Source organism: Paraburkholderia franconis (genome assembly GCF_009362735.1).
GTDB classification, from domain to species: Bacteria; Pseudomonadota; Gammaproteobacteria; order Burkholderiales; family Burkholderiaceae; genus Paraburkholderia; species Paraburkholderia franconis.
The window spans coordinates 1-113,640 of the sequence record NZ_WHNP01000016.1 but is presented as its reverse complement, the minus strand read 5'-3'; the positions used below and the strand labels follow the sequence as shown (position 1 = coordinate 113,640).

Genomic DNA, 113,640 nt, shown 5'->3' with positions numbered 1-113,640 from the left:
TGCCCCTTTTTTTATGTTGAGGCCGTGCAGAAACGTTGTGGCAACGTTCTCGAAACGTTAGAAACGTTTCTTGACGCTTCGTCCGGCATGGCCATCGACCGGCCCGCACCGGGCGCGTCGGGGCACGGGCGGGGTGCCGGTCCGCTGCATCACGGCGGGCGGACTTGCCTCGCGGGGCGTCAGGGGCTAGAATCGCGGTCGCGTCTGGCAATTTTCTGGCAGACGCCAGTGCGGGACGGTGCGCGCGACTGCGCACGACTGCGCCCGGATACTTGTGTTTTCGAGCTGTTGCGTGTGATGGCGGACCAAAGGACGCGCCGGGGCCGGATTGAAATCCGCGTGTCGGTGGTTCGATTCCGCCCCAGGCCACCAGGATTCGGCCCCAGGAAATCGCAAGATTCCTGGGGCTTTTCCTATGTGCGGACGATATGCCGACTCGTTGCAGGACATCTCGACGGCCGCCGCGAGCGGGGCCGGACTCCGCGTGATAAAATCGGGTTTTATCAAGGACTTGCCATGTGTTCTTCGCAAGTCCTTTCTCGTTTCAGGTCCGAGGCATCGTGCGGCGTGAAACTCCTTGGCGGACAATTAGCGATATAAGTCCCGGCAGCTTGGCGCGTGAAAGCCGCAGCCTATACTGCTTGAGCCGGCATTGGTGCCGGCCCGCGCGCCGCAAGGCTGCCAGGCACCGCTTGTGCGCGGCATTCAACATACACGGAGTTTCGCAGTGACCCGCAAAGACGCGAAGAGTAGCGCCCTGGTGCTGTTTTCCGGTGGCCAGGATTCGGCCACGTGTCTCGCCTGGGCGCTGGATCGGTATGAAACGGTCGAAACGCTGGGCTTCGACTACGGGCAGCGGCACCGGGTCGAGCTCGAATGCCGCGAGGGTTTCCGTAGCGCGGTGGCGCGCACGTTCCCCGAGTGGGGCGAGCGGCTCGGCGACGATCACATGATCGATCTGTCCGTGCTCGGCTCGATCAGCGAAACGGCAATGACGCGTGACATCGAGATTCACGCGGCATCGAACGGCCTGCCGAACACGTTCGTGCCCGGCCGCAATCTGATGTTCATGACGATTGCGGCGGCGATTGCGTATCGTCGCGGGTTGCGCGTGCTGGTCGGCGGAATGTGCGAGACGGACTTTTCCGGCTACCCAGATTGCCGCGACGACACGATGAAGGCGTTGCAAGTCACGCTGAATCTCGGCATGGACAGCCGCTTCGTGCTGGAGACGCCGCTGATGTGGCTCGACAAGGCCGACACGTGGCGTCTCGCGCATACGCTGGGCGGCGATGCATTGGTCGAGCTGATCCGCATCGAAACGCACACGTGCTACCTCGGCGAGCGTTCGGAGTTGCATGCGTGGGGTTTCGGCTGCGGCGAGTGCCCGGCGTGCCGCTTGCGCAAGCGCGGGTACGAGGCGTATCAGAATGGCGAGCAGGTCACGGAACCAGCCTAAGCGACAGAGACATCAACAGGCTTCACGGAGCATCGGGCAGAAAGCAGCATGACGTACGCGGTCAAGGAAATTTTCTACACGTTGCAGGGCGAAGGCGCGAACGCAGGGCGCCCGGCCGTGTTTTGCCGGTTCGCCGGATGCAACCTGTGGTCGGGCCGTGAAGAAGATCGCGCCGACGCAGTGTGCAAGTTCTGCGACACCGACTTCGTCGGCACCGACGGCGAGAACGGCGGCAAATTCCGTACGCCCGAAGAGTTGGCCGCGAAGATCGCTTCGTTGTGGCCGGAAGGCGAAGACCAGCGTTTCCTGGTGTGCACGGGAGGCGAGCCGATGCTGCAGATCGACCAGCCGTTCGTCGACGCGCTGCACGCGGCCGGCTTCGAGATCGCGATCGAGACGAACGGCTCGCTGCCCGTGCTCGACACGATCGACTGGATCTGCGTGAGCCCGAAAGCGGACGCGCCGCTCGTGCAGACCAAAGGCAACGAACTGAAAGTGGTCGTGCCGCAGGAGAACCAGCGCCTCGCCGACTACGCGAAGCTCGACTTCGACTATTTCCTCGTGCAGCCGATGGACGGCCCTTCGCGCGATATCAATACGAAGCTCGCGATCGAATGGTGCAAGCGCCATCCGCAGTGGCGCCTGTCGATGCAGACTCACAAGTACCTGAACATTCCCTGATTGCCGTGCTGACGATTACCCGAAAACTCGAATTCGACGCGGGCCACCGCATTCCCGATCACCGCAGCCAGTGCCGTAATCTGCACGGGCATCGCTACGTGCTCGAAATCACGCTGCAAGGCGATCTCGTCGAAACGGAAGGCGCGCCGGATCGTGGCATGGTGATGGATTTCGCCGACGTGAAGGCGCTCGCGAACGAGCATCTCGTCGACAAGTGGGATCACGCGTTCCTCGTCTATGAAGGCGATACACAGGTGCGCGGTTTCCTCGACTCGATGGCCGGTCACAAGACGGTCGTGCTCGACCGCATTCCGACTGTCGAAAATCTCGCGGCCGTCGCGTTCGAGATTCTCGCGAACGTCTATGACGCGCACTACGGCGTCAATCTGCGTCTGCACAAGGTGCGTCTGTACGAGACGCCGAATTGCTGGGCCGACGTGGTCCGCGACTAAACGGGTTATTGTCAAGGTATGATCGTTTCGATAATCACACGGAGCGAGACATGCCGGTCACCGCGATTTGCAGCGGGCGCCACGCCCGCCACAATGACGACACCTTTCACGTCGGCCGTTCGGGCCGCGTAGTCTTTCGCTCAAGTTTGCCCACGGCCGCGCTCGACGGCGACGGAGGCGCGCAATGAGCACGTTCACGAATCCACTCAAGCTGCGCCTGAAAGAGCCGGACCCGCTGTTCGGCCTGTGGCTGTCGCTCGGCAGCGACAGCGCCGCCGAAGCGCTCGCGCACGCCGGTTTCGACTGGCTGCTGATCGATATGGAGCACGCACCGAACGACAGCATCGACGTGACGGGACAATTGCGCGCAATTGCGGCAGCGCATCTGCCGACGGAGCCCGTCGTTCGCTTGCCCGCCGTCGAGCCGTGGCTCGTCAAGCGCGTGCTGGACGCGGGCGCGCGCACGCTGATGTTTCCGAACATCGAGACGGCTGACGAAGCGGCTCATGCCGTCCGCCTGACCCAATATGCGACGCTGGATGGACCGGACGGCCTGCGTGGCGTCGCAGGCGCGGTTCGTGCAGCGGCATACGGAATGCGACGCGACTATTTGCAGAATGCGAACGCGCAAATCGCCACGATCGTGCAGATCGAGTCGAGGCGCGCGCTCGAGCATCTGGAGCAGATCGCGGCGACGCCGGGCATCGATTGCCTGTTCGTCGGGCCGGCGGATCTCGCGGCGAGTCTCGGTCATCTTGGCGATTCGAAACACCCTGAAGTCCAGGACGCGATGAAGCACATTCTGGATGTTGCGCGTCGGGCGCGCGTCGCGACGGGCATTTTTGCCATGGATGTCGCGAGTGCGCGGCAATACCGGTCGGAAGGCTTTCGTTTCATCGCGCTCGCCGCCGATGTGATGTGGCTGTTGCGCACCACGCGACAGGCATTGCAGGAGGTTCGGTCATGAAGCTGCTGTCGTTGAGTGCGGCGCGCATAGCAGGTTGCGCGGCTCGCGCTGTCGTATTGACCGCATTGGCGGCGGGCGCGGCAGCGCATGCGCAGAGCAAGATGCCGCCCGCGTCGGATCTGGAAACACAAACGGCTGTCGCCGATTACAACGCCGGCAACTTTACGTCGGCGCTCGCCGAGTTTCGCAAGGCCGCGCAGCGCGGCAGCCGCCTCGCCGAATTCAACTACGCGATGATGTTGCTCAACGGTGAAGGCGGTCCCGTCAATGTCGAAGAAGGCAAGAAGTGGCTGCGCAAGGCCGCCGACGCCAACATGTCACACGCGCAATACGTGTACGGGAAGATGTACGACGACGGCGAGTTCGTCACGCGCGATCCCGTGGAGGCGCATCAATGGTTCCTGAAGGCGGCGCAGCAAGGGCATATCCAGGCCGAGCTGGCGCTCGCGAACCAGTTTCTCGACGGACGCGGCACCGCGCGCGATAACCAGCAGGCGTTCGTCTGGTACAAGAAGGCGGCCGAGGGCGGCGACATGACCGCGCAGTACGTGACGGGCTCGTTCTACGAACGCGGCGGCGACGGTGTTCCGCAGAACCTGAACGTGGCGCGCGCCTATTACGCGGCGGCGGCGGCGCAAGGCGATCCGGCGGCGCGACTCAAGTATCAGCAACTGAGCGCGCAACTGCGCGAGTCGCACGAAGCAAAGCCTCAATAAAAAACGGCGCCCGGGAATTTCAGGCGCCGTTTTGCTATGCGGGTAGGACGTAGGGCTCGCGGATCAACTTTGCATCAGACGCTTCTGTCGCCCGACGCTCATGATGAGACCAATCGCAAAACCGAGTGTCGTCAGCGCGGTGCCGCCGTAACTCATGAACGGCAAAGGCACGCCCACCACGGGAAGAATCCCGCTCACCATGCCGATGTTCACGAATGCGTAGGTGAAGAACGCCATCGTCAGCGATCCGGCCAGTAATCGGCCGAACAGCGTCGCGCCGTTCGCCGCGATGAACAGACCGCGCGCGATCAAGGCCATATAGAGCGTCAGCAGCACCAGGCCGCCCGCCAGGCCGAATTCCTCGGCGAACACAGCGAAAATGAAGTCGGTGTGCTTCTCCGGAATGAATTCGAGGTGAGCCTGCGTGCCCTTCAGCCAGCCCTTGCCGAGCGGCCCGCCCGAGCCGATCGCGATCACGGCCTGAATCGTGTGGAAGCCTTTGCCGAGCGGGTCGGATGTCGGATCGAGCAGCGTGCAGATGCGGTGCTTCTGATAATCGTGCATCAGCGGCCATTGCACTTCGGGCTGACAGATATTGTCCTGGAAAGTCGCAATCGCGCCGACGGCAATCACGCCCGCGACCAGCACGGGCACGATCAGCTTGAAGCTCAGTCCCGCGAAGTAGATGACGAAAAGCCCCGATGCGAACACGAGCACGGCCGTGCCGAGATCGGGCTGCTTCGCGATCAGGCCGACGGGCACGGCGAGAATGATCAGACCGACGATGTAATCCCACCAGCGGATATTGCCCTCGCGCCGCTGGTAGTACCACGCGAGCATCAGCGGCGTCGCGATCTTCAGAATCTCCGACGGCTGGATCACCACGCCGACGTTGATCCAGCGCTTCGCGCCCTTGCGCGTCAGGCCGAACATCGCGACGGCCACGAGTAACGCGACCCCGAATGTGTAGATGGGGACGGCGAAGCGCATCAACGTCGTCGGCGGGATGTTGGCCAGCACCCACATCAGCCCGAATGTCAGGATGATGTTGCGCAACTGGTCTTCGACACGTCCGGGCATGTCGATGCTCGCGCTATAGAGCGTCACGATGCCGACGCACAGCAGCAGGAATACGATCAGCGCGAGCGGGCGATCGAAGCCCGCGAACATGTTCTTGATGCGATCGAGCCAGGCGCGCTTGTCGATTTGCATGCCTTTCTCCTTACTCGTCGATGCCGCCGGACACAGGACCGCGCGGGGCGGCCTGTGATTCGTCGTTGCGCGATGGCGCCGCAGCGGTCGGCCGCGATTCGCTGGCCGGGCGGGGTTTGTGTGGTGACTTGCGCGCGTCAGAGGCCTTGACGGGGGCCGCAGCCGTGGTCGATGGCGCGACGTATGACGCCGCCGCCGACGGCGCGGCCGTTGCCGACGCGCCGCGCGGCGCCTTGGCGGATTTCGCGGATTTGGCGACCGAAGCGGGCACAGGCGCAGCGGCCGAACCTGGCGCCGACGCCTCCGGTGCCGAAGCCGCCACTGCACCGGAGGCCGCAACGCCTGCGGCATTCGCGCCGGACGCATCCGATGCAGGCGCTGCATGCGGCGTCGATGCGCCAACTGGCGGCGGCAACGCGGTGAAGCCGGTCGCGACCGACACGGGCTGAATCTCGCCGTTCGGCGCGGGCGGCGCGCTGCCGATCACGGGCGCGGACGTTTCTTCCGTCGCCGATGCAGCCGCCGTGACGGCCGCAGCCTCGACGCCCGGCTTCGCGCGGTCGACGAGGTAATAGTCGAGAACGCGACGCGCGATCGGGCCCGCCGCTTGCGCACCCCAGCCGCCGTTTTCGACGATCAGCGCGAGCGCGATTTTCGGATTGTCGGCGGGCGCGAACGCGATGAAGAGCGCATGGTCGCGCAGATTTTCAGCGAGTGCGTGACCGTGGTACTTCTGGCCTTGCAGCGAGAACACCTGCGCCGTCCCCGTCTTGCCCGCCGACAGATACGCCGCATTGCGGAACACCTGATACGCGGTGCCCGACGGGTTCATCGTCACGTTTTCCATGCCGCGCTTGATGACGTCGATGTCCGACTGCTTCACGTCGATGCGTCCGTCGTCTTTCGGCACGGTGGCGCGCAGTGCACGGGTGATCGGATTCTCGATTTCCTTCACGAGGTGCGGCTTCATGACGGTGGCGTTGTTCGCGAGCGTCGCCGTCGCGTGCGCGAGTTGCAGGATCGTGTACGAGTTGTAGCCCTGGCCGATGCCGAGGCTGATCGTCTCGCCTTCGTACCATTTCTGCTGCTCGGGCTTGCGGTATGCCTTGCGCTTCCAGTCCGTCGAAGGCAGGATGCCGCGCGCTTCGCCAGCAATGTCGATGCCCGTTATCTGGCCGAAGCCCCACGGCTTCATGAAGTTTGCGATCGCGTTGACGCCAAGATCGTGCGCGAGCATGTAGAAGTACGTGTCGTTTGACACCATGATCGCGCGGTTCATGTCGATCCAGCCTTGACCCTGCGGCACGTCGTTGCGGAACGTGTGGCCGCCGAACGTGTACGAGCCCGGGTCCTGGAAGCCCCATTGCGGCGTGCGCTTGTGCAGCGTCAGCGCGGCGAGCGCCATGAACGGCTTGTACGTCGAGCCGGGCGGATAGGTGCCGTGCAGCGGACGGTTGAGCAGCGGGTGATCTGGCGAGTTGTTCAACTCGTCCCAGGTCTGCTGGTCGATGCCGTCGACGAATGCATTCGGATCGAAGCTCGGCGCCGACACGAACGCGAGCACGTCGCCCGTCGACGGTTCGATCGCGACCAGCGCACCGCGGCGTCCCGCGAACGCTTGCTCGGCGACCTGCTGCAAGCCGATATCGAGCGACAGCACGAGGTTGTTGCCCGGCGTCGCTTGCGTGCGCGAGAGCGTGCGCACGGGCCGCCCGCCCGCCGTCACTTCGACTTCCTCGAAACCCGTCAGGCCGTGCAGTTCCGTTTCGTAGCTCTGCTCGACGCCGATCTTGCCGATGTAATCGGTGCCCTTGTAATTGTTCGCATCGAGGCGCGGGTCGTAGTGATCGGGATCGCTATCGTTCTGATCGCTGGCATCGTCGATGCGGTCCTGGTCGCGCTGCGAAATGCGGCCGATATAGCCGATCACGTGCGCCGCCGTCGGCCCGAGCGGATATTGGCGGAACAGACGCGCGCGCACTTCGACGCCCGGAAAGCGGAAGCGCTGCGCGGTGAAGCGCGCGACTTCGTCATCGGTGAGGCGCGTGCGGATCGGCAGGCTCTCGAAGTTCTTCGAGTCCTCCTGCAGCTTGCGGAAGCGCCGGCGGTCGCGCGCATCGATGTTGATCACGGTCGCCAGATTGTCGATTACAGCGTCGAGCGAGTCGTTCAGCTTCGACGGCGTGATTTCGAGCGTGTACGCCGAGTAGTTCCTCGCGAGCACGACGCCGTTGCGGTCCGTGATGATGCCGCGGTTCGGCACGATCGGCGCGACCGAGATGCGGTTCTCGTCGGCTTGCAGCGAGTACTTGCTGTAGTGCCAGACTTGCAGGAACAGGAAGCGGAATGCGATCAGCCCAAAGCAGACGAACACGAACAGCCCCGCCGCCGCGACGCGCAGGCGGAATTTCGTGAGCTGCTGCTGGGTGTCCTTGAATTCGGTCATGCGGTTGGGCAGGGACTGCCGGTTATGCGGTTTGATTCAGATCGACGGTCATGCGCCGATGCGCAGCCGGCTTTGGCGCCGCTTCGTCTTGCCGCGACGCACATTGTGCCGCCTGACGATCGTGAAAGCGGCAACACGGATGCGCGTTCATGAGCGAGCGGGCGGCGCGCGTGGTCAGATGGGCCGCGTGTCGTCCGGATCGGCGGGACGGCGCTGCGGCATCAACAGCAGAATGCTCGCGATGGGCCAGAGCGCGGCCTCGACGAAACCGTCGATCAGATAACCCCAGCCCGGAAACGATGCGCCCGTCAGCAGGCGGATCACGAAGGGCACCAGCTGAGCGACGACGAGCAGCGGCATCACTGCGAAAATCTGTACGCCGATCGGCATCCACAGCACGCGGCGATGGATCGTGATCGCGCCATACGAGAGCAGCGTGTACGCGAGTGCGTGTTCGCCGAGCAGGCTTGCGTTGTGGACATCCATCAACAGGCCAAGCATGAACGCGATGCCCATGCCGACCTTGCGCGGCTGATGTACGTTCCAGAACAGCAGCACGAGCGCGACGAAATCGGGAATGCCGATCAGGCGTCCCCACGGCATCATGTTCAGCAGGAACGCGGCGGCCAGGCTGAACGCGATGAAGTAGGGATTGACGGGCTGCAGGATGTACTGCGGGCGGTTCATTGCTGGGCCCCCTGCGCGGCTTGCGGCTTCGCGCTCTTTTCGGCGGCCGGCTTCTTCTCGGTCGCGGCCTTGCCGGCGGGTTTGACCGACGACGCGGGCTTCACCGCAGCCGCCGCCGCTGCGGGCGTCGACGCAGCCTGCGCGGACTTCGCGTCCTTCTCGCCCGGCTTGCCTTTTTCCGGCGCTTTCGCGTTCTTCTTTTTCGCTTCCTTCGCGGCGGCGGCCGGATCGGGTTCGTCGGCGGGGCGCGGCGGTACGTTGCTTTCGTAGTGCAGGACCAGCAGATCGCGAGCGCCGCGCACGGGGGCGATCGGCTGACAGATCACGCGCGCGAAAGCCGTATCCGCCTGCTTGTCGACGCGCACGACCTTCGCGACAGGCAGCCCCGGCGGATACACGCCGTCCAGACCGCTCGTCACCAGTTCATCGCCTGCGAGCACGTCGGCGCTGATCGGTACGAAACGCAGATCGAGCGCGTCGCCCTTGGGCGTGCCATAAATCACGCTGCGCAAGCCGGTGCGAACGATCTGCACGGGCACGGCCTGATCCTTGTCGGTGAGCAGCGTGACTTCCGATTGCATCGGGAACACGCGCGTCACCTGGCCGATCACGCCATCTTCGTTGACGACGGGCGAACCGCCCTTGATGCCCTGCTGCGAGCCGCGACCGATCACGACCTTCTGCGTGAACGGATCGCGCGTGTCGTACTGGATTTCGGCGGGAATCGATTGCGTCGTCATCTTTTGCGACAGCTGCAACAGATTGCGCAGATGCGTATTTTCAGCGCCGAGTTGCGCGGCCTCGTTGGCCTGTTGCGACAACTGCAGATTGCGTGTGCGCAGCTTCGCGTTTTCACCGCGCAGCGTTGCGCTCGTCACGGCGAGATCGGCGGCGCCCATGAAGATGTCGCGTGGCACGAGCGCCGCGCGCTGCAACGGATACAAGCCCGCGCCGAGCACGCCGCGAACGATCTCGAGCGTATTGAAGCGCGCGTCGGAAATGAGCAGGGCGAGCGCCACCAGCACGAAGAAAATCAGTCGTGCGAGTGCCGAGGGGCCTTGCTTGAACAGGGGCGGCGGACTGTATTCCATGGTCGCCGGGAGCGTGAGCGAGTGGGTGAGACTTCAGCGCGCCAGGTTGCGCGCACAACGCACAAAGGCTGGCGGAGCCAGCCTTTCAGTGCGTGTTACCGACATGGAGACTGACAAGCTTACTCGTACGAGAAGATACTGCCGAGCTTGTCCATGCGTTCGAGCGCCATGCCCGAGCCGCGCACGACGCACGTCAGCGGATCTTCGGCGACCAGCACGGGCAGGCCCGTTTCTTCTGCCAGCAGGCGGTCGAGGTCGCGCAGCAGCGCGCCGCCGCCCGTCAGCATCATGCCGCGCTCGGCGATGTCGGCGCCCAGTTCCGGCGGCGTCTGTTCCAGCGCGATCTTCACCGACGACACGATCTGGTTCAGCGGATCGGTCAATGCTTCGAGAATCTCGTTGCTCGAAATGGTGAAGCTGCGCGGAATGCCTTCCGACAGGTTGCGGCCCTTCACTTCCATTTCCTTGACTTCCGAGCCCGGGAACGCGGAGCCGATTTCCTTCTTGATGGCTTCGGCCGTCTGTTCGCCGATCAGCATGCCGTAGTTGCGGCGAATGTAGTTGACGATCGCTTCGTCGAACTTGTCGCCGCCGACGCGCACCGAGCCCTTGTACACGATGCCGCCCAGCGAGATCACGCCGACTTCCGTCGTGCCGCCGCCGATATCGACGACCATCGAGCCCGTTGCTTCCGACACCGGCAGCCCCGCGCCGATTGCAGCCGCCATCGGCTCTTCGATCAGATAGACCTGCGATGCGCCCGCTCCGTGTGCCGCTTCCTTGATTGCGCGGCGCTCGACCTGCGTCGAGCCGCACGGCACACAGATGATGATGCGCGGCGACGGCGAGAACATGCGCGATTCGTGCGCAGTCTTGATGAACTGCTTGATCATCTGTTCCGTCACGGTGAAGTCGGCGATCACGCCGTCCTTCATCGGGCGGATCGCCTCGATGTTGCCCGGCACCTTGCCGAGCATCTGCTTTGCTTCTTTGCCGACTGCCTGAATGGTCTTCTTGCCATTCGGGCCGCCTTCCTGGCGAATCGAAACGACGGACGGCTCGTCGAGAACGATACCCTTGCCACGCATATAGATGAGCGTGTTGGCCGTGCCGAGGTCAATGGCCAGATCGTTGGAGAAATAGCTGCGCAAAAAACCAAACATTCAAAATCCTGTCTCGCTGGGGGCCGGGCCTCGCATCGTATGCATAGGGCGGCAGCGGAATAAAGTTAGCAGCCTCACGTTCGGCCGTTGCGGCCGTGGAAGCATGAAACTGCGAGGAAAACGCACCGGAGGCTATAGCAAGGCGGCAGATCTGTCGTTCAGCGATCTCTGAAAATGCCAGAAAGGCCTTGGTAAGTCGGTCCGGGTTTGGGTCGAACGCGTAATGATACCTTATAATTTTGCTTGATTTAAAGGAAACGAAGGGCACTTTTTGCCGTCGCCGGCCCCAATTTCGAGGGCCTGCTCCAATGACCTAACCTGCTGTCGCAGCATCGTTTTTCATCGTTGCGGCAGACCGCCACTTTTCCGGTGATTGCATGGCACTGACTCTGACCGATGTGAAACGCATCGCCCATCTCGCACGGCTCGAATTGCCCGATGCCGACGCCGAGCACACACTCGCCCAGCTCAACGATTTCTTTGGCCTTGTCGAGCAGATGCAGGCGGTCGACACGACAGGCATCGCGCCGCTCGCCCATCCCATCGAGCAGATCGAAGACGTGGCGCTGCGTTTGCGCGACGACGCCGTCACCGAAAGCGTGAATCGCGATGAATACCAGCGTCCGGCGCCCGCTGTGCAGGACGGCCTGTATCTGGTGCCGAAGGTCATCGAGTAAGCGCCCGGGCAGGCGTGATTAAGCACAGGGTTCTGTGTCAAGCGTGCGACGTTGCGCGCGCAACACGTCCCGCTTTTTTCGGCCCGGCCTGCCGGCGGGCGGCCGGATGCCAACACGGCGGCGCATCGCGCCGTCGCGCTTTCCAGGAAAAACGCAATGCATGAGAAAAGCTTGACAGAACTGCGTGCCGCGCTCGACGCGAAGCAATGCTCCGCAGTCGAACTGGCGCAGACGTATCTGAAGCGGATCGCAAACCATGGCGCGCTGAACGCATTCGTTCACGTCGACGAGCAGCAGACGCTCGCGCAGGCGCAAGCCGCCGACGCCCAGCTCGCCGCGGGCAACGCCGGTCCGCTGACGGGCCTGCCCATCGCGCACAAGGACGTGTTCGTCACGCGCAACTGGCGCTCCACAGCCGGCTCGAAGATGCTCGAAAACTACGTGAGCCCGTTCGATGCAACCGTCGTCGAACGTCTCGCGCGCGCGGGCATGGTGTGCGTCGGCAAGACCAATATGGACGAGTTCGCGATGGGCTCGTCGAACGAGAACTCGCACTTCGGCCCCGTGCAGAACCCGTGGGACCGCAAGGCGGTGCCGGGCGGCTCGTCGGGTGGATCGGCGGCGGCCGTCGCCGCGCGCCTCGCGCCGGCCGCGACGGGCACGGATACGGGCGGCTCGATCCGTCAGCCCGCGTCGTTCTCCGGCATCACGGGCATCAAGCCGACGTACGGACGCGTGTCGCGTTACGGGATGATCGCGTTTGCTTCGTCGCTCGATCAGGGCGGTCCGATGGCGCAGACGGCCACCGACTGCGCGCTGCTGCTGAACGCAATGGCGGGCTTCGACGAACGCGATTCGACGAGCCTCGCGCACGATCACGAAGACTACACGCGCTACCTCGGCCAGACGTGGTCGGGCGCGAACAATTCAGGCAATGCCGCCGGCAAGCCGCTCGCGGGCTTGCGCATCGGCTTGCCGAAGGAATACTTCGGCGCGGGCCTCGCCGACGACGTGCGCGCATCCATCGACACCGCATTGAAGCAATACGAAGCGCTCGGCGCGACGCTCGTCGAAGTGTCGCTGCCGAAGACGGAGCTGTCGATTCCCGTCTACTACGTGATCGCGCCGGCGGAAGCATCGTCGAACCTGTCGCGTTTCGATGGCGTGCGTTACGGCCATCGCGCGGCCGAGTATCGCGATCTGCTCGACATGTACAAGAAGTCGCGTGCCGAAGGCTTCGGTCCCGAAGTGAAGCGCCGCATTCTGGTCGGCACGTATGTGCTGTCGCACGGCTACTACGACGCGTACTACCTGCAGGCGCAGAAAATCCGCCGCATCATCGCGCAGGACTTCCAGGAAGCGTTCAGGAAGTGTGACGTGATCATGGGCCCCGTTGCGCCGTCGGTTGCGTGGGATATCGGCGCGAAGGGCGACGATCCCGTGCAGATGTATCTCGCGGATATCTACACGCTGTCTGTGAGCCTCGCTGGCCTGCCCGGCATGAGCGTGCCGTGCGGCTTCGGCGCCGGCGCGAATGCGCAGCGTCCTGTCGGCCTGCAGATCATCGGCAACTATTTCAACGAAGCACGCATGCTCCAGGTGGCGGACGCGTTCCAGCGCGTCACCGACTGGCATCGCAAGGCGCCAGCAGGAGTCCAGCAATGACAACGCAATGGGAAGTCGTGATCGGTCTCGAGACGCACGCGCAACTGTCGACCGTCTCGAAGATTTTCTCGGGAGCGGCCACGCAGTTCGGCGCCGAGCCCAACACACAGGCCTGCGCTGTCGATCTGGCGTTGCCGGGCGTGCTGCCCGTGATGAACAAGGGCGCCGTCGAGCGCGCGATCCAGTTCGGTCTCGCGATCGACGCGACGATCGCGCCGCGCAGCATCTTCGCGCGCAAGAACTACTTCTACCCGGATCTGCCGAAGGGCTATCAGATCAGCCAGTACGAGATTCCCGTCGTGCAGGGCGGCCAGATCACGATCCAGGTGCCCGCGAACGAAAAGGCGGGCGTCCCTGCTTACGAAAAGACCATCAACCTGACGCGCGCTCACCTCGAAGAGGACGCGGGCAAGTCGCTGCACGAAGACTTCGCGGGCATGACGGGCATCGACCTGAATCGCGCCGGCACGCCGCTGCTCGAAATCGTCACCGAGCCGGAAATGCGCAGCGCCGCTGAAGCCGTTGCGTATGCGAAGGCGTTGCATGGTCTCGTCGTGTGGCTCGGCATCTGCGACGGCAACATGCAGGAAGGCTCGTTCCGCTGCGATGCGAACGTGTCGGTGCGTCCGTTCGGTCAGAAGGAATTCGGCACGCGCGCCGAGATCAAGAACCTGAACTCGTTCCGCTTCCTCGAAGAAGCGATTCAGTACGAAGTGCGCCGTCAGATCGAGCTGATCGAAGACGGCGGCACGGTGGTGCAGGAAACGCGTCTGTACGATCCGGACAAGCGCGAAACGCGTTCGATGCGCAGCAAGGAAGACGCGCACGACTATCGCTATTTCCCCGATCCCGATCTGATGCCGCTCGTGATCGACGCGTCGTGGGTCGAGCGCGTGAAGGGCGAATTGCCGGAACTGCCCGCGGCGATGCAGAAGCGTTTTGTCGAGCAGTACGGCCTGACCTCGTACGATGCCGGCGTCGTCACGTCGAGCAAGGCGATGGCTGCGTACTACGAAGCCGTGGTGGCGAAAGCCGGCGCAGATAAAGACAAGGCCCAGGCGAAGGTCGCGGCGAACTGGCTGATGGGCGAAGTGTCGTCGCAGCTGAACCGCGAAGGCCTCGACATCGCCGACAGCCCCGTTTCGGCCGCGCAGCTCGCGCTGGTGCTGCAACGTATCGCCGACGGCACGATCTCGAACAAGATCGCGAAGGAAATCTTCCTTTCGATCTGGGAAGAGAAGGCCACAGACGAAGCGGCCGCCGACCGCATCATCGAAGCGAAGGGGCTCAAGCAGATTTCCGATACGGGCGCGCTCGAAGCGATCATCGATGAGGTGCTCGCCGCGAACCAGAAGTCGGTTGAAGAATTCCGCGCCGGTAAGGAAAAGGCGTTCAACGCGCTGATCGGTCAGGCGATGAAGGCGACCAAGGGCAAGGCGAATCCGCAGCAGGTCAACGAGTTGTTGAGGAAGAAGCTGAGCTGAGTGTCGTAGTGGGATCGGTAGCGGGGTCGGCTCTTGCGCGCAGCATGTCGTGCGCGGAGCCATGACGGGCTGTTGTCGCATCGAAAGTGGCGCAACGGCCCGTTTGCTTTTTCAATCGGCGTGACGTGTCGCCGCGAAGGAGAAACAGGAGAAGACAGCAATGGCAAAGAAGAACGGTCTCGACGGATATCGTGTGCCCCTTTTCGACGACGGCAGCAAGTCGAAATTTTCTCTCGCCAGCATCGATCCGTCGTCGAAGCCGTTTTCAACGGGATCGAAAGAGGCCGACCGCGAACGTCTCGCCGAAATCGGCATGCTGCTCGACGCGCAGCAGGAGCGTCTGCATGCGCAGCGCGTTCAGCGCGTGCTGCTCGTGCTGCAAGGGATGGACACGAGCGGCAAGGACGGCACGATACGCGCCGTGTTTCATGAAGTCGATCCGCTCGGCTTGCGCATCGTGCCGTTCAAGGCGCCGACGCCGATCGAGCTCGCGCACGACTTTCTATGGCGCGTGCACGCGCAGGCGCCTGCAGCCGGCGAACTGACGATCTTCAATCGCAGTCACTACGAAGATGTGCTCGTGCCGTATGTTCTCGGCTCGCTGGACAAGGACGAACGCAATCGCCGCTACCGGCACATTCGCGACTTCGAACTGATGCTGGCGGAAAACGGCACGACGATCGTCAAGTGCATGCTGCACATTTCGAAGGACGAGCAGCGCGAGCGTTTGCAGTCACGCATCGACGATCCGACGAAGCACTGGAAATTCGATGTGTCCGATCTCGACGCGCGCAAGCTGTGGGACAAGTATCAGGTCGCGTACGAGGAAGCACTCGCAGCGACATCGACGGAATACGCGCCGTGGTATGTGATACCCGCCGACTCGAAGACGCATCGCAACGTGATGGTCGGCGAGCTGCTGCTGCGCACGTTCGAATCGTTGAAGCTCGAATTCCCGCCCGCCAAAGAATCGCTGAAAGGCGTGATAGTCGAATGAACGTCACGTCGCCGAAGAAACGAAAACATAACGAAGGAAAAACATGTTGCGTGTGATTACCGCCAATCTGAATGGCATCCGTTCGGCGGCCAAGAAAGGCTTTTTCGAGTGGTTCGGCGAGCAGAAGGCCGATGTCGTGTGCGTGCAGGAAATCAAATGCTCGCAGGACGACATGACGCCGGAATTCCTCGCGCCGCACGGCTTTACCGGCTACTTCCAGCATGCCGTGAAGAAGGGCTATAGCGGCGCGGGCGTCTATACGCGTCACGAGCCGGATGAAGTCGTGATCGGCTTCGGCAGCGAAGAGTTCGATCCCGAAGGCCGCTATGTGGAGGCGCGTTTCGGCAATCTGTCGGTGATCTCGGTGTATGTGCCGTCGGGGTCGAGCGGCGACGACCGTCAGCAGGCCAAGTACCGTTTCATGGATGTGTTCATGCCGCATCTCGCCGAGCTGTCTAAGGAGCGCGAAGTGATCCTGTGCGGCGACGTGAACATCGTGCACAAGGAAATCGACATCAAGAACTGGAAGGGCAACCAGAAGAACTCGGGCTGTCTGCCGGAAGAGCGCGCGTGGCTCACGAAGCTCTTCGACGACGTCGGTTACGTCGACGTGTTCCGCACGCTAGACTCGCGGCCCGAGCAGTACACGTGGTGGAGCAATCGCGGCCAGGCCTATGCGAAGAACGTCGGGTGGCGTATCGACTATCAGATCGCGACGCCGGGCATTGCGGCCACCGCGAAAAAGACCTCGATTTTCCGCGACATCAAGTTCAGCGACCACGCGCCGCTGACCATCGACTACAACCACAAGCTCGCGAAATAACTGCTCGCGCGTCAGTCGCTCGCGGTCGTACGGCGCGGGCGGCCGATGCCCGCGTAGTCGGGCAGCGCTTCGACCGTCTTGCCGATCGCCTTCGCGTACAGCGGCAGCATGTCGGGCAGGCGCTTCATGATGTCCGCGCGGCGCGTCGGGTTGTACGGATGCACGTAGATGAAGCCCTGGTCGCGGTTATTGCGCGTCGCGACGGCGAGCTTGTCCCATAGCGTGATCGCCGCGCGCGGATCGAAACCGGCTCGCGACGCAATCTCGCTGCCGATCACATCCGCTTCCGTTTCGTCGGCGCGTTCATACTTCATTTCCAGCAACTGCGTGCCGATGCCGAGCGGCGCCTCGCCGAGATCGGCGAGACCGAAGAGCGGCGGCATCGTCCCCGATCCCAGTTGTGCGGCCTGCTGTTCGCCGAGACGCTCGCGCGCATGTTCACGCAGCGCATGCGCGATCTCGTGACCGAGCAGCATGCCGAGTTCGTTGTCGTTCAGGCGCACCTTGTCGAGCATGCCCCCATAGATGACGATCTTGCCGCCCGGCAGGCAATACGCGCGAATGTCCGATGAGCGCAGCACCGCGATGCCCCACTTCCAGTTCTTCGCGCGATCGCTCCACTTCAGCGAATACGGGATCAGCTTGTCGATGATCGACTGCACGCGCATCACGCGCGCATCCGATGGCGGATAAAGCCGGTTCATGTGCTCGGCGCCCCTCGCGATCTGATCGAATTCCTCAGCGGATTGGCTTTCCAGCATCGGCGATGGAATCAGATTGCGAAACACCGCGTAGTTGCCGTAGCGCAATTGCTGGTTCGGCTGGAACGCAGTCGGCGCCGACGCAGCGGATGCGGGCGCGGGATTGCGTGCCGTGACGGGCGCGGGCGGCGGCGCGGAGGCTGCGGTCGCCGGCGCCGATACGCCCGACGCGGCGGATGCCGCCGATTCGGCCTTGGGCGCGGACGGCGATGATGGTGCAGACGGCGCCGGAGGAGCAGCGGGCGCGGCGGGTGCGGTGGGTGCATTAGCGGCGGGCGGCGCGCTGACATTCTGCGGCGTGTCGGCGGCGCGTGCCTGCCATGACGCCGCGCTCAACACCGCACACGCAGCGCTGACGGCCAGACGCAATGCATGCGCCCGCACGAGCACGCGATATGCAGGAGCCTGAGCGGATCGGGCGCGCAGGGCCGATCGGCTGGCTGCGCGCCGTGACGCGAACACCATCACGACTGCTTTCTCCAAGGGGCGATCCGGAACAACAGTAGCATGCCGGGCAAAGCGAGCGCCGTGCAGACGATGAAGTAGTCGAACCAGCCGATTCGCGCGACGAGAAAGCCGCTCGCCGCCGATGCGAGCGTGCGCGGCACGGAAGCCAGCGACGTGAAGAGCGCGAATTGCGTCGCCGTATAGCGTGGGTCGGTGGTGCTCGCGATGTATGCGGTGAACGCAGCAAGTGTCAGGCCCGTCGCGAACGTTTCGAAGCCGTAGACGAGCGCGAGCGCGACCGACATCGGATCGAGCTGCACCGTCCAGCCGATGCCGAGCAGCGACAACACCTTCGTCGTGGCCGCGCTCAGCGCGACGGCGATGTCGTAGACGACCGTCAGTCCCGGCGACGTCGGCCCGACATGCGCGAGCCACGCGAAGCCGAGCGTCGACACCATCTGCAGGATGCCGAAGATCCACAGCCCGCGGGCGATGCCGATACGCATCAGCGCGATGCCGCCGATGATGCCGCCCGCGAGGCTCGCACCGAACGCCGTCGTCTTCGCGATCACGCCGATCTGCGTGCGAGAGAAGCCGATGTCGAGAAAGAACGATGTGGACAGCGTGGTCGCCATCGTATCGCCGAGCTTGTACAGGAAGATGAAGCCGAGCACGAACACCGCGCCGCGCCAGCCGTCGCGCAGGATGAATTCGTGAAACGGTTCGATGATCGCGTCGCGCAGATTCTTCGGCGGCGCGCCGTGCACTTCGGGTTCGCGCACGACGAGCGTCATGACCATGCCAGGCAGCATGAACGCCGCGGTCACGATGAACACAGTCGCCCACGGCAGATGATCGGAAAGAATCAGCGCGAGCGAACCGGGCACGAGCGCCGCGACCTTGTACGCGTTCACGTGCACCGCGTTGCCGAGACCCTGCTCGGTGTCGTGCAGCAGTTCGCGCCGATAGGCGTCGATCGAAATGTCCTGGCTCGCGCCGAAGAACGCGACGAGTGCCGTCAGCGCGGCGACCGTCCAGATCGAATCGCGCGGCGACACGATGCCGAGCGACGCAATCGCGGCGGCGACGAGAATCTGCGTGACGAGCATCCAGCCTCGCCGGCGTCCCGGTTGCCAGCCTGGCAGACGCGGCACGTAGCGGTCCATCAGCGGCGCCCAGACGAATTTCCACGTATAGGGAAACTGGATCAGCGCGAACAGGCCGATTTCCTTCAGGTTCACGCCTTCCGAGCGCAGCCAGGCCTGGACGAGATAGACGAGCGTGAAGAGCGGCAACCCCGACGTGAAGCCGAGGAAGACGCAGATCAGCATGCGCGCGTTGAGAAACGCGCGCCAGCCGGGATGTTCTTCGTGAGCGGTAAGTGCGGGCGCCTCGTGTGGCGGGTTCGACATGAGTTGAGTTGCGTTAGCTTTTCTTGACGCGATAGACCGCAAGACTACCACGCCAGTTCACGCCCCACCGCACCGCCTGTCCGCCGTGCAGCACCACGCGATCGAGAATCTCGATGCCGACTTCCGGCGCGAGCGCCTCGAAGTCCTTGATGGTCAGCACGCGCACGTTCGGCGTGTTGTGCCACTGATAAGGCAGTGACTTCGACACGGGCATGCGTCCCTTCAATACCGACAGACGGTGCGTCCAATACCCGAAGTTCGGGAACGAAACGATGCATTCCTTGCCAACGCGCACGGTCTCGCGCAGGATTGCGGCCGTCTGATGAATGGTCTGCAGCGTTTGGGACAGGATCGCGAAATCGAAGCTGCCGTCTTCGAAGAGGCGCAAGCCGTCTTCCAGATTCTGCTGGATCACGTTGATGCCGTTCTTCGTCGACGCGAGCACGCCGGCATCGTTGATCTCGATGCCGTAGCCGCTGACTTCGAGTTCTTCGATGAGCAGCGACAGCAGCGAGCCGTCGCCGCAACCCAGATCGAGCACCGTCGCACGCGGTTCGACCCAGCGGGCGATCGCGCGGAAATCGGGGCGCGTCGCAAGATAATCGAAAGCGCGCTCGTTCATGCGTTCACCTCTGCTGCAATGCGTTCGTAGTAGGCGCGCATCAGGTTGTGATAGCGCGCGTCGTCGAGAAGGAAGGCATCGTGGCCGTGCGGCGCGTCGATCTCGCCGTACGTCACCTGGCGCTTGTGATCGAGCAGCGCCTTCACCAGTTCGCGCGAGCGCGCGGGCGCGAAGCGCCAGTCGGTCGCGAAGCTCGCGATCAGATACTTCGCCTTCGTGTGCGCGAGCGCGGCCGTGAGGTCGCCGTCGTAGGCCTTGGCGGGATCGAAGTAGTCGAGCGCGCGCGTGATCAGCAAGTACGTATTCGCGTCGAAGTAATCGGCGAACTTCTCGCCCTGATAGCGCAGATACGACTCCACCTCGAACTCGACGTCGAAATTGAAGTTATATACGTCCTCCGCGCCTTCCGCGCGGCGCAGCGCACGGCCGAACTTCGCGGCCATGTCGTCGTCGGACAGATACGTGATGTGGCCGATCATCCGCGCGACGCGCAGGCCGCGCTTCGGCTTCACGCCGTGCGCATAGTAGTCGCCGCCGTGAAAGTCCGGGTCGGAGAGGATCGACGAGCGCGCCACCTCGTTGAACGCGATGTTCTGCGCGGACAGCTTCGGCGTCGACGCGATCACGATGCAATGCGCGATCCGGTCCGGATACATCATGCTCCACGCGAGCGCCTGCATGCCGCCAAGGCTGCCGCCCATCACCGCGGCGAATTTCTCGATGCCGAACGCGTCGGCCACGCGCGCCTGCGCGTTCACCCAGTCTTCGACGGTCACGACGGGAAAGCTCGCGCCATACGGACGGCCCGTCGACGGATCGATGCTCATCGGGCCCGTCGAGCCGAAACACGAGCCGAGGTTGTTCACGCCGATCACGAAGAAGCGGTTCGTATCGAGCGGCTTGCCGGGACCGACCATGTTGTCCCACCAGCCGATGTTCTTCGGATCATCCGCATAGACGCCCGCGACGTGATGCGACGCGTTGAGCGCATGGCACACGAGCACGGAATTGCTGCGCGCGGCGTTGAGCGTGCCGTACGTTTCGACCACGAGGTCGTAGTTCGCGAGCGAGCTGCCGCTTTGCAGGCGCAGCGGCTCGGAGAAATGCATTGTTTGTGGAGCGACGATCCCGATCGATTCCATTCATTCCGCCTTCTGACATGGGGGGCGGCTAAATGGTGTCGGCGATTGCGCGGAGGAAGAATGTGCGCGGCTGACGACCTCTTTAGCCGCATTTATAGTGAACCGCGGGGACCGATAGATCACATCCGCTGGTTCGCGCGCCCGCAATCGAGTCAGCAAATCGGCGCGCTGTACTGCTTTATTGGACCGTCAGAAACGGTCGAGCGCAAAGTATAGCGGAAAACGCGCGGGAAAATCGGCGGGATGTCGGGGCCGGCGAACTGCAGCGGATTCACTCGCGGCCCGAACATCGCTGAACTCGACTTACTGAAGGATCAGCCGCAACTGCGCGTCGGCCTGTTCGATGGGCGCGCGCGCGAAGCCGCTGCGTACATAGCGATGCCAGCGTCCGACGATGTAGCTGAGCAGCAGGCTCGCGCGCACGACGGGATCGTAGTCGGCGGGAAGCGGGATCGCGTTCGGTTCGTTCTGGCTCGACGCATCCATCAGCCCGAGCCGCAGACATTGCTTGAGAGACGCCTCGACGCGTTCGAGTAGCTGGTTGACCCGTTCGGTGAGCCGCTCATGCTCGCCGACGAGTGCCTCGCACGTCAGCACGCGCGTCATGCCGGGGTTCTTCGCGGAAAAGTTGAGCAGCGTGAGCGCGATTGCGCGTGCCTGCAATACGCCGTTCGGCTCCTTCGCGACGATCTGGTTGATGAGCCCGAACAGCGTCTGCTCGATGAACTCGATCAGCCCTTCGAACATCTGCGCCTTGCTCGCGAAATGACGATACAGCGCGGCTTCCGATACGCCGATGCGCGCCGCGAGTGCCGCTGTCGTGATTTTTTCGTTCTTCGGGGCCTCCAGCATCGCGGCGAGCGTCTGGAGGATGTGCACGCGCCGCTCGCCGGGCTTCATGCGCGTGGCGCGCGCGGTGGTCGACGGCTCTTCGGTTACGTCCTCGTCATGCTTGCGAATAGGCTGCATGTCTGTCGTCCCTGTTGTTGCACCGCCTCTCGTCCCGCGCGGGTGCCCAGTCTCAGTGATTTTAGCGAGCGAATCCGGCGGTCGACATAGTGCGGGCGGCCCGTTCCCGGCAGGCGCGCAAAGCTGCCGTCCGCGCGCCTCTGACGCGGCAGATGGCCGACGATCCACACCGTGCGGATGCCCAGACGCCGATAGTTCTTCAGATGGCTGCGCGTGTCCTCGACGAGAATCGCATCGGCGAGACGCACGTGCGCGTCGCGCATCGCACGGCGCAGCATCGCGTGGTCGGGCTTCGCGCGCCACATGCGCTGGTCGCGCATGTGCTCGATCGCGATCACGCGCTCGAACAGCCGCTCGATGCCCAACTCTTTCAGCACGTCGAGCGCGTACGTTTCGGGCGCGTTGGTCAGTACGATCTTGCGGCCGGGCAGTGCATCGACGAGACGTTTCAGGCCGCGTTCGCTGCGCAGCATCGAGCGCAGGTCGGGGAACGTGTGGACGACTTTCAGGAAGTCATGCGGATCGACGGGATGATGGCGCGTGAGCCCCAGCAGCGCCGCGCCGTAGCGCTGCGTGTAGCCGGTGCGCAGACGGTTCGCTTCGTCATGCTCCACTTGCAGCGCGTCGATGATGTACTGCGTCATCGCGGTGTTGATCGCAGGAAAGATCGCGTGCGACGCGTGATGCAGCGTGTTGTCGAGATCGAACAGCCAGACGGGTTTGCCGGCGTGAATCTGCGGCCGACGACGCTTCGGACGGGAAGTGCGCATGATGTGATGCGTGATGTGTCGCGCGCAGGGTGACGACGGCTGCGATACGACGCAGGCGTCGCGCGATGCGTGCGGGGTAGAAGCGTGAGACGGCGCAGCGTGCTGCGCGAAAAAGACCGAAGACCAGTATGCCTTCTGCGAAGCACGGCGGCCAGCGTGCCGTGCTTCGCGTGATGCTTTGTAGCCGAGATGCCGTGTAAAAACGCGGCGGTCCGAACGACGTGCGATGCGCTCAGTGCGAGCGGATCATCGTGCCGAACGGCTGTTCCGTCAGGATTTCGAGCAGCACCGAGTGCTCGATGCGGCCGTCGATGATGTGCACCGAACGCACGCCGCTCTTCGCGGCGTCGAGTGCCGACGAGATCTTCGGCAGCATGCCGCCCGAGATCGTGCCGTCCGCGAACAGCGCGTCGATTTCGCGCGCCGACAGATCGGTCAGCAGCGTGCCTTCCTTGTCCATCACGCCGGGGATGTTTGTCATCATCACGAGCTTCTCGGCGTTCAGCACGACGGCGAGCTTGCCCGCGACCAGGTCCGCGTTGATGTTGTACGACAGACCGTCTTCGCCGAAACCGATGGGCGAAATGACGGGAATGAACGCGTCGTCCTGCAGCGCTTTCACCACAGCCGGGTTGATCTGCTCGACTTCGCCGACCTGGCCGATGTCGACGTACTGGCCCGGGTTATCGCGGTCCGGCATCATCAGCTTGCGCGCGTGGATCAGGCCGCCGTCCTTGCCCGTCAGACCAACCGCGTGGCCGCCGAAGTGATTGATCAGCGTGACGATGTCCTGCTGTACTTCGCCGCCCAGCACCCATTCGACGACTTCCATCGTCTCTTCGTCGGTGACGCGCATGCCCTGGATGAACGTGCCCTGCTTGCCGATCTTCTTCAACGCCTGATCGATTTGCGGACCGCCGCCGTGCACGATCACCGGATTGATGCCGACCAGTTTCAACAGGATCACGTCGCGCGCGAAGCCCTGCTTCAGGCGCTCTTCCGTCATCGCGTTGCCGCCGTATTTGATGACGACGGTCTTGCCGTGGTACTGGCGAATATAGGGCAGAGCCTCGGCGAGAATTTCAGCCTTCAGCGTGGGTGCGATCTGGGACAGGTCGGGGGTCTCGGACATGGCGGCGGCTCGGACAGGGAAACGGTTAAAACAAGGCCGAATTGTACACAACTGGCGCGGTGCAACAGGGATTTCAACGCGTGCTGCCACGGCGATTACGGCCGCTTTCCCGCAGTGCGCAAACAGGCTTTTCGGGGCCGCCCGGCGACCGCTTTCTGACGGGCGCCGGACAGGGTTTTGGGCCTCGATCCGGCAGGGAAGTTCTCGTGCTGATGGAACTCCATTCGAACGCACGTCGGGATCGCCGCGCGCGGTCCCATTCCCGTTGCAACGGGCGGCGTTTTGCTCATCCGCCGAAAGTGGCATCATGTTTGTGTCACCGACCGGTTTCATCCTGCTGTCATGAACCCGTCCCTATTCGAATCGCCTGAATTCTCCGAAGCATCCAGCGCGCGCTGCCCGCGCTGCCGTCGCGTGTTCGACTGCGGCGCGCGCAGCGACAGGTCGACGTGCTGGTGCGTCTCGATGCCCGCGTTACCCGCCGATGCGCTGAAGGCGGGCACCGGCTGCTTGTGCCCCGAATGTCTCGCCGATGCAATTGCGCGCGAACGCGCGTCGGCGCAAGGCGTGGCCGCCGCGCCGGAATAGGCCGGCTACCGACGCGCCCTGGCCAGCGCCGCGAGATTGCTCGTCAGCTTGTCGAACACGGGTTCCCACTGCGCGAACTGCGGCTGCCGGTACAAAGTCGCGGTCGGATACCAGGGGCTGTCGGCGCGATCGAGCAGCCACACCCAATGCGGATTGACGTCGAGCAGCACCCACGTACGCTGCCCTATCGCGCCGCTCAGATGCGCGACCGACGTACACACGGTAATCACCAGATCGAGCGCGCCGATGTACGCCGCAGTGTCGTCGAATGTCCTGAACTCCGCCGTGTGGTCGGTAATATCGAGCCCGGCCGTGCGCGCGGCGGTCACATCGGCGGCCGCGCCCGGTTGCAGCGAATAGAAGGCGACGTCGTCGAGTTCGCGGAAGTAATCGACGTAACGCTCGAGACCGACCCGGCGGTACGGATTGCGTTGATGTCCGTGGCTGCCCGTCCAGACGAGACCCACCTTCAGTCGCCTTTCACCCGCGAGCCGCTTGCGCCAGGCGTCGACGGCTGATGGATCGGCTTGCAGATACGGAACAGCCGACGGAATCGTGTCTTCTCGCGTGTCGAACAACAATGGCAGTGACAGCAGCGAGATTTCGTAATCGAACTTCGGCAGCATCTCGACGCCGCCGCCCAGTGTGAACTCATGGGCATGCTGCGCGAGCGTGCGGCCGAGCAGCGCGCCCATTTGCGGAAACGAGTTCCAGACGAGGCGCCCGCCTTCCCGATGCACGCGATCGGCGAGCAGCGGAACGTAGCGGCAGAATTGCAGCAGATCGCCCATGCCCTGTTCGCCCCAGAGAAGCAGCGTCTTGCCTTCGAGTGGCTCGCCGCGCCATGCGGGGCCGGGCAGCACGGGCCGCTTGCCGGCCAGTTCCTTCGATCCGTCCCAACGTGCTTCGTGCTCTCGCCAGCCGTCGGCGTAGTTGCCGCGCAGAAGGTGGATCATGCTGAGATTGGACAGGTACGACGGGTTGTCCGGTGCCGTGCGATGCGCGGCCGATGTGAAGCGTTCCGCGTCGTCCCACTGCTGAGCTTCGCGCAACGTCTGTCCGTGATTGCCCAGCGCGACGGGATTGTTGGGCTGAAGTTCGAGCGCGCGCCGTTCGGCTTCGAGGGCGCTGTCGAGTTCGAAGCGGGCGAGATGCGTTTTGCCGAGATTGATCCACGCATTCGCATCGGCAGGATTCTTTTCGAGCGCGGTCTTGAGCAACGTGATGGCCTCCGTTGACCTCGGATCGGCCGACATCAGCGCGCCCGCCAGATTGTTGCGCAGGCTGTGCAGATCGGGAGCGATGGCGAGCGCCGCGCGGTACGGCGCGATCGCATCGGCGTGGCGGTTCATCCACTGCAGCGTGAAGCCCAGGCGAAAGAGCGCTCGCGCGTCGCCGGGGACAAGTGCAACGAAGGCGCGGGCAATGGATTCGGCCTGGGCGGCGCGTTGGGCTGCTGTCAGCTGCTGGCACATTACGTCCAGCGAGTCGGGATCGATCGGAAACAAATGGGAGGCGGCCTGAAGCCAGATGTCATGGGCCGTTTGGTCGCCATGCTGTTGCGCGGCGGCTGCATGACGCACGAATGTCTGGAAGGATTCCAAAAGAACTTGATCTGGATCAAGGGACGTTTTAAGCATTATCAGTAAAGAGTGGCGAGCGCACGTTAAACAACAATGGAAACTATAGTTCCGGAAGTCCGATCGATGAATCGGACCGCTCCCAACAGGTAAACTTGCAGGATGCAGCGCATAACCCTCACCGGCCGGGTCAACCTCGGACATCTCTTCTGGCTACGCAGTCTCGCCATCATTGGCCAGCTCGTGACGATCGCGTTCGTCCAGATCTTTGTCGGCGTGAATTTGCCGTTGCCGGCGATGCTTCTCGTCATCGGTCTCGAAGTGGTCTTCAACGGGCTCACGTGGCTGCGCGTGTCGCGTCAGAAGCCCGAGTCGAGCCTCGAATTGTTCGGGCAGCTGTGGGTCGATCTCGGCGCGCTGTCTGCGCTGCTGTTTCTCTCGGGCGGCACGACCAATCCGTTTGTCTCGCTGTATCTGCCGTCGCTGGCCATTGCGGCGGCCGTATTGCCGTGGCATCTGATGGCGTGGCTCGCCGCATTCGCGGTCGCGTGTTATGCGGTGCTCGGCTTCGAGTCGGTACCGCTCAATCTCGACAACCCAGCGAACCTGTTCGACTACTACCGCGCCGGCATGTGGGTGAACTTCATGGTGAGCGTCGGCCTGATCGCGTGGTTCGTGGCGCGCATGTCGCGCGCGCTGCGTCAGCGCGATACCGCGCTCGGCGATGCGCAACAGCGTCTGCTGCGCGACGAGCGCGCCGTTGCGCTCGGCGTGCAGGCCGCCACGGTCGCGCACGAGATCGGCACGCCGCTTTCGACGATCGCGATGCTCACCGAGGAACTGCGCGATGCCGCGCGCACCGACGCAGGCCTCGAGCCCTACATCGCGGATCTCGACATCCTCGATCAGCAGATGGCCTTGTGCAAATCGGCGCTCGCGCGTCTGCGCAGCCGCGCGTCGACGCAAGGCAGTCGTCAGCGTGTCGACGAATGGCTCGGCTCGTTCGCCGATCAATGGCGGCTGCGCCATCCGCACGTCAAATTCGAGCGCCTGGGCGAGCCGCCTGTCGATGTCTCTATCGACGACACGGTTGCCGTCAGCCAGATTCTCACGATCCTGCTCGACAACGCCGCGCGCGCGAGCCGCGATCACGTGACGCTGGCCGCGAAGCCCGCCGCGCACGATTCGATCGAGTTCGAAGTCTGTGACGCGGGGCCGGGTGTGCCGGCGTCGTTGCGCAGCGTGCTCGGCGCGGCGCCCGTCGACAGCACGCAAGGCGGGCATGGCGTCGGGCTGTATCTGGCGTTTTCGGCGGCGGCGCGGCTCGGCGGATCGATCGAGCTAACCGATGTCAGTGAAATCAAGCCGCGCGGAACGCGCGCAGTGTTGCGGTTGCCTTTGGCCCGCGAGCAAACGGGCGCGGGCCGGCATGGCGCCGCGTCGTCCAATACGGAGAAACAAGCATGAGCGACAAGAATTTTCTGGTGATCGACGACGACGAAGTGTTCTCCGGCATCCTCGCACGCGGTTTGACGCGCCGGGGCTTCACGGTGTCCGAAGCGCACAATGCCGACGAAGCGATCCGCCTCGCAAATCAGCAGAAGTTCGGGCAGATCACGGTCGACCTGCATCTGGGCAACGACTCGGGTCTGAACCTCGTCGCGCCGCTGCGCGACCTGCAGCCCGACGCGCGGATGCTGGTGCTGACGGGCTACGCGAGCATCGCGACGGCGGTGCAGGCGGTGAAGGATGGCGCGGACAACTATCTGGCGAAGCCCGCGAACGTCGAGACGATTCTCTCCGCGCTGCAAGCGGACGCGAGCGTGCTGCAAGCTGAAGAAGCCATCGAGAAGCCGGTGCCGCTGTCGGTGGCGCGGCTCGAATGGGAGCACATCCAGCGCGTGCTTGCGGAAAACGGCGGCAACATTTCAGCGACGGCGCGCGCGTTGAACATGCATCGACGCACGCTGCAGCGCAAGCTGGCGAAGCGGCCCGTCAAGCAATGATGCTGTCGCCATTGCAACGAACGCGATAGATAACTGCTGCGCATGCATGTGAGAACGGGCGACGCTCCTCGCGGAGCGCCGCCCGTTTCACCTGGTTCTTCGTCTGTTTGCTGGCGAGACCGGCGCGAATCAGAGCACGTAGCGCGACAGGTCCTCGTCTTGCGCGACGTCGTTCAGCGCGCGATCGACATACGCCGCGTCGATCACCACGCTCTTGCCCGCGTGGTTGCCCGCCGAGAACGACACGTCTTCGAGCAGCTTCTCGATCACCGTATAGAGACGGCGCGCGCCGATGTTTTCCGTCTTCTCGTTCACCGAGTAGGCGATTTCCGCGAGACGGCGGATGCCTTCGTCGGCGAATTCGAGGTGCACGTCTTCCGTCTCGAGCAACGCTTGGTATTGCTTGACGAGACTCGCATCGGTGGCGACGAGAATCGATTCGAAGTCCTTCACCGACAGCGAATCGAGTTCGACGCGGATCGGGAAACGGCCTTGCAGTTCGGGAATCAGATCGCTCGGCTTCGCGAGATGGAACGCGCCGCTCGCAATGAACAGGATGTGATCGGTCTTCACCATCCCGTACTTCGTGCTGATCGTCGTGCCTTCGACGAGCGGCAGCAGATCGCGCTGCACGCCCTGACGCGAGACTTCACCGGTGCCCGCTTCGTTGCGCGACGCGATCTTGTCGATTTCGTCGAGGAACACGATGCCGTTCTGCTCGACGTTCTGCACGGCTCTCGCCTTGACCTCTTCGTCGTTCAGCATCTTCGCCGCTTCTTCGTCGGTGAGGAGCTTCAGTGCTTCTTTCACCTTCACCTTGCGGCGCGTCTTCTTGCCGCCGCCGAGATTCGCGAACATCGAACGGATCTGCTCGGTCATGTCTTCCATGCCCGGCGGCCCCATGATGTCCATCGCCGGCTGCGGCATCTCGATGTCGAGCTCGAGCTCCTTGTCGTCGAGCTGTCCTTCGCGCAGGCGTTTGCGGAACGTCTGACGCGTCGTGTTCGATTCGTCGCCGCTCGCTTCGTGGCCCGAGCCGAAGCCGACCGTGCGCGCGCCCGGCAGCAGAATGTCGAGGATGCGGTCTTCGGCGAGATCTTCGGCCTTCGTGCGGACCTTGCGCATTTCCGTCTCGCGCGTCTGCTTGACGGAGATTTCCATCAGGTCGCGCACGATGCTGTCGACGTCGCGGCCGACATAGCCGACTTCCGTGAACTTGGTCGCTTCGATCTTGATGAACGGCGCGTCCGCGAGTTTCGCGAGACGCCGCGCGATTTCCGTCTTGCCGACGCCCGTCGGCCCGATCATCAGGATGTTCTTCGGCGTGATTTCCTGGCGCAGCGGCTCGGCGACCTGCTGACGGCGCCAGCGGTTGCGCAGCGCCACCGCAACGGCTTTCTTCGCGCGATGCTGGCCGATGATGTGCTTGTCGAGTTCCGAGACGATCTCGGCGGGAGTCATGGTGCTCATCGTGTGTCCTTACTCGATCGTCTCGATGACGCGGTTGTGGTTCGTGTAGATACACATGTCGCCGGCGATCACCAGCGCCTTTTCGACGATGTCGCGCGGCGAAAGATCCGTGTTGTCGGCGAGCGCCTTCGCGGCTGCCTGCGCGTACGCGCCGCCCGAGCCGATCGCGCAGATGCCGCCTTCGGGATCGAGCACATCGCCGTTGCCGGTGATGACCAGCGTGGTGGTCGCGTCGGCCGTGATCAGCATCGCTTCGAGACGGCGCAGCATGCGGTCGGTGCGCCAGTCTTTCGCCAGCTCGACGGCGGCGCGCGTGAGATTGCCCTGATGCTTTTCGAGCTTCGCTTCGAAGCGGTCGAGCAGCGAGAAGGCGTCAGCCGTGCCGCCCGCGAAGCCGACCAGCACCTTGCCGTTGTAAATGCGCCGGACTTTCTTCGCGCCGCCTTTCATGACGATGTTGCCCAGCGTGACCTGGCCGTCGCCGCCGAGCGCGACCTTGTCGCCGCGACGCACGGAAACGATCGTCGTGCCGTGAAATTGCTCCATATGCGTTCCTTTTGCAAAACCGCAATCAATTGCGTGGGGCCGAAGCAAGCGCCAAAGCATCCGACTTCGGCCGACAGTGAGGACGCGGAGGCGCCGATGCGCCACCACGGAATCCGGAGCGGACGCCGCGCGATGCCAGGTGCCGCGCGCGCGTGCAACGCATGTCCGGTTTATTTTAGGGCGGGCGCTGCCATATCAAGAGCGGAAGTCTCGACAGCGTGAGAAAAGCAGAAAAAGCGCAAGGCGGGGTTAGCGGTAAAAGATGCTGGCGTCGGTCGGCAGCAACGTCGATGCAACGCGCATTTACCGATTACCGCACGTAGGATGAGCCGATATGGGCGCTGGATCATCGTTAAAGATCGGCTTTACAAAAGAAAAGAGGCGCACGATTCACCGTGCGCCTCTCACGAAGCGTCCATGGGGCGCGGACCCCGAAAACCGCGCCGTCGGGCGGTCAGTCGCCGAACAGCTTCTGGCGCAATTCGCGGCGTTCCTGCGCTTCGAGCGACAGCGTCGCCGTCGGCCGCGCAAGCAAACGCGGGATGCCGATCGGCTCGCCCGTTTCCTCGCACCAGCCATATTCGCCCGATTCGATGCGCGCAAGCGACTGCTGAACCTTCTTCAGCAGCTTGCGCTCGCGGTCGCGCGTGCGCAGTTCCAGCGCATGCTCTTCCTCGATCGTCGCACGGTCGGCCGGGTCCGGCACGATCACGGTTTCGCGCAGATTTTCGGTGGTCTGGCCGGCGTTGCGGAGGATTTCCGCCTGCAGCTGTTCGAGCCGGTTCTTGAAGAAAGCGAGCTGATCCTCATTCATGTAATCCTTGTCGCTCATCTTCAGGATTTCGGCTTCGGTCAAGAGTCGTTTCGTCGTCATCTGGCTTGCTTCTTCAATGTGAGGCAAATCATTGCCCGCACTTTCGTGTTGCCCGCAAAGGCGCCTCGATGACGCTCGATTGAGCGCCGGCGAACACGGACGGTGGGCTGTCGTGACGCCGAAGCGCCGTTGCGGGGCCGAACTCCTCTGGAAACCGATTCTTCAAATGCTCCTGAGGCAATGCTTCCCGGCAGCGCGTTATGAGCCGGAGTGTGCCGGCCGGCTATCGGCGATATCCCCGGATGAGATTTTCCGGCGCCGTTTTCAGGCCCGGCACGGCTGCGACGCGGCTACGCGTTTTAGACCGGGCAAAATCGTTGTCTTTCTCCAGTGGGGCCGTATTGTAACTGAATCACAATACGAAACTGCAAGCGGGGGAAATCCCTGCCGCAAACTCCACTTATCGTGAAAATATAACGCGCTGTTCACTAAAAAGCGATGGTCGTACACGTATTCTCACAACAGGGTTTTCACGTGCTTTGACCGGGAACCGGCTGTTTAATTGCCGTGCCTGCGCGTTTGAATCGATTTTCGTGCGCCAGCGGCGAGAAAATGGCGGTTGGGGCAGACCTGAAATGCCCGCCCCGCGCAAGATAAAGATAAGACCGGCTTAGACGAGGCAGGCTTCGAGCCCGTCGGTGATCAGATCCTGCGGCAACTCGATGCCGATGAACACCATCTTGTTCGTTTTCTTCTCAATGGGCTGCCATTTGGCCGCGAGATCGCTGCCCATCATCTGATGCACGCCCTGGAAGACGACCTTGCGATCGACGCCCTTCATGTACAGCACACCCTTGTAGCGCAGCAGACGCTCGCCATAAATCTGCAGAATGCCGCCGAGAAAGTCTTCGAGCTTGTTCGGATCGAACGGCCGATCGCTGCGGAAAACGAACGACTTGATCTTGTCGTCGTGATGCGCGTGATGGCCGTGGTCGTGGCCTTCGTGATCGCAGTGGCCATGATCGTGATCGCAGTTCGCGTGGTCATGATCGTGGTCGTGGTCGTGGTCATGCGCGTGATCGTGCTCGTCTTCGGCGAGGAAGTCCGGGTCGATTTCCAGCTTCGCGTTCAGGTTGAAGCCGCGCAGATCGAAGACTTCCTTGATGTCCGCTTCACCGAAATTCACGACGCGAATTTGCGCCTTCGGATTCATGTGCAGCAGGCGGTGACGCAGATCGCCGAGCGTCGCGTCGTCGACGAGATCGGCCTTCGTCAAGAACAGGCGATCCGCGAAGCCGACCTGGCGCTGCACGACTTCGTGCTCGTCGAGTTGCTGATCGCCGTGCTTCGCATCGACCAGCGTGATGATCGCGTCGAGCAGAAATTCGTCGGCGATCTGGTTATCCATGAAGAACGTCTGCGCGACGGGGCCCGGATTTGCGAGGCCCGTCGTCTCGATCACGACGCGGTCGAAATCGAGCTTGCCTTCCTGCTTTTGCGCAGCGAGGTCGCCGAGCACGCGCGACAGGTCGCCGCGAATCGTGCAGCAGATGCAGCCGTTGCTCATCTGGATGATCTGCTCGCCTGTGTCCTGAACGAGGATGTCGTTGTCGATGTTCTCTTCGCCGAACTCGTTCTCGATCACGGCGATCTTCATGCCGTGCTTCTCGTTCAGGATGCGCTTGAGCAGCGTGGTTTTGCCGCTGCCGAGGAAGCCGGTCAGGATAGTGACTGGGATCATGTTGTTCGCCATGTGAGGTCGCCTTGTGTTCGTCAGTCTGGGGTGCGGACCGCGCGGGGCCCGAACCGCAGGAATTCAGCGGAATATTGAAGCATAACTGCCGGTGCGCCGCTGCCGGGCCGTTAAAGCCCCGTCGCTGCCAGGGAAATAAACGCCTAACTATGGGCGATCAGGCGGTTTGCAACAATAGGCCTTTCAGATATTCGCCTTCGGGGAACGCCGTCAGCAGCGGATGATCGATGCCCGCGCCCAGCCGCTTGAGGATGCGCGCATCGACGCGCGCGTCGGCGGCCGCACCCGCGACGATCTTCTGGAACAGCTCAGCATCGATCGCGCCCGAGCACGAATACGTGAACAGCAGCCCGCCCGGCCGCAACAGCTTGAGCCCCGTCAGGTTGATGTCCTTGTACGCGCGCGCGGCGCGGTCCACATGCTCGCGCGACGGCGCGAATTTCGGCGGATCGAGCACGACGAGGTCGAAACGCTCGCCGTCGTCGAACAGGCGGCGCAGTGTCTTGAACGCGTCGGCGTCGAGCCATGTGGCGCGCTGCGCGTCGAAACCGTTAGCCGCGACGTTCTGCTGCGCGATCGCCAGCGCCTCGCCCGACGAATCGATCGATACCACCCGCTTCGCGCCGCCCTTGAGCGCCGCGAGCGAAAAGCCGCCCGTGTAGCAGAAGCAGTTCAGCACGTCGCGGTCGTTCGACAGATCCTGCACCAGTGCGCGGTTGTCGCGTTGATCGACGTAGAAGCCCGTCTTGTGGCCGTTGCGCACGTCGACGTGATAGCGCACGCCGTTCTCGCTGACGATCAGCGTTTCGGGTGGCGCGTCGCCGGCGAGCACGCCCGTCGTCTGCTCGAGCCCTTCCTTTTCGCGGATCGACACGTCCGAGCGCTCATAGACGTTCGGACATCCCGTCGCGCCGATCAGCGCCTGCACGATCGCGTCCTTCCACGCTTCGACGCCCGCCGCCATGAACTGACAAACGATCTGGCCGCGCTGGCCCGCATCCGACAAGTCGACCGGGTTCGTTGCATCGTCAGCGATGTAGTAGTCGACGATCAGCCCCGGCAGGCCGTCCGCCTCGCCGAAGATCAGCCGCACCGCGCCCGTGCCGCGCACCATCGCCTGACGATGCGCAAGCGCGCGCTGCACGCGGCGCTTGAAGAACGCGTGATCGACGGGTTCGTTTTCGTCGAAGCTCCAGACGCGCGCGCGGATCTGCGAATGTGGGCTCCACGCGGCGCGCGCGAGGAAGCGGCCGTCGTGCGCGCGCACCAGCACGGTTGCGCCGGCGGCGGGCTTGCCGTCGACGCGATCGATCGCATTCGCGTAGACCCACGGATGGCGGCGCAGCAGCGATTTCTCTTTCGACGGTTTCAGCGTAACGGTATTCATGACTTCGTGAGGATTTCAGCGGAACAATGTGCCGCGCGAAGCGGCAGAGCGGATATGACTGGTTGCCTGCAAAGCGCCAGCAGCGTCAGTCGCGTTTTTTTGCGCGCGGATGCGCCTGGTCGTAGATTCGCGCGAGGTGCTGGAAATCGAGCCCGGTGTAGACCTGGGTCGCGGCAATGCTCGCGTGACCGAGCAGTTCCTGCACCGCGCGCAGATCGCCGCTCGACTGCAGCACGTGTGTCGCGAACGAATGGCGCAGCACGTGCGGATGCACGTTCGCCGGAATGCCCGCCGTGAGCGCGGCGCGCTTCACGCGTTCGCGCACGACGTTCGGCGACATCCGGTTGCCGCGCGCCGACAGAAACAGCGGATGCGGATCGTGCTTCACCAGTTCGCCGCGCACGGCAAGCCACGCGCGCAACGCATCGAGCGCCTTGCTGCCGACTGGCACCGAGCGCCGCCGGTTGCCCTTGCCGAGCACTTCGACTTCCGCATCGTCGAGCTTGAGCCAGCCTGCGGAGCGGTAGCCGTCGGCGTCGACGAAATGCACGTCGAGGCCGACCAGTTCCGAGAGCCGCAAGCCCGACGAGTAGAACAGCTCGAGCATCGCGTGATCGCGCAGCCCTTCGGCGGTGGCCGTCGCAGGGGATTCCATCAGCGTGTGCGCGTCATCGACGGACAACGCCTTCGGCAGCGTCTTCGCGCGCTTCGGCGCGCGCACGGTGGCGATGGGGTTCGCGGGCAAATCGATGCGTCCCGCGAGCCAGCGATAGAACGCGCGCCACGCCGACAGCCGATGACCGATCGAGCGCGCCGACAGCCCGCCTGAATGCGCGCGCGCGACGGCGCCGCGAATGTCGGTCGCCGTGAGGCTTTCTAGCGGCCGTCCGTTCGCGAGCTTCTTCAGTTCGTCGAGTTCGTGCGTATAGGCGCGCAGCGTATGCGCCGACAACCGCCGCTCGTGCTCGAGGCTCGACAGATAGACGGCGATCGGATCGGCGGATGTCACGTGGCGAGCGCTTAGCGCGGCAGCAGACGGCTCAGCGCCGCGCTGGCGAGCGCGCCGATCTGCGTGAGGAAGTCGGTGGCCATGCCGTCGTGGAAGCGGCGCGGATCGGACGAGCCCATCACCAGCAGACCGAACGCAGCGGCTTCGTCTTTTGCCTCGGGATCGCGCAGGGCGATCAGCGCGATCGATTCGGTGCCGTTGGCGGGCGGCGCGCCGTCGGCCGTAGTCGCGGCATCGCTGGAAACGGCCGACACTGCCGGCGTCAGCCACTGCGCGGCCTCGAAGCCCGTGTTCGCGCCGCAGTACGGCGTGGCGAGACTGTTCGCGAAGATGCGCACTTCCTCGCCGACGTGGCGCGTGAAGTCCGCCTGCGCATACGGCTCGGACACGTCCCATACGCGCAGCGCGGCTTGCGGCACGTCGAATACGTCGCGCAGCCCGTTGGCGATCGTACGCGGCAGCGCGCCCGGATCGCGCTCGGCCATCACGCGGGTCGTCCAGCGGCCGAACTTCGACGCGATGCTGTCGTTCTCGTGCCCATAGCGCAGCAATTCGGCGAGACGCCGTTCGAGATGCTTGTTCTTTTCGCGCAGCATGTCCATCTGACGCTCTTGCAGCGACACGGCGGCCTTGCCATGCGGATTCGCGAGCCGCACGGTCGCGAGCAGTTCCGCGTGTTCGGCGAAGAATTCGGGATTGGCTAGCAGATAGTCGGCGACTTCGCGATCGTTCATGATTTCGGCTTTGGGTTGCGCGCTTGCGTGCTGTCTTGCTGCTGGGCTGCTGCCGTCTATGGACCGCGCAGCGGTAAGAGATTCAATCCGGTTCAATCGGCGATTTCGATTTCGCCTTCGAACACCGTGGCCGCCGGGCCCGCCATCATCAGCGGCGACGTGGGTTCGCCGTTCCATGCGATCGAGAGCATTCCGCCATGCGTGTGAACTTTCACGGGCGCATCGAGCAGCCCGCGACGGATGCCCGCCGCAACGGCCGCGCATGCGCCCGTGCCGCACGCGAGCGTTTCGCCCGCGCCGCGTTCGTAGACGCGCAGCCTGATCTCGTTGCGGCTCACGATCTGCATGAAGCCCGCGTTGACCCGCTGCGGAAAGCGCGGGTGATGTTCGATAACGGGACCATCCATGAGCACGGGAAACGCCTCGACGTCGTCCACCACCTGCACCGCGTGCGGATTGCCCATCGACACGACCGACACCCAGCGCGTCGCGCCATTGACGTCGAGCGGATAGAGCGAATCGTTGCCTTCGCGGCGCGCGTCGAGGCCGCTCGCGTCGAACGGCACTTGAGCCGGCTCGAACACAGGCGCGCCCATGTCGACGACGACTTCGCCGTTGTCCTGCATGGTCAGCGTGATGACGCCGTTTTGCACCTGCACGCGGACGCTGCGCTTGTCGGTGAGGCGCGTGTCGCGCACGAACTTCACGAAGCAGCGCGCGCCGTTGCCGCAGTGCTCGACCTCGCCGCCGTCGCAATTGAAGATGCGATATCTGAAATCGACGCCTTCGACGGTCGGCTTTTCGACGACGAGCAACTGGTCCGCGCCGACGCCGAAGTGCCGGTTCGCGAGCGCGCGCACCTGCGCTTCCGTCAGCGAGAGCGGCTGCGTGTAGCCGTCGAGCACGACGAAGTCGTTGCCCGCGCCATGCATCTTGGTGAATTTCAGTTTCATGCCGCTATTGTAAGTGACTGGTTGTCAGTCTCGCCCACTGTGTGCAGGCACGCTTCAGTAAAAGCTCGGATCGCCCGGCGGACGCGTCTTGAAGCGCTTGTGCACCCAGTAATACTGCTCGGGCATGTCCGGAATGTGCTCTTCGAGGAATTCGTTCATGCGGCGCGCGTCGGTGTCGTCATCGCCCGTCGGGTAGTTGTCCCACGGCTTGAACACCTTCAGACGATAGCCCTTGTAGTTCGGCAGCACTTCGCCGATGAACGGCACCACCTGCGCGCGCCCAACTTTCGCAAGCCGGCCGACGGCCGTCAGCGTGCACGTCGGCACGCCGAAGAACGGCACGAACGTCGAATTGCGCATCCCGTAGTCCATGTCCGCGCCGAGCATCACCGGCTTGCGCTCGCGCAACCAGCGCAGCACGATGCGCGCGCTGTCCGCGCGGCTCGCCATTTCGGCGTCGAAACGGCCGCGCTGCGCTTTCGCGACTTCCTCCAGCTGCGGGTTCGACATCGGCTGATACAGCGAACCGCATGGGCGCTTCAGCGAATAGTTGAGAAAAATCGAGCCGGCCTCGATGCCGACGAAATGGAAGCCGAGAAACAGCGTCGGCGGCAGATTGGGATCGGTGAGATCGATTTCGCTGTCGAGCTGAATCAGCTTTTCGAGCTTCTTTGCGGAGCCGAACCATTGCACGCTGCGCTCCAGATAGCTGCGGATCGCATGCCGGAAGTGCTTTTGCGCGACGTCTTCGCGGCGCTCGTCGCTCCACTCGGGAAAGCACAGCTTCAGGTTGATGTGGACGATGCGCCGGCGGCGGCTCGGAATCTGGTAGAGCAGCCAGCCGAGGCCGTCGCCGAGGCGCGCGACGAAACCATAGGGCAGCAGGGCGAACAGCTTGAGAAGACCGATTGCGAGCGTGACGCCCAGGCGGCTCAGCATGCGGCTGCTCCCGTGTGTGCGCAAGACCGCGCTGGGCAAGGAAAAACGGCGAAAGAGTCGATGAACCGCACGCGCAGACACTCTGTGACAAATGAAAGAAGTCGCTATAATAAGGGCTTCGCCGAGTTAATAGACAACTTGCGGGGCGAAGCGGGTGGACGGTGATCTTTCAGATTGTCGTCCGGTCGTGCAGAAATCCGCTAAAGCGTCGCCGCTTCAGGCTCGAAGCAGGCTACGTGAAACTCAACCGTAACCAATAAGGAGCCTGCAACGTGGCTAACGATTACCTCTTCACCTCCGAATCGGTTTCCGAAGGTCATCCGGACAAGGTCGCGGACCAGATCTCGGACGCCATTCTCGATGCGATCCTCGCGCAGGACAAATACTCGCGTGTCGCAGCGGAAACGCTGTGCAACACGGGTCTCGTCGTCCTCGCAGGCGAAATCACCACGACGGCGAACGTCGACTACATCCAGGTCGCGCGCGAAACCATCAAGCGCATCGGCTACGACAACACCGACTACGGCATCGACTATCGCGGCTGCGCGGTGCTTGTCGCGTACGACAAGCAATCGCCGGATATCGCCCAAGGCGTCGACCGCGCGCACGACAACAATCTCGATCAGGGCGCGGGCGACCAGGGCCTGATGTTCGGCTACGCATGCGACGAAACGCCCGAGCTGATGCCGCTGCCGATTCACCTGTCGCACCGTCTGGTCGAGCGCCAGGCCAATCTGCGCCGCGACGGCCGTCTGCCGTGGCTGCGTCCGGACGCGAAGTCGCAAGTTACCGTCCGCTATGTCGACGGCAAGCCGCATTCGATCGACACCGTCGTTCTGTCGACACAACACGCGCCGGAAATCGAGCTGTCGACGCTGCGCGAAGCCGTGATCGAAGAGATCATCAAGCCGACGATGCCGGCGGAACTGATCAAGGGCGACATCAAGTTCCTCGTGAACCCGACCGGCCGGTTCGTGATCGGCGGCCCGCAGGGCGACTGCGGCCTGACGGGCCGCAAGATCATCGTCGATACATACGGCGGCGCGGCTCCGCACGGCGGCGGTGCGTTCTCGGGCAAGGACCCGTCGAAGGTGGACCGCTCGGCTGCGTACGCTGGCCGCTATGTCGCGAAGAACATCGTCGCGGCGGGCCTCGCATCGCGCGCGCTGATCCAGGTGTCGTACGCGATCGGCGTTGCTCAGCCGACGTCGGTGATGGTCAACACGTTCGGCACGGGCCGCGTGTCGGATGCGACGATCACGCGTCTCGTCCAGGAACACTTCGACCTGCGTCCGAAGGGCATCATCCAGATGCTCGACCTGCTGCGCCCGATCTACGAAAAGACGGCTGCGTATGGCCACTTCGGCCGTGAAGAGCCGGAATTCTCGTGGGAAGCCGTCGACAAGGCGCTTGTGCTGGCCGAGGCCGCTGGCACGGAGCCGGTTGCGGCTATCGCCTGAGCCGGTTCGGCGAAGGACTCGCGCGGCTAAATGCCGCGCGGTTCGGTCGGGTCCCACGACCGGAGCAAAAAACGCCCTGCATGCGCTGTTTAAGCGCATGCAGGGCGTTGTCTTTTGCGTCTTTGAGCGCGCGCTGTTACGCGTAACGCGCGTGGTGCAGGGCAAACCGGTCGATGCTCATGTCGGTGGCGGGCATCAGGCGCGATAGCACGCAAACGCGATCATCAAACGACGCAAACCCCGTGACGCAAATCCAGCGACGCAAACCCCGCGACGCAATCCCCGCGACGCAAATCCAGCAACGCAATCCCGCGATCCAACCTCAGTGCGCGAACGCGAACCAGCCTTCGCTCGTCGCCGATACGCGGCGCGGACGGCGGCTCGTGCCATGCGGCGAACTCGCGGGCTTGGCGGCGCCCGCCAGCGCGACTTGCTTCGCGGCGCGCGGCGAAACGCCGAGCATGCGCACGGGAGACGGATTGCGCAGCAGCGTGCGCAGTGACAGGCGGCGCGAGGCGCCCTGCATGCGCAGCGCGCTGAAGAAGGTGCGGAACCACACGCGCACGCTATCGACGGGCTTCGCGTCGCGCAACTGCGCGGCGAGCGCGCGCGTGCGGGCGGAATGATGGCGGAGCGCACGCACCACATGGCGGCGTGCGGGACGCGCGGCGTTGAACGCGCGAGTGAGTCGAGTGCTCAATGGACTGTGCATGGCATTGGGATCAGGCAGCGTGACACGCGACGAAAGGTGCTGCGAAAGCAGCACCATTTATGCCAACGGTTGGGACGCAATAGCCTGAGGAAAGGCGGTATGAGGCGGCAGCGGCGGCGAAGGGCCGTGCCGACGGCGATGAGGCGTGCAGTGCAATCGACATGCGTGCAAGGCTACACGTGATTGATGACCGTCGAAAGTCCGGTGCGCTCAGGGTTTTTACGAGGACGAAGGCCGCCTGATTGCGCCCTTTGCGCTCGACGAACGTGCATGGCTGCCCATGCCGCGTGCAATGCCGCCCGTTCGCATCGCATGCCGGACGCGCGGCGGCGCACGGTACGATCGTGCCCGTTTTACAATGGCTACCGGGTTGTCGAAGAACACTAGTTGAGCGGAACGTCCATGTCAGTCCATTCGAAGAAAGAGCAGATACAGGTGCTGCGGGAACAGGGTTTTGTCGTGGTGCCGGATCTCATCGCGCCCGAGCGCTGCGAAGAGATGAGACGGATCGCGCGCGAGCAGTTGCACGAAGCCGCGGCGCCCATCGAATTCGAAGCAGATCTGCGCTATCCGGGCGCGCCCGAGTCGAAGCACGCGCCTGGCGGCCACACGGTGCGGCGGCTGCTCGATGCGTACGCGCGCCACCCGCGCTTCGCCGAATGGGCGACGGCGCCCGAAATCCGCGGCTGGATGGAGCTGTATTTCGGCGAAGAGCCGCGCCTGTCGCGCGCGCATCACAATTGCACGATGACCAAGCATCCCGCGTATGGCAGCCTCACGGGCTGGCATCGAGACGTGCGGTACTGGTCGTTCGAACGGGACGATCTGGTGTCGGTATGGCTCGCGCTCGGCGACGAGACCGTCGACAACGGCGCGCTATGGTTCGTGCCGGGCTCGCACGCAGCGGCCTTCACATCGGAGCGCTTCGACGAAGCGAAGTTTTTCCGCTCCGATCTGCCGGAGAATCAGTTGCTGATCCAGAAGGCGGTGTCGCCCGTGCTGAAGGCGGGCGATGTCGTGTTCTTCCACTGCAACACGCTGCACTCGGCGGGCAAGAATCTCACCGATCAGGTGAAGTTCTCGCTGGTTTTCACCTATCACGGCGCGAGCAACGTGCCGTTGCCGGGCTCGCGCTCCGCGTCGAAGCCCGAAGTGGCGTTCTGAGGCGGGCCGTCGAAAACGGTTTGCGCGTGATCAGCGCCTGATCAGCGCTTCGACGACGCGAGCCCGATCAATCCGGCGAGCGTCGCGATGATCCCGCCCGCAATCAGAAAGATGGTCTTGTTGGTCGGCGCGCCGGTGAACACGCGCGATACGTCGTTGCTGAACGAATGAAACGACTGGCCGCCGAAGTACAGCAGCACGACGCCGCCGACGATCAATGCGAGCGAAATCGCTTTGGTCATGAACAATCCTCTTCGATGGATGAAAGTGGCCGAAGTCTAGTTGACCGACACCGCCGAGTCTATGCTCCGTCCCGCAATCTGAGCAACTGCAGCATGCGCGGCGATTGGCTAACATAGCGTGCTGGTCCGTTACCGCGTGATTGCAACGTCGTGTACCGTGCGCGTCGGATTTCTGGAACCGTCGCTTGATACCGGTATCAAAACGTGGTGTCGGCGCACTGGGAACCGCATCACCATTAAGAACACCCTTCATCACGCGATGTGCAATCGCACATCGCGGACTTCACTCCTGTTCTCGACAAGGACTCCATCAATGGCTTACGAAGCAGCTTCAGCACGCTATTCGGACATGCAGTACCGCGTTTGCGGCAAGTCAGGTCTCAAACTGCCGGCGCTGTCGCTTGGCCTGTGGCACAACTTCGGCGACACCACGCCGATCTCGACGCAACGCGAAATCCTGCGCACGTCGTTCGATCTCGGCATCACGCACTTCGACCTCGCGAACAACTACGGCCCGCCGTACGGCAGCGCGGAAACGAACTTCGGCCGTATCTTCAAGGACGACTTCAAGCCGTACCGCGATGAACTGCTGATCTCGTCGAAGGCGGGCTGGGACATGTGGCCCGGTCCGTACGGCCAGGGCGGCGGCTCGCGCAAGTACATACTCGCGAGTCTCAACCAGAGCCTGCAGCGCATGGGCCTCGACTATGTCGATATCTTCTATTCGCACCGTTTCGACATCGACACGCCGCTCGAAGAAACGGCGGGCGCGCTGGCGAGCGCGGTGCAGCAGGGCAAGGCGCTGTACATCGGCATCTCGTCGTACTCGGCGCAAAAGACGCGCGAAATGGCGAAGCTGCTCGCCGAATACAAGGTGCCGCTGCTGATCCATCAGCCGTCGTACAACATGCTGAACCGCTGGATCGAAAAGGACCTGCTCGGTGCGCTCGAAGAAACCGGCTCGGGCGCCATTGCGTTCACGCCGCTCGCGCAAGGCCTGTTGACGAACAAGTATCTGAACGGCGTACCCGAGGATGCGCGCGTCAACAAGGCAGGCGGCGGCTCGTTGAAGCAGGAGCACCTCAGCGCGCAGAACATCGAGCGCGTGCGCAAGCTCAACGACATCGCGCAGCGTCGCGGTCAGAGCCTCGCGCAGATGGCGCTCGCGTGGACGCTGCGCGATTCGCGCGTGACGTCGGCGCTGATCGGCGCGAGCAAGGCCGAGCAGGTGCGCGAGAACGTCGCGGCGCTGAAGAACCTGTCATTCACGGCGGAAGAGCTCGCGGAAATCGACCGCCATGCGACGGAAGGCGGCGTGAACCTGTGGGAAAAGCCGTCGACGGACCAGCACATCTGATCCGCGCTCTTGCACAGGATCGCTGAGCAAATTGGCCCGGCGCAAACATGGAAAAGCCGCCTGTGAAGGCGGCTTTTTTATCGACCATCGCAAGACGGCGACTGGACGCTCATCATGGGCGAAGAGCGGGCAGTTCGCTAGACGAGCGCGGGAAGACCTTCCACCAGCACGACCGCAAACACGACTCCGAGCAGCGCGCCTAACACGCGCAATGTGTTGTGCCTGAACTCGGTTTTGCAGGGCAGAGCGCCGAGAAAGAGAGCCCCGGCCAGTGCCATCGGGATGACCAGAATGAAATCACCGATCGTGAAATAGTGCATGCTCGTCTCCTGTTTGTACTCGTCGGACGCGCGGCGTCGGGATCGATTGACTGCATGCGGCGCGCCTGCAACGAGTATAGGCGACGGTGTCGAGGCAATGTGTGGGATGCGGCGCATGCGCGCTTCTGTCCCCGGCACGGCAACCAAAGCGGCGCAAGGCTCGACGCGCCGCGCCCGCCGTCTGTGCATTCCTTTGCATTGCGCGACTTTCTCTTACACAGTCCTTTCTGAATATGCGTTCTGCCTGACGATCGGGCGACGCGGGCTGCCTTTATTGTCGATTGCGCCCGTCGCATGTGTGGATCGGATGACGCGAGCCGTCACGCCGCGCCGATGCGTTCGCGTGCGCGCAGGCGAGCCGACGCGAGGATGCCGATCAGCAGCAGTCCGCCGACGAGCGCCGCGACGCCTGGCCACGCGTACGCGGTCCACACTTGCCCGCCATACGATCCGACAATGCTCGACCCGAGGTAGTACGCGAGCAGATAGAGCGCGGCCGCCTGGCCTTTGGCTTCCTTCGCGATCCGGCCGACCCAGCCGCTTGCGACGGCGTGTCCGGCGAAGAAGCCGAACGTCACGCAGGCGATGCCGCACGCGATCAGCGTGAGCGATTGCGTCGTGGTCAGCAGCAAGCCGCACAGCATGACGACGATGCTGCCGATCAGCACGCGTCCGCGTCCGAAGCTGTCGGCCATGCGGCCCGACCACGGTGACGCAACGACACCCGTCAGATACACGACGAAGATGCCGCCGATCGCCGTCTGGCTCAGATGAAACGGCGCCGCGAGCAGCCGGTAGCCGATGTAGTTGTAGAGCGTAACGAAGCTGCCCATCAGCACGAACGCCATCAGGAACAGCAGCGGCAGACCGGGGCGCCCGAGATGCTTCACGAGCGCCGCGCGATGATGCGAAAAGCCGAGGCCGCGGCGCGGCACGAAATGGCGCGACGGCGGCAGCAACGAGCGGAACGCGAGCATCGACAGGATGCCGAGCACGCCGATCGTGCCGATCGCGACGCGCCATGAGAACAGATCGGCGACGACGCCCGTGATCACGCGCCCCGCCATTCCGCCGATCGCCGTGCCGCCGACATAGAGGCCCATCGCGAGACCCAGGCCGTCGGGGTGCACTTCTTCCGCGAGATAGGCCATCGCGACGGCGGGCACGCCGCCGAGCGCCAGGCCTTCGAGCGTGCGCAACAGCAGCAGCGCGTGCCATTGCGGCGTGAATGCGACTGCGAGCGTCAGCAGCGACGACGCGGTGAGCGAAGTCGTCATCAGCCGGTGACGGCTCCATCCTTCCGACACGAAGCCGGCGACGAAGATCGCGAGCGCGAGCGCCGCCGTCGTCACCGACAGCGAAAGACTGCTGTGCGCGGGGCTGACGTCGAACGACTCGGAGAACGCAGGCAGCAGCGGCTGCACGCAGTAGAGCAGCGAGAACGTCGCGTAGCCGGCGAACAGCAGCGCGAGACTCGCGCGCCAATACGCATGTGTGCCCCGTTCGAGATACGGCACACCGTTGGCAGAGGAAGGGGATGAAGCAGAAGAGGATGAAGCAGCGGGCCGACGCGGGTCCGACGATGCGGTCACAACAAAAACTCCCGGAAACGATGACAAACGACGCGGCGAACGCGCTGAAACGCGCGCAAAGGCTCAACGATACGCTGGTTGAGCGGCCGGCGTCGTCGAGCCGGGCAGTCTGGTTCCGGTCTTGAACGTGCGTTAGCTAGGTGTAGCGTCCGGTGCGCTTGCGGGCTGGCGGCCGGCATCGGGATGCGTGAGCTGCTCGTCGGTGGGCAGCGCCGACGCGTCCCAGCCGCCGCCGAGCGCCTTCACCAGCGCGACGCTCGCGGCCATCCGGCGGCGCGCGATCGAGACGGCATCGCGCTCGTTGGTGAGCGCCGTCGTCTGCGCGACGACGACGTCGAGATACGTGATCGCGCCGTTCTTGTAGCGGTTCGTGACGATCGCGAGCGAGCGCTGCGCCGCCGAGACGGCATCGTCCTGCGCTTGCGCTTCCTGTTCGAGCACGCGCAGCGCGGCGATGTTGTCCTCGACCTGGCCGAACGCCGTGAGCACCGTTTGCCGATACTGTGCGACGCCTTCGTCGTAGTTCGCCTCCGCTTGCGCCTTTTGCGCCGCGCGCGCGCCGAAGTCGAGCAGCGTGCCCGCGAGCGTCGGCCCGAGCGACCAGAAGCGGCTCGGCGCAAGCAGCCACTGGCTGAAATTGGTCGCTTCCAGTCCGCCCGTCACCGACAGGATCAGGTTCGGAAAATACGCCGCCGTCGCCACGCCGATCTGCGCATTCAGATCGACGACATGCCGTTCGGCGGCGGCGATGTCGGGCCGCCGCTCGAGCAGCGCCGACGGCACGCCGACGGGCGCGATCACGGGCACGGCGACGAGCGGCGCGACGGGCACCGAGAACGTCGACGGCGTCTGGCCGATCAGGATCGCGATCGCGTGTTCGAGTTGCGCGCGCTGCACGCCGAGATCGATCGATTGCGCCTGCGTCGTGCGCAATTGCGTTTGCGCCTGGGCGACGTCGGCGTCGGTGGCGATGCCGCCTTTGTAGCGGTTCTGCGTGAGCTCGACGGCTTCCTTGTATGCGGAGATCGTGTCGTCGAGCAGTTGCCGCTCGCGGTCGATGCCGCGCAGTTCGTAATAATCGGTCGCGAGCTCGGCTTGCATCGACAACAGCGCGCTTTGCGCATCGGCGGCGCTGGCCTGCGCGCTCGCCTTCGCGCCTTCGACGCTGCGCGACACACGGCCCCACAGGTCGGGCTCCCACGTTGCATCCGCGCCGACGATCCAGTCGTCGAGCGTCCTGCCCGCCGACGACTTGAACTTCACGTTCTCCGACGAGCGCGCGCGTGAATAGCCGCCGCTTGCAGTGACGACAGGGAAGAACTGCGAGCGGAACTGCGCGACTTGCGCGCGCGCCGCGCGAAAGCGCGCCTGCGCGGCCTGCACGTTCTGGTTCGCGCTTGCGACCTGCTGTTCGAGCGCGTTCAGCGCGGGATCGTCGTAGACCTCCCACCAGGCGCCGCGGATCTGCGTGTCGGCGGGCTGCGCGTTCTTCCAGCCGCTGCCTTCGAGTTCCTTGTACGTGGTGGCCGTCGCAGTGGCGGGCCGCTTGTAGTCGGGCCCGACCGTGCACGCGGCGACGAGGCACGCGCCCGCAAGCACGAGAAACGTTGAACGAAGACGGATGCGCCGCGTGTTCATTCTTGCGCCTTCGCCGTCTGCTCGCCCGCGCCCGAACTGTCGGCTGCACCGGAAGCACCTGATGCACCTGATGCACCCGACGCAGCGGCAGCGCCGCCCGCCTTCGGATGCACGACGCGCACCGATGCGCCATCGACGATCGAATCCTGCGGATTCAGGATCACCAGCTCGTCGCCCTTCAGACCCGATGCGACGGCGACGCGCGTGCCGTAGTCGGTGCCGAGCGCGACCTTGACGAGCTTCACGTGCTGTTGCGCGTCGACGGTCGCGACTTTCACGCCGTCGGGGCGGAACAGAAACGCGTTGCCCGGCAGCGTGAACGGCGCGGCCTGCGCGCCCAGCGCGAAATGGACCTGCGCATAGGCGCCCGGCAGCAGATCGCCGCTGCTGTTGTCGACGTCCACTTCGACGAGCATCGTGCGCTGTTGCGGATCGACGGCGCCCGACGCGCGCGCGACCGTGCCGGGATAGTGCTTCGACGGTGCTTCCGTCAGCGTCAGATACGCGGTCTGCCGCGCCTTCACTTCCTGCGCGTAGGCCTGCGGCACGTTCACGTAGACGCGCAGCTTGTCCGCCTGCGCGACATGGAACAGCTCCTTCGCCGGGCCGCCCGCGCTGCCCGCGTCGATCAGCGCGCCGACGTCGACGTTGCGTGCCGTCACGATGCCGTCGAACGGCGCAAAGACCTTCTGGAACGACTGCGTCTTCTCGAGCCGCGAGACGTTGAAACGGGCGGCATCGAGCGTGCCTTTCTTCGCGAGCATATCGCCGACCTTTTCGTCGGTTTCCTGCTTCGAGACGGAATTGCTTTTCAGCATTTCCGTCCAGCGCCCGGCTGTGCTTTTCGCGAGCGCGTAATTCGCTTCGGCGTTCGCGAGATCGGCGCGCGCGGCCTTCAATTGATCATCGACTTCGGGCGTGTCGATTTCCGCGAGCAGTTGACCCGCTTTCACGCGCACGCCGATATCGGCGTACCACTTCTTCAGATAGCCGTTGGTGCGCGCGTAGATCGGCGTGTCGAGAAACGCCTGCACGTTGCCGGGCAGCACGAGGTCGAGCGCCGCCGTCGACTTCTGCGGCTTCACGACTTCGACGCTCAGTTGCGCGGCATGCTGCGCGTCGCGTTCGAGCGCCGCCTGCGCGTCGTGTCGCGACCAGATGCCCTGCGCCGCGAGCGCGAGCACGACGATGGCCGCGCCTGCCGCGATCCAGCGTGAGCGTTTCGATGAGACGCGCGGGCGTTCCCCGTGCGGCGCGGACTCATCAGGACGTTTCCCTTCCATCGGCACTCCAGATCCTGTGCTTGTGCATCGTTGTTATGATTGCGGCCGCATCACTGCGGTCGGTGGATGACGTGCGCGGCCGCGCGTGCGCGCCGGTCCGACAGCCGTCGATAAATCATCGAGAACACCACGGGCACGAACACGAGCGTCGCGAGCGTGCCGATGGCGAGGCCGCCGATCACCGCGCGCCCGAGCGGCGCGTTCTGCTCGCCGCCTTCGCCGAGGCCGATCGCCATCGGCACCATGCCGATCACCATCGCGAGCGCCGTCATCAGCACGGGACGAAAGCGCGTGAAGCCTGCTTCGATCGCGGCACGCGTCGCGTCGCCATGTTCGAGCAGCTGCTCGCGCGCAAAGCTGATGACGAGAATCGAGTTCGCCGTCGCGATGCCGATACACATGATCGCGCCCGTCAACGCGGGAATCGACAGCGTGGTGTGCGTGAGGAACAGCATCCACACGATGCCCGCCAGCGCGCCCGGCAAGCCCGTTACGATGATGAACGGATCGAGCCACGACTGGAAATTCACGACGATCAGCAGATACACGAGCACGATCGCGAACACCAGGCCCGCAAACAGGCCGGAGAACGAATCGTTCATCGTCTGCACCTGGCCGCGCAGTTCGATCGTCGAGCCCTTCGGCAATTGCGCCTTGGTGTCGGCGATCGCTTTCCTGATGTCGTCGGAAACGGCGCCGAGATCGCGGCCATCGGCGGTGCCATAAATGTCGATCGTGGTCTGCGCGTTGTAGTGCGTGAGCACGGCGTTGCCCGACGTGCGCTGCATCGTCGAGAGCGCGCCGAGAATGTTCGTGTGGCCGTTCGCGTTCAGCGGAATGTTAGCGAGCGATTGCAGCGAATCCATCGTGTATTGCGGCGCTTCCGTAATCACGTTGTAGCTCACGCCGTTGCGCGGATTGAGCCAGAACGTCGGCGTCGTCTGCTGGCTGCCGGACAGCGTGATCAGCAGGTTGCTCGCGATGTCGCGTTGCGAGAAGCCCGCCTGTTGCGCGCGTGTGCGGTCGATGTCGACGAAGATGCGCGGCAGATCCGAAGGCTGTTGAATGCGCGCGTCGGCGAGGCCGGGTATTGCGCGCAGCTTGTCGAGCAGCATCGCGGCGAACGCGCGATTGCCCTGCACGTCACGCCCGACGATCTGAATGTCGATCGGCGACGGCATGCCGAAGTTCAACGTCTGACTGACGATGTCGGCGGGCAGGAACGCGAACTGCACGCCGGGGAATTCGTCGGTGAGCGTGTGGCGCAGCTTGCGTACGTAGCCGGCCGTCGGATGATGGTCCGGGTTCAGGCTGATCAGCACGTCGGCATCCGATGTGCCGATCGTGCCCGTGTTGCTGTACGACAGGTTGATACCGGATACGGGCAAGCCGATGTTGTCGATGATCGAATGCAGCTCGCCGGGCGGAATCAGCTGGCGAATGCGCGTGTCGACGCGATCCGTGACCACCGCCGTTTCCTCGACGCGCATGCCTGTTTTCGCGCGCAGATGGAGCGCGATCGTGCCGGCATCGACAGAAGGGAAGAAGTCGCGGCCAAGGAACGGCATCAGCAGAAGCGACAAGCCGCAGCACAACAGAAAGACCGTCACGAAGATACCGGGCCGCGCGACGCGCGCAACGAGAAAGTCGCGATAGCGTTCGCGCACATTCGCAAAGCCGCGCTCGAACGCGAGGTGAATGCGCATGAACGGATTGCGCGTGTTCGAATGATGGAAGTCGGCGGGCCGGTGGTGATAGCGCAGCAGGTACTTCGCGAGCGTCGGCACGAGCGTCCGCGAGAAGAAGTACGACGCGAGCATCGCGAACACGACGGCTTCGGCGAGCGGAATGAACAGGTAATGCGCGACGCCCGTCAGCAGGAACATCGGCACGAACACTATGCAGATCGACAGCGTGGACACAAGCGTCGGAATCGCGATCTGATGCGCGCCGTCGAGAATCGCCTGCTCGAGGTTCTTGCCCTGTTCGAGCTGATGACTGATGTTCTCGATTGCAACGGTCGCGTCGTCGACGAGAATGCCGACGGCGAGCGCAAGCCCGCCGAGCGTCATGATGTTGATCGTCTCGCCGAGCGCGGAGAGCGCGATGATCGACGTGATCATCGACAGCGGAATCGACACGGCGATGATCAGCGTCGCGCGCCAGTTGCCGAGGAACAGCAGGATCATCAGGCCCGTCAGGCACGCGGCAATGAGCGCCTCGCGCAGCACGCCCTGCACCGACGCGCGCACGAACAGCGACTGATCCGCGACGGGGTCGATGTTCAGCGACTCGGGCACGAGATTGTGCAGCGCCGGCATCATGTTCTTGATGCGATCGACGATTTCGAGCGTCGACGTGTTGCCGCTCTTGTTGATCGTCAGCAGAGAAGCGCGTTGCCCGTTCACGCGCACGATGTTCGTTTGCGGCTGATAACCGTCGCGCACATGCGCGACATCGCGGATATAGATCGTGCCGTTCGGCCCTGACTTGATGGGGATGTTGTTCAGGCCGGCGAGCGAGTCCGGACTCGAATTCATCTGCACCGAGTATTCGGTCGAACCGATTTTCGCGGTGCCTGTCGGCACGATCAGGTTTTGCGCGGTGATCGAGTTCACGACGTCCATCGGCGACAGGTTGCGCTCCTGAAGCTTGCGCGAGTCGATGTCGACCATGATCTGCCGCTGCTTGCCGCCATAAGGCAACGGCGCCGATGCGCCCGGGACCGTCGCGAGCTGCGTCTTCAGGAAGTTGTTACCGTAGTCGAACAGCTCTTGCTCGGTGAGCGATGGCGACGACAGCGAGAGCCGCAGAATCGGCACCGTCGATGCGTTGTAGCGCAGGATGAATGGCGGCGTGATGCCGGGCGGCAGTGAACGCAGTTGCGATTGCGACAGTGCGGTGACCTGAGCGAGCGCCTCGCTGATGTTCGCGTGCGGCTGGAAGAAGATCTTGACGACGGCGATGCCGTTAAGCGAAGTCGATTCGACGTGCTCGATATCGTTCACCGCGACGGAGAGCCCGCGCTCGTAGTTCAATACGATGCGCCGTTCCATCTCGTCGGCGGGCAGGCCGTTATATGTCCAGATGACGGACAACACCGGGATGTCGATGTTCGGGAAGATATCGGTAGGCGTGCGCAGGATCGTCAGCGGGCCGATGATCAGCAGCAACAGCGCGAGGACGACGAACGTGTAGGGGCGCCGCAGCGCGAGACGAACGATCCACATGAAAAGGTGCGGTCCGGTGAGGGCGGGGAGCGGCTGCTTCTGGTGGCAGCGAGCGTTGCGCGAACGGCAGCCCGGCCGGGCGTGCGCGACAGGAATATAACGCGTATCGTAGCTTACATCGACATTTTTGAGACGCGTGTGCGGCGCGGTTTATGATCACCCTGTTACGAGAGGTTACAGTCAGGGTTTCGTAAGTCGAATTGACCGAACGGCGGCCTCGCGAAGCGTTACTTTTCACTTTGCCAAAGTGCCCAAACAGGCAACAATGGACTCCGGTCCGCATCGGCGTGTCCGATGCGAAGGCCCGAGGAGCGCTTCGTTTTTCGAATCAGGTGCGCGTGCAACCTTTCGCATGTTGCGGCGCTTTTATCAGCACATTGACCGGCGCAGTCCCGAACAAGCCGGCAATAGGGAGGACGGGGAAATATCATGCAAGTCGGTTCTATTGTTCGATCCGTGCATATCGCTGTGCCACAAGGCGCGCGCGGAATCGTGATGCGCATCCTGGGCGACATGGCGATGGTGGCGTGGTACGCCGGCGAGCCCGGAACGTCGAAGCAACTGAACACGGAACCCTTTTTCCTCGAGGATCTGATCGATACGGGCGAATTCGTCCGCCCTGCAGGCGCGCAGATACATTGATCACAGGCGACTGCCTCACGACTTTTCATTTGTAGCGATGTGCGCCCGCGCCGGGCGCATGGCGCAGCGCGAGTGGCGCTCGTGCCTGTCTTGGCGCTCGTCTTTGCGCGCGGCACGGCGCACAATGCGGGCATGATCGAAGACACTCCATTTCCGCAGGACGGCCACGCCGTTCCCTTCGCCCGGCTCACGCCGGAAGTCGTGCTCGACGCGATCGATAGCGTGCTCGATACCATCGGCGTTCGCACCGACGGGCGCATGCTGCCGCTCAACAGTTACGAGAATCGCGTCTATCAGGTGGGCGTCGAGGACGGGCCGCCCGTCGTCGCGAAGTTCTACCGTCCCGAGCGCTGGACCGACGAAGCGATTCTCGAAGAACACGCGTTCGTCGCTGAACTGGCTGCGCGTGAAATTCCCGCCGTGCCAGCGCGTGCACTTGATGGCCGCACGCTGCACACGTTCGACGGTTTTCGCTTCTCCGTCTTCGACCGGCGTGGCGGCCGCGCGCCTGACCTCGATCGCAAAGACACGCTCGAATGGCTGGGTCGCTTTATCGGGCGCATTCACGCGGTCGGTCAAACGGCGAATTATGAGGCGCGTCCTGTGCTCGACATTCACACCTTCGGCTACGAGCCGCGCGAGTATCTGCTCGTGCAAGACTTCGTTCCCGCCGACGTGCGCGCCGCATGGAAAGCGGCTGTCAATCTCGCGCTGGAGGGCGTCGAGCGCGCATTCGAAGCGGCGGGCGACGTGCGGCGCATCCGCATGCACGGCGACTGCCATCCGAGCAACGTGCTGTGGACTGACGCCGGCCCGCATTTCGTCGATTTCGACGATAGCCGGATGGGCCCCGCCATTCAGGATCTGTGGCTGCTGCTGCCGGGCGAGCGGAAAGAAGCGTCGCGCGCGCTCACCGATCTGCTCGCGGGCTATGAAGACTTCTGCGAGTTCGATCAGCGCGAACTCCATCTGATCGAAGCGTTGCGGACGCTGAGGCTGATTCACTACTCAGCGTGGCTTGCGCGCCGTTGGGACGATCCCGCGTTTCCCGTCGCGTTTCCGTGGTTCAACACGCAGCGCTATTGGGAAGACCGCATTCTCGAATTGCGCGAGCAGATCGGCGCGATACAGGAAGGGCCGCTCTGGCCCGTGTGACTCGCGTACGCAATCCACGCGATTGAGAAAAACGCGTTTCTATGTAATGATAGTCATTCTCATCGGAAAGGCGCCGCCAGCTTTTTGTCATCATTCTCCTCGGTGATCGCCAGCCAGCCTTTCGGTGATCGCCCTGCTTTGTCCCGCGCATTCGCTGCCGCTGTCTGACGGACGGTAAGCGCATGTGCGCCGGGCATCCGTCTGTCCCGTCCGGAACGGCACTTCCCGTTTTCAATTGACCGCGTTGCCGCGCGCCGGCGACGTACGACCCGTTTTGCCAGGAGCCGACTTGAACGCGCCCGAATCGATCGAACTGAAGCCTGCCGCGCGTGCCGGCGTCATGCCTGCGAGCGCGTACCCGATGGACGCCGACGAACTCGCTGCGCGGCGCCAGCGCTCGCGACGCGCGAACTTCATCAAGTGGCTGCGCAAGGTGCACGGCTGGGTCGGGCTATGGGGCGCCGTGCTCGGCTTGCTGTTCGGCACGACGGGGTTTCTGCTGAATCATCGTGGAGGGCCGCTGAGAGTATCGTCGGGCGAGCCGCAGGTCGAGCAGCTGCAGATCGCTCTACCGCAGCATGGCTTCAAGTCGCCCGCCGATATGGCACGCTGGCTGAAGGACGAACTGCATATCGACGGCAAGCCGGGCAAGCCGCGCCGCGAGCAGGCGCATCCTGTCGCTTGGGGCGACCATAGCGCGGTGCAGCCGGAGTTCTGGCAGGTGGGCATTGCCGGTCCGCATCAGAACGTGCAGGCCGAGTACTGGGTAGGCAACGGCTTCGTGTCGGTGAAGCGCACGCAGAACTCGTTTCTGGGCACGATGAACAACCTGCACAAGGGCGTGGGAATGAGCATCGGCTGGGTGCTGCTTGTCGATACGATCGCGGGCAGTCTCATTCTGCTGTCGCTGACGGGTGTGCTGCTGTGGACGGAGTTGAACCGGCGTCGGACGGTAGGCGTTGTGCTGGTGCTCGGATCGATCGCGGCGGTTGTGGTGTGCGGGCTGATGTGACGAGTGGGCGCTTGTTTGTCGCGCCCGATCAATTGTCTTGAGCGGGTTCGCGCACAGGTTGGTCGAGTTGCGCGAAGTTGGTGATCTGCACCTCGCCTTCAGGAAAGCGCGCGATGATTTCAAGTTCGCCGCCGAGCGCACGAATATGATCGCGCAGCGTCGAAATGTACATATCCGTGCGCTGCTCGAGTTTCGCGATGCTCGGTTGCTTGATGTTGAGCCGCTTCGCGAGTGCGTCCTGTGACAAACCGCGTGCGTGACGCAGTTCGTGCAGCGGCATTTCGGCGCGGAGTTTGTTGGCCAATGCCTTTGCGCGAGCACGCGATTCAGGGGACATGCTTGCCCGCAGTTCTTCAAATTTTCTCGCCATCTCTGGTTTCTCCGTGCGCTAGTTGCAAGAGATGTAGCCGGTAAAGTATTTCCGCTCGCGGTACGTTCTGTTCATACCAACGGTCATGCCCTGTTTTGTCGCCGCCTGCGAGCAGAATCGCGACGCGCCTTGGGTCGAACGCATACAGCACGCGGTAGGGCCTGCCGCGATGTTGAATTCTCAACTCCCGCAGGTTGCCGAACTGCGAGCGAACGATCCGGCTCGAATGCGGGAAAGACAAAGCGGGACCGCATTCTTCCAGCAAGCGGACTGTCGCGTCGATGGATTCCTGTTCGGCCTCTCGCAACCCTTCCCACCAAGCCTGAAATGCATCGGTGTACTCAACGTCCCATGGCATCGAGAATATACCTCCGAGGGAATATTCCGTCAAGGGAATAATGACGGCTGCGGGCCTGTCGGGGCGCGAGCACGAAGCGCGCATCGGCAGTCCGCAAATATTCGATGCTAGGGATCAGGGAGGCCCAGCGACAGTCAGCCGAATGGCCGATGCAGGGCAAGAGAAATCGACCGCGAGCGACGCTTTATCTCGCGGCCGAACACGGCAAAAAACTAATGCGGAATGCTACAAGCCGCCCCACTGCTTGCCGCGATCTCACGCGCGGCCTTGGCGCCTTCGACTTGCAGTAACGTCGGCAGCGATACGCCGTTCTTCGCCGCCGTCACCTCCGCAAGAATCGACACGGCGATTTCAGGCGGCGTCCTGCTGCCGATATAAATCCCGACAGGTCCATGCAGCCGCGCGAGTTCGGTTTCGGTGAGATCGAACTCTTTCAGCCGTTCGCGCCGCGCGGCGTTATTGCGCCGCGAGCCCAACGCGCCGACGTAAAACGCCGGTGTTTTCAAGGCCTCCATCAATGCGAGATCGTCGAGCTTCGGATCATGCGTAAGCGCGATCACCGCGCAGCGCTCGTCGAGCTTCATGTCGAGCACGGTATCGTCGGGCATCGTGTGGACCACTTTCGTGCCCGGCACGTCCCATTCATCCGTGTACTCTTCGCGCGGATCGCATACCGTCACCTGATAATCGAGCCCCACCGCGATATTGCACAGATAGCGCGACAGTTGCCCCGCGCCGATCACGAGCATCCGGTAACGCGGGCCGTGTATCGTCAGCAGGCGTTTGTCGTTGAAGTCGACGCCATCGGTGGCCTGCGCTGAGTCAATATGCGCGACGCCCGTTTCCATATCGAGCGTGCGTGCAACGAGACGTCCCGCTTCCACGGTTTCGTACAGTTCGGCGATGCCGCTCGCTTTCGTTAGCGGCTCCAGCACGAGCTGGATCGTGCCGCCGCACGGCAGGCCGAAACGATGCGCCTCTTCCGCTGTGATGCCGTATTTCACCGCTTCGGGTTTCGTCTGCTCGATGCCGCGCTGACGCACGCGATCGATCAGATCGTCTTCGATACAGCCACCCGACACGGAGCCGACCACCGCGCCATCGTCGCGCACCGCGAGCATCGCGCCCTCGGGACGCGGCGACGAACCCCACGTCTTCACCACCGTCACGAGAAGCGCGCGATGTCCCTGCGCGAGCCAGCGCGCACTGCTCTTCAGGACTTCGAGATCCACGCTGTCCATGATTTCTTCCTCTTCGGTTCTTCGCTTTCGCTGCCGCTATTGCCGGCTTCTTCGCCGGCAGCGGCGTCATTCGCAGTGTCGCGCGAGTCGCCGGTTTCTGCTTGCGCGGCGCCACTTCCGCCCGTCACCTGCTCGCCGAAGCGTCTGAAGAACTCGCCGGCGAGCTTGCGCGCCGCGCCGTCGACGAGCCGCGAGCCGATCTGCGCGAGCTTGCCGCCGACCTGCGCGTGGGCCGTATAGGTGAGCTTCGTTGCGTCGTCGCCGTCGGGTTCGAGCGTCACGTGCGTCTGCCCTTTGCCGAAGCCGGCAGCGCCGCCCTGGCCTTCGAACACGATCGTATAGGTGTGAGGCGCGTCGATATCGGTGAGTTCCATGCGGCCCTTGAAGCGCGCTTTCACGGGACCGACGGCTGCGCTCAACGCGACCGCGTACGCGTTGTCGCCAGCGGGTTCGATGCTGTCGCAGCCGGGAATCGACGCGCGCAGGATCTCCGTATCGTTCAGCGCGTCCCATGCCTGCTGCTGCGGCACCGGCAGCGTGTAGGTTTCGGTCAACTCCATGACGTTGCTCCTCCAGATATCGCGGCGCGCGCGGCGTCGCGGGGCACGCGCGTCAATTGCGCGAGATCGCGGCCGAACGCAGCCAGGCTGTCGAGATTGTGGACAGGCTTATGGGCATCGACGTACGGCAACATCGCCTGGACGCCGCGCGCCTTCGGCGCAAACTCGCTGTACCGCAGCAGCGGATTGAGCCACACGATCCGATGCGCAAAGCGGCGCAAGCGGGCCATTTCTGCTTCCAGTACGTCAATCGCTTCGTGGTCGAGGCCGTCGGTGACGAGCAGCACGGTCGCTCTGCCTGTCAGCACTCTGCGTGCCCAGCGCCGGTTGAATTCCGCGAGCGCGGCACCGATCCGCGTACCGCCCGACCAGTCGACGACCTGATCCGCGAGCGCCGCAATCGCCACATCGGGATCGCGTTCCTTCAGCGCGCGCGTCGCGTTCGTGAGGCGCGTGCCGAACAGAAACACCTGCAAGCGTTCGCGCGATTGCAACAGCGCATGACAGAAGTAAAGCACGGCGCGCGAATAGCTGCTCATCGAGCCCGAAATGTCGAGCAGCAACACGAGCGGCGGCTTGCGTGCAACGACGGCGCGATACTTCCACACGGTCCAGTCGCCGCCCGCGCGCACCGCATGCCGCGCGCTCGCGCGCAGATCGGCATGCGTGCCGTGCGACGCCGCTTTCAATCGACGCGTCGGCTCCATCGCGAGCGGCAAACGCTGCGCGCGAATCAGATGGCGCAGTGTGCGCCACTCCTCCGCTGTGAGCGTGTCGAAATCGCGATGACGCAAGCGCTCTTCGGCGCTGAACGTCACGTGCGCGTGCAGTTCGAGCTTGTCCTTGTCGTCGGATTGCGCGGCCTGCTTGTGCTGGTTCGCGTGATGCACGGCGAGCGCATCGGCGAGCCGGTTGTTGCGCTTCGGCGGCGGCATGCCGCTCGTCACTTTGGGCAACAGCAGTGCGCGCAGCTTGCCTTCCCAATCGGGATCGCGCCAGAAGAGATCGAACGCGGCATTGAAGAGCTCGCGCTCGTCGGGCGCGCGCACGAGCAATGCAGCGAGCGCCGCGCGCACATCGTCGCGGCGGTCGAGATCGATGAAGTGCAGCGCTTCGAGTGCATCGACGGCTTGCGCCGGCGACATCGGCAGGCCCGCGCCGCGCAACAGCCGAACGAAGTGCACGACATTGCGCGCGAGCGTCGGTGAGCCGGTATCGCAGTCGGGCATCATCGACGCTACTCCGTTGCCTCGAGACATTGCTGGATCTGCGCGGCGTCGAAACGCGCTAGATCGTCCTGATACTTGAGCAGCACGCCCAGCGTGTTCTGCACCGATTGCGGATCGAGTTCCGTCACGCTGAGCGCTGCAAGCGCGCGGCACCAGTCGATCGTTTCGGCGATGCCGGGCGCCTTGAACAGATCCATCGCGCGCAGACGATGCACGAAATCGACGGCACGGCGTTGCAGCGCGTCGCCCGTCTCCGGCGCGCGCGCCGCGACGATCGCCAGTTCGCGTTCACGCTCGGGATAACCGATCCATTGATACAGACAACGGCGCTTCAGCGCGTCGTGTACTTCGCGCGTGCGGTTCGACGTCATCACGACGAGGGGCGGATGCTCGGCGCGCACCGTGCCGTATTCGGGAATCGATACCTGGAAGTCGGACAGCAGTTCGAGCAGGAACGCTTCGAACGGTTCGTCGGCGCGGTCGATCTCGTCGATCAGCAGCACGCGCCGTGCGCCCGGATGGTTTTCGTCGGGCAACAGCGCCTGCAGCAGCGGGCGCTTCAGCAAGAACTCGCCACGATAGAGCGTGCTGTTGTCGGGCTTTTCGCCGGCCGCTTCGGCGAGGCGCAACGCCATGATCTGCCGCGGATAGTCCCATTCGTACAACGCGCTCGCCGTATCGAGCCCTTCGTAGCATTGCAGCCGCAGCATCGACGTGCCGAGCATGCCTGCCGCCGCCTTCGCCAGTTCCGTCTTGCCGACGCCCGGCTCGCCTTCGACGAAGAGCGGCCGTTCCATGCGCAGCGCGAGATAGAGCGCGGTCGCGAGGTCGCGGCTCGCGTAGTAGCTCTGCGCGGTGAGCAGCGCGAGTGTTTCGTCGATTGAAGCTGGCTGCATGGCTCTCCCGGACGCGTCGGCTCACGTGGCTCAAAACAAACGACGCCGATAAACGAAATGGCCCGGACGCGCCGGGCCTCTGCATGCTCAAACGCTTTGCGGCATCGCTTGCCCGCTAGCCCAACGCCGTTCGCACCGCGCGCGCCGTCAGCACCGGTATCAGATGCGCGCGATATTCGGCGCTCGCGTGCAGATCGGTGTTGAGGTCGTCGGGTGCGATCGTCACGCCGCGCGCGGCTGCTTCGGTGAAGTTCGCGTTCAACGCGCTCTCCAACTCGGTCGAGCGGAACACCGATGGCGCGGCCCCCGTGATCGCGACGCGCACACCGCCCGCCGTCTTCGCGACGAACACGCCCGTCAGCGCGAAGTGCGATGCGGGATTCTTGAACTTCTCATACGCCGCTTTTTCCGGCACGGGAAACTCGACGGCGACGATCAGCTCATCGGCGTGCAACGCGGTCTCGTACATGCCGACGAAAAAGTCGGCAGCCGGAATGCTGCGCCGGTCCGTCACGACGGTTCCATCGAGTCCGAGCACGGCAGCGGGATAGTCCGCTGCCGGATCGTTGTTCGCGATCGATCCGCCGATCGTGCCGAGCGCGCGCACCTGCCGGTCGCCGATATCTCCCGCGAGAAGCGCGAGCGCGGGCAACACGCGCTGCACGTCCGCGTTGTTCGCCACGTCCGCATGACAGACGGCCGCGCCGATCGTCACCTTCTGCGGCTCGACGCGAATCTCCTTCAGCTGCGGAATGCGCGTGACGTCGATCAGCTTCGAAGGCTGCGCAAGACGCAGACGCATCGTCGGCAACAGGCTTTGCCCGCCCGCCAGAAACTTCGCCTCGCTGTCGGCGGTCAGTGCGGATACGGCGCTCTTCGGATCGGCTGCACGTTGATAATCGAATGAATACGAATACATGTTGGCCTCTGCTGTGAGCGCTTATGGACGTGCCTGCGCGTTTTGCGCAGCGTGGATCGCGGACCATACGCGATGCGGCGTGGCAGGCATCTGCAGGTCCTTGACGCCGAGCGGCGCGAGCGCGTCGATGATCGCGTTGATCACGGCGGGCGGCGAGCCGATCGCGCCCGCTTCGCCGCAGCCCTTCACGCCGAGCGGATTGTGTGTGCACGGCGTGCCTTTCGCGGTCTCGACGGTGAACGACGGCAGATCGGACGCGTGCGGCATCGCGTAGTCCATGTAGGAACCGGACAGCAACTGGCCGCTTTCGTTGTCGTACACGCAGCGCTCCAGCATCGCCTGGCCGATGCCCTGGCCGAGACCGCCATGCACCTGTCCTTCGACGATCATTGGATTGATCACGTTGCCGAAGTCGTCGACGGCCGTGAAGCGCTCGATGCGCGTCTCGCCCGTATCGACGTCCACTTCGACTTCGCAGATATACGCGCCCGACGGATACGTGAAGTTCGAGGGATCGTAGAACGCGCTTTCGTCGAGACCCGGTTCGAGCTTGTCGAGCGGGTAGTTGTGCGGCACATAAGCGGCGAGCGAGACGTCGGCGAATGTCTTCGTGCGGTCCGTGCCCGCGACGCGGAACGTGCCGTCCTTGAACTCGATGTCGTCGGCCGATGCTTCGAGCAGATGCGCGGCGATCTTCTTCGCCTTCGATTCGATCTTGTCGAGCGCCTTCATGATCGCCGAGCCGCCGACGGCAATCGAACGCGAGCCATACGTGCCCATGCCGAACGGAATGCGCCCCGTGTCGCCGTGCACGATTTCGATGTTGTCGAGCGGCACGCCGAGGCGGTCGGCCACGACTTGCGCGAACGTCGTCTCGTGGCCCTGGCCGTGACTGTGCGAGCCGGTGAAGACGGTGACGGAGCCGGTGGGGTGCACGCGCACTTCGCCTGCTTCGAAGAGGCCCGCACGCGCGCCGAGCGCGCCCGCGATGTTCGACGGCGCGAGGCCGCATGCTTCGATGTAGCACGAGTAGCCGAGGCCGCGGCGCTTGCCGTTCTTTTCCGATGCCTGCCGGCGCGCGTCGAAGCCTTTCACGTCCGCGAGTTCCAGCGCGCGGCTCAGGCACGTTTCGTAATCGCCCGTGTCGTAGGTGAGGCCGACGGGCGTCGCATACGGGAACGAGCGGATGAAATTGCGCCGGCGGATTTCGGCGGGCTCGATGTTCATTTCGCGCGCGGCCGTTTCGACGAGCCGTTCGACGACATACGTCGCTTCGGGGCGGCCCGCGCCGCGATACGCATCGACGGGCACCGTGTTCGTGAACACTGCTTTCACTTCGGCGTAGATCGCGGGCGTCGCGTACTGGCCTGCGAGCAGCGTCGCGTAGAGGATGGTCGGCACGCTGGAGGCGAACGTCGACAGATACGCGCCCATGTTCGCGATCGTATGCACGCGCATCGCGAGGAACTTGCCGTCGGCGTCCATCGCGAGTTCGGCTTTCGTCACGTGATCGCGGCCGTGCGCGTCCGAAAGAAACGCTTCGGAACGCTCGGCCGTCCACTTCACCGGACGGCGGATTTTCTTCGATGCCCACGTCAGCGCGACGTCTTCGGCGTAGAGGAAAATCTTCGAGCCGAAGCCGCCGCCGACATCCGGCGCGACCACCCGCACTTTCGATTCCGGCAGCGACAGCACGAACGCCGCCATCAACAGCCGTTCGACGTGCGGATTCTGATTCGCCACATAGACGGTGTAACTGTCGTCCTGCTGCGAGTAACTGGCGTTGACCGCGCGCGGTTCGATCGCGTTTGGAATGAGGCGGTTGTTGACGATGTCGAGCGTCGTCACGTGATGGGCTTTCGCGAACGCGGCATCCGTGGCCGCCTTGTCGCCGTGGCCCCATGTGTAGCAGGTGTTGTCGGGCACTTCGTCGTGCACGGCGGCCTGGCCGGGATCGGCGGCGTGCGCGGTGTCGACGACGGCGGGCAGCTCGTCGTAGATCACGTCGATCAGCTCGGCGGCGTCTTTCGCGGCTTTGATCGAATCGGCGATCACGAGCGCGACCTGGTCGCCGACGTGGCGCACTTTCGTATGCGCAATCACCGGGTGCGGCGGCTCGTTCATCGGCTTGCCGTCGACGCTGTGAATCAGCCAGCCGCACGGCAGCCCGCCGACATTTTCAGCGGCGAGATCGGCGCCCGTGAAGATCGCGACCACGCCGGGCGACTGCTTCGCCGCTTCGGTGTCGATGCTCTTGATGCGCGCGTGCGCATGCGGCGAGCGCAGGAACACGGCGTAGGTCTGACCGGGCAGAACGATGTCGTCGGTGTACTGGCCGTTGCCCGTCAGAAAGCGATAGTCTTCCTTGCGCTTGACGGGCATGCCCACCATGCGGGGCGTATCGGGTGCGTTCATGGCGGGCTCCTCAGGCGGTCGCGCCGGCTTTCATGCCGGCCGCGCCCTGAATGACAGCCTTGACGATGTTGTGATAGCCCGTGCAGCGGCACAGGTTGCCGACGAGCTGACGACGCACGTCGTCTTCCGTAATGTCCGGATTCGCTTCGGCGAGCGCGGTCGCGCTCATCACCATGCCCGGCGTGCAGAAGCCGCACTGCAGGCCGTGGCATTCGCGGAAAGCGGCTTGCATCGGATGCAGCTCGCCGTTCTTCGACAGTCCTTCGATGGTCGTGACCTGCTGGCCTTCGGCCTGCACGGCGAGCATGTTGCAGGACTTGATCGCGCGGCCGTTCAGATGAACCGTGCACGCGCCGCATTGCGCGGTGTCGCAGCCGACGTGCGTACCCGTCAGCCGCAACTGTTCGCGTAGAAACTGGACAAGCAGGGTGTGTGGCTCGACGCTCGCGGTGACGGGTGAACCGTTCACCGTCAGACTGATGCTGATCGCCATGAACTGTCTCCTTGGGGACGCCCTTGGAATGAGCCCCGGATGGGGCGAAACCGGCTCGGGCCCGCCTTCACTACCTACCGCCTGCCTGCTGTGAGGGTCCGGTTCGGTTGGTGCTTTTATCTTTGTGCCAAAAAGTAAAACACAAAAAAGGGTAGCAGGCTATGGGGCGAACCGCACAGGGAATGACAGATCGTTGAGGTTGAGAAGATGCTGCGGTGCACGTGCTTGCATTGCATTGCATTGCACTTGCGTTGTTGCGCTTGGGGTGTGGAACTTGCGCGGCACGCGTCCCGATTGACGCCTTGACGCCTGAAATGCAAAACGGCACGCCGCGCGTGCCGTTTCGTTCAATGCGCCTTTGTTATTGCTGTGGCGGCGCGAGTGTTTGCGATCAATGCTGACCGTGTGCCAGTTTCGAATGACGGCGCGAGTAGCCGAAGTACACGACCATACCGATCACGAGCCAGATCACGAACGCGATCCACGTGACGGCGCTCAGATTGACCATCAGGAACAGACACGACGCGACGGCGAGCACGGGCAAGACGGGCACGCCCGGGCAGCGGAACGCGCGCGGCAGGTTGGGATGCGTACGGCGCAGGACGAGCACGGCGATCGACACCATCGAGAACGCCGCGAGCGTGCCGATGTTGATCAGCTCGGCCAACACGTTGAGCGGCACGAGCGCGCCGATCAGACCGAAGACGATGCCGACGAGCCACGTCGTCGCGAACGGCGTCGCGAAGCGCGGATGCACTTTCGACAGCGCGGCCGGCAGCAGGCCGTCGCGCGACATCGCGAAGATCACGCGCGTCTGGCCATATGCCATCACGAGAATCACGGTCAGCATGCCGAGCACGGCGCCGAGATCGATGAAGCCCGCGACCCAGTTCTGCCCCGCGACCTGCAATGCGTACGACACCGGGTGCGAGACGTTCGCGAACTGCGCCGACGGCACGATGCCCGTCACGACGGCGGCCACGGCGACGTACAGCACCGCGCACACGCCGAGCGACGCAATGATGCCGATGGGCAGATCGCGCTTCGGGTTCTTCACCTCTTCCGCCGCCGACGACACCGAGTCGAAGCCGATGAACGCGAAGAACATCACGGCCGCCGCGCCGAATACGCCGTTCCAGCCGTTCGGCATGAACGGATGCCATTTTGCGGGCGTCACATGGAACGCGCCGACGGCGATCACCAGCAGCACGACCGTCACCTTGATCGCGACCATCAGGTTGTTCACGCGCGTCGATTCGCGCACGCCGACGGACAGCAGCGTCGTGATCGCCATCATCACGAGGAAGGCGGGCAGGTTGAAGAGCGTCTCGTGGCCGGGCAGCGCGCCGGGCGCCGCCGTCAGCGCGACGGACAGCGAAATGCCGAAGCCCGACAGCAGCGATTGCAGATAGCCGGACCAGCCGACCGACACTGCCGACGTCGCGAGGCCGTATTCGAGCATCAGATCCCAGCCGATGATCCACGCGGCCAGTTCGCCGAGCGTCGCGTATGAGTACGTATAGATCGAGCCGGCGACGGGAATCGTCGACGCGAATTCGGCGTAGGCGAGCGCCGCGAAGCCGCACGCGATGGCCGCGATGATGAACGACAGCATCAGCGCCGGGCCGGCCTGCACGGCGCCCGTGCCCGTCAGCACGAAGATGCCGGTGCCGATGATGGCGCCGACGCCGAGAAAGGTGAGATCGAGCGCGCCGAGCGCTTTTTTCAGGCCGGCGGCCTGTGCGCCGGCGATCATGTGCTCGACGTTCTTCTTACGAAAAAGGGACATCTGGCGGGGTCTCCTGTGAAGCACGCGTGTGGGGCGCGGCCAATGTCGGGGAAAACCCGCAATTTTAGCGGAAGTGGGCTGGCAAGCCCTTTATGGCGTGCAACGGGCGCGCGCGACTTGCGGTCGCGGCGCGGCGTCGCGCCGCATCGTGTCGCGTCGCCGCGCGATCGATCAGGCCGTCATCGCAGGGTTCAGATCGACGAGACGGTTGCTCATCACGTAGAAGGTCAGCTCGGCGTTGTTGCGCAGCTTCATCTTTTCGAGCAGCCGCGTGCGGTAGACGCTCACCGTCTTCACCGACAGCGACAGCGCAACCGCAATATCCGTCAGCCGTTTGCCCGATGCGAGCATGCACAGCGTCTGGTATTCGCGGTCCGAGAGCTTTTCGTGCGGCATCTGCTCACCGTCGTATGACACATAGTCGGCGAGCGCTTCCGCCATCGCGGGGCTCACGTACTTGCGGCCTGCCGCGACCTGCTGGATCGCGGCGATCATCTGCACGGTGTCGACCGTCTTCGACAGATAGCCTGCCGCGCCCGCCTTCAGCGCTCGCACCGCGTACTGATCCTCGCGATACATCGAAAACATCAGCACGGGGATGCGCGGCACCTTGCGCTTCAGGCGCTTCAACACCTCGACGCCATTCATGTCCGGCAGCGAGATGTCGAGCAGGATCACGTCGTACAGGTGCTTCGAGGCGTGTGCGAGCGCTTCGCCGCCCGTCTGCGCCTCGTCGACGTCATCGGCGACACCCCTGTCGATCAACAGCTGCCGCACGCCCTCGCGAACGACGGCGTGATCTTCGGCAATCAGAATGCGCAAGCTCATGAGGAAATACCGGTATTCACAGGCGGATTGCCGTGCGCCGCGCGCGCGGGCGCGACGCGTTGCCGAGTAGCGCTTTCCACGCGAAACGGGCCTGCACGCTGGTGCCGCGCGGCTGACCGGCGGGAGCGGCGGTAATGCGCAGCTCGCCGTCGAACGCATTGCAGCGCGCGCGCATGCCCGCGAGGCCGAACTGGCGCTCGTCGTGGCCTGCGTGCGGCGGAATGCCGATGCCGTCGTCGCTGACGACGATGCTCAGATGGGTGGAAGTGGATTCGATGCGCATGTCGGCGCCCGCCGCGCGCGCGTGTTTCGCGACGTTGTTGAGCGCTTCCTGCGCGACGCGGAACACGGCCAGCGACGCATCGGCGGAAAGGCGCGTGAGGCGCGCATCGGCGGCGCACACGAAGCTCATGCGCAGGCCCGTGCGTGCGGCGAAGCTGTGGGTCCAGTGCGACAGCGCGTTGACGATGCCTTTGTCGAGGGTCGGCGCGTGCAGGTCGGCGACGGCGTGCTGGGCGGCTTCCGTCACGGCGTCGAGTGAGCGCTGCGCCGTTGCGAGCGCGGCCGCGCATTGCGCCGGCGCGTCGACGGGCAGCCACGTTTCGATGCCGGCCAGCGCGAAGCGCGCGGCCGTCAGTTCGGCACCCACGCTGTCGTGCAGTTCGTGCGCGACCTGGCGGCGCGTGGCTTCCTGCGTGCGTGTCAGCTCGGCGGCCAGTTCTCGCACGCGCGCCTGCAGACGCGCGACGTCATCGCGCGATGACGCCAGCGTGGCGGGAGCAGACGGCTTGCGGGCGGCGCGGGAACGGCTCGCGAGACGGTCGGACGCACGCTGTTCCGGCTGCTGCGCGTCGCTCGCGAGCGCGGCCGTGCTGTGCGCGTGCATCGGGACGACGATCGACGTATCCATGGTCCTGCTCACGAAACGGATGGGCCGAAACGGCAGCCAGACACCGACGGCACATAGACGAAAGAACGCATGCGAACCCTGATCCCCAGATATGTCCGCCGCAGCACGATCCGCGACGGAAAAACGCTACGCCGTGACGTAACGAAATTTACATTCTGTAACAAAAACGACAGTTTTGTTAATAGTCTGTCAAATGGCGCTGCGTTTCGATCATATCTTAAAAAAAGAAAAAATGGCCGTCTATGGGGGCTCGCCGCGCATTTTTCACGCAGAGGATCAAGTCGGTGGCCTTTTGTGTCAGAAAAATACCTACACAGAAAATAGATCGATGGTCATGGAATTTGTAACCGCGTGTCCGACTGAGTGCCGGGCGGTGACGCGCGATCCACCAGCCGTTCGACGAGAGGAAAAGCGCGCGCCAAAAGAAAAACCGGAGCGCGAAGGCTCCGGTTTCGGGTGATGCGGCTCGCGCGGCCGCGACCAAGGGTCGCGCTGCGGCTGATACGGCTAAATGCTTAACCGACGAACGCCTTTTCGACGACGTAATGGCCAGGCGAGTTGTTGCTGCCTTCCTGGAAGCCCATGCTGTCGAGCAGTTCACGCGTGTCGCGCAGCATGTGCGGGCTGCCGCAGAGCATCACGCGGTCGTTTTCCAGCGAGAAGTGCGGCAGGTCGAGGTCGTCGAACAGCTTCTTCGTTTCGATCAGATCCGTGATGCGGCCACGGTTCGCAAACGCCTCGCGCGTGACGGTCGGGTAGTACACCAGCTTGTCGCGGATCAGTTCGCCGATGTGCTCGTGCGCCGGCAGGTGATCCGTGATGTATTCCTTGTACGCCAGTTCGTCGACGAAACGGCAGGTATGCGTCAGCACGACCTTTTCGTAGCGGTCATAAATGTCCGGGTCCTTGATGATCGACATGAACGGCGCCAGGCCCGTGCCCGTCGACAGCAGCCACAGCGTCTTGCCGGGCAGCAGGTTGTCGGCCATCAGCGTGCCCGTCGGCTTCTTGCCGATCAGCACCTGGTCACCGACCTTCAGGTGCTGCAGACGCGACGTCAGCGGACCGTCCTGCACCTTGATGCTCAGGAATTCGAGGTTCTCTTCGTAGTTCGCGCTCGCCATGCTGTAGGCGCGGATCAGCGGCTTGCCGTCGACTTCGAGGCCGACCATCGTGAACTGGCCATTCTCGAAGCGGAACGACGCATCGCGCGTGCAGGTGAAGCTGAAAAGCGTATCGGTCCAGTGATGGACGCTCAGGACGGTTTGTGGATTCAGGTTGCTCATGGCTTCTTCGATGGTGCGAAAACAAGGTCGGCCGCAACAAAAAGCGAGGCCGGCACGGCAAAGGCAATGCATCGTCCCGTGTCGCCAGCGACATGGGCATGACGCGTAATTCGCTATTTTACCGCGTCAGCACACCGGGCATTGCCGCGGCGGGTTGGGCGGTGAACCGGAGATCTGTCCAGCGCCGACGCGCCTGTCGTTCGGGCTGTCGTTCGATTTCGCCGGAACGGACGACTGCGGCGTGGCTGGCGCGCACTGCTGGGGTGGTACGGAACTGGGTCCTGTGCCCGGCTGCCGACCGTCGCGGGTGTTGCCCTTCGGGTCTCGCCCACCGCTTTGGGCATCGGACCACGCCCGCGTGACGGGCGCTTGCCTGTAGTCGCCGGATGACGGCGGCCGCTCCACAGGGCGCTGGTAAGCGCTATTTCGGGATAATACCGGAAACGGTTCACGCACCGCAGCATTGACCCTGCTGGCGAAGCTGGAACCCGCGACGCGGCGTGTGCCGTCAGCTTTCCGCTGCGAGCTTCGCGCCGAGCCCGACGAGCACCGCGCCGCACAGGCCGTCGATCGGCCGGCGCAGGCGTCGATAGCCGCGCTGCGTGCGCTCCGTCGCGAACATCAGCGCGACGCTGCTGTACCAGCTCGCCGACATCGTCGCGATCATCGCGAGCGCGACGCCGTAGAACCACGTCGGCGGATGAGCGGGAAACATCGTCGCGAACACGCTGGTCCAGAACGCGCAAGACTTCGGATTCGTCAGGCACGTGAGCAGCCCCGAGCGCCACGCGCGGAAATATGCGCCTCGGTCGCTCGCGGGCGGCGTCTCGACCACGGCGGTGGCGGCGTCGCCGAGCTTCGCGCTCGAACGCAGCAGCTTGAAGCCGAACCACACGAGATACACCGCGCCCGCGATGCGGATGCCGTTGTACAGCCAGTCGATCCGCTGTAGCACGGTGGCGAAGCCGAGCATTGCGAGCGAGGCCCAGATCGTCGATGCCGTGCCGACGCCCAGCGCCGACGCTGCGCCGAGTCCGCGCCGTCCCGCCAGCGACAGCTGCGTGATCATGAAGAAGTTGGGGCCGGGACTCACGAGCGCGACCAGATAGACGATGGCGATTTGCAGCAGGATCGGCAGGTAGTGATGCATGGCGACGATATACCGCACCGGGCGGCGGCGCGTTGGGCAAAAAGGGAATCGCGATCTTACTCTCGCCAACGCCCGTTTGAACGCCCGCGACGCACGGATTTCAACTCGCAGCCGGTCCTGCATCCGCGCCTGTTTCCGCGAGCGGGCGCTTGTGCGCGCGCTGCTTGAGCACGCGCGCTTGCAGCACGATCACGAGCAGCAGGAACACGCCGCGAATCACCGACTGCCAGTACGCCGACAGGCTGATGTAGCCGAGCCCGTTTTCGAAGTTCAGCAGGTTGAACACGAGGCCGAGCAGCAACACGCCCGCGATCGTCATCGCGATCGATCCTTCGCCGCCCGTCAGCAGCGTGCCGCCCAGCACGACGGCCGAGATCGCGAACAACTCCCAGCCGACGCCTTCATTCGGCTGCCCCGCGCCGAACTGCGCGGCGAGAATCACACCCGCCAGCCCCGCCAGCAAGCCGCTCACCGCATACACGGCGACCAGCGTGCGGTTCACGTTCAGGCCCATCAGCCGCGCCGCTTCCTCGCTGCCGCCGATCGCCAGCGAATGCCGGCCAAAGCGCGTGCTGCGCAGTGCGAGCCAGCCCGCGACGGCGGCGACGAGCGCGATGAGGCCGGGAATCGGCAGGCCGAACAGATCGCCCTGGCCGAAGTTGGCGAAGTTCGTATCCGACGAAACCGACACGGCGTCGTTCTTGCCGAGCAGCAGCGCGAGGCCGTGCGCGCCGAGGCTCGTCGCGAGCGTCGTGATGAACGGAAGGATCTTCATCCGCGTGATGATGACGCCGTTGATCACGCCGACCAGCAGTCCCGCACCCGCGCCCGCGAGCACCGCGATCCAGCCGCCGTACGGACTCGCGAGGGCCGACACGACGCTCGCCAGCGCGGCCACCGTGCCGACGGACAGATCGATGCCGCCCGTGATGATCACGAAGGCCATGCCGACGGAGATCAGCGCGAACATCGAGTTGTAGCGCCAGAAGGACATGATGTTGTACTCGGACGCAAAGTGCTCGTAGCGCACGAGGCCGAGTACGAGCAGCGCAACGAGCGCGATCAGGATGGGCAGGTTTTTTTTCATCGGATCGTGTTCTGCGAAATCGTTCGAAGTGCTTCAGCGCGAGCGCCGCTGCACGTACACGGCCGCGATGATGATGGCGGCCTTGACGACGAGCGCGGCCGCATCGGGAATGCCGTGCGCGAGCAGCGTGTAGCGCAGCAACTGGATGATCAGCGCGCCGATCAGCGTGCCGCCGATATACGCTTTGCCGCCCGTCAGCGCCGTGCCGCCGACCGCGACGGCGGCAATCGCGTCGAGTTCGATGCCGAGCCCGACGACGTTCGCATCCGACGACGAATTCACCGAAATCGAAATCAGCCCTGCGAGGCCCGAGAGCGCTGCGCACAGCGTGTACGCGATCATCTTCACGCGCGCGGTCGGCACGCCGCTCAGATACGCCGACTTTTCGTTGCCGCCCGTCACGAGCAGATACTGGCCGAACAGCGTCTTGCGCACGACCCACGCGAAGAACGCGACAAGCGCGAACATCAGCAGCACCTGGAACGGAATGCCCGCCACTTTGCCGAGCGCGATCCACTGAAACGCGGGATTGTTGAAGGCCTGAAGGTTGCCGTCGGTGACGACCTGCGCGATGCCGCGTCCGGCGATGAACAACACGAGTGTCGCGACGATCGGCTGCACGGCTAGCCGTGTCACGAGGAAGCCGTTGAACGCGCCGCAAAGCGCCGCGGCCAGAATGGGCAGCACGAACGCGAGCGCGATACCGGATGGACCGGCGATGTGCATGAAGAGCATCGGCGCGAGCGCGCCTGCAATCGCCATCGATGCGCCCACCGACAGATCGATGCCGCCCGTCGCCACAACCAGCGTCATGCCGATGCCGACGATCACGATCGTCACGACCTGTGTCAGATTGACGTTGAAGGTTTGCAGCGACCAGAAGTGCTGTGTGAACAGCAGATTGAAGACGAGCATCGCGAGCAGCACGACGATTTCGCGCTGAATCGCGAGACGCCGTTTTTTCTTTACCGTCGACGCACCCGGTTGCGAGGCGCCAGGCGCTGACGCGCTGGAGGCGAGCGGCGCGGCGCCGTTGCGCAGCGACTCATGAGCCATGGCGGTCGCCCTCCGGTGCATCGCCGATATGCGCGGACTGCGCCGCTTCGACCAGTTGCGACGTGCCCGCGCTGCCCCAGGCAATCGCATCCATGATTGCGGATTCGCTCATGTGCGCGCCGTCGAGTTCGGCGACTGTGCGTCCGTCGCGGATCACGACGGCGCGATCGGCGACGGCCGTCAGTTCTTCGAGTTCGGACGCGGACAGCAGCACCGCCATGCCTCCGTCGCGCAGCTCGCGCACGATCTTCGCAACATCGGCCTTCGCGCCGACGTCGATGCCGCGCGTCGGTTCGTCGAGCAACAGAAGCGACGGCCGCGCGGCGAGCCAGCGCGCGAGCAGCACTTTCTGCTGGTTGCCGCCCGACAGCTCGCGGATCGGCTGATCGGGCGAGCGCAGCTTGATGCCGAACGACGCGATGAAGCGCTCGACGATCGCCTGCTGCTTCTTCACATCGACGACGCCGTGCTTCGACAGCGTGCGCAAACAGACGAGCGTGAGGTTGTCGCGCACCGACAGGTCCGGCACGATGCCTTCCGCCTTGCGGTCTTCCGTGAGATACGCGAGACCGCGCGCGATCGCGTCCTGCGGAGACTTCAGCGCGACTGTCTGGCCGTTGATCGACAATGCGCCGCGCTCCGCCGGGTCCGCGCCGAACAGCAGGCGCATCGTCTCCGTGCGGCCGGAGCCGAGCAGGCCGGCGAGACCGACGGCTTCGCCCGCGTGCACGTCGAGCGACACGTCGCTCACTTTCGGATGCGCGGCGAGATGGCGCGCGGAAATCGCCTTGTCGCCGCGACGCGCGAGATTCGCTTCGCGCGTGGCGCTGTCGTCCTGCACGACGGCGGCGAGCGTGCGGCCGAGCATCGTCGTGACGAGCTGACGCTTGTCGATGTCCTTCATTGCGCTTTGCGCGACTGTTTGGCCGTCGCGCATCACCGTTACGCGGTCGCACAGCGCATACAGTTCGTCGAGACGATGCGACACGAAGATCACCGCGCGTCCGTCGTCGCGCAGCTTGCGCACGACGCTGAACAACAACCCGACTTCTCGTTCGTCGAGCGACGAAGTCGACTCGTCCATGATGACCATCTTCGCGTCCGACGAAACGGCGCGCGCGAGCGCAACCATCTGCTGAATCGCCGTCGAATAGCTGCGCGCGGGCTTTCTCACGTCGATCTGCAAGCCGAACGATTCGAGCAGCGCGGACGCGCGCCGCTGCACTTCGCGCCAGTCGATCAGACCGAAGCGGCGCGGCTCGCGTCCGAGAAAGATGTTTTCGGCAACCGAGCGGAACGGCACCAGGTTGATCTCCTGATAGATCGTGCTGATGCCCGCTTCGCGCGCTTCCTTTGGCGTGCGGAAGTCGATCTCGTGGCCCTCGAAGCGCACGCTGCCGCCCGAGCGCCGATAAGCGCCCGTGAGGATCTTGATCATCGTCGATTTGCCCGCGCCGTTCTGGCCGATCAGCGCATGCACTTCGCCGGCCGCGACGGTGAGATTCGCGCCGCGCAACGCCGGCACGCCGCCGAACGAAATGTCGATGCCCTGCATGTCGAGCAGGGGCGCGCGGTCGGAAGATTGCGGAGTGTCGGAATGCGCGTCGGCTTGCGTCACATACGTCTCCTTATGTGTCGACGGGAGTTAGCGCTTTAGCGCTTGCTCCCGTCCCATGCAGAGCGGTCGACCAGAGTTGGCGCTTTGGCGTCTACTCCCGTCCCATGCAGAGCGATCGACTGGAGTCGGCGCTTTAGCGCTTGCTCCCGTCCCATGGAAGGCGGTCGACCAGAGTTGGCACTCTAGCGCCGTACTCCTGTCCCATGCCCAGCAGTCGACCAGAGCCGGCGTTTCGACCGATGCCTGCGCTGCGCGGGCCTCACCGTAGTGGTCACGCACAGCGCCGCGCAACGTTGAACGGCCGCTCGTCGGGCCGCGACGTCCATGGTACCGCCCGACAAAGCGAAGCGACGGCCCGTCGACCGCGAAAACGCGCGCAACGGACACGTCGCTTCGAACCCTTCCCGTCAGCGGGGCGCGCGTGCGCCTCGATGAGGCCCTGCCTGTCCGGCTCGCTGCGCGCCTTGCTGCGTGAATCGAGGCGCGCGCGGCCGGGTCACTGCTCAATAAGCGGCAGCCGCTCATTAAACCCGCTCAGTAACCGTACTGCATGCTTTCCTGAACGTTGCCCTTGTCGTAGAAGCGGTCCGACACCTTGACCCACGTCGGAATCTTTTCGCCCTTCGCAAAGCGCTGCGCGACGTCGCACGCGAGCGGGCCGAAGAACGGGCTCGACTGCACGCTCGCGCCGAGTTCGCCGGCGGCAATCGCGTCGAGGCCGCCCTTCGTGCCGTCGATGGTCACGATCTGGATGTCCTTGCCCGGCTGCTTGCCGGCCGCCTTGATCGCGGCGATCGCGCCAAGCGCCATTTCGTCGTTGTGCGCGTAGACGGCCGTCACGTCCGGGTGCGCCTGCAACAGCGTTTCCATCACCTGACGCCCTTTGTCGCGCGCGAAGTCGCCGCTTTGCGACGCGATGATCGACATGCCCGACTGCTTCGCGATCACTTCGTCGAAGCCCTTCTTGCGGTCGTTCGCGGCGGAAGCGCCCGTCGTGCCTTCGAGCTCGATGATCTTTGCCTTGCCCCCCGTCGCCTTGATAAGCCAGTCGGCGGCGCGGTGGCCCTGGTCGATGAAGTCCGAGCCGATGAACGTGATGTAGTCGCGGCCCGCCTTCGCGACCGACTGATCGACGTTGCGGTCGACGAGAATCACGGGAATGCCCGCCTTTTTCGCCTGCAGCACGACGGGCGCGAGCGGCTTCTCTTCGCGCGGCGGGAACACGAGCAGATCGACGTGCTGCGCGATCATGCTCTGAATGTCGGAGACCTGCTTCGAGTTCGACCCGTTCGCGTCGGTCATCACGAGCTGCCAGCCGCACTTCGCGGCGATCTCCTTGAAGCTTTTCGTTTCGGCGAGACGCCACGGATTGTTGCTCTCCGTCTGCGCGAAGCCGACTTTCAGCGGCGTTTTGGTGACGAGCTTCGGCAGGTCGTCGGCCTGTGCCGACGCGACGCCGAAACCCAGCGCGACTGCCACGAGCGATGCGGCGAGCGGCCGAAGCCGTTGCCGGCGCGAATCCCGATTGTGCGACGCCATGTCTTCCTCCAGGTACCAGTTGGATGTGTTGTGCTTTTTTGCTTCAACTGCCGCCGGCACTCCGGTGATGAGGTGACCGGTCGCGCCGATTATTTCATCGCGAATTATTATTGGTCAATCACTAATAATATTAATTGCCGGCGCTTTTGCCTCGGTAATTACCCTGACCGATCCGCGCTCGATCAACGGACCGTCGAGCTTCACCATCCGATGACGGACGGGCGCGCCCGCCGCCTGGTTCTGCACTTCCTGAAGCAGCGTTTCGACGGCCCAGCGGCCCAGCTCGTAGTTCGGCAGTACGACGGTCGAAAGCGCCGGATGCGTGTGGCGCGCGATCTCCTGATCGTCGTAGCCGAGCACGGAGACGTCGTCAGGGACGCGATAGCCGAGCTGCTTCAGCGCCTCGATCGCGCCGAGCGCCATCAGGTCGTTCGCGCAGAAGATCGCCGTAGGCGGATGCGGCTCGCGCATCAGCGAAAGCGTGTGCTCGAAGCCCGTGCCCGAGCTCCAGTCGCCGTCGCGCACCATCTCCGGCGCGAACGGCAGATCGGCGGTGGCAAGCGCGGTGCGATAGCCCTTCAGGCGGTCTTTCGCGGCGTCCTGCCAGTGCTCGCCGTTGATGTAGCCGATCCGCCTGTGGCCCGCGCGCAGCAGGTATTCCGTCGCGACGTGGCCGCCCGCGACTTCGGCGGGCACGATCGACGACTGGCCGCCCTCGCTCGTGTAGCAGTTCAGCAGCACGGTCGGCACGCGCGAGAGCGCGGCGGGCAGCGTCACCTTGCGCGTGTAGACGGTTGCGTAGATCACGCCGAACACGGTCGGGCTCGCGAGCACAGCGTCGAGCACCTGTTGCTCGATGTCTGCGTTGCCGTGCGTCGAGTAGACGGCGAGCAGCTTGCCGCTCGCGTACGCGGCATCGCGCGCGCCGTCGATGTTCACGACCGGGTGCGGGCTCGTCGAGATTTCGTCGGCGAGATAGATGATCAGATTGCGTTCGTCGGAAGACCGCGGCAGCGGTTCGCGCGGTGCAAGCCGGTAGCCGAGTTCATGCGCCGTCTTCAGCACCTTGTCGCGCGTCGCTTCGGAAAACTTCGCGCTGGTCGCGTTGTTGAGGACGAGGGAAACAGTCGATTGCGATACGCCGGTGAGCTTGGCGATATCGGTCATCGTCGGGCGGCGCTGGGTCGATTTTTTCATTGATCCGGCCGCACAACGCGGCTTGTAGACGGGGGATGCCGCAGGCATCGTCGCTCTGACGGTAACACTAATAATATGCGCCGGACAACACGCGCAAACCCCGCTTTATTTGGCGTTTGCCCACGGTGTGAACAGCTGTTTTTCAGCAAAATTATTACTAATAATATTGACCGAAAAGCTTCGGCGTGCGATTCTCGGTCGCGCGAGCCGCTTCGGCACGATGGGACGCCGCCTTGCGCCGCACCGTCCACGCCAACTCAAACGATCATGCGCGAAGCCTTCTCCAAACCGCCTGCGGCCGACGCGGCCACCGATCTGCGCATCGACGATCCTTCGCTCGTCGTGCTGACGAGCGGCGATACGACGCTCGTGGTTGCGCCGCACGTCGGTGGGTCGATAGCCGCGTATTACGAAACGGTGCGTGAACGGACGTCGCAACGCGTGCTGCACTGGCTGCGGCCCGCGACGCGCGCCGCAATCGTCGAATGCGATCCGCTGCGAATGGCGAGCTTCCCGCTCTTTCCGTACTGCAACCGCATCCGCGACGCTCGCTTCGAGTTCGCCGGACTCACGATCGATCTGGCCTCGGACGACGACGCGTTCGCGCACGCGCTGCACGGCCACGCGTGGAAGAGGCCGTGGCGTGTCGGCGCGCGCACGGCCGCGTCCGTCGAACTGCATTTCGAGCATGTGCCCAATACCGCTGTGCGCGGCGACTGGCCGTTCCGCTATCGCGCGAGCCAGCGCATCGAGTTGCTGGGCGACGCATTGCGCATCACGCTTGCCGCGCAGAATCTGTCGGGCGGTCCGATGCCGTTCGGCATGGGACATCATCCGTATTACCCGCGCACGGCGAATACGACGATCACCGCGAACGTCGAGCGGATGTGGCACACCGACGAAGACGTGCTGCCGGCTCACCTCGGGCCGCATCCCGCCGTCGACGCGCTGAAGCACGGCATGAGCGTCGATGCGTTCGATCTCGACAACAACTTCAGCGGCTGGACGCGCGAAGCGACGGTTGCGTGGCGGGACGAGCGTCGTCAATTGACGCTGACGGCCGAAGCGCCGTTCGATCATCTGGTGGTATTTGCGCCAGCGAACGAGGCGCAGCTGTGCGTCGAGCCCGTCACGAATACGACCGACTGCTTCAACGCGAAAGACATGCAGATGCGCGAGCGCGCAGGCTACCGGGTGCTAAAGCCCGGCGAAACGATCAGGGCGCGACTCGTCTGGACGCCGCGGCGCGACTGACTGCGAAGTCCGCGTCACAAGTCCGCGTTTATTCGACGCGCAGCCGCGCCATATACGGCAGGTGATCCGACAGCCATGCGGTTTCCTGCGCCGGCTGGATCCACTCGATAGGCTTCATTCCGCGCACGAACATCTTGTCGAGCGCGAGCGCAGGCGAGAACGCGGGGAACGTGCGGCCCGGCTCGCCGAGCAGCGTCGCCACTTCTATGAGGCCGTGTTCGCGAAAGAGCGGCACCGAATCATTGCGCCAGTCGTTGAAGTCGCCCGCGAGCACGAGCGGACCTTCCGGCGCTTCCTTCGAGATCCAGTGTGCGATCCAGTGCATCTGACGCAGCCGGGCCTGGCGCGTGAGCGCGAGGTGCGCGCACAGCAGCGTCACCGAATGGCCGCCGAACGTCGCGCGCGCGACGAGCAGCCCGCGCCGCTCGAAACGGTGCGCTGAAATGTCCCAGCGTCCGCCGAGATCGAGGGGATGCGGCGACAGGATCGCATTGCCATGCCGCCACGACGGCTTGAACACATTCGGTCCGAGCGCGATCTGCAAATCCAGTGACTCGGCGATTTCGGTTGCCTGGCAATGCCATACGTCGTTGTCGAAGTCGCTCATGCGCGCGCCGAACGCACTGGCCAGCACGGGCGCGGGCATCCGGCGAGCCATCGCTTCCTGCAGGAAATACGCATCGGCATGAACGGACTGCACCCAGCGCTGCATCGCCTCCCACGCCTGGAAGCCGAGCGGCGAGCGACCCTTGTGCAAGTTCCAGCTCACGGCAATGAACTCTTTCGGATCGATGTTTTCGCGTATCAGTTCTTCGGGGTTTCGCATGCCGCGTTATCCACGTCGTTCGTTGAGTTCACGGATTGTTTGCGACGCTTGCACGCAACCGATAGACGAGATTCGGGTCCTTGTCGACGATCGTCCATGTGGTCCAGTCGCCCGGCGGCACCTTCAGCGCCGGATGATTCGCGCTCACCTGGCGCGGCTGTGGCGGCAGTTTGCAGCCGGTGTCCGTGGTGCGCATGCCCGGCTCTTCGAGCGTTTCCTGCGCGTCGATCGAGAACGTGACGCCGCTCGTATCCACCTGTGTCGGCGAGACGGTCAGCGTGCGCGCGAGATCGATGCTGCCCGCCGGGACGTTCTTGCAGCCGACATTGTTCTGCACCACGTGATGATGCGTGTCGGTGCGCGCCTGGCCGACCGTCGTCGTGCCATCGAACGTATCGATCTGCTGGCCGTCGCGCATCACCTGCAATTCCCATTTGATGACGGGCGCCGCGGGGCGCTGTTGCGCCTGAGCCAACGGGGCCTGTGCGATCAGCGAGGTGCCGAGCAGGACGGCGGCGAAGCTGGTTTTCAACATGAAAAGTGAGTCTCCGGAATCGCTGCGTTTCGCCAAAGCGTGCGGTGTCCGCGCGTTCTTTCTTGCGACCGCCGACCATCTTACGCTTTATCGGGATAACGGTTTTCTGACATCCGATCCGGAACCAAGGTTCAGCGTCAGGCGGTAACAGTGCATTGCAGATAAGGGCGCGCACACCGCGATTCAAGCAAGCGCCTCGCCCGCTGCTGTCGTTAGCAGCACACCTGCGCGGCTGCTGGCTTGCATGGGATTTCGGCGTCGATACACTGAAATCGGAGCGGCGTCCGGGACGCTGCGGCTGCAAGTCCGGCACAACGGGGTGAAGCGATGACAACGGCAATGGTGAAACAGGAAATCGCGGTTGCATCGTTCAGCAAGGTCTACGATCTCGATCAGGTGGAGACGGCGCTGAACGAACTGAGCGAAGGCGCCAGCGACGCACTGCGTTCGACGTACGAGAAGATGCTGAAGGTCGGCAATCTGCGTTTTTGCGTGAAGCCGAACCGGATGCCGTCCATCGACGATCTGATCGGCGCGCTGCCCAACTTCACCGAGCCGCTCGACGATATCCGCAAGCAGGTCGCGCTGTGCCTCGAAACGGACGACCGGCTGGAGCTGATGCCGATTCTGTTGCTCGGCGATCCGGGCATCGGCAAGACGCACTTCGCGAAGCAGCTCGCGCGGATGCTCGGCACGTCGTATCACTATGTCGCGATGAGTTCGCTGACGGCGGGCTGGATTCTGTCAGGCGCGTCGTCGCAATGGAAGAACGCGAAGCCGGGCAAGGTGTTCGACGCGCTCGTGCACGGCAGCTACGCAAATCCCGTGATCGCCGTCGATGAAATCGACAAGGCGACGGGCGATTCGCAATACGATCCGCTCGGCGCGCTCTACGCATTGCTCGAACACGACACCGCGCAGACGTTCATCGACGAGTTCGCGGAGATTCCGATCAACGCCGGCCATGTGATCTGGATCGCGACAGCGAATGACGAGCGCGCGATTCCCGAGCCTATCCTCAACCGGATGAATGTCTACGAGATTCCGCCGCCGGATCGAGAAGGCTCGCGGCGCATCGCGCAGTCGATCTACGACGAGATCCGCTCGGCGCATGGCTGGGGGCAGCGCTTTCCGGCGGAAATTGGCGCGGAAGCGCTCGATGCGCTGGCGCAAGCGTCGCCGCGCGAAATGCGGCGCGCGATCCTGAACGGCTTCGGCTCGGCGCGCATCGCGGGCCGCGACCACATCAGCGCCGACGACATTCGCCTTGACTACAACTCGCGCCGCAAACCGATCGGTTTCTAATGGCGCCAGCGCCATTTGTGCGAACGGGCCGCGCTTGCGCGGCCCTTTTTATTGTTCCAATGGTGTGGCTATTCCATGCCGGGCGAAGGGCGATTTGCTTGGAATTTGAATGAATCCGGCAACAGTCAATTCCATTAATCAGGGTCGGCAACGTGATAGGCGAGGACTAGACTGCGTTCATCGAAATGCGAACCGCGTTTCCAACCTCACGTCAGGAACCGATCATGAAAAAGTCTTCGCTTGCAGCGCTGTTGATTTCCGCAGTGGTCGCCGTGCCGGCTTTTGCGAGCGGCTATAGTCCGGCTCCGTCGCAAACGCCGTCCACGCAGAACGGTCCGCAGACGCGCGCCGAAGTGAGGGCGGAACTGGCGCAAGCGCGCGCAAACGGCGAATTGAGCCTGAATCCGAACGCGCCCGCGTACCCGCAGCAGTTCGCGATGGGCGGCTATACGGTGCCCGTCGCGCAAGTGAATCTGCATCACCTTTTCAAACGCACAACTGCCGCGGATTGATCAACCCTGTTGTGGCGCGCGCGGAACGCCAGCCCGCGAGAGTCCGCGCGAATTCGCCAGGAACGTGCGTCGTCGGCGTACACTGAGTCAAACGCGCCAGCGTTCCCACATATCGATGCCCGCAGCCAGATGAGGCTGCGGGCATTTGTGTCTGTGGCGCGCTGTGCGATTTCGCATTGTGCATGTGAAGCGTTCGACAGCGCGCGGCCACGTTTCATAAGGTGCCGCACGCTTTCGATATCCAGGTGGATGACGAGACAGAACGCGGCGCATCGAGCCGCGTCCAATGGACATGGATCAGATCGAATGTGTGGTGATCGGCGCTGGCGTCGTCGGTCTCGCCGTCGCGCGCGCTCTGGCTGCGCGCGGACGTGAGGTGATCGTGCTCGAAGCGGCCGAAGCCATCGGCGTCGGCACGAGCTCGCGCAACAGCGAAGTGATACACGCGGGCATCTACTATCCGCGCGGCTCACTCAAGGCGACGCTGTGCGTGCGCGGCCGCGAGATGCTCTACGACTACTGCGCGGAGCGCGGCGTGCCTCATCAGCGCTGCGGCAAGCTGCTGGTCGCGACCGCGCGCAATCAGATTCCTCAACTCGAAAGCATCATGGCGCGCGGCAAGGAAAACGGCGTGCTCGACCTGATGCGCATCTCCGGCGAGGACGCGCAGGAACTGGAGCCATCGCTACGATGCGTCGAAGCGGTGTTCTCGCCGCAGACGGGCATCGTCGACAGCCATCAGTTGATGCTGGCGCTGCTCGGCGATGCCGAACGCGATGGCGCAATCTGCGCGTTTCACGCGCCCGTCGAAGCGGTCGAGGCGATCAACGGGCGCTTTGTCGTGAAGGTCGGCGGCAGTTCGCCGACCACGATCGGCGCGGCGTGCGTGATCAACAGCGCGGGCCTGCATGCGAACGCGCTCGCGCGCACGATACGCGGACTCGACGCGCGCCACGTGCCGCCGCTCTATCTCGCGCGCGGCAACTACTTCAGCATTTCGGGCCGCGCGCCATTTAGCCGCCTGATCTATCCGATGCCGAACGAAGCGGGACTCGGCGTGCATCTGACGATCGACCTCGGCGGCCAGACGCGTTTTGGTCCCGATGTCGAATGGGTCGATTCGATCGGCTACGACGTCGATCCGCGTCGCGCGGAGTCGTTCTATGCGGCGATCCGCGCGTACTGGCCCGGCCTTCCCGACGAAGCGCTGCAGCCGGCGTATGCGGGCATTCGTCCGAAGCTGTCGGGGCCCGGCGAGCCAGCCGCCGACTTCCTGATTCAAGGTCCCGCCGCGCATGGCGTGCGCGGGCTCGTGAACCTGTTCGGCATCGAGTCGCCGGGGCTGACGGCATCGCTTGCGATTGCGCAGCGCGTGTGCGAAGTGAGCGGTCGCGCGTAGCTGCGAGCGGTTCGCAAAAGCCGACGGCAGGTTCGCGAGAAACCGACGGCGCGAACGCGCAAGCCCCCGATATGCAGCGTTGGTGACGCCGCCGTGACACGCATCGGATCTTTATAAGCCGATCACGCGCGATTCAACGTTCACGCTACGGATTTGCTTATGACGGGCATTCAAGCATCACGCGCGTCGGCTTCGTTGCTATGCTTGGGGACGGCTGTCGTCAGAACGGCTTGATCAATACTCACAAGAGAAATGGAGAGAGTCCCCATGAAAAATTCCCGTCGTACCTTTTTGATCACGAGCATCGGCGTTGCGTCTTCGCTCGCGCTGTCCCGCCAGGCGTTCGCCGATGCGCCGAAGGTCGCCGAATCCGATCCGACCGCGCAGGCACTCGGCTACAAGGAAGACGCGACGAAAGTCGACAAGGCCAAGTATGCGAAATACGCCGCCGGTCAGGACTGCGGCAACTGCAGCTTCTTCCAGGGCAAGCCCACCGACGCCTATGCACCGTGCCCGATGTTCGCCGGCAAGCAGGTGGCGAACAAGGGCTGGTGCAGCGCATATAACAAGAAGGCCTGAGCGAGGCGTCGCAAAGTCCATCGGGCGCGTGATCGGCGATGCATCGCAGCATCGCTCAGCGCGTCTTTCGCAGCAGCCGAAGAGAGCGCCCGCCGCGCAATGCGGCGTGGCGCTCTCTTGTCTTGTGCACGCGCTTTCGCCTTATGAATGTGGTTGAAACGGGATGTCGTGCTCTTATACACTCGCAAGGCGTGCGCGCGGGGCCTCGCCGCCCCATTCAAATCAACTTCAATCCAACGCACCCGACGCCTTGACGAAGGCGGGAGACACCGATGTCGACAGCATCGAGGAGGGCATCCAGGAGCCTCAATACCCGTGCAGTCACGGCGGCCGTCATCGGTAACGCGCTCGAATGGTATGACTTCACCGTCTTCGGTTTTCTCACCGTCGTCATCGCGGAACTCTTCTTTCCCACCAGCAGCGACTATTCCTCGATTCTCCTGACGACCGCGAGCTTCGGCGTCGCGTTCGTGATGCGGCCTGTCGGCGGCATCGTGCTCGGGCTGTACGCGGACCGCGCGGGACGCAAGGCCGCGCTCTCGCTCGTGATCGCGCTGATGACGCTCGGCATTCTGCTGCTCGCGATCGCGCCGCCGTACTCGGCGATCGGCATCGGCGCGCCCATCGCGATCGTGATCGGCCGCTTGCTGCAAGGCTTCTCCGCGGGCGGCGAGTTCGGCAGTTCTACTGCGCTGCTGATCGAAGCGGCGCCATTCTCGAAACGCGGCTTCTACGGCAGCTGGCAGATGGCGAGCCAGGCGGCGGCGCTGCTGCTCGGCGCCATCGTCGGCGCGCTGGTGACGCGCGGGTTGTCGCCGGAAGCCCTCAGGTCGTGGGGCTGGCGCGTGCCGTTCATCATCGGGCTCGTGATCGGGCCGATCGGCTATTACATCCGCCGGCATCTCGCGGATTCCGAAGCATTTCTGCACGCGAAGCAGACCGCGCGCCGCGCGACGCTCGGTGAGCTTTTCGCCCACCATAGCCGCGACGTACTGTGCGGACTCGGCTCGGTGATTGCGCTCACCGTCTCGATCTACGTGCTGATCAGCTATCTGCCGACCTTCGCAGTCACGCAGCTGAAGCTGCCCTACGCGGATTCGTTGACGGCCGTGATCGTCGGCAATCTGCTGCTCGTGGTGCTGTCGCCGGTGATGGGCGCCTGGTCGGACCGCATCGGGCGCAAGGGCATTTCGCTTTGGTCGCTGATCCTCACGCTGGTGCTGATCTATCCGCTTTTCGTATGGCTCGAAGCGGCGCCGAGCGTATCGAAGCTGATCGTCGTGCAGGCGATCCTGTCGATCACGCTCTCCGGCTACTACGGCCCCTTCGGCGCGCTGATGGCCGAACTCTTTCCAGCGAACGTGCGCTCGATCGGTCTTTCGCTCGCGTACAACTTTGCGGTGATGCTGTTCGGCGGCTGCGGCCAGTTCATCGTGACGTGGCTCATCAAGACGACGGGTTCTCCGCTCGCGCCGACGTACTACGTGATGTGCGGGCTCGCGCTGTCGATCGTCGCCGTCGCGTGCGTGCCCGCCCAGCGTCACGCCGATCTCGACGCGATGCGCAAGCCCGCCTGAGTGTCTTCGAGAATGTGCTTGCGACGGCCTAGATTCGCGCGGGCATCAGCGGCGGCCGCCTGTCGAACCACGGGCGCGCCGTCTCCAGTTGAGCCGCGAGCCGCAGCAACGTCGCCTCGCCGCCTTCGCGCGTCGCGAACTGCACGCCGATCGGCAGGCCGCGCGCATTCCAGTAGAGCGGCACGGACATCGCCGGCTGGCCTGTCAGATTGAATAGCTCCGTGCAGCCCGCCCACGCGAACGCCTTGTTCGAGACATCGGTCAGCAGCTTGCGCATCAGCGGTTCGACGGGAACCGTCGTGACCGCGCGCATCTGCATTTTCTCGACGGCAGTCGGCTGCATCTCGCCGATCTTGATCGGTGCGGATGCAAGCGTCGCGCACAGGATCACGTCGTAACGCGTCATCAGATCGGCGAGTTTCGCGCTGACGCTGCGCTGCACCTCGAGCGCCTCGGGCAGCTCGCGCTCGCCGAGCTTGCGTCCGATGTGTCCCATCGTCCACGTCGCGATTTCGAACTGGTCGCGGTTCGGCTTGCGGCCTGTGATCTGATCGGCCTTCAGCACGAGATTCTCGGCGCTCACCGACCAGATCATCAGAAATGCTTCGCGCAGCCTCGCGAAGTCGATGCCGAGCGAGACGGGTTCGATGCGATGGCCCAGCGACGCCGCGAGTTGCGCGGCATCGTCGAGCGCGGCGCGGGCGTCGGGGGACAGCGCGGGCGCGAACATCGGGTCCGTCACGAATGCGATGTGCAGCGGCTTGCACGGTTCGCGCGTCGCGGCGAGGAAGGTGCCGGGCGCACCCATTGGCCGCTCCGCGTTGCCGGAGGTGAGGTCGAGCAGCAGCGCGCTGTCGCGCACGCTGCGCGAGACGGCGTGATCGATGCCGAGTTCGCCGGGCGCGGGCACGGCATTCGACGGCTGGCGTCCGCGCGATGGCTTGAGCCCGAAGAGGCCGCAGCACGAAGCGGGAATGCGGATCGAACCGCCGCCATCCGACGCATGCGCGAGCGGCACGATGCCCGCCGCGACCGCCGCGGCCGAACCGCCGCTCGAACCACCCGGCGTGTGATCGAGATTCCACGGATTGCGGCACGGGCCAAAAAGTTCGGGCTCCGTAAAAGGCATCTGGCCCATCTCCGACGTGCTCGTCTTGCCGAAGATGTTGAGGCCGGCGGCGCGTGTCAGGGTAACGAGCGGGGCGTCTTCGGTGGAAACGTAGTGCCGGTAGTGGCGGCTGCCCATCGACATGCGCAGCCCTTTGACGGGCAGCCCCAGGTCCTTGATCAGATACGGCACGCCGGCGAGCGGGCCGTCGCCGAGCGCGTCGGCGCCCGGCGCATCGGCGCCTGGCGTTTCGGCGCCCAGCGCGTCGGCGCCCGAAGCGTACGCGCTGCCGTTCACGCGCTCGCGCGACGCGCGCTGGCGAGCGGCGTCGTAATCCTTCAGAACGATCGCGTTGATTGCGGGATTGGCGGCCTCGGCGCGCGCGATCGCTGTTTCGAGCAGTTCGCGCGCGCTCACCTTGCGTTTGCGCACGAGATCGGCGAGGCCGATCGCATCATGATCGAGATAATCGGCTTGCACGACGAAGGCCCCCGCCCGGATTGGCATGTTGTTGATGACACGCGCGGGCTGCCGGTGACGTGACGCACAGATGTCAGGCGCGACGCAGCCACGTCACGCCTCTAGCGTAACTTACGCGTGGGTGGCGAGGAAAGTCAGCGTGCGGCCGTGCGCGAGCGCTGCCGAGTGCTGGTGATAGCTCGCGCGCTCGGTGCAGTTGAAGCCGTGATCGGCGTTCGGGTAGATGTACAGTTCGGCGTCGTCGCGGCCCGCGAAGCGCTCCTTCACTTCGCCGACTGCAGACTGCGGAATGCCGTGGTCCAGCTCGCCGTAGTGGAACTGCATCGGCACCTTGATCTGCGGCGCTTTGTCGAGCTGGTTCTGGATGCCGCCGCCGTAGTACGACACAGCGATATCGAGCGTACCTTCGGCTGCCGCCAGATACGCGAGACGTCCGCCGAAGCAGTAGCCGATGCCCGCCACCTTCCCCGTCACTTCGGGCATCGCGCGCAGCGCAGCCGCCGTTGCGCCGATGTCCGCGACGGCGAGCTCGACGTTGGTCTTTTGCAGGATCTCGATGCCCCTGTCGCGGTCCGCGCCCACGTACCCAAGTTCGACGCGCGGCTGCGTGCGCCAGAAGATGTCCGGTGCGATCGCGATATAGCCGTCCTGCGCATATTGATCGACGACGTCGCGAATGTGGCCGTTCACGCCGAAGATCTCCTGAATGATGATGACGGCCGGACCCTTGCCGCTTTTCGGCGTCGACATATATGCGCCAAACGAGTCATTGCCGGTCGGAATGTCGATCCATCGGGAAGTCACGCTCACGTTGTTTCTCCTTGCATAAACGGGGATGCCGCGGTCGGACTGCTACTGTTGGACTGCTACTGTTGGACCGCCGCGGGCAGTCAATCGTTTGCGCGCCTGGCCCGCGGCGGGCGCTCAGTGTGCCATCAAAAGAAAGCGGCTGCAGCGGGCGCTCGCGCGCGCCGACGGTTGACTGACGCGCTTCGCCGACGGCGCCGCCCCGTAAGCGGATTGAAACGATTGCGATGGCTCGCCGGTTCCGCTGCACGGGCTTCGCAGGCGTTGACGCATGAGTTGCGCACGCGTCCACGCACTCGTCTGAGGAACGCAATCTTGAATGCGCCGAATGGACGCAAGTGCTGAGAGAGCGTGAGTGCAGTGATACTGATCCGGGCGCTCTGCCGAGAGTTTCGCGTGGGAGCCATGGACACCCGCGCGTGCGTCGAACGTGGAAGTGGCGCTTGCACCTATACCTATATGTAGCGAGTAGCGCATCAGAAAAAATGAGAACGTTCTCAGTGTTGCTTATCACCTTTGCGTTTACGCGTTATGAGGGGAACGGCGCATATCCAGCCCATTAACGGACGATGCCCGCAAAGCTTGAGGTCCACGTTATAGAAGAAAGCCTCGTATTCCCGAGAGCCGCATGGATTGGCGCTTCCGGGGCAGCGTTGTGGCCCGGTTCACGGCTAAATGGGACAAACGCTATTGGTAGTGTTCCCACTTACTCAAAAAAACCCCACAAATTAATTTGATGGCCTACACTTGCGCGCAAGCGCGGGGCGCCACCTGCCACAAACAGGCTGGAACGCGTGCTTGCCAAGTGCATGAACGATGCATCCGGCGGAGTCGTCCACGGGATTTGAGCGACACGTGAAGGAAGCGGGGCACAAGGGCGATTACGTTGTTTTTGGGACCGAAATCGGAGACTTACATGAACATCAAAATTCAAAAGCTGTTGCCGATCAGCGCTGCGGCGATGCTGTTTGCAACGTTGGCGACGACGGCTTCGGCCGACACCGTTGTCAAGATCGGCCATGTCGCACCCTTGACTGGGGGCATCGCTCACCTGGGCAAGGACAACGAGAATGGTGCACGTCTCGCAGTCGAGGAAATCAACGCGAAGGGGCTGATGGTCGGCGGCCAGAAGGTCACGCTGCAACTGGACGCACAGGACGACGCAGCCGACCCGCGTACGGCTACGCAGGTCGCGCAGAAGCTGGTCGACGACAAGGTCGTCGCCGTGGTCGGCCACCTGAACTCGGGCACGTCGATTCCGGCTTCGAAGATCTACAGCGATGCAGGCATCGTCCAGATCTCGCCGTCGGCAACGAACCCGGCATACACGCAACAGGGCTTCAAGACGACGTACCGCGTCGTGGCGACCGACGCGCAGCAAGGTCCGGCACTGGCTAACTACGCAGGCAAGGTGCTGAAGGTGAAGAGCGTCGCGATCGTCGACGACTCGACGGCTTACGGCCAGGGTCTCGCAAACGAATTCGAGAAGACGGCCAAGTCGCTGGGTCTGAAAGTGCTGTCGCATGACGCGACGAACGACAAGGCCGTCGACTTCCGCGCCATTCTGACGAAGATCAAGGGCGAAAACCCGGACGCGATCATGTACGGCGGCATGGACGCAACGGGCGGCCCGTTCGCGAAGCAAGCGAAGCAGCTCGGCCTGCGCGCGAAGGTGCTGGCTGGTGACGGCGTGTGTACCGACAAGCTGTCCGACCTGGCAGGCGACGCAACCGACAATATCGTCTGCTCGGAAGCCGGCATGGCGCTTGAGAAGATGGAAGGCGGCGCGGCGTTCCAGGCGAAGTATCAGAAGCGCTTCGGCCAGCCGATCCAGATCTACGCTCCGTTCACGTATGACGCTGTGTACATCGTCGTCGACGCAATGAAGCGTTCGAACTCGACCGATCCGGCGAAGATCCTCGCAGCGATGCCGAACACCGACTACAAGGGTGTGATCGGCGAAACCACGTTCGACTCGAAGGGCGACCTGAAGCACGGTGTGATCTCGCTGTACAACTACAAGTCAGGCAAGAAGACGCTGCTCGACGTCGTCAAGATGTAAGAGCGGTTGTCGCGGGCGGATAAGCGGCTTGCCGTTTTCCGTCTGACGCGAGCCGGCCGGAAGGCCCCAGGAGGCACGCGGGTTTCGACCCGCGTGCCTTTTGTTTTTCATGTGCATCCGGCTTGGTTCGCGGGCGCGCGCCTTCATGCGCGTTGCCGTGCACGTTCGCGCGCAATGCCGGAGATACTGTCGAACGGGACATCAACGTTTGGGGGCCGTCGTGACACGTCTGATCGATGACGAATGGCGTCGCTGGATCGCCGAAAACCTGTTGCTCGACGCAGCGCCCGAAACCGTGCATGCCGTGCTCGTTCAGCACGGGTTCGAGCACGATCACGCGTCATGCGAAATCGATAGCACGCTGAAAAGCCCTTATTTTCTAGCTGGTTCGCGCTTACGCAATCGTTTGCGCAAGCGCGAATGGATGCTTTCCGTGTACGGCGACCTGAATCGCATGCGCGCCGGAGCGGATTCCGTCGAACGATGCGCGCGTCTGCCGCGCGATGCGTTTTACGAGCAGTTCTATTTCCAGAACCGGCCCGTGATCATCATGGGCATGTTCGATTCGTGGCCCGCGCGCGAGCGATGGAATTTCGACTACTTCCGCGCGCGCTGCGGCGACGCAGTAGTCGAGGTGCAGTTTGGGCGCGATGCGGACGCGGACTACGAGATCAACCAGCCCGCGTTGAAGCGTACGATGCGTTTTCGCGACTACAACGATCTCGTCGAGCAGAGTGGCGTGACGAACGACTTCTACATGACGGCGAACAACGCGTCGCGCAACCGCGCGGCGCTCGCGGCGTTATGGGCCGATGCGCCGCCGGTTCGCGAGTATCTGGATGCGGGTGCCGACGACGCGGGCTTTTTCTGGTTCGGACCGGCCGGCACGAAGACGCCGTTTCATCACGACCTGACCAACAACGTGATGGCGCAGGTGGTCGGACGCAAGCGCGTGCTGCTCGTGCCGTTCACCGATACCACACACATGTACAACCATCTGCATTGCTACTCGCAGATCGACGGCAGCGCGATCGACGTCGAACGCTTTCCTTCCGTCCAGCAGGCGCGAATGATCGAGTGCACGCTCGAGCCGGGTGAACTGCTGTTTCTGCCGATCGGCTGGTGGCATTACGTCGAAGCGCTCGACGCGTCGGTGACGATGACGTACACGAATTTTCTCGAACGCAACGACTTCGCGCAGACGTACGGCACGTATCAAGAGCTTTGACTGATCGAGACGGCGCGGCTTCTGTCACGCCAGACGACGATGCGGCGATAAATACGGCGGACCGATGTTCCGGTCCGCCGTCCTCCCTGACGCTTCAGTTGCCGTCGCTATTTGTTCGGTGACGCGATGAGCATGTCTGCGTCGCGCATCGTCTGATGATTGAGCAAAGCCTATGCCATTGCGCACACGGCGTTTGCCATCGATTGACATCGTCTGGAACCCTAACAAAATCAATGGATTCAGCGCGATGGGCGGAATGCGTAGAGATTTGCGAGAGTGGGGCGTGCCGTGAAATGTCTGCGCACGTCACGTAGCACGTTACGTGACGTAGCGCCGCTCGACGCGCCCGCGAGCCCGACGCGAGCGGAGGCGCTCAGATGCCGAGCCAGCGCAACACCCTCGGCCCGATGAACGCGACGAGCGCCGCGCACAGCGCGACGACGGACAGGCCGATCGGCAGATTCGTCACCTGCGCGACGCCGCCGATGATCACCGGCCCGAGCAGCAGGCCAAAGTACGCGAGGCCCGCGACATGCGCGAGACCCTCGGCGGCGTGAATGCCTTTCACGCGCGCCGCTGCCGCGAACAGCACCGGCATCATGTTGGCGAGGCCGAGGCCCATCATCGTGAAGCCCGTCAGCGCGGCGACGGCGTTCGGCAGGAGCAGTGCGCCTATCATGCCCGCGCAGGCGAGCGACGCGCTCGCCGCGATCAGCTGCGGCGCGCCGAAACGCGCGCGCACGGCATCGCCGGCGAAACGCGCGGCGGCCATTCCGCCTGAGAAAGCCGCATAGGCGGCGCTGGCGACGGCAGGCGTCGACGCGACGACGTCGCGCATGTAGACGGTCGCCCAGTCGTACATCGCGCCTTCGGCGATCAGCGCAATCAGCGCGATCGCGCCGAGCGCCCACAGCGCCGGCGAGCGCCAGCGGTTCGCGCGCGGCGTGTGTGCATCGGGATGCTCGGCGTGCGGCACATGCGGCAACACGGCGGGACACGCCGCGACCAGCACGCCCGCGCTGACGAGCGACGCGAGCAGCAGATGCAGCGCGGGCGCCATGCCGTGCGCGAGCGCCGCGCCGCCGACGGCCGCGCCCGCCATCCCGCCGGCGCTAAACATCCCGTGCAGCGACGACATGATCGGCCGGCCTAGCGCCTCCTCGACGGCGCTGGCCTCGGCGTTCATCGCGACGTCGAGTGTCGCCATGCCCGCGCCGAAGATCGCGAGCACGACGAGCAGCATCCAGTACCACGGGACGACGAGGATCAGCGCGCCGCACGCCGACATCGCGAGCCCGCCCGCGAGACATGCGCGGCGCGTGCCGACGCGCGCAATCCAAGGGGCATTCGTCACCATCGCGCCGATCGAGCCGCCCGCGACCGCGAAAAGCGCGAGTGACAGCATCGCGGGGTTCAGATGGAAGCGGTCGCGTACCGTCGGCACATGAACGCCCCACGACGCATACATCATCCCCGCGATGAAAAAGAGCGCCATCGTTGCGTAGCGGGCGCGGTTGCGCGCGCCGACGGGCAGATTGCGGTGCGCGGCGGGCAGCGAGGATGAATCGGACGGACGATCGGACACGGGGATCTCGGTGAATGGGAAGACAGCTGGCGGGAAAGCGCGCTGAAAGCGATTTTGGATTCTAGCGAAGCATCCCGCGTCGTGCCGGCAAGCCCTTGAACTAATATTGACTTTCCACGCGCGGCGCGTCTGCATGGCATCGGCTCACCCATTGCGTTCGCACGCCGCCGCATCCATTTCACCGAGGACGCGCACTTGAACATCCCCCCTCACGCTCCGCTGCATCTGCTGCATCAGGCTTCGATTGGCACGCTCGCGACGCACGCGCGTCAGCCGCAAGGCTTTCCGTATCCGACCGTGCTGCCATTCGCGCCCGACGCGCGCCACCGTCCGACCATACTCGTGAGCCGCCTTGCCGAACACACGCGCAATCTGCATTCCGATCCGCGCGCCGGCTTCCTGATCGTCCATGCGCCGGACGGCGATGTGCTCAACGGCCAGCGGATCACACTGGTCGGCACGTTCGAGCACGTCGAGCCGACGCCGCCCGTGATCCACCGATACCTCCGCTATCACCCGGACGCCGAGCGCTATCTCGTGCTGGGCGATTTCTCGTTCTGGGTGATGTCGGTCGAACGCATGCGCTACATCGGCGGCTTTGGCGCGATGGGCTGGCTGACGGCGGATGAACTCGATCCGCTCAGCCCAGTGTCGTTCGACGAAGAAGAGGGGCTGGTCGAATTTTTCGAGCACCATCCGCGTCGGCCGTCACATGTGCGATTGGCGGGAGTGGACCGCTACGGTGTCGACCTCGAACTGGCGGGCGCTCGCAGCCGTTTTCAGTTCGAAACTCCGGCGCCCGATAACAACACCCTGCGCGCTGCATTGGAGGATTGCATCGAGCGGCAGACTGGCGCGTGAATTCCGTTCGATCGCCGGGTTTTAACCTCGTTGTAAAAGATGATTTTGCGGTTCACGTCCCAAGTTCGCATGGCATGAAATGTTCCCGGGTAAATTAACTTTTGTGTTTCATATTTTGCCAGTTAAATAGAGCTTTATTACCCGAACGTGGTTTTTTCAGGGAAAGAGTAATAGAGCGATGAGACTTGACAATTGCGACCGTGGTGAAAGTTTATGAAATTGAGATTAATTAATTTCGCATGGAGTCTTTTCTCGGGTTTCTACTTTGTGTTAATCTCGCCAGCAAATTCCGAGGCGTGATCACTTTCAGGACTAATCGGCACAGACCGTCGTCCATTTATCGAACCACAAGGGAACTATGTCCTCCTACAGGGAACTACTCGCGCAGCGCGAAAAGCTCGAGAAGCAGATCGAAGAGGCGAAAGCGCGCGAATATGCGGAAGTGCTAAACGAAATCAAGCAGAAAATGGCTGATTACGGCATTACTTTGGCCGAACTCGGCGGTAATCGCGCAAAGGCGGCGAAAGCGGCGTCTCGTCCGCGCGCTGGAGTTGCGCCGAAATATCGTGATCCCGCGAGTGGAAGCACGTGGTCGGGCCGTGGTAAGCCGCCGCGCTGGATCGCAGGTCAGGATCGCGATAAATTTCTCATCGAGAAATAATATGACTTAATGCTCACGTCGCGAGCAATGCATTAAAGAAAACCGCAGCGCTTTTCTGGCTGCGGTTTTTTATTGGGCTATGATTGCCCGACTGCGTTATTGAACTTCATACACGACGCGCCGGCTCACAATGAGAATGCTTCGCGTTTTGATAAGCATATGATTTGAAAGATGTTTTTCTTCGCTTAACAGCGGTTTCATCGAGCAGCGGGTAGAATCAAAAAATAACGAACCTGCATTCTTTCACATGCCTTCCAACTTGGCCGAGCAATCGGCGGAAAAACAGCGCGTCGCGCGCAAAAGCACTTACGTCAGCATCGGACTCAATACGGTGTTGATGTCAGTGCAGATCGTCGTGGGCGTAATTGCGCATTCCCAGGCACTCGTCGCGGACGGTGTGCATTCGCTTGCCGATCTTATTTCGGATTTTGTCGTATTGGTCGCCAATCGCCATAGCGGCGCGGAACCGGACGCCGATCACAATTACGGACATAGCCGCTACGAAACGGTCGCTTCGCTTTTTCTTGGCGGATTGCTGATCTCGGTAGGTGTCGGCATGTTGTGGCGCGCGGGCACGCGGCTCACCGATCTGCAAAACATCCCGGCCGTGCATATGAGTGCGCTCGCCGTGGCCGTGGTCGTGCTGCTGTCGAAGGAAGGGCTCTTCCGCTACATGCTGCACGAGGCGCAGCGCGTGCGATCCGCGATGCTGATTGCGAACGCCTGGCATGCGCGTTCGGACGCGGCGTCGTCGCTGGTGGTCGCGCTGGGTATTCTCGGGAGCCTTGCCGGCGTGAGGCTGCTCGATCCCATCGCCGCGGCCATCGTCGGCTTCATGGTCGCGCGCATGGGCTGGACGTTTGGCTGGGACGCGCTACAAGATTTGTCCGATCGCGCGCTCGACGAATCGGCCACGGCCGATCTGCACGCGCGGCTGATGTCGACGCCCGGCGTACGCGACGTCCATGAGTTGCGCACGCGCAAGATGGGCGACTTCGCACTCGTCGACGCGCACATTCTCGTCGATCCGATGATTTCGGTTTCCGAAGGCCACTACATCGCGGAGACGGCGCGCACGCGCGTGCTGGCCGACAGCCGCGTGCTCGACGCGCTGATTCACGTGGACCCGGAAAACGACGCAATCGCGCGGCCGCCAGTCAATCTGCCGCCGCGTGCAAAGATCGCCGCGGAAGTCGAATCCGCGCTCGCCGCGCAGGGGCTCACGGCGGCCACCGTGAACCTGCACTATCTGAGCACGGGGCTCGACGTCGAGGTCACGTTGCAGCCGTCGAGGCTCGGCGCGCTGGAAAGCGAAGCGCAGCAACTGGCGCGGGTCGATCTCGACGCGCTCAAGCGCAAGTTGGGCGCACGCAAGCTCAACGTCACGCACGCGGTCGATGTGTCGACGGCCGGCCAGGAACTCGCGCGCGAGCCGCGCGGCGATGCATGAGCCGACGCCTGCGCGGCGGCGTCAGAGCGGCAACTGCGTATCAAACTTGATCTCACGCAGCACGACGCTCGTGCGCACCTGCGCGACGGCGGGAATCTTGAAGATGCGGTCGTGCAGGAAGGTGTCGTACGCCTTGATGTCGGGCGCGACGATCTTGAGGATGTAATCGGATTCGCCTGTCGTGCTGTAGCACTCCGTCACTTCCGGACAGGTGGCGATTTCCCGCTCGAACTGTTCGACGCCGCCTTCCGTGTGACGCGTGAGGTGAATATGCGCAAGCGCGCAGACATGCAGGCCGAGCTTTTCGCGGTCGAGCAACGCCGTGTAGCGCTGGATGATGCCCGATTGCTCCATGTCCTTGATGCGGCGCCAGCACGGCGTGCTGGACAGCCCGACCTGATCGGATATTTCCTGCACCGAACGGCGCGCGTCGAGCTGCAAAAGACGCAGGATCTTTTGAGAGAACGTATCGAGTGTCAACTGCGCCTCCGTGTTCGCGTCGCCTTTTCGTCAATGTTAGAGGCACGGAAAACGAAACGCAACCGAAGCTACCCTTGCTGAGGGAGATTACCTAATTTCGCGCCGGGTCGTTGGCGTTTTCTGCTGAGTCGTCCCCTTCAGCATCGGACAAAATCAAGCTCTGACGCGCCCGCAGGTCGGCGAGCATGTTGCAAAAGAGTGCGCCTTGCTCGATCGCGTCATCGAGCGCGACATGCGTGTGCGGATGATCGTCGAACCAGTGCTTCGGAAAACGCGGCTTGATGCACTTGCGATACGGCAACCCCGTCATCGCGAACGCGAGCGTCTTGATGTCGAGCGCGGACCACGAGAACGGGCAGCGACCGGTAAAACGCATCATGTACCAGAACATGAAGGTGAAATCGAAGCCCGCCGGCATCGCCACGAACACGGGCTTGCCAGGCAACGCCTCGACCCACTCGACATACGCGACGAGCGCCGCTTCCGGCTGCTGCAAGTCCTTGCGGCACGCGGCCCAAGCTTCGGGCTGCGTCTTCCACCACGCTTCCTGCACGGGGTGAGGCGCCGCGCCTTCGAGCAATTCGAGATTCGCCGAGAACGTGCCGATCAGCTGCTTCTCCGCCGTATAAGCCGCCGATGCGAAGCTCAGCATCGAATGCGGGCCGGGAATCGGGCCGTCCGCTTCGACGTCGGTACTCACATAGATTTCCGCGGTCATGCGCCCACTCCATCCGCGACGTACGGATTCGTGCGCCGCTCGTCGCCGAATGTCGACGTCGGGCCGTGGCCCGGGACGAAGGTGACGTCGTCGCCGAGTGGCCAGAGCTTTTCGCGGATCGAGCGGATCAGGGCGCCATGATTGCCGCGCGGAAAGTCTGTGCGTCCGATTGAGCCGGCGAACAACACGTCGCCGACCAGCGCGAGACGATGCGCGCGGCTGAAGAAGATCACGTGACCCGGCGTGTGGCCCGGGCAGTGATAGACCTCGAGCGCTTCGTTGCCGAACGTCACCGTGTCGTTGTCGTCGAGCCAGCGGTCCGGCTCGAACGCATCGGCCGCAGGAAAGCCGAAGCGCGTGCTCTGCTCGGGCAGTTTGTCGAGCCAGAAACGCTCGTCGACATGCGGACCTTCGATCGGCACGCTGTAATGCGCGGCGAGCGTCTTCGCGCCGGCGCAATGATCGATGTGGCCGTGCGTCAGCAGCACCTTTTCGACCGACACTTTCTGGCGCTCGACCTCGCCCTTGATGATGTCGAGATCGCCGCCCGGATCGACGATGGCCGCGCGCCCGGTCTGCTCGCAAACGAGCAGCGAACTGTTCTGCTGGAACGGCGTGACGGGGATCAGAGTGACTTTCATGAGCGGCGGCGCGATGCGTGAAAAGCTCGATTGTACCGACCGCCGTGGCACGTGCCATTGGCCGGAAAGCCTACTGGCGAATGCCCATTTTTACAGTAATAGTGAGAATTCATCGACGGAATCAGCAGGTAGAGAACACAGGATTGTATTTTTGCTATAATGCGCGTATTGAGCGTGGGAGACCGCGCTGTCTTTTGGGTGAGCAGTTGCCGTTTCATCACATGAAATGGGAATGAACGGTGCTGATTCATCATCAAGCAAGTGCTGTCGGGTGTATCCGATAGCAGATCCAGCATCGATTGCTTTTGTCGATGCGCACGTCCTGTCCAGCCAGGTGCCACGCGCCTGCCACGGCCTCGCTGCCGTAACGCCGGATGGGGCCTACGCCGCCTTCCTGAGCGCTGTGAGTTTCCGGCGCTGAGCGTGTGAACGTTCGATGGCGGCTTGTGGGGTCTGGCGAATCTGCGGGGACAGGTTGCGTCAGACGTGAAAACTAACCGTGCGGTTGCGGCTGAATGTGCCGCGTCCGGGCTTTTGTCGTTCTGCGCCAGCGTTGCGCGGCGCGCGCTGGGCCCTTGCCGCCGGAGTCGCAAGCAAACACGCAGCCATTCGCGTGATGCGGCTCGCATTTTGTATCAATTCGTATTATGAAAACTCGGCTACCCCGACGCGTTGGGAGCGTTTTTGCCTTTTTGGCACTCGCCGGCTGTGCGGTGCCTCCAGGCGCGAACACCCAGGTCAGCGGTGTGTCCGCGACAACGAAGGACGCGCAAACCACGCTCGCCCCGTTGTCGTATGGTTCAGGTTCGAAAGAACTGCCGGATGCGGCAGGTCAGAAGGGCAAGCTCGCAGACGCTGAGCCGCTGACCGACGGTCCGAATATCGGCGACTTCCATCAGATGGGGCGCGCGTCCTGGTACGGCCGCGGCTTCCACGGACGCAAGACGGCAAACGGCGAGCGCTTCGACATGCATGCGCTGACGGCGGCCCATCGCACGCTGCCGCTTGGCTCGTATGTGCGCGTGACCAATCCGGCGACCAACGACGCCGTCGTCGTGCGGATCAACGACCGCGGCCCGTATGCGCGTGGCCGGGTGATCGATCTGTCGTATGCGGCCGCGAAAGTCCTGCACCTTGCTCGCATCGGCACGGCGCGCGTGAAGATCGAAGGGCTGACGCAGCGCGAGGCGAAGGCAGAGATGAACCAGATTCTGGCTTCGAATCAGAGCGATTCGACCGACAAATAAGATCGTCTTGTCATCGCCGGGATCGATGCGGAGACGCGATCTCCGCAAAGAGAAGGGCTGCATTGGGGGCTGCGTCAGGCAGCCCTTTTTGCTTTCAGTCGTCCTTTTTCAGCGCGAGCGCGCGTGTGTACAACGCGTTGCGCGATGCGCCCGTCAGCGCCGCCGCAATCCTCGCCGCGCTGCTCACCGACAACTCCTCCAGCAACAGGCCGAGCAGCGCGTCGTGATCGTGCTCGCCTTCCGCGTCCGCGCGCGCCCCTTCTACGACCAGCACGAATTCTCCGCGCTGCCGGTTCGCATCTTCTTCGAGCCACTTAGGCCCTTCGGCCAGGGTGCAGCGATGCAATCCCTCATGTAACTTCGTCAACTCGCGGCCAATCAACAGACGCCGTTCGTCGCCAAAGGCGTCGGCGAGCGCCTGCACTGTTTCGACGATGCGATGCGGCGCTTCGTAGAACACCATCGCGTGCGGATGCTTCGCGAGCGGCGCGAGCGCGGCGGCGCGTTGCTTGGCTTTGGGCGGCAGGAAGCCGAGAAACGTGAACGTCGCGACCCAGTCGCCCGCCACGCTGAGCGCGGTCGCAAGCGCGTTGGCGCCGGGCAGTGGCACGACGGCGAAACCGGCTTCGCGCACGGCATCGACGAGCTTCGCGCCCGGATCGGAAATGCCTGGTGTGCCCGCGTCGGAGACATACGCGATGCGCTCGCCTGCCTGCAGATACTCGACGATGCGCTGCGCGGCTTCGCGTTCGTTGTGCTGATGCACGGCGACGAGCGGCTTCGCGATGCCGTAGCGCGACAGCAGTTGCCCTGTGTTGCGCGTGTCCTCGGCGGCGATGCGATCGACGAGGCCGAGCACGTGCAGCGCGCGCAACGTGATGTCGGCGATGTTGCCGATCGGCGTAGCCACGACATAGAGCGCAGAAGCGGGATAGTGCTGCCCTTGCGCGAGTTCGGAAAGAGGAGTCATGACACGAAAGACGCAGACACACGAAACAAGGCCGACATTGTGCCACGCGGACGCACGCGCACGAGAGCGCACGCGTGATGGCGCCGGCCGCCCGAACAACTTTTCCGATGGCGCCCGGTCCAAAATCGTCGGAGCAGCATTCGAGACGCGCGCGATGACGTTTCTTCAGCGGCAGCGCTTGCGGTTCGTCGCGCGCAATGTCGTTTGTCGTGGCGGCGAAATCGATCTCGTGATGAGCGAGCCGGACGGCGCGCTGGTGTTCGTCGAAGTACGGGCGCGTGCGCAAAGCCGATACGGTGGCGCTGCGGCGAGCGTCGCGTGGCGCAAGCAGCAACGCATCGTGCGCGCCGCGCAGCATTTCTTGTCGGCACATGATGGCGCGATGCCCGCCTGCCGCTTCGATGTGATCGCGTTCGAGCGCGGACGTCTGTTATGGCTGCGCGATGCTTTTCGCGCGGACGACTGCGCTGGTGACTGTTGAGGCGCCGGATTCGCAGCGTGAGTGCGATAAACTTGCGCACGCGCACGGGGCGGCGCGCTATCGTATCGGAGCGCGCGCCGATTGGAGCGGCTGTATGCAGTCGCGCAGGGAAGGACAACACGTCTACATGAACCAGCGTCGCCGGGCGGGTGGCGCATGCAGTACACGATAGAGAGTCGATGTCAGTCGAACGCATTCAACAACACTTCCGCGACAGCGCGGCAGTCACACTCGCAGCATTAGAAAGCCTGTCGATGCCGATCGCGGCGGCCGTCGACACGATGTTTGCCGCGCTCGCGAACGGCAACAAGATTCTGGCGTGCGGCAACGGCGGATCTGCTGCCGGCGCGCAATATTTCGCCGCCGAACTGATCGGCGGCTTCGAGCGCGAACGGCCGGCATTGCCCGCCATTGCGCTGACGACTAATTCGTCGAGCCTCACCGGCATTGCCAACGACGCCTCGCTCGATCAGATCTTCGCGACGCAGATTCGCGCGCTCGGACAGCCGGGCGACGTGCTGTTCGCCATCTCGACATCCGGCAATCCTGCGAATATCCTCGCCGCCATTGAAGACGCGCACGACCGCGAGATGATCGTCGTCGCGCTGTCGGGCAAGGGCGGCGGCAAGATCAATGAAGTGCTGCACGATACCGACATCCATCTTTGCGCGCCGTCCGATCGCACGGCGCGCGTGCAGGAAGTGCATCTGTTGACGATCCATAGTCTGTGCGACGGCATCGATGCCATGTTGCTCGGCGAAGAATGATTCCGAAGGAGAGCGAGTTGATGAGCGCATATCGCGTGAAGAGTACGTTTGTGAGGACCACGCTGGTGGTTGGGCTCGTCGCCGGACTGGCCGCGACGCTGCAGGGGTGCGTGCTGGCTGTCGGCGCGGCGGCGGGCGGCAGCGCGCTCGTCGCGACTGATCGGCGCACGCTCGGTGCGCAGACGGAAGACCGCGAGATTCAGGTCAAGGCGATGTCGCTGATCAGCCAGAACTTGCCGGACAATGCGCACGTCAACGTGACGGTCTTCAATCGGCGCGTGCTGCTGACGGGCGAGGTGGCTGGCGAAGTGTCGAAGCAGCGCGCGGAAAGCGTCGTGCGAAGCCTCAATAACGTGAATGCGATCGTCAACGAGCTGGCTATTGCGCCGGCCAGTGATTTCTCGTCGCGCAGTAACGACACGTATCTCGAGGGGCGCGTGAAGACGGCGCTGATCGCCGAGAAGAACATTTCGGCGAACAACTACAAGGTGGTCTGCGAGCGCGGGACTATGTATTTGATGGGGCTCGTGACCGCCGACGAAGGCAATCGGGGCGCGGATGTCGCGAGCCGGGTGCCGGGCGTCGTGCAGGTTGTGAAGGTCTTCCAGTACATCCAGCCACAGGAGGCGGTGGCTGCATCGGCGGCGACTGCTTCGGCTGCTTCCAGTGCGCCGGCGGCCGCCGCGCAACCGGAAGCAGCGGATGTGACGTCGGGGGCGGTGCCGGATTCGTCGGTGACTTCGCGTCCGTTGGAGCAACAGTCGCCTGCGCCCGTCAACAATTCGACGGCGGTCCATCCGGGGAGTCCTAAGGCGGTGCAATGAGATTGGGATTCTTTGTCGGGCGCGTGGCGGGCGGAGTGCTGGTGGGTTTGGCCGCGGGAGCGTTTGCTGTGTCTGCTTCTGCTGCCGATACGCCGCGTGGGCTCGCGATCGCGCGCAGCAACGCGTGCATGGGGTGTCATGCTGTCGATCGAAAGCTCGTCGGACCTTCGTTTCAGCAGGTGGCGGAGAAGTACAAGGGAAATGCCGGGGCTCCCGCGATGCTCGCGCGTAAGGTGAAGGATGGCGGGTCGGGCGTGTGGGGCGCGATTCCGATGCCCGCCCATCCGGCGATGAGCGATGCGGATATCCGCATCGTCGTCGATTGGGTGCTGGCCGGGGCGCCGGCTAAGTGACGCTGGTTGCGGGCTGGTGCATTAAGAATGCGCTGTGCTAGAATCGCGAGATCGTGGGGCGGTAGCTCAGCTGGGAGAGCGTCGCGTTCGCAATGCGAAGGTCGGGAGTTCGATCCTCCTCCGCCTCTTAGCCGTGTTTGTCCAACCGAGATGCCAAGATGGACTTGACATGCCGTTCGGCTCGTATTTCTTTCGCGCGTCAGCCCTCCGGTCAGTTCACCGCTTCAGTGCCACGGCCCAATGCCTCGCCAGCGAAATAAACGACGCGCCTCATACCAATTGACGGATCATCACCTACACATCCGCGACGCACGACCTCAGCCCCCTACAACATCACCCAAACTCCCCCTCAAATACCCTTCCCGAGCATTAAACATTTCAACTCCCTTCCTCCTGCACTTCATTCTTACAACAACGGGTAAACCCGGGAACGTTCTGACTCGAAACAGTTCCTACCGCACGTAAACCCGACGCGCGCGGCATGCAACCCCATGAAAGTCACAAAAGCCGTCGTAAGCAACGGCCGCGTCACGCCGCCAACCTTAAGCACGAGCCAGCCCCCCAACCGAGCCCTCGAATGCAACCCCGCACCTCACGCTCAATCGAAGTGGATTTCTTCCGCGGGATCGTGCTGATCGTGATCGTGCTGGACCACATTCCAGGCGGCGTCCTGCAGCACCTGATGCTGCACGCCTACGCCTTATGCGATTCAGCCGAAGTATTCGTCTGCCTCGGGGGATATGCATCCGCAGCAGCCTACGACGCCGTGTTGGCCAAAAAGGGCCAAAGATCCGCCCAAAACCGCTTCTATAGGCGCTGCTGGGAAATCTACCGGGCCTATCTGCTGACGGCGTTACTCACGCTGCTATCGGGCGCGATCCTTCAGTTCCTGCACCTGAATCGCCAGATGGTCGACCTGACAGACTGGTCTGCTTTCTCATCGGCGCCGATCGGAGAGGCCATCAACATCGCCACCCTCAGACGGCAGCCCTATCTGTCCAGTGTCCTCCCGATGTATGTGCTCTTCGCGATCACAGTCCCTTTCATCGTGCCGCTCGCGCGAAAATCTGCGGTATCGGCGCTGATCCTGAGCCTCGCGATGTGGGCGCTCGCCATTCCACTGGCGAAGTTCTTCGCGATCGACGACGTCAGCGACTGGTCCTTCAATCCCTTTGCCTGGCAACTGATGTTCGTGATCGGTATCCTGTGCCGTGTGCAGCCGGTGTCCGACCGCTTCCAGTTGTCGAGAACCGGCCGCTGGCTCACCGGTATAGCCATCGCAGCCGTGCTAGCCTTCGCCATCGTCAAGCTTTTCGTCTTGGCGCAGCCGCTGCCCGGCCATCTGAAACAGAACCTGTCGATTGAACGCGTGATCAACTTCCTCGCCATTGCCTGGGTCGCCGCCGTACTTGTCCGCACGGGCCACATCGCGAAAGTCGCGCACCGGTTGCCCGCTGTCATCAAGGTCGGCCGGACGGGCCTCGTCTGTTTCGTCGGCGGCACGCTGATTTCGCTGATCGTCGATACAGCGACGCCGCGCAACATCCACGGCCTGAGCCACGGGCTCGCCGCGTTCGCGGGCGATCTCGTCGCGATCATCGCCGTGCTGCTGCTCGCGCGCATCTGGAACGAATGGAAGGGTCCGACGCAGACGCGCGCGGCCGTCCATGGAGCCGACTGCCGATGAAGCGCGGCATCGCATGGCCGCGTGCGGCGCTCGGGCTCGCACGCGCGGCGTTCCTTTACGCCATGGTCTACAGCGCTCAATCGGCATTGGCAGCCGCCATCGCGACGAACGCCTCGCCGACCGGCCAGAACCCGACGCAGAAACAGAACGAACCGCCATTCGCCACCCGTTGCACGGACCTGGGCGGCGTCTGGATCGACGCCGACTCGATCGCGCTGCCCACGCACGGCGCGCACATCGAAACGGCGACGATGATTTCCGCGCAGACGTCCGGCAACGGCGCAGGCGACTTCTGCCGGATCACAGGCATCATTCGTGCGATGAAAGGCACGACGCCCGACATCCGCTTCGACGTGAATCTGCCGAAGAACTGGAACGGCCGCGCATTGCAGGTGGGCGGCGGCGGCTACAACGGCTTTGTCGTGACGGGCATCGGCGTGATGCCGTTCTCGCCGGTACGCGCGCCGCTCGCGCAAGGCTATGTGACCTTCGGCGACGACTCGGGACACGTCGGCAATTCGGCGCTCGCGGTGTTCGGTCTCGTCGACGAAGCCGTCGTGAACTTCGGCTACGCGCATCTGAAGAAGACGCACGACGCAGCGCTCGCCGTGATCGTGCGCATGTACGGCCATCCGCCCGGGCGCATGTACTTCGCGGGCGGCTCGACGGGCGGGCGCGAAGGCTACACGGTGATGCAGCGCTTCCCCGACGACTACGACGGCGTGATCGCCGATTCGCCCGCGCTGAACTTCTCGGGCGTGCGGCTCATCGGTGTGCGCGTCGGCCAGGCCGAATACGCGAAGCCCGGCGGCTTCGTTCCGCCCGCGCTGCTCGAGCGCGTGTACCAGAAGTCGCTCGAAGTCTGCGACAAACTCGACGGCGCGCCGGACGGCATCGTCAGCGATGTCGTCGAATGCCGCAGACATGAAGCGGAAGTCATCGATGCGCTGCGCTGCCACCGCGGCACGTCATATGCGCAAGAAGGCGGTTGTCTCAGCGACGCGCAACTCTCGACGCTGCTCGTCCTGCGCGACGGACTGAGCTTGCCGTACAAGCTCGCCTACAACGTGAGCGGCTATCGCGGCTACAACGTCTTTCAGGGCACGCGCTTCACGGGCGTTCTCGGACTCGGCCACGACCCCGCGCGCCAGACGTCGCCGACGTTCGGCAACAACGGCTACCTGTTCGCGCAAGGCGACGGCTATATCCGCTATTTCATCGCGCAGGACGCCACGTTCGACTCGATGAAATTCGACGTGCTGCATCCGGGCCAGTATCAGAAGCAGGTCGTTGCGCTGTCGCAGACGATCGGCGCGATGAATCCGGACCTGAGCCGCTTCATCGAAAAGGGCGGCAAGCTGATCACGATGCAGGGCCTCGCCGATGAAGTCATCAGCCCGAGCCAGACCATCGCGTACTACGACCGGCTCGTCGATCAGTACGGCGACGAGCGCGTGAATGCATTCATGCGTCTGTACATGGTGCCGGGCTTTCAGCACGGCAGCGGCGTGTTCATTCCTTCCGTCGATCTGCTCGGCGCGCTCGACAACTGGGTCACGCGCGGCATCGCACCGGAGACGCTGCTCGCCACCGATATCGCCGCGGCCACCAACGGACGCTCGCGCCCGCTGTGCCGCTATCCGATGTTTCCGCGCTATCTGGGCAAGGGCAATCTGAACAACGCGAACAACTTCGCGTGCAGTGAGCCCTGATCTCGCCGATTGCTGGGCATCAGATCAATGAAGCGTGACGCAACGCTGAATCGCTTGCCACGCATCGCACATTTCCGCCCTCGTTAGTATCGTCAGTTGCATGGCGTGCCTGTAGTCTTGGTCGATCACGCAACAAGGCGAAAACGGGCGCAGCCATTGCGATCATCGACATCACGGGCGTGCCCACCGTCGATACGCTCGTCGCGCAACATCTGCTGAAGACGGTGTGGCGGCCGCGCGCCTGATGGGCGCGGACTGCATCATCAGCGGCATTCGTCCGCAGATTGCGCAGACCATCCTGCATCTCGGCGTCGATCTGATGACGTAATCACGAAGTCGATTGCCTAATCGTCGCGATTCAGGTCGACATGCGCGACCGTCTCGCGATCGCGCTTCAGGACGACCTGACGGCGCGCATCGTGAAGGACAAGTCGAAGGTGTGCTGATCGACATCTCGGCGCTCGACATCGTCAATTCGTTCCTCGGCCGCAACGGCACGAGCAAGGGATTCAGGCTCATGTTCGAAGCGACGAACCGCAGCGTGGTCGCGCTGTACGCGGAGCTCGACGAACGCGCGGACGAACTGCGCCGCGCCGACACGATGAAATCGCGCTTCCTGTCCAACATGAGCCACGAGTTGCGCACGCCGCTCAGCTCGATCCACGCGCTGTCGAATCTGCTGCTGAACCGGCTCGATGGCGAACTTTCGGCGGAGCAGGAACGCCAAGTGCTACTCATCCGCAAATCGGCCGACGATCTGTCCGAACTCGTCAATGATCTGCTCGATCTGGCCAAGATCGAAGCGGGCCGAACCGATGTGACGCCGGTCTGGTTCAAGGCTTCGGGACTCTTCGCGGCGCTGCGCGCGATGCTCACGCCGCTGTTGACCAACCCCGCCGTGAAGCTGACCTTCGAGGACACACACGGTTTGCCACCCATCTTCAGCGACGAAGCCAAGCTCGCGCAGATACTGCGTAATTTCGTCTCCAACGCACTCAAATTTACCGAGTGAGGGGAGATTCGCGTGGGCGCGCGGCTGGAGGCGGGCGGCGAACAGGTGACGTTTTTCGTGTCCGATACGGGCATTGGTATCGCTGAGGAGCACCAGCAAGTGATCTTTGAAGAGTTCGGCCAGGTGCAGAACCATCTGCAACCGCGCGTAAAGGGCACGGGCCTCGGCTTGCCGTTGTGCCGCAAGCTCGCTGCGCTGCTCGGCGGCTATACGGGCGTGGACAGCGCGCCGGGCGTCGGCTCGACCTTCTACGCGACGTTGCCGGTGAAGGCGGAAGCCGTCGCCGCATCGGGAGCGGACGGCGCGGCGGGCGGCGCGGGCATCGCGCACCGAGGCGCGTCATGACGCTTGCCGCTCCCCTCGTTCTCAACGTCGACGACAACGACGGCGCGCGCTATGCAAAAACGCGCGTGCTCGTGCACGCCGGTTTCGAGGTGATCGAAGCAGCGTCGGGCCAGGGCGCGCTCGATCAGGTGCGCGTGCACAAGCCGGCGCTCGTGCTGCTCGACGTGAAGCTGCCCGACATCAGCGGCATCGAAGTGTGCTCGATCCTCAAGCACGATCCGCAGACGCGCTCCACACTCATCCTGCAAACGTCGGCGGCCGCCGTGCAGTCGTTCGACAAGATTCGCGCGCTCGACGGCGGCGCGGACAGCTATCTGACCGAGCCAATCGAGCCCGCTGAACTCGTCGCCAACGTGCGCGCGCTGTTGCGGCTGCATCGCGCGGAGGAAGCGCTGCGCGACGCGGATCGCCGCAAGGACCAGTTTCTCGCGACGCTCGCGCACGAATTGCGCAACCCGCTCGCGCCGATCCGCAATGCCGTCGAGCTGATGGACCCGCGTCATAGCGCAAACGACGCCGCGTTGCGCGATGCGCGCATGATCGCGCGCCGGCAGATCGAACATCTGAGCCGGCTCGTCGACGATCTGCTCGACGTGTCGCGTATCACGCACGGCAAGATTTCGCTGCAGCTGGAATGCGTCGACATCGCGGCGGCCGTCGCGACGGCGGTGGAGACGAACCAGCCGTTCATCGACAGAAAGCATCACACGCTGCGCGTCAGCATGCCCGACGAGCCGTGCATGATTCGCGGCGACTCCATTCGCGTCGCTCAGGTCATCGGCAATCTTCTGTCAAATGCGGCGAAGTACACGCCGGAGGGCGGTGAGATCGAACTTGACGTGACCGGGACGGACGGCGGCATCGCGATTCGCGTGCGCGACAACGGCATCGGCATTCCGCCGAACGAGCTCGCTGACGTGTTCAATCTGTTCATGCAGTCCGAAGATTCGCTCGCGCGCTCCGAGGGCGGGCTGGGCATCGGACTGTCGCTCGCGAAGACGCTCAGCGAACTGCACGGCGGCACGATCGAAGCGTTTTCGGCGGGCGCGGGCATGGGCTCGGAGTTCGTCGTCAGGTTGCCCGTCGCGCAGCAATCGGACGAGGGCGTTCCCGCATGCGGCGACACGCCCGGCGATGGCGCGGAGTCTTCCGCGCGCGCACCCGGTGCGAAGCGACGCGTGATGGTGGTCGACGACAGCGTCGATGGCGCGGAGTCGATGTCGATCCTGCTCGAAATGCTCGGGCACGAAGTTCGCGTGCTGTACGACGGCGCAGCGGCGATCGTGGCCGCGTCCGAGTTCAGGCCGGAAGTGGTGCTGCTCGATATCGGCTTGCCGGGCATCGACGGCTATCAGGTCGCGCGCGCGTTGCGCGCCGAGCCCGCATCGGTGAACGCGTTGCTGATCGCGCTGACGGGCTACGGACAGGACAGCGACCGGCAGCGCACGCATGATGCAGGCTTCGATCATCACCTCGTGAAGCCGGCTTCGCTCGACGACATCGAGCGCGTGATCGCAGCGGACGGCGCGCTCGCCGCGCCGCGCAATCCGGGCACGCCGGTGCGTTCGGACGTGACGGAGTGAGTTCGAACAAAACGAGTTCAAACAAGGAGAAAGAAGCCGCAGACAAAAACAACGGGCACGGGGAACGAGCGATATGGCAGCGCAATTGACCAACACTCAGCAGGCAGCAAGCAGGTAAGCAGGCAGCAAGCAACAGGCAACAGGCAACAGGCAACAGGCAACAAGCAACAAGCGGCAAGCAACAACGGCAGGCAAGGGCAAACGGCGCATCCGGCAACTGCAGCATGCATGCGCGCGGGCAATACGGCGGGACAGGTGAGGCTGCGTCGATGAAACCAGACAACACGATGGCGAGCGTGCACGCTGAGGTGGACGCGGCGCTCGCGGGCAGCACGGCGCCGAGCTTTCTCGCGGGCGGCGGAGAGATGGGCAGCCTGATACGCGGCTACGACTGGCGCGCGACGCCGCTTGGCGAGCCCGACGCATGGCCGCAAAGCCTGAAGACGGCGATCCGCATCATGCTGACGTCGCGCCAACCGATCTGGATCGGCTGGGGACAGGATCTGATCGTCTTCTACAACGATCCGTACAAGTCGATCATCGGCGGCAAGCATCCCGCCGCGCTCGGGCAGCCGACGTCGGTCGTATGGCGCGAACTCTGGAGCGATATCCGTCCGCTGCTGCAAACGGCGCTTACGGGCACGGAAGGCACGTTCGACGAACAGAAGCTCTTGATCATGGAGCGCAACGGCTATCCGGAAGAGACGTACTACACGTTTTCGTACAGCCCGATTCCCGACGACAGCGGCGGCACGGGCGGCATCATCTGCGCGAACAGCGACGACACCGCGCGCGTGCTCGGCGAACGGCAGTTGCGGCTGTTGCGCGAGATCGGCGCAGCGACGCGCGACGCGCTCTCGTGGCGCGACGTCTGCGAAGGCAGCGTGCTCGCGCTGAAGAGCGATCCGTACGACGTCACCTTCGCGCTTTTCTATCAGGCCGAGCCGGTCAGCACTGTCGCGTCGCTGGCCGGCGCGAGCGGCATTTCCGCCGATCATCCCGCCGCGCCGCGTTCGATGGACGCCGCGCGCGATCCTGCATGGCCCTTCGTCGACGTGCTGCGCAGCCAACAACTTGCAATCGTCACGGATCTGGCCGAACGCTTCGCCGCGCCGCTGCCCTCGGGCGCATGGCAGCGGCCGACGGCGCAGGCAGCCGTGCTGCCCGTGCAGCCAGCCGGTAAAACGGGACGCGGCGGCGTGCTGGTGGTCGGGCTCAATCCGTACCGGCTCGTGGACGACAACTACCGCTCGTTCCTGATGCTGGTCGCGCGGCAGATCGGCGCGGCGCTCGGCTATGCGGGCGCATATGAAGAAGAGCGGCGGCGCGCGGAAGCGCTCGCGGAAATCAATCGCGCAAAGACGGCCTTCTTTTCGAACATCAGCCACGAGTTCCGCACGCCGCTCACGCTGATGCTCGGTCCGCTCGAAGAGCTGCTCGCGAGGCCGCAAGCGGCGAACGCGCCGGACCGGCCGCTGATCGAAGTCACGCATCGCAACGGCTTGCGGCTGCTCAAGCTCGTGAATGCGCTGCTCGACTTCTCGCGCATCGAGGCGGGGCGCATGGAGATTAATCCGCAGCCGACCGACCTTGCAGCTTTCACCGCCGACCTCGCGTCGCTGTTCCGCTCGACGATCGAATCGGCGGGCATGACACTTTGCGTCGATTGCGAGCCACTGCCGCATCTCGTGTCCATCGATCGCGACATGTGGGAAAAGGTCGTGCTGAACCTGCTGTCGAATGCGTTCAAGTTCACGCTCGAAGGCACGATCACCGTCGGCGTGAAGAGGGCGGGGAACGGCAGCATCGAAGCGAGCGTCGCCGATACGGGCATCGGCATTCCCGAGCACGAGATTGCGCGGCTCTTCGAGCGGTTTCATCGCGTCGAAGGAGCGATGGGCCGCACCGTCGAAGGCAGCGGGATCGGGCTTGCGCTAGTGCATGAACTCGTGCGTCTGCATGACGGCGCGATACACGTCGAAAGCGAACTGGGCGTGGGCACGCGCTTTACCGTGGTGCTGCCGCCCGTCGCGTCGATGGACGCCGCGTTGAGCGATGGCGCGCGCGCCACGACGAGCGCGCAGGCGCAGAGCTACGCCGATGCCGCGTTGCGCTGGCTGCCCGACGCGCACAACGTGGCCGACGATGACGATACGAGCCTGCTCGTAGACTTCACGCAAGCCGCGGCGGCGGACAACGCCAGCGCGATCACGGGCAAGCTGCTCGTCGTCGATGACAACGGCGATCTGCGCGACTACATGCGGCGCATCCTGACAGCGGCGGGCCACGAGGTGTGCCTCGCGGCGGATGGGGAAGAAGCGCTCGCTGCCGCGCGCGTGTGGCAGCCCGATCTGGTCGTGTCGGACGTGACGATGCCGAAGCTCGACGGCTTCGGCCTGCTGCGCGAACTGCGCGCCGATGATCGCTTGCGCGAAACGCCCGTACTGCTGCTGTCGGCGCGCGCGGGCGAAGAGGCGAAAGTGGGCGGCCTCGAATCGGGTGCCGACGATTATCTGATCAAGCCGTTTGCGGCGCGCGAACTGCTCGCGCGCGTCGCCGGCAATCTGCAGCTCGCGCAGTTGAGGCGCGAGACGGGCGACCGCCTGCGCGAGGAGTCGCGCACGCTCGAGATGCTTAATCGCATCGGCACGGCCGTCGCGGCCGAACTCGATCTGAACCGCGCGGTGCAGATCGTCGTCGATGCGGCGACTGAACTCACGGGCGCGGCCTTCGGCGCGTTCTTCCATAACGTGCGGGACGACAAGGGCGGCAGCTACATGCTGTACACGCTCTCGGGCGTGCCGAAAGACACGTTCGCGAAGTTTCCGATGCCGCGTAACACGGGGGTTTTTGCGCCGACGTTCAAAGGCGAAGGCATCGTGCGCATCGACGACGTGACGAAAGATCCGCGCTACGGCCACAATCCGCCGCATCGCGGGATGCCCGAAGGCCATCTGGAAGTGCGCAGCTATCTCGCCGCGCCCGTCTTGTCGCGCACGGGCGAGGTGCTCGGCGGATTGTTCTTCGGCCATCCGAAGCCGGGCGTGTTCACTGCGCGCGCCGAGCGCATTGTCGAAGGCATCGCCGCGCAGGCTGCGACGGCCATCGACAACGCGCGCCTCTATCAAGCCGCGCAACGCGAAATCGACGAGCGCACGAAGGCCGAAGAGGCGCTGCGCGAGCTGAACGAAACGCTGGAGGCGCGCGTCGCCGAAGCGGTCGCGGATCGCGACCGTCTGTGGGACTTCATCGAGGAGCTGCTGGTGGTCGTGGGCTTCGACGGCGAGTTGCAGCGCGTGAGCCCGTCGTGGACGCGCCTGCTCGGTCACGACATGAACTGGCTCGCGCAACAGTCGTACTTCGCACTGATCCATCACGACGATCTCGCGATGGTGAACATATATATTGGCGACTTGCGCCGCACGGGCATGCCTGTGCGCTTCGAGAGCCGCCTGAAGCATATCGACGGTTCGTGGCGCTGGATCGCGTGGACGTTCTCGCTCGATCCGGATACGAAGCGGATTCACGGCGTTGGCCGCGACGTGACGAGCGATCGCGAAACCCAGGAGGCGCTTCGTCACGCGGAAGAAGCGTTGCGCGTCGCGCAGAAGATGGAAGCGATCGGCAATCTGACGGGCGGCGTCGCGCACGACTTCAACAATCTGCTTCAGGTGATCGGCGGCAATCTGCAACTGCTCGCCGATGATGTCGCAGGTTCCGAGCGGCCCGCGCAACGCGTGCGCAATGCGCTTGCAGGCGTCGCGCGCGGCGCGAAGCTCGCGTCGCAATTGCTCGCGTTCGGCAGGCGTCAGCCGCTCGCGCCGAAAGTGGTGAACCTCGGGCGCTTCGTGCGCGGCCTCGACGACATGCTGCGCCGCGCGCTCGGCGATGGCATCGAGATCGAGACGATCGTCTCAGGCGGCCTGTGGAATACGCTCGTCGATCCGTTTCAGGTCGAGAACGCGCTGCTCAATCTCGCGATCAATGCGCGCGACGCGATGGACGGCCACGGCAAGCTCACCATCGAAGCGGGCAACGCGTCGCTCGACGATGCGTACGCGAGGCGCCACGCCGAAGTGACGGCGGGCCAGTACGTGATGGTCGCCGTCACCGATACGGGCTCCGGCATGTCGGCCGAAGTGAAGGAGCACGTGTTCGAACCGTTCTTCACGACGAAGCCCGAAGGCCAGGGCACGGGGCTGGGCCTGAGCATGGTGTATGGGTTCGTCAAGCAGTCGGGCGGCCACGTGAAGATCTATAGCGAGCCCGGACACGGCACGACGATCCGCCTGTATTTGCCGCGCGTGCGCGACGAAGAAGACCTCGAAACGGATGTCGACGCCGGTCCGGCGAAAGGCGGCGCCGAAACGATCCTCATCGTCGAGGACGATGAGGACGTGCGTACCACGGTCGTCGAGATGCTGGCGTCGCTGGGCTATCGCGTGCTGAAGGCGAAGGATGCGCAGAGCGCGCTTGCCATCGTCGAGAGCGGCGTGCCGATTCACCTGCTCTTCACCGATGTCGTGATGCCCGGGTCGATGCGCAGCACCGAACTGGCGCGCAAGGTGCGCGAGCGGCAGCCCGACATCGCGGTGCTGTTCACGTCGGGCTACACGGACAACGCGATCGTGCATGCGGGGCGTCTCGACGAAGGCGTCGAACTGCTCAGCAAGCCGTATTCGAAGGACGCGCTCGCGCGCAAGCTGCTCCACACGTTGCGAGTGCAGTACACACGCCCGGACGACGCAGTCACGCTGCAGGCGGAAGACTCGCAGACCGTGCGGCTGGTCGATCGCGGCAACAACGAGACGTTCGATGCGATTCGCGATCTGCGCGTCCTTTTCGTCGAGGATGACGAACTGGTTCGCGTCAGCACGGTGGAGCTGCTGCGCACGTTCGGGCTCGACGTCGCCGAAGCGCAGGATGCGAAACAGGCAATGCAGTTGCTGAACGACGGAACGTTCGACGTGCTGTTGACGGATGTGGGGCTGACGGGCGCGTCGGGTGTCGAGCTTGCGCTCGATGCCAGGGAGCGGCAGCCGGACATGCGCGTGATCTTCGTCACGGGCTCGGATGCGCCGCTGTCAGCCGAACAGCAGTCGCAATTGCAGGAAGCGGCGCTATTGCGCAAGCCGTTCGATCCGCTCGAATTGATCGACGCGTTGCGCGGGCGCGGCGGGTGAATGGCTCGGATCGTTGCTTCGACCAAGCGATGCGACCTGCATAAGGACACGCAAAAGCGTAGGGTGAAAAAAAGCCCCGCCGAAGCGGGGCCAATGGCGCTCAACTAGAGCCCGTGACGTTGTCTGTATTCAGGATCGTTCTTGCGCGTCGCGTACACCCAATCGTCCCATTCTTCAGCGGACATATACGATAGCGCGTCAATGCTGCGCCTCTCGATATACGCGTCGCGTTGATCTGGCGCTAGGCTTTTCCAGAACGGAAGCCAAACAGTCATCTCCCAATACTCAGGCTCACCCTGATTGAGCGAAGTGAGCGGCCCTAAGTCCGGGTACATGATCCAAGGCGGGTTCGGGCTAAACGTCTCTAACGCCAGGCGGTCGATTAGCTCAATATCGTTCGTCAATAAATAGACATTCCGCGCGAGGAATTCAACGTTAGCAGCAACGAACGATGTACATTGACCGCGCTTGAATTGCCTAAAATCTTCGTCTTCGCTATCGCCGCGAACGATGTTAAAGAATCTCGGGTAGGCGGCGGCTTCCATGTTTTGCGCCCAGATAAACGCATGGAAGCCGTGTTCGCCCAGATATTCAACGCGCGCATACGTGGGCCGGCTAGTAGTCCGGGAAACAATAGCCGCATTGGCAAAGGTTGCCCGCAGTAGTTCGGGCGTCCTTTTAAACAACTCGGACAAATGCTTCTCATGATCTATCGGCTTTTCCCATTCTGGCTTGAGCCGATCGCGAATTTTCCCAAAGATCGACATGGAAACCCTTAATTGATACCCGCTTTGTCGAGTAAGTAGGATTCGCCGAAATAGCCGATCGCGCCGCCGATCAATCCACCGACAAGGCCTGTAATAAAAGCGCCTGGCCCAAGCTCGATCCCGCACAAAGCACCTTCGGCAGCACCTATGCGCGCTCCGAGCGCTGCGCCCGCCCATCGGCCCGCCATGCTGCCTTCCCATCCGGCGATCTGACGAAGGGTAGACCGCTCAATCGGCCTGATACTCTTGATGCGGACTGAGTCCTCGCTCGCCATCGTTAGATCGTAGCCGGTGAGGAATATACCGAACACCTGGACAACGCGCGCCCATTTTTCGAAGCCCGTCGCAATAGCTAAACCTTTCTTCGAAAAAATTCCGTCTGCGGGCACTACTGGCGCAGGCTTGACCAGATATTCGTTGTCCATGCCTAATGACTTCGTCAGCGTGTTCAAACCTTCGCGCCTCTGCTTCGATGGCAAGTCTTTTAAATACTCACTGACTGATTGCCCGATTTCGTCTGGCGTAACAAGCGTTGCACCCGCGCGTTTTGCCTTTGCGATATCGACATAAACCGTTTTAGAGTTGCAGTCTACGCCCTGAAATCGCGTAGCTCCATCGGGAAAGTTGCCGCTTGTAGACGAATAAGACGTAACCTTGTCTTTACCCAAAACGTGAGCGGCGATGCTTGCCAGTGAGTCTGGATTGCGAGCCCAAAGCCCGGTGCGTTCCGGGTAAACCTCTCGTATCTTTTGCAACTCTGTTAGCCCCATCGAATTTAGATAGGGGTTGTTAATCGTCGTGTACGTTTTTCGAACGAGAAATCCTTCGGAGCCGACTTCATCAACGGTAATGAAGAAAAACGCCTTTGCGGGCATCAAATGCCCCAAAACATCGTATTTCGAATCAGGCTTGTCGTTCGTCTTGGTTTGATACGTGTAATCGCTCATTCCTTCCACCGCTCAAGGGCTTTCAATCCAATGGCAATATCAAGGGTGTTTGCGTTGTCCGTATGGACGCGCGGGCACAGGCCGCTAGCGTCCGTTAGACGCTGATGTTCGTTCCCAGCGTTGTCCTTGATGTGGTACGGACAATTCGCAACAGGGCGGCCCGCATCATCAACAATGCGAATTTGTTCGTCATAGCTGCGCGTGCTTTGAACGGGTTTGCTAGACGATTTCGCGACGCTCGAACTACCCCTGCCGCGTCGCTCTATCAGATAGTCCTGACGCTTCGCGAGTACAAGGTTTTTCTTGCACGGACAATTCACGGGGTCCAAGTCTTTCACCATGCTCCGGCCTTCGTCCGTCCAATCGCTAACGCTTCCGTAAATGCGGAACGGGCCAACGCCGCATGTACCACACGTTGCATAGTCCAGGTCAACCGCAAGCGTGCGGCCTTCTTCGTCAAACTGCGTTGACGACCTGCTCAGGACAACGCCGCGCGTAGTAGTGATATCTCCCTTTGCGACAAGTGCGGTCATAGCGTGTTACTCCAGCGTTCGAGCGCGCGCATACCAATTGCGATATCAAGTTGTGCGGCATCTCTGGTGTACACGCGAGGACAGTAGCCGGACGCATCCGTTAGCCCCTTATAGACTTCACCGTTCTCGGCGCGAATATGATACGGAGCGTCTGTAATCGGATGGCCGTTCGCATCAATGACCCTCACGCGTTCGTCATAGTCGCCTGTTGGCTGCTTCTCCAGAGGCTTTCCGTATGGGTCAAACCCGAGTGCGACTAGTTCGTGCGCTTCCCAGCTATGCGAGGAATGTTCTTGTGAGGCTCGAATAACCGGCGACGGATGGCATTTGCAAATGCAGATATCCCCGTCTAGCGCCTGTTGCTTGCCGTGCATCGTTGCTGTACGGTGCGGCCCCTTCGAGCCAATGAACCCTTCTGACTTGCAACCGTTGCACCAGACCCTCGCACCGATAAAGGTTATCGGAATGCCGTGGTCCGTACAGTTTTCGACGCCCTCGAGTACGACACCGCCGTTGGTTGTTATATCGCCTTTCCTGAGAATGTAGCGTTTCACTTTTCGTTGAGATAAGGTCAAGTCTGGTGTACGGGCCGTTGATAGCGGGCGACGTCAAGCGGCGAGTTTCTGCTGACCCGGTTGATCGTCTTGCACCGGCTCGCCGTCCTGGAAGGCAATGCCCTCCAGCAACAGCTGGATCTGTTCGGGGCCGTTGATCCGGCGCCAGGTTTTTTCCGCTTCCTCGATTAGCTTGAATGCCAGACCGAGGAAGGTCGGTCGCGACACGCAGTTGCGCGTACGCGTAGTACGGTGGCGCACCGTCGCGAACGTCGACTCGATCGCGTTTGTTGTGCGCAGGTGCT

104 protein-coding genes, 1 tRNA gene and 3 pseudogenes are annotated in these 113,640 nt (G+C 63.6%); 46 read left to right on the top strand and 62 right to left on the bottom strand.

The window, feature by feature from the left end:
• Positions 1 to 727 precede the first annotated feature (727 nt).
• From queC to GCT13_RS18975, 5 genes are all read left to right on the top strand, one after another.
• The gene (gene queC, locus GCT13_RS18995; protein WP_321574459.1) at positions 728 to 1,459 is read left to right on the top strand and encodes a 7-cyano-7-deazaguanine synthase QueC; all 732 of its coding nucleotides are present in this window, start codon (positions 728 to 730) and stop codon (positions 1,457 to 1,459) included.
• Between the two features lie 48 nt (positions 1,460 to 1,507).
• Positions 1,508 to 2,140 carry a 7-carboxy-7-deazaguanine synthase gene (gene queE, locus GCT13_RS18990; protein WP_152760473.1) on the top strand — a complete coding sequence of 211 codons (633 nt, stop codon included), beginning with the start codon at positions 1,508 to 1,510 and terminating at the stop codon, positions 2,138 to 2,140.
• A gap of 8 nt (positions 2,141 to 2,148) precedes the next feature.
• Positions 2,149 to 2,592, top strand: a complete 444-nt coding sequence (gene queD, locus GCT13_RS18985; RefSeq protein WP_090863571.1) for a 6-carboxytetrahydropterin synthase QueD — start codon at positions 2,149 to 2,151, stop codon at positions 2,590 to 2,592.
• Positions 2,593 to 2,776: 184 nt separating this feature from the next.
• On the top strand, positions 2,777 to 3,559 hold the full coding sequence (locus GCT13_RS18980) for an HpcH/HpaI aldolase family protein (protein WP_152760471.1): 783 nt from the start codon (positions 2,777 to 2,779) through the stop codon (positions 3,557 to 3,559).
• Entirely contained in the window at positions 3,556 to 4,275 is a 720-nt protein-coding gene (locus GCT13_RS18975) for a tetratricopeptide repeat protein (protein ID WP_152760469.1), read from the top strand. The genes GCT13_RS18980 and GCT13_RS18975 overlap by 4 nt, the downstream gene beginning before the upstream one ends.
• Positions 4,276 to 4,338: 63 nt before the next feature.
• Here GCT13_RS18975 and rodA read toward each other — a convergent pair whose 3' ends face one another.
• The 5 genes from rodA to GCT13_RS18950 form a co-directional block, all read right to left on the bottom strand.
• A complete protein-coding gene (gene rodA, locus GCT13_RS18970) occupies positions 4,339 to 5,487 on the bottom strand; it encodes a rod shape-determining protein RodA (RefSeq protein WP_152760467.1) in 1,149 nt (382 codons plus the stop codon).
• 10 nt (positions 5,488 to 5,497) lie between these two features.
• Positions 5,498 to 7,933 carry a penicillin-binding protein 2 gene (gene mrdA, locus GCT13_RS18965; protein WP_152760465.1) on the bottom strand — a complete coding sequence of 812 codons (2,436 nt, stop codon included), beginning with the start codon at positions 7,931 to 7,933 and terminating at the stop codon, positions 5,498 to 5,500.
• Positions 7,934 to 8,107: 174 nt separating this feature from the next.
• Positions 8,108 to 8,620 (bottom strand): rod shape-determining protein MreD, encoded by a 513-nt coding sequence (gene mreD / locus GCT13_RS18960; protein WP_152760463.1) that lies wholly within the window; start codon positions 8,618 to 8,620, stop codon positions 8,108 to 8,110.
• Complete coding sequence (mreC, locus tag GCT13_RS18955) at positions 8,617 to 9,711, bottom strand: rod shape-determining protein MreC (protein WP_152760461.1); 1,095 nt, start codon at positions 9,709 to 9,711, stop codon at positions 8,617 to 8,619. The genes mreD and mreC overlap by 4 nt, the downstream gene beginning before the upstream one ends.
• A gap of 119 nt (positions 9,712 to 9,830) precedes the next feature.
• Positions 9,831 to 10,874, bottom strand: a complete 1,044-nt coding sequence (locus GCT13_RS18950) for a rod shape-determining protein (protein WP_004189550.1) — start codon at positions 10,872 to 10,874, stop codon at positions 9,831 to 9,833.
• 377 nt (positions 10,875 to 11,251) lie between these two features.
• Here GCT13_RS18950 and gatC point away from each other — a divergent pair, with 377 nt between their 5' ends.
• From gatC to GCT13_RS18925, 5 genes are all read left to right on the top strand, one after another.
• The gene (gatC, locus tag GCT13_RS18945; RefSeq protein ID WP_152760460.1) at positions 11,252 to 11,551 is read left to right on the top strand and encodes an Asp-tRNA(Asn)/Glu-tRNA(Gln) amidotransferase subunit GatC; all 300 of its coding nucleotides are present in this window, start codon (positions 11,252 to 11,254) and stop codon (positions 11,549 to 11,551) included.
• A 156-nt stretch (positions 11,552 to 11,707) separates the two neighbouring features.
• The gene (gene gatA / locus GCT13_RS18940) at positions 11,708 to 13,216 is read left to right on the top strand and encodes an Asp-tRNA(Asn)/Glu-tRNA(Gln) amidotransferase subunit GatA (protein ID WP_152760458.1); all 1,509 of its coding nucleotides are present in this window, start codon (positions 11,708 to 11,710) and stop codon (positions 13,214 to 13,216) included.
• Positions 13,213 to 14,700, top strand: coding sequence for an Asp-tRNA(Asn)/Glu-tRNA(Gln) amidotransferase subunit GatB (gatB, locus tag GCT13_RS18935; RefSeq protein ID WP_152760456.1), 1,488 nt, complete (start codon positions 13,213 to 13,215; stop codon positions 14,698 to 14,700). Before gatA ends, gatB begins: the two co-directional genes overlap by 4 nt.
• A gap of 160 nt (positions 14,701 to 14,860) precedes the next feature.
• Complete coding sequence (locus GCT13_RS18930; protein ID WP_152760454.1) at positions 14,861 to 15,697, top strand: PPK2 family polyphosphate kinase; 837 nt, start codon at positions 14,861 to 14,863, stop codon at positions 15,695 to 15,697.
• Positions 15,698 to 15,740: 43 nt separating this feature from the next.
• Positions 15,741 to 16,520: an exodeoxyribonuclease III gene (locus GCT13_RS18925; protein ID WP_152760452.1), complete on the top strand. Its 780-nt coding sequence runs from the start codon at positions 15,741 to 15,743 to the stop codon at positions 16,518 to 16,520.
• 11 nt (positions 16,521 to 16,531) lie between these two features.
• Here the strand turns inward: GCT13_RS18925 and GCT13_RS18920 are convergent, their stop codons facing one another.
• From GCT13_RS18920 to argB, 7 genes are all read right to left on the bottom strand, one after another.
• On the bottom strand, positions 16,532 to 17,746 hold the full coding sequence (locus tag GCT13_RS18920; RefSeq protein WP_152760578.1) for a M48 family metallopeptidase: 1,215 nt from the start codon (positions 17,744 to 17,746) through the stop codon (positions 16,532 to 16,534).
• Positions 17,746 to 19,140, bottom strand: coding sequence for an AmpG family muropeptide MFS transporter (locus tag GCT13_RS18915; protein ID WP_152760450.1), 1,395 nt, complete (start codon positions 19,138 to 19,140; stop codon positions 17,746 to 17,748). Before GCT13_RS18915 ends, GCT13_RS18920 begins: the two co-directional genes overlap by 1 nt.
• A gap of 13 nt (positions 19,141 to 19,153) precedes the next feature.
• On the bottom strand, positions 19,154 to 19,762 hold the full coding sequence (gene metW, locus GCT13_RS18910) for a methionine biosynthesis protein MetW (RefSeq protein ID WP_152760448.1): 609 nt from the start codon (positions 19,760 to 19,762) through the stop codon (positions 19,154 to 19,156).
• Entirely contained in the window at positions 19,759 to 20,904 is a 1,146-nt protein-coding gene (metX, locus tag GCT13_RS18905; protein ID WP_152760446.1) for a homoserine O-succinyltransferase MetX, read from the bottom strand. Before metX ends, metW begins: the two co-directional genes overlap by 4 nt.
• Positions 20,905 to 21,207: 303 nt before the next feature.
• Positions 21,208 to 21,873: a nucleoid occlusion factor SlmA gene (gene slmA / locus GCT13_RS18900; RefSeq protein ID WP_152760444.1), complete on the bottom strand. Its 666-nt coding sequence runs from the start codon at positions 21,871 to 21,873 to the stop codon at positions 21,208 to 21,210.
• Entirely contained in the window at positions 21,840 to 22,643 is an 804-nt protein-coding gene (locus tag GCT13_RS18895) for a pyrimidine 5'-nucleotidase (protein ID WP_152760442.1), read from the bottom strand. The genes slmA and GCT13_RS18895 overlap by 34 nt, the downstream gene beginning before the upstream one ends.
• 232 nt (positions 22,644 to 22,875) lie before the next feature.
• The gene (argB, locus tag GCT13_RS18890) at positions 22,876 to 23,775 is read right to left on the bottom strand and encodes an acetylglutamate kinase (protein ID WP_152760440.1); all 900 of its coding nucleotides are present in this window, start codon (positions 23,773 to 23,775) and stop codon (positions 22,876 to 22,878) included.
• Positions 23,776 to 24,117: 342 nt separating this feature from the next.
• Between argB and GCT13_RS18885 the strand changes: the two genes are divergently transcribed.
• Complete coding sequence (locus tag GCT13_RS18885; RefSeq protein ID WP_152760438.1) at positions 24,118 to 24,363, top strand: cysteine-rich CWC family protein; 246 nt, start codon at positions 24,118 to 24,120, stop codon at positions 24,361 to 24,363.
• Positions 24,364 to 24,368: 5 nt separating this feature from the next.
• Here GCT13_RS18885 and GCT13_RS18880 read toward each other — a convergent pair whose 3' ends face one another.
• Positions 24,369 to 25,715 (bottom strand): tetratricopeptide repeat protein, encoded by a 1,347-nt coding sequence (locus tag GCT13_RS18880; RefSeq protein WP_321574458.1) that lies wholly within the window; start codon positions 25,713 to 25,715, stop codon positions 24,369 to 24,371.
• Here GCT13_RS18880 and GCT13_RS50890 point away from each other — a divergent pair.
• From GCT13_RS50890 to GCT13_RS18870, 3 genes are all read left to right on the top strand, one after another.
• On the top strand, positions 25,704 to 26,012 hold the full coding sequence (locus GCT13_RS50890; protein WP_321574457.1) for a hypothetical protein: 309 nt from the start codon (positions 25,704 to 25,706) through the stop codon (positions 26,010 to 26,012). The genes GCT13_RS18880 and GCT13_RS50890 overlap by 12 nt on opposite strands.
• A 93-nt stretch (positions 26,013 to 26,105) precedes the next feature.
• Entirely contained in the window at positions 26,106 to 27,410 is a 1,305-nt protein-coding gene (locus tag GCT13_RS18875) for an ATP-binding protein (protein ID WP_152760434.1), read from the top strand.
• Positions 27,407 to 27,949: a response regulator transcription factor gene (locus GCT13_RS18870; protein WP_152760432.1), complete on the top strand. Its 543-nt coding sequence runs from the start codon at positions 27,407 to 27,409 to the stop codon at positions 27,947 to 27,949. The genes GCT13_RS18875 and GCT13_RS18870 overlap by 4 nt, the downstream gene beginning before the upstream one ends.
• Positions 27,950 to 28,078: 129 nt before the next feature.
• On the opposite strand, the gene hslU is transcribed toward GCT13_RS18870, so the two are convergent.
• From hslU to GCT13_RS18825, 9 genes are all read right to left on the bottom strand, one after another.
• Positions 28,079 to 29,419, bottom strand: coding sequence for an ATP-dependent protease ATPase subunit HslU (gene hslU / locus GCT13_RS18865; RefSeq protein ID WP_152760430.1), 1,341 nt, complete (start codon positions 29,417 to 29,419; stop codon positions 28,079 to 28,081).
• Between the two features lie 9 nt (positions 29,420 to 29,428).
• On the bottom strand, positions 29,429 to 29,965 hold the full coding sequence (gene hslV / locus GCT13_RS18860; RefSeq protein ID WP_152760428.1) for an ATP-dependent protease subunit HslV: 537 nt from the start codon (positions 29,963 to 29,965) through the stop codon (positions 29,429 to 29,431).
• Positions 29,966 to 30,419: 454 nt separating this feature from the next.
• Complete coding sequence (gene dksA / locus GCT13_RS18855; protein ID WP_085228454.1) at positions 30,420 to 30,839, bottom strand: RNA polymerase-binding protein DksA; 420 nt, start codon at positions 30,837 to 30,839, stop codon at positions 30,420 to 30,422.
• A 610-nt stretch (positions 30,840 to 31,449) separates the two neighbouring features.
• Positions 31,450 to 32,520 carry a CobW family GTP-binding protein gene (locus GCT13_RS18850; protein WP_193727695.1) on the bottom strand — a complete coding sequence of 357 codons (1,071 nt, stop codon included), beginning with the start codon at positions 32,518 to 32,520 and terminating at the stop codon, positions 31,450 to 31,452.
• A gap of 169 nt (positions 32,521 to 32,689) precedes the next feature.
• Positions 32,690 to 33,919 (bottom strand): class I SAM-dependent rRNA methyltransferase, encoded by a 1,230-nt coding sequence (locus GCT13_RS18845; RefSeq protein ID WP_152760424.1) that lies wholly within the window; start codon positions 33,917 to 33,919, stop codon positions 32,690 to 32,692.
• A gap of 85 nt (positions 33,920 to 34,004) precedes the next feature.
• Positions 34,005 to 34,928: a tyrosine recombinase XerC gene (xerC, locus tag GCT13_RS18840; protein WP_321574455.1), complete on the bottom strand. Its 924-nt coding sequence runs from the start codon at positions 34,926 to 34,928 to the stop codon at positions 34,005 to 34,007.
• Between the two features lie 11 nt (positions 34,929 to 34,939).
• Positions 34,940 to 35,662, bottom strand: coding sequence for a DUF484 family protein (locus GCT13_RS18835; RefSeq protein ID WP_152760422.1), 723 nt, complete (start codon positions 35,660 to 35,662; stop codon positions 34,940 to 34,942).
• 92 nt (positions 35,663 to 35,754) lie between these two features.
• Complete coding sequence (gene dapF, locus GCT13_RS18830; RefSeq protein ID WP_152760420.1) at positions 35,755 to 36,615, bottom strand: diaminopimelate epimerase; 861 nt, start codon at positions 36,613 to 36,615, stop codon at positions 35,755 to 35,757.
• Between the two features lie 54 nt (positions 36,616 to 36,669).
• On the bottom strand, positions 36,670 to 37,554 hold the full coding sequence (locus tag GCT13_RS18825) for a lipid A biosynthesis lauroyl acyltransferase (RefSeq protein WP_152760418.1): 885 nt from the start codon (positions 37,552 to 37,554) through the stop codon (positions 36,670 to 36,672).
• Between the two features lie 272 nt (positions 37,555 to 37,826).
• Between GCT13_RS18825 and metK the strand changes: the two genes are divergently transcribed.
• Complete coding sequence (gene metK, locus GCT13_RS18820) at positions 37,827 to 39,014, top strand: methionine adenosyltransferase (RefSeq protein WP_321574454.1); 1,188 nt, start codon at positions 37,827 to 37,829, stop codon at positions 39,012 to 39,014.
• A 322-nt stretch (positions 39,015 to 39,336) separates the two neighbouring features.
• Here the strand turns inward: metK and GCT13_RS18815 are convergent, their stop codons facing one another.
• Entirely contained in the window at positions 39,337 to 39,726 is a 390-nt protein-coding gene (locus GCT13_RS18815) for a hypothetical protein (protein ID WP_152760416.1), read from the bottom strand.
• Positions 39,727 to 40,128: 402 nt separating this feature from the next.
• On the opposite strand from GCT13_RS18815, the gene GCT13_RS18810 reads away from it, so the two are divergent.
• Positions 40,129 to 40,890: a phytanoyl-CoA dioxygenase family protein gene (locus GCT13_RS18810; protein WP_152760414.1), complete on the top strand. Its 762-nt coding sequence runs from the start codon at positions 40,129 to 40,131 to the stop codon at positions 40,888 to 40,890.
• Positions 40,891 to 40,931: 41 nt separating this feature from the next.
• Here GCT13_RS18810 and GCT13_RS18805 read toward each other — a convergent pair whose 3' ends face one another.
• The gene (locus GCT13_RS18805; RefSeq protein ID WP_090862775.1) at positions 40,932 to 41,132 is read right to left on the bottom strand and encodes a DUF3185 family protein; all 201 of its coding nucleotides are present in this window, start codon (positions 41,130 to 41,132) and stop codon (positions 40,932 to 40,934) included.
• Positions 41,133 to 41,445: 313 nt separating this feature from the next.
• On the opposite strand from GCT13_RS18805, the gene mgrA reads away from it, so the two are divergent.
• Entirely contained in the window at positions 41,446 to 42,489 is a 1,044-nt protein-coding gene (mgrA, locus tag GCT13_RS18800; protein WP_152760412.1) for an L-glyceraldehyde 3-phosphate reductase, read from the top strand.
• A 137-nt stretch (positions 42,490 to 42,626) separates the two neighbouring features.
• Here mgrA and GCT13_RS18795 read toward each other — a convergent pair whose 3' ends face one another.
• From GCT13_RS18795 to GCT13_RS18775, 5 genes are all read right to left on the bottom strand, one after another.
• A complete protein-coding gene (locus GCT13_RS18795; protein ID WP_007582094.1) occupies positions 42,627 to 42,809 on the bottom strand; it encodes a hypothetical protein in 183 nt (60 codons plus the stop codon).
• Positions 42,810 to 43,129: 320 nt separating this feature from the next.
• Complete coding sequence (locus GCT13_RS18790; protein WP_321574453.1) at positions 43,130 to 44,401, bottom strand: MFS transporter; 1,272 nt, start codon at positions 44,399 to 44,401, stop codon at positions 43,130 to 43,132.
• A gap of 132 nt (positions 44,402 to 44,533) precedes the next feature.
• Positions 44,534 to 46,039, bottom strand: coding sequence for an efflux transporter outer membrane subunit (locus GCT13_RS18785; protein ID WP_152760409.1), 1,506 nt, complete (start codon positions 46,037 to 46,039; stop codon positions 44,534 to 44,536).
• A complete protein-coding gene (locus GCT13_RS18780) occupies positions 46,036 to 47,322 on the bottom strand; it encodes an efflux RND transporter periplasmic adaptor subunit (protein ID WP_152760407.1) in 1,287 nt (428 codons plus the stop codon). The genes GCT13_RS18785 and GCT13_RS18780 overlap by 4 nt, the downstream gene beginning before the upstream one ends.
• A 50-nt stretch (positions 47,323 to 47,372) precedes the next feature.
• The gene (locus tag GCT13_RS18775; protein ID WP_152760405.1) at positions 47,373 to 50,552 is read right to left on the bottom strand and encodes an efflux RND transporter permease subunit; all 3,180 of its coding nucleotides are present in this window, start codon (positions 50,550 to 50,552) and stop codon (positions 47,373 to 47,375) included.
• Positions 50,553 to 50,981: 429 nt separating this feature from the next.
• Here GCT13_RS18775 and GCT13_RS18770 point away from each other — a divergent pair, with 429 nt between their 5' ends.
• The 3 genes from GCT13_RS18770 to GCT13_RS18760 all read left to right on the top strand — a co-directional run bounded on the left by GCT13_RS18770 (position 50,982) and on the right by GCT13_RS18760 (position 53,361).
• The gene (locus tag GCT13_RS18770) at positions 50,982 to 51,194 is read left to right on the top strand and encodes a hypothetical protein (RefSeq protein WP_087732196.1); all 213 of its coding nucleotides are present in this window, start codon (positions 50,982 to 50,984) and stop codon (positions 51,192 to 51,194) included.
• 132 nt (positions 51,195 to 51,326) lie between these two features.
• On the top strand, positions 51,327 to 52,349 hold the full coding sequence (locus tag GCT13_RS18765; protein WP_152760575.1) for a serine/threonine protein kinase: 1,023 nt from the start codon (positions 51,327 to 51,329) through the stop codon (positions 52,347 to 52,349).
• A 289-nt stretch (positions 52,350 to 52,638) separates the two neighbouring features.
• The gene (locus GCT13_RS18760) at positions 52,639 to 53,361 is read left to right on the top strand and encodes a PepSY-associated TM helix domain-containing protein (protein WP_152760403.1); all 723 of its coding nucleotides are present in this window, start codon (positions 52,639 to 52,641) and stop codon (positions 53,359 to 53,361) included.
• 28 nt (positions 53,362 to 53,389) lie between these two features.
• Here the strand turns inward: GCT13_RS18760 and GCT13_RS18755 are convergent, their stop codons facing one another.
• From GCT13_RS18755 to GCT13_RS18700, 12 genes are all read right to left on the bottom strand, one after another.
• Positions 53,390 to 53,731 (bottom strand): XRE family transcriptional regulator, encoded by a 342-nt coding sequence (locus tag GCT13_RS18755; protein WP_152760401.1) that lies wholly within the window; start codon positions 53,729 to 53,731, stop codon positions 53,390 to 53,392.
• Positions 53,715 to 54,089 (bottom strand): type II toxin-antitoxin system RelE/ParE family toxin, encoded by a 375-nt coding sequence (locus GCT13_RS18750; RefSeq protein ID WP_152760399.1) that lies wholly within the window; start codon positions 54,087 to 54,089, stop codon positions 53,715 to 53,717. The genes GCT13_RS18755 and GCT13_RS18750 overlap by 17 nt, the downstream gene beginning before the upstream one ends.
• A 212-nt stretch (positions 54,090 to 54,301) precedes the next feature.
• A complete protein-coding gene (locus GCT13_RS18745) occupies positions 54,302 to 55,330 on the bottom strand; it encodes an XdhC family protein (protein ID WP_152760397.1) in 1,029 nt (342 codons plus the stop codon).
• Positions 55,303 to 55,890 (bottom strand): CoxG family protein, encoded by a 588-nt coding sequence (locus tag GCT13_RS18740; protein ID WP_152760396.1) that lies wholly within the window; start codon positions 55,888 to 55,890, stop codon positions 55,303 to 55,305. Before GCT13_RS18740 ends, GCT13_RS18745 begins: the two co-directional genes overlap by 28 nt.
• A complete protein-coding gene (locus GCT13_RS18735; protein WP_407670816.1) occupies positions 55,881 to 57,149 on the bottom strand; it encodes a vWA domain-containing protein in 1,269 nt (422 codons plus the stop codon). The genes GCT13_RS18740 and GCT13_RS18735 overlap by 10 nt, the downstream gene beginning before the upstream one ends.
• Positions 57,128 to 58,015 (bottom strand): AAA family ATPase, encoded by an 888-nt coding sequence (locus GCT13_RS18730; protein ID WP_152760394.1) that lies wholly within the window; start codon positions 58,013 to 58,015, stop codon positions 57,128 to 57,130. Before GCT13_RS18730 ends, GCT13_RS18735 begins: the two co-directional genes overlap by 22 nt.
• Positions 58,016 to 58,130: 115 nt before the next feature.
• Positions 58,131 to 58,934, bottom strand: coding sequence for an FAD binding domain-containing protein (locus tag GCT13_RS18725; protein WP_152760392.1), 804 nt, complete (start codon positions 58,932 to 58,934; stop codon positions 58,131 to 58,133).
• 21 nt (positions 58,935 to 58,955) lie between these two features.
• Positions 58,956 to 61,349, bottom strand: a complete 2,394-nt coding sequence (locus GCT13_RS18720) for a xanthine dehydrogenase family protein molybdopterin-binding subunit (RefSeq protein ID WP_152760390.1) — start codon at positions 61,347 to 61,349, stop codon at positions 58,956 to 58,958.
• Positions 61,350 to 61,359: 10 nt separating this feature from the next.
• The gene (locus GCT13_RS18715; RefSeq protein ID WP_152760388.1) at positions 61,360 to 61,842 is read right to left on the bottom strand and encodes a (2Fe-2S)-binding protein; all 483 of its coding nucleotides are present in this window, start codon (positions 61,840 to 61,842) and stop codon (positions 61,360 to 61,362) included.
• 391 nt (positions 61,843 to 62,233) lie between these two features.
• Positions 62,234 to 63,631, bottom strand: coding sequence for an amino acid permease (locus tag GCT13_RS18710; protein WP_152760386.1), 1,398 nt, complete (start codon positions 63,629 to 63,631; stop codon positions 62,234 to 62,236).
• Between the two features lie 171 nt (positions 63,632 to 63,802).
• Positions 63,803 to 64,459: a response regulator transcription factor RqpR gene (rqpR, locus tag GCT13_RS18705; RefSeq protein ID WP_152760384.1), complete on the bottom strand. Its 657-nt coding sequence runs from the start codon at positions 64,457 to 64,459 to the stop codon at positions 63,803 to 63,805.
• 16 nt (positions 64,460 to 64,475) lie between these two features.
• Positions 64,476 to 65,369 (bottom strand): sensor histidine kinase, encoded by an 894-nt coding sequence (locus tag GCT13_RS18700; protein ID WP_152760383.1) that lies wholly within the window; start codon positions 65,367 to 65,369, stop codon positions 64,476 to 64,478.
• Positions 65,370 to 65,562: 193 nt separating this feature from the next.
• Here GCT13_RS18700 and GCT13_RS18695 point away from each other — a divergent pair, with 193 nt between their 5' ends.
• Complete coding sequence (locus tag GCT13_RS18695; RefSeq protein WP_152760380.1) at positions 65,563 to 65,829, top strand: hypothetical protein; 267 nt, start codon at positions 65,563 to 65,565, stop codon at positions 65,827 to 65,829.
• Between the two features lie 55 nt (positions 65,830 to 65,884).
• On the opposite strand, the gene GCT13_RS18690 is transcribed toward GCT13_RS18695, so the two are convergent.
• The 7 genes from GCT13_RS18690 to GCT13_RS18660 form a co-directional block, all read right to left on the bottom strand.
• The gene (locus GCT13_RS18690; RefSeq protein WP_087732182.1) at positions 65,885 to 66,655 is read right to left on the bottom strand and encodes a ferredoxin--NADP reductase; all 771 of its coding nucleotides are present in this window, start codon (positions 66,653 to 66,655) and stop codon (positions 65,885 to 65,887) included.
• Positions 66,656 to 67,163: 508 nt separating this feature from the next.
• A complete protein-coding gene (locus tag GCT13_RS18685) occupies positions 67,164 to 67,805 on the bottom strand; it encodes a LysE family translocator (RefSeq protein ID WP_152760378.1) in 642 nt (213 codons plus the stop codon).
• 100 nt (positions 67,806 to 67,905) lie between these two features.
• Positions 67,906 to 68,892 carry an ABC transporter permease gene (locus tag GCT13_RS18680; protein ID WP_152760376.1) on the bottom strand — a complete coding sequence of 329 codons (987 nt, stop codon included), beginning with the start codon at positions 68,890 to 68,892 and terminating at the stop codon, positions 67,906 to 67,908.
• Between the two features lie 33 nt (positions 68,893 to 68,925).
• Entirely contained in the window at positions 68,926 to 69,948 is a 1,023-nt protein-coding gene (locus GCT13_RS18675) for an ABC transporter permease (RefSeq protein ID WP_152760374.1), read from the bottom strand.
• Complete coding sequence (locus GCT13_RS18670) at positions 69,938 to 71,503, bottom strand: sugar ABC transporter ATP-binding protein (RefSeq protein ID WP_152760571.1); 1,566 nt, start codon at positions 71,501 to 71,503, stop codon at positions 69,938 to 69,940. The genes GCT13_RS18675 and GCT13_RS18670 overlap by 11 nt, the downstream gene beginning before the upstream one ends.
• Positions 71,504 to 72,100: 597 nt before the next feature.
• The gene (locus GCT13_RS18665) at positions 72,101 to 73,105 is read right to left on the bottom strand and encodes an ABC transporter substrate-binding protein (RefSeq protein ID WP_152760372.1); all 1,005 of its coding nucleotides are present in this window, start codon (positions 73,103 to 73,105) and stop codon (positions 72,101 to 72,103) included.
• Positions 73,106 to 73,219: 114 nt separating this feature from the next.
• Positions 73,220 to 74,272 carry a LacI family DNA-binding transcriptional regulator gene (locus GCT13_RS18660; protein ID WP_152760569.1) on the bottom strand — a complete coding sequence of 351 codons (1,053 nt, stop codon included), beginning with the start codon at positions 74,270 to 74,272 and terminating at the stop codon, positions 73,220 to 73,222.
• 297 nt (positions 74,273 to 74,569) lie between these two features.
• Here GCT13_RS18660 and GCT13_RS18655 point away from each other — a divergent pair, with 297 nt between their 5' ends.
• Positions 74,570 to 75,556: an aldose 1-epimerase gene (locus tag GCT13_RS18655; protein WP_152760370.1), complete on the top strand. Its 987-nt coding sequence runs from the start codon at positions 74,570 to 74,572 to the stop codon at positions 75,554 to 75,556.
• Positions 75,557 to 75,584: 28 nt separating this feature from the next.
• Here the strand turns inward: GCT13_RS18655 and GCT13_RS18650 are convergent, their stop codons facing one another.
• Complete coding sequence (locus tag GCT13_RS18650; RefSeq protein WP_152760368.1) at positions 75,585 to 76,382, bottom strand: endonuclease/exonuclease/phosphatase family protein; 798 nt, start codon at positions 76,380 to 76,382, stop codon at positions 75,585 to 75,587.
• 28 nt (positions 76,383 to 76,410) lie between these two features.
• Positions 76,411 to 76,917 carry a hypothetical protein gene (locus GCT13_RS18645; protein WP_152760366.1) on the bottom strand — a complete coding sequence of 169 codons (507 nt, stop codon included), beginning with the start codon at positions 76,915 to 76,917 and terminating at the stop codon, positions 76,411 to 76,413.
• A gap of 327 nt (positions 76,918 to 77,244) precedes the next feature.
• Between GCT13_RS18645 and GCT13_RS18640 the strand changes: the two genes are divergently transcribed.
• From GCT13_RS18640 to GCT13_RS18620, 5 genes are all read left to right on the top strand, one after another.
• Complete coding sequence (locus GCT13_RS18640) at positions 77,245 to 78,222, top strand: AAA family ATPase (protein ID WP_152760364.1); 978 nt, start codon at positions 77,245 to 77,247, stop codon at positions 78,220 to 78,222.
• A 224-nt stretch (positions 78,223 to 78,446) separates the two neighbouring features.
• On the top strand, positions 78,447 to 78,734 hold the full coding sequence (locus tag GCT13_RS18635) for a DUF4148 domain-containing protein (RefSeq protein ID WP_152760362.1): 288 nt from the start codon (positions 78,447 to 78,449) through the stop codon (positions 78,732 to 78,734).
• A 292-nt stretch (positions 78,735 to 79,026) separates the two neighbouring features.
• The gene (locus tag GCT13_RS18630; RefSeq protein WP_152760567.1) at positions 79,027 to 80,133 is read left to right on the top strand and encodes an NAD(P)/FAD-dependent oxidoreductase; all 1,107 of its coding nucleotides are present in this window, start codon (positions 79,027 to 79,029) and stop codon (positions 80,131 to 80,133) included.
• Positions 80,134 to 80,400: 267 nt separating this feature from the next.
• Positions 80,401 to 80,712 carry a high-potential iron-sulfur protein gene (locus GCT13_RS18625; protein ID WP_087739799.1) on the top strand — a complete coding sequence of 104 codons (312 nt, stop codon included), beginning with the start codon at positions 80,401 to 80,403 and terminating at the stop codon, positions 80,710 to 80,712.
• A gap of 272 nt (positions 80,713 to 80,984) precedes the next feature.
• Positions 80,985 to 82,289: an MFS transporter gene (locus GCT13_RS18620; RefSeq protein WP_152760360.1), complete on the top strand. Its 1,305-nt coding sequence runs from the start codon at positions 80,985 to 80,987 to the stop codon at positions 82,287 to 82,289.
• Positions 82,290 to 82,317: 28 nt separating this feature from the next.
• Here the strand turns inward: GCT13_RS18620 and GCT13_RS18615 are convergent, their stop codons facing one another.
• Both GCT13_RS18615 and GCT13_RS18610 read right to left on the bottom strand, forming a co-directional pair.
• Positions 82,318 to 83,877, bottom strand: coding sequence for an amidase (locus GCT13_RS18615; protein ID WP_321574451.1), 1,560 nt, complete (start codon positions 83,875 to 83,877; stop codon positions 82,318 to 82,320).
• 111 nt (positions 83,878 to 83,988) lie between these two features.
• Entirely contained in the window at positions 83,989 to 84,687 is a 699-nt protein-coding gene (locus GCT13_RS18610) for a dienelactone hydrolase family protein (RefSeq protein ID WP_321574450.1), read from the bottom strand.
• A 913-nt stretch (positions 84,688 to 85,600) separates the two neighbouring features.
• Between GCT13_RS18610 and GCT13_RS18605 the strand changes: the two genes are divergently transcribed.
• Together GCT13_RS18605 and GCT13_RS18600 are read left to right on the top strand one after the other, a co-directional pair.
• Positions 85,601 to 86,746, top strand: a complete 1,146-nt coding sequence (locus tag GCT13_RS18605) for a branched-chain amino acid ABC transporter substrate-binding protein (protein ID WP_152760356.1) — start codon at positions 85,601 to 85,603, stop codon at positions 86,744 to 86,746.
• A gap of 229 nt (positions 86,747 to 86,975) precedes the next feature.
• Positions 86,976 to 87,974: a cupin-like domain-containing protein gene (locus tag GCT13_RS18600; protein ID WP_152760563.1), complete on the top strand. Its 999-nt coding sequence runs from the start codon at positions 86,976 to 86,978 to the stop codon at positions 87,972 to 87,974.
• A 373-nt stretch (positions 87,975 to 88,347) separates the two neighbouring features.
• Here GCT13_RS18600 and GCT13_RS18595 read toward each other — a convergent pair whose 3' ends face one another.
• Complete coding sequence (locus tag GCT13_RS18595; protein WP_321574449.1) at positions 88,348 to 89,559, bottom strand: MFS transporter; 1,212 nt, start codon at positions 89,557 to 89,559, stop codon at positions 88,348 to 88,350.
• A 195-nt stretch (positions 89,560 to 89,754) separates the two neighbouring features.
• Here GCT13_RS18595 and GCT13_RS18590 point away from each other — a divergent pair, with 195 nt between their 5' ends.
• The 3 genes from GCT13_RS18590 to GCT13_RS18580 all read left to right on the top strand — a co-directional run bounded on the left by GCT13_RS18590 (position 89,755) and on the right by GCT13_RS18580 (position 92,531).
• Positions 89,755 to 90,420, top strand: coding sequence for a HugZ family pyridoxamine 5'-phosphate oxidase (locus tag GCT13_RS18590; RefSeq protein WP_152760354.1), 666 nt, complete (start codon positions 89,755 to 89,757; stop codon positions 90,418 to 90,420).
• Positions 90,421 to 90,778: 358 nt separating this feature from the next.
• Positions 90,779 to 91,081, top strand: a complete 303-nt coding sequence (locus tag GCT13_RS18585) for an H-NS histone family protein (RefSeq protein ID WP_152760352.1) — start codon at positions 90,779 to 90,781, stop codon at positions 91,079 to 91,081.
• Between the two features lie 247 nt (positions 91,082 to 91,328).
• Positions 91,329 to 92,531 (top strand): cation diffusion facilitator family transporter, encoded by a 1,203-nt coding sequence (locus tag GCT13_RS18580; protein WP_152760350.1) that lies wholly within the window; start codon positions 91,329 to 91,331, stop codon positions 92,529 to 92,531.
• 21 nt (positions 92,532 to 92,552) lie between these two features.
• On the opposite strand, the gene GCT13_RS18575 is transcribed toward GCT13_RS18580, so the two are convergent.
• The 3 genes from GCT13_RS18575 to GCT13_RS18565 form a co-directional block, all read right to left on the bottom strand.
• On the bottom strand, positions 92,553 to 93,011 hold the full coding sequence (locus GCT13_RS18575) for an Lrp/AsnC family transcriptional regulator (protein WP_012399541.1): 459 nt from the start codon (positions 93,009 to 93,011) through the stop codon (positions 92,553 to 92,555).
• Between the two features lie 91 nt (positions 93,012 to 93,102).
• Positions 93,103 to 93,729, bottom strand: a complete 627-nt coding sequence (locus GCT13_RS18570) for a 3'-5' exonuclease family protein (protein WP_152760349.1) — start codon at positions 93,727 to 93,729, stop codon at positions 93,103 to 93,105.
• A complete protein-coding gene (locus GCT13_RS18565; protein WP_152760347.1) occupies positions 93,726 to 94,370 on the bottom strand; it encodes an MBL fold metallo-hydrolase in 645 nt (214 codons plus the stop codon). The genes GCT13_RS18570 and GCT13_RS18565 overlap by 4 nt, the downstream gene beginning before the upstream one ends.
• Positions 94,371 to 95,017: 647 nt before the next feature.
• Between GCT13_RS18565 and GCT13_RS18560 the strand changes: the two genes are divergently transcribed.
• Complete coding sequence (locus GCT13_RS18560; RefSeq protein WP_152760345.1) at positions 95,018 to 95,617, top strand: septal ring lytic transglycosylase RlpA family protein; 600 nt, start codon at positions 95,018 to 95,020, stop codon at positions 95,615 to 95,617.
• Positions 95,618 to 95,711: 94 nt separating this feature from the next.
• On the opposite strand, the gene rsmI is transcribed toward GCT13_RS18560, so the two are convergent.
• Positions 95,712 to 96,587 (bottom strand): 16S rRNA (cytidine(1402)-2'-O)-methyltransferase, encoded by an 876-nt coding sequence (rsmI, locus tag GCT13_RS18555; RefSeq protein ID WP_152760343.1) that lies wholly within the window; start codon positions 96,585 to 96,587, stop codon positions 95,712 to 95,714.
• On the opposite strand from rsmI, the gene GCT13_RS18550 reads away from it, so the two are divergent.
• The 13 genes and pseudogenes from GCT13_RS18550 (at position 96,586) to GCT13_RS18495 (ending at position 110,534) form a co-directional block, all read left to right on the top strand.
• Complete coding sequence (locus GCT13_RS18550) at positions 96,586 to 97,068, top strand: YraN family protein (protein ID WP_152760341.1); 483 nt, start codon at positions 96,586 to 96,588, stop codon at positions 97,066 to 97,068. The genes rsmI and GCT13_RS18550 overlap by 2 nt on opposite strands.
• Positions 97,069 to 97,247: 179 nt before the next feature.
• The gene (locus tag GCT13_RS18545; RefSeq protein ID WP_152760339.1) at positions 97,248 to 97,835 is read left to right on the top strand and encodes a phosphoheptose isomerase; all 588 of its coding nucleotides are present in this window, start codon (positions 97,248 to 97,250) and stop codon (positions 97,833 to 97,835) included.
• Between the two features lie 20 nt (positions 97,836 to 97,855).
• Positions 97,856 to 98,659 carry a BON domain-containing protein gene (locus GCT13_RS18540; protein ID WP_152760337.1) on the top strand — a complete coding sequence of 268 codons (804 nt, stop codon included), beginning with the start codon at positions 97,856 to 97,858 and terminating at the stop codon, positions 98,657 to 98,659.
• A complete protein-coding gene (locus GCT13_RS18535; RefSeq protein ID WP_152760335.1) occupies positions 98,656 to 99,012 on the top strand; it encodes a c-type cytochrome in 357 nt (118 codons plus the stop codon). The genes GCT13_RS18540 and GCT13_RS18535 overlap by 4 nt, the downstream gene beginning before the upstream one ends.
• A gap of 55 nt (positions 99,013 to 99,067) precedes the next feature.
• Positions 99,068 to 99,140: transfer RNA gene (locus GCT13_RS18530), tRNA-Ala, on the top strand.
• A gap of 449 nt (positions 99,141 to 99,589) precedes the next feature.
• Entirely contained in the window at positions 99,590 to 100,699 is a 1,110-nt protein-coding gene (locus GCT13_RS18525) for an OpgC domain-containing protein (protein ID WP_152760333.1), read from the top strand.
• Entirely contained in the window at positions 100,696 to 102,411 is a 1,716-nt protein-coding gene (locus tag GCT13_RS18520; protein ID WP_193727693.1) for a tannase/feruloyl esterase family alpha/beta hydrolase, read from the top strand. The genes GCT13_RS18525 and GCT13_RS18520 overlap by 4 nt, the downstream gene beginning before the upstream one ends.
• Positions 102,412 to 102,551: 140 nt before the next feature.
• Positions 102,552 to 102,730 (top strand): annotated as a pseudogene (locus GCT13_RS18515) (STAS domain-containing protein); the annotation flags it as partial.
• Positions 102,731 to 102,779: 49 nt separating this feature from the next.
• Positions 102,780 to 102,901: pseudogene (locus GCT13_RS18510) on the top strand (STAS domain-containing protein); the annotation flags it as partial.
• Between the two features lie 27 nt (positions 102,902 to 102,928).
• The gene (locus GCT13_RS51230; protein WP_407670817.1) at positions 102,929 to 103,423 is read left to right on the top strand and encodes a sensor histidine kinase; all 495 of its coding nucleotides are present in this window, start codon (positions 102,929 to 102,931) and stop codon (positions 103,421 to 103,423) included.
• A gap of 12 nt (positions 103,424 to 103,435) precedes the next feature.
• Positions 103,436 to 103,768, top strand: coding sequence for an ATP-binding protein (locus GCT13_RS51225; protein WP_407670815.1), 333 nt, complete (start codon positions 103,436 to 103,438; stop codon positions 103,766 to 103,768).
• Positions 103,765 to 105,351, top strand: a complete 1,587-nt coding sequence (locus GCT13_RS18500) for a response regulator (RefSeq protein WP_152760332.1) — start codon at positions 103,765 to 103,767, stop codon at positions 105,349 to 105,351. Before GCT13_RS51225 ends, GCT13_RS18500 begins: the two co-directional genes overlap by 4 nt.
• A gap of 269 nt (positions 105,352 to 105,620) precedes the next feature.
• The gene (locus GCT13_RS18495; protein WP_152760330.1) at positions 105,621 to 110,534 is read left to right on the top strand and encodes a response regulator; all 4,914 of its coding nucleotides are present in this window, start codon (positions 105,621 to 105,623) and stop codon (positions 110,532 to 110,534) included.
• Positions 110,535 to 110,638: 104 nt separating this feature from the next.
• Here GCT13_RS18495 and GCT13_RS18490 read toward each other — a convergent pair whose 3' ends face one another.
• The 5 genes and pseudogenes from GCT13_RS18490 to GCT13_RS18470 all read right to left on the bottom strand — a co-directional run.
• Entirely contained in the window at positions 110,639 to 111,301 is a 663-nt protein-coding gene (locus GCT13_RS18490; RefSeq protein WP_152760328.1) for a hypothetical protein, read from the bottom strand.
• Positions 111,302 to 111,309: 8 nt separating this feature from the next.
• Positions 111,310 to 112,248 (bottom strand): glycine zipper family protein, encoded by a 939-nt coding sequence (locus tag GCT13_RS18485; protein ID WP_152760326.1) that lies wholly within the window; start codon positions 112,246 to 112,248, stop codon positions 111,310 to 111,312.
• Positions 112,245 to 112,781, bottom strand: coding sequence for a PAAR domain-containing protein (locus GCT13_RS18480; RefSeq protein WP_152760324.1), 537 nt, complete (start codon positions 112,779 to 112,781; stop codon positions 112,245 to 112,247). The genes GCT13_RS18485 and GCT13_RS18480 overlap by 4 nt, the downstream gene beginning before the upstream one ends.
• Positions 112,778 to 113,335, bottom strand: coding sequence for a PAAR domain-containing protein (locus GCT13_RS18475; protein ID WP_193727692.1), 558 nt, complete (start codon positions 113,333 to 113,335; stop codon positions 112,778 to 112,780). Before GCT13_RS18475 ends, GCT13_RS18480 begins: the two co-directional genes overlap by 4 nt.
• A 54-nt stretch (positions 113,336 to 113,389) precedes the next feature.
• A pseudogene (locus GCT13_RS18470) lies at positions 113,390 to 113,640 on the bottom strand (IS256 family transposase); the annotation flags it as partial.

What these genes read in the sequence shown, in the direction of transcription:
- GCT13_RS18710 (WP_152760386.1), bottom strand. Translation starts at nt 63,631, where the DNA reads ATGTCCCTTTTTCGTAAGAAGAACGTCGAGCACATGATCGCCGGCGCA.
- metW (WP_152760448.1), bottom strand. Translation starts at nt 19,762, where the DNA reads ATGAACGAGCGCGCTTTCGATTATCTTGCGACGCGCCCCGATTTCCGC.
- hslU (WP_152760430.1), bottom strand. Translation starts at nt 29,419, where the DNA reads ATGAGCACCATGACTCCCGCCGAGATCGTCTCGGAACTCGACAAGCAC.
- GCT13_RS18545 (WP_152760339.1), top strand. Translation starts at nt 97,248, where the DNA reads ATGTCAGTCGAACGCATTCAACAACACTTCCGCGACAGCGCGGCAGTC.
- GCT13_RS18645 (WP_152760366.1), bottom strand. Translation starts at nt 76,917, where the DNA reads ATGTTGAAAACCAGCTTCGCCGCCGTCCTGCTCGGCACCTCGCTGATC.
- GCT13_RS18875 (WP_152760434.1), top strand. Translation starts at nt 26,106, where the DNA reads ATGCAGCGCATAACCCTCACCGGCCGGGTCAACCTCGGACATCTCTTC.
- GCT13_RS18785 (WP_152760409.1), bottom strand. Translation starts at nt 46,039, where the DNA reads ATGAACACGCGGCGCATCCGTCTTCGTTCAACGTTTCTCGTGCTTGCG.
- GCT13_RS18755 (WP_152760401.1), bottom strand. Translation starts at nt 53,731, where the DNA reads ATGGCGAGAAAATTTGAAGAACTGCGGGCAAGCATGTCCCCTGAATCG.
- GCT13_RS18980 (WP_152760471.1), top strand. Translation starts at nt 2,777, where the DNA reads ATGAGCACGTTCACGAATCCACTCAAGCTGCGCCTGAAAGAGCCGGAC.
- GCT13_RS18915 (WP_152760450.1), bottom strand. Translation starts at nt 19,140, where the DNA reads ATGTCGAACCCGCCACACGAGGCGCCCGCACTTACCGCTCACGAAGAA.
- GCT13_RS18620 (WP_152760360.1), top strand. Translation starts at nt 80,985, where the DNA reads ATGTCGACAGCATCGAGGAGGGCATCCAGGAGCCTCAATACCCGTGCA.
- dapF (WP_152760420.1), bottom strand. Translation starts at nt 36,615, where the DNA reads ATGAAACTGAAATTCACCAAGATGCATGGCGCGGGCAACGACTTCGTC.
- gatA (WP_152760458.1), top strand. Translation starts at nt 11,708, where the DNA reads ATGCATGAGAAAAGCTTGACAGAACTGCGTGCCGCGCTCGACGCGAAG.
- GCT13_RS18550 (WP_152760341.1), top strand. Translation starts at nt 96,586, where the DNA reads ATGACACGAAAGACGCAGACACACGAAACAAGGCCGACATTGTGCCAC.
- GCT13_RS18810 (WP_152760414.1), top strand. Translation starts at nt 40,129, where the DNA reads ATGTCAGTCCATTCGAAGAAAGAGCAGATACAGGTGCTGCGGGAACAG.
- queE (WP_152760473.1), top strand. Translation starts at nt 1,508, where the DNA reads ATGACGTACGCGGTCAAGGAAATTTTCTACACGTTGCAGGGCGAAGGC.
- mreC (WP_152760461.1), bottom strand. Translation starts at nt 9,711, where the DNA reads ATGGAATACAGTCCGCCGCCCCTGTTCAAGCAAGGCCCCTCGGCACTC.
- GCT13_RS18685 (WP_152760378.1), bottom strand. Translation starts at nt 67,805, where the DNA reads ATGCATCACTACCTGCCGATCCTGCTGCAAATCGCCATCGTCTATCTG.
- GCT13_RS18480 (WP_152760324.1), bottom strand. Translation starts at nt 112,781, where the DNA reads ATGACCGCACTTGTCGCAAAGGGAGATATCACTACTACGCGCGGCGTT.
- hslV (WP_152760428.1), bottom strand. Translation starts at nt 29,965, where the DNA reads ATGGAGCAATTTCACGGCACGACGATCGTTTCCGTGCGTCGCGGCGAC.
- GCT13_RS18680 (WP_152760376.1), bottom strand. Translation starts at nt 68,892, where the DNA reads ATGAAAAAAAACCTGCCCATCCTGATCGCGCTCGTTGCGCTGCTCGTA.
- GCT13_RS18650 (WP_152760368.1), bottom strand. Translation starts at nt 76,382, where the DNA reads ATGCGAAACCCCGAAGAACTGATACGCGAAAACATCGATCCGAAAGAG.
- GCT13_RS18885 (WP_152760438.1), top strand. Translation starts at nt 24,118, where the DNA reads ATGAACCCGTCCCTATTCGAATCGCCTGAATTCTCCGAAGCATCCAGC.
- GCT13_RS18535 (WP_152760335.1), top strand. Translation starts at nt 98,656, where the DNA reads ATGAGATTGGGATTCTTTGTCGGGCGCGTGGCGGGCGGAGTGCTGGTG.
- GCT13_RS18765 (WP_152760575.1), top strand. Translation starts at nt 51,327, where the DNA reads ATGATCGAAGACACTCCATTTCCGCAGGACGGCCACGCCGTTCCCTTC.
- GCT13_RS18780 (WP_152760407.1), bottom strand. Translation starts at nt 47,322, where the DNA reads ATGGAAGGGAAACGTCCTGATGAGTCCGCGCCGCACGGGGAACGCCCG.
- GCT13_RS18580 (WP_152760350.1), top strand. Translation starts at nt 91,329, where the DNA reads ATGCCTTCCAACTTGGCCGAGCAATCGGCGGAAAAACAGCGCGTCGCG.
- GCT13_RS18700 (WP_152760383.1), bottom strand. Translation starts at nt 65,369, where the DNA reads ATGGATACGTCGATCGTCGTCCCGATGCACGCGCACAGCACGGCCGCG.
- mrdA (WP_152760465.1), bottom strand. Translation starts at nt 7,933, where the DNA reads ATGACCGAATTCAAGGACACCCAGCAGCAGCTCACGAAATTCCGCCTG.
- GCT13_RS18845 (WP_152760424.1), bottom strand. Translation starts at nt 33,919, where the DNA reads ATGAATACCGTTACGCTGAAACCGTCGAAAGAGAAATCGCTGCTGCGC.
- GCT13_RS18630 (WP_152760567.1), top strand. Translation starts at nt 79,027, where the DNA reads ATGGATCAGATCGAATGTGTGGTGATCGGCGCTGGCGTCGTCGGTCTC.
- GCT13_RS18720 (WP_152760390.1), bottom strand. Translation starts at nt 61,349, where the DNA reads ATGAACGCACCCGATACGCCCCGCATGGTGGGCATGCCCGTCAAGCGC.
- GCT13_RS18570 (WP_152760349.1), bottom strand. Translation starts at nt 93,729, where the DNA reads ATGACCGCGGAAATCTATGTGAGTACCGACGTCGAAGCGGACGGCCCG.
- GCT13_RS18770 (WP_087732196.1), top strand. Translation starts at nt 50,982, where the DNA reads ATGCAAGTCGGTTCTATTGTTCGATCCGTGCATATCGCTGTGCCACAA.
- GCT13_RS18745 (WP_152760397.1), bottom strand. Translation starts at nt 55,330, where the DNA reads ATGGACAGCGTGGATCTCGAAGTCCTGAAGAGCAGTGCGCGCTGGCTC.
- GCT13_RS18715 (WP_152760388.1), bottom strand. Translation starts at nt 61,842, where the DNA reads ATGGCGATCAGCATCAGTCTGACGGTGAACGGTTCACCCGTCACCGCG.
- slmA (WP_152760444.1), bottom strand. Translation starts at nt 21,873, where the DNA reads ATGCAGCCTATTCGCAAGCATGACGAGGACGTAACCGAAGAGCCGTCG.
- GCT13_RS18870 (WP_152760432.1), top strand. Translation starts at nt 27,407, where the DNA reads ATGAGCGACAAGAATTTTCTGGTGATCGACGACGACGAAGTGTTCTCC.
- GCT13_RS18495 (WP_152760330.1), top strand. Translation starts at nt 105,621, where the DNA reads ATGAAACCAGACAACACGATGGCGAGCGTGCACGCTGAGGTGGACGCG.
- rodA (WP_152760467.1), bottom strand. Translation starts at nt 5,487, where the DNA reads ATGCAAATCGACAAGCGCGCCTGGCTCGATCGCATCAAGAACATGTTC.
- GCT13_RS18655 (WP_152760370.1), top strand. Translation starts at nt 74,570, where the DNA reads ATGCGCGAAGCCTTCTCCAAACCGCCTGCGGCCGACGCGGCCACCGAT.
- mreD (WP_152760463.1), bottom strand. Translation starts at nt 8,620, where the DNA reads ATGAACCGCCCGCAGTACATCCTGCAGCCCGTCAATCCCTACTTCATC.
- GCT13_RS18605 (WP_152760356.1), top strand. Translation starts at nt 85,601, where the DNA reads ATGAACATCAAAATTCAAAAGCTGTTGCCGATCAGCGCTGCGGCGATG.
- gatB (WP_152760456.1), top strand. Translation starts at nt 13,213, where the DNA reads ATGACAACGCAATGGGAAGTCGTGATCGGTCTCGAGACGCACGCGCAA.
- rqpR (WP_152760384.1), bottom strand. Translation starts at nt 64,459, where the DNA reads ATGAGCTTGCGCATTCTGATTGCCGAAGATCACGCCGTCGTTCGCGAG.
- GCT13_RS18665 (WP_152760372.1), bottom strand. Translation starts at nt 73,105, where the DNA reads ATGGCGTCGCACAATCGGGATTCGCGCCGGCAACGGCTTCGGCCGCTC.
- GCT13_RS18805 (WP_090862775.1), bottom strand. Translation starts at nt 41,132, where the DNA reads ATGACCAAAGCGATTTCGCTCGCATTGATCGTCGGCGGCGTCGTGCTG.
- gatC (WP_152760460.1), top strand. Translation starts at nt 11,252, where the DNA reads ATGGCACTGACTCTGACCGATGTGAAACGCATCGCCCATCTCGCACGG.
- GCT13_RS18635 (WP_152760362.1), top strand. Translation starts at nt 78,447, where the DNA reads ATGAAAAAGTCTTCGCTTGCAGCGCTGTTGATTTCCGCAGTGGTCGCC.
- GCT13_RS18520 (WP_193727693.1), top strand. Translation starts at nt 100,696, where the DNA reads ATGAAGCGCGGCATCGCATGGCCGCGTGCGGCGCTCGGGCTCGCACGC.
- GCT13_RS18975 (WP_152760469.1), top strand. Translation starts at nt 3,556, where the DNA reads ATGAAGCTGCTGTCGTTGAGTGCGGCGCGCATAGCAGGTTGCGCGGCT.
- GCT13_RS18925 (WP_152760452.1), top strand. Translation starts at nt 15,741, where the DNA reads ATGTTGCGTGTGATTACCGCCAATCTGAATGGCATCCGTTCGGCGGCC.
- argB (WP_152760440.1), bottom strand. Translation starts at nt 23,775, where the DNA reads ATGTCCGAGACCCCCGACCTGTCCCAGATCGCACCCACGCTGAAGGCT.
- GCT13_RS18795 (WP_007582094.1), bottom strand. Translation starts at nt 42,809, where the DNA reads ATGCACTATTTCACGATCGGTGATTTCATTCTGGTCATCCCGATGGCA.
- GCT13_RS18490 (WP_152760328.1), bottom strand. Translation starts at nt 111,301, where the DNA reads ATGTCGATCTTTGGGAAAATTCGCGATCGGCTCAAGCCAGAATGGGAA.
- GCT13_RS18660 (WP_152760569.1), bottom strand. Translation starts at nt 74,272, where the DNA reads ATGACCGATATCGCCAAGCTCACCGGCGTATCGCAATCGACTGTTTCC.
- GCT13_RS18850 (WP_193727695.1), bottom strand. Translation starts at nt 32,520, where the DNA reads ATGATCCCAGTCACTATCCTGACCGGCTTCCTCGGCAGCGGCAAAACC.
- GCT13_RS18675 (WP_152760374.1), bottom strand. Translation starts at nt 69,948, where the DNA reads ATGGCTCATGAGTCGCTGCGCAACGGCGCCGCGCCGCTCGCCTCCAGC.
- GCT13_RS18540 (WP_152760337.1), top strand. Translation starts at nt 97,856, where the DNA reads ATGAGCGCATATCGCGTGAAGAGTACGTTTGTGAGGACCACGCTGGTG.
- GCT13_RS18585 (WP_152760352.1), top strand. Translation starts at nt 90,779, where the DNA reads ATGTCCTCCTACAGGGAACTACTCGCGCAGCGCGAAAAGCTCGAGAAG.
- GCT13_RS18560 (WP_152760345.1), top strand. Translation starts at nt 95,018, where the DNA reads ATGAAAACTCGGCTACCCCGACGCGTTGGGAGCGTTTTTGCCTTTTTG.
- GCT13_RS18880 (WP_321574458.1), bottom strand. Translation starts at nt 25,715, where the DNA reads ATGAACCGCCACGCCGATGCGATCGCGCCGTACCGCGCGGCGCTCGCC.
- GCT13_RS18500 (WP_152760332.1), top strand. Translation starts at nt 103,765, where the DNA reads ATGACGCTTGCCGCTCCCCTCGTTCTCAACGTCGACGACAACGACGGC.
- GCT13_RS18950 (WP_004189550.1), bottom strand. Translation starts at nt 10,874, where the DNA reads ATGTTTGGTTTTTTGCGCAGCTATTTCTCCAACGATCTGGCCATTGAC.
- GCT13_RS18815 (WP_152760416.1), bottom strand. Translation starts at nt 39,726, where the DNA reads ATGCACAGTCCATTGAGCACTCGACTCACTCGCGCGTTCAACGCCGCG.
- dksA (WP_085228454.1), bottom strand. Translation starts at nt 30,839, where the DNA reads ATGACGACGAAACGACTCTTGACCGAAGCCGAAATCCTGAAGATGAGC.
- GCT13_RS18565 (WP_152760347.1), bottom strand. Translation starts at nt 94,370, where the DNA reads ATGAAAGTCACTCTGATCCCCGTCACGCCGTTCCAGCAGAACAGTTCG.
- GCT13_RS18825 (WP_152760418.1), bottom strand. Translation starts at nt 37,554, where the DNA reads ATGCTGAGCCGCCTGGGCGTCACGCTCGCAATCGGTCTTCTCAAGCTG.
- GCT13_RS18640 (WP_152760364.1), top strand. Translation starts at nt 77,245, where the DNA reads ATGACAACGGCAATGGTGAAACAGGAAATCGCGGTTGCATCGTTCAGC.
- GCT13_RS18740 (WP_152760396.1), bottom strand. Translation starts at nt 55,890, where the DNA reads ATGGAGTTGACCGAAACCTACACGCTGCCGGTGCCGCAGCAGCAGGCA.
- GCT13_RS18835 (WP_152760422.1), bottom strand. Translation starts at nt 35,662, where the DNA reads ATGAACGATCGCGAAGTCGCCGACTATCTGCTAGCCAATCCCGAATTC.
- GCT13_RS18775 (WP_152760405.1), bottom strand. Translation starts at nt 50,552, where the DNA reads ATGTGGATCGTTCGTCTCGCGCTGCGGCGCCCCTACACGTTCGTCGTC.
- metX (WP_152760446.1), bottom strand. Translation starts at nt 20,904, where the DNA reads ATGGAATCGATCGGGATCGTCGCTCCACAAACAATGCATTTCTCCGAG.
- GCT13_RS18930 (WP_152760454.1), top strand. Translation starts at nt 14,861, where the DNA reads ATGGCAAAGAAGAACGGTCTCGACGGATATCGTGTGCCCCTTTTCGAC.
- GCT13_RS51230 (WP_407670817.1), top strand. Translation starts at nt 102,929, where the DNA reads ATGTTCGAAGCGACGAACCGCAGCGTGGTCGCGCTGTACGCGGAGCTC.
- GCT13_RS18690 (WP_087732182.1), bottom strand. Translation starts at nt 66,655, where the DNA reads ATGAGCAACCTGAATCCACAAACCGTCCTGAGCGTCCATCACTGGACC.
- rsmI (WP_152760343.1), bottom strand. Translation starts at nt 96,587, where the DNA reads ATGACTCCTCTTTCCGAACTCGCGCAAGGGCAGCACTATCCCGCTTCT.
- GCT13_RS18895 (WP_152760442.1), bottom strand. Translation starts at nt 22,643, where the DNA reads ATGCGCACTTCCCGTCCGAAGCGTCGTCGGCCGCAGATTCACGCCGGC.
- GCT13_RS18750 (WP_152760399.1), bottom strand. Translation starts at nt 54,089, where the DNA reads ATGCCATGGGACGTTGAGTACACCGATGCATTTCAGGCTTGGTGGGAA.
- GCT13_RS18725 (WP_152760392.1), bottom strand. Translation starts at nt 58,934, where the DNA reads ATGTATTCGTATTCATTCGATTATCAACGTGCAGCCGATCCGAAGAGC.
- GCT13_RS18695 (WP_152760380.1), top strand. Translation starts at nt 65,563, where the DNA reads ATGGCGCTGCGTTTCGATCATATCTTAAAAAAAGAAAAAATGGCCGTC.
- GCT13_RS18625 (WP_087739799.1), top strand. Translation starts at nt 80,401, where the DNA reads ATGAAAAATTCCCGTCGTACCTTTTTGATCACGAGCATCGGCGTTGCG.
- GCT13_RS18920 (WP_152760578.1), bottom strand. Translation starts at nt 17,746, where the DNA reads ATGGTGTTCGCGTCACGGCGCGCAGCCAGCCGATCGGCCCTGCGCGCC.
- GCT13_RS18525 (WP_152760333.1), top strand. Translation starts at nt 99,590, where the DNA reads ATGCAACCCCGCACCTCACGCTCAATCGAAGTGGATTTCTTCCGCGGG.
- GCT13_RS18735 (WP_407670816.1), bottom strand. Translation starts at nt 57,149, where the DNA reads ATGTCTCGAGGCAACGGAGTAGCGTCGATGATGCCCGACTGCGATACC.
- GCT13_RS18485 (WP_152760326.1), bottom strand. Translation starts at nt 112,248, where the DNA reads ATGAGCGATTACACGTATCAAACCAAGACGAACGACAAGCCTGATTCG.
- GCT13_RS18670 (WP_152760571.1), bottom strand. Translation starts at nt 71,503, where the DNA reads ATGCAGGGCATCGACATTTCGTTCGGCGGCGTGCCGGCGTTGCGCGGC.
- GCT13_RS18730 (WP_152760394.1), bottom strand. Translation starts at nt 58,015, where the DNA reads ATGCAGCCAGCTTCAATCGACGAAACACTCGCGCTGCTCACCGCGCAG.
- mgrA (WP_152760412.1), top strand. Translation starts at nt 41,446, where the DNA reads ATGGCTTACGAAGCAGCTTCAGCACGCTATTCGGACATGCAGTACCGC.